Source organism: Cellulosimicrobium sp. E-16 (assembly GCF_049913115.1).
GTDB lineage: Bacteria > Actinomycetota > Actinomycetes > Actinomycetales > Cellulomonadaceae > Cellulosimicrobium.
On the sequence record NZ_CP183974.1, the window covers coordinates 1,766,614 to 1,881,956 of the forward strand.

A 115,343-nucleotide genomic window follows, 5' to 3' on the forward strand; every position below is an offset into this window, starting at 1 on the left:
CGGACTCCTGAACGCGGTCAGCCTCGCGATCGTCGAGGACGGGCTCGGCCTGCCCGCGGCGCTGCTGGGCCCGATCTCCTCCGTCCAGGCCCTCACCGCGATCGTCGCGGGGCTGACGGCGGCCCGTCTCGTCGCGCGGTGGGGCGCGCAGCGGCTCGTCGCCCTGGGGCTGCTCGTGCTCGCGCTCGGCATCGTCCCCGCGACGGGGACGAACGTCGTGGCGATCGTGCTCGGGCTGGGTGCGGTCGGCCTCGGCGCGACGTGGTCGATCGTCGGCTTCGTCACCGAGCGGCAGCTGCGCACGCCTCCGGGGCTCCAGGGGCGCGTCGCCGCGGCGAGCCTGCTGCTCGTCAACGTCCCGCAGCTCGTGCTGACCGTGGTCGGCGCGGCCCTCGTGGGCGCCGTCGACTACCGCGCCCTGCTCGTCGTGACCGTGGTCGGCATCCTCGTCGCCGCGGTCGTCTCCCTCCGGGGCCATCGCGCCACCGGCGAGCCCGCGGCCCGATGAGAGCGTCCTCTCCGCGAGGTAGACGCTGGTACGGCGAGGTAGAGGTCTGGTCCTGACCACGGCTCTCCCTCGCGAGACCACGGCTCTCGCTCGGCACGCCGGCGGGACGGGACGTCAGTCGTCGAGGCCGCGGGCGCGCAGCGCGTCTCCGAGCGCGTCGGCCTGGCGCAGGGCGCCGACGACGAGCGGGACCGCGTAGGCGCGGACGTCGCGCTCGCGGCCCCGGGCCCGGCAGGCGTCGCGCACGCGCTGGGCCAGGGCGGCGACGACGGGGACGCTGCGCACGGCGAGCGCCAGGACCAGGGCCGTGCGGTCGACGTCGACGCCGAGGCGGCGCAGCGGCCGCAGCCCACGCTCGATCGCGGCGAGGACGGCGGACGTCCGGGTCGTGAGCAGCACGAGCCCCGCGAGCGCGACGAGCGCGACGAGCCGGGTCGTGAGCACGACCGCGGGCACCGGGCCCAGGGCGAGCCACTGGACGGCGAGGAGCACGGGCACCACCAGACGCAGGGGCCGGACCTGGTCCCAGGCCGCCCCCGGACCCACGCCCGCGACCGCGTAGAGCGCACCGACGGCGAGGACCACGGCGCCGACCCCCGCCGGCGACGACACGAGGAGCACGACGGCCGAGGCCACGGCGAGACCCACGAGCTTGGTCCCGGCCGGAGCCCGGTGCAGCGCCGACCGCCCCGGCCGGTACGTCCCCGGGGTCACGGCGCCGCCGCGTCGACGAGGCGCAGGTAGTGCGCGACCGCGGGCCCCGGCTCGTCGTCCGCGACGACCCGCCCGCCGTCGACGACGAGCACCCGGTCCATCGCGTCCATGAGCGTCAGGTCGTGCGAGACGAGCACGACCTGCTGGGGGAGCGCCGCGAGCTCGGCGGCGAACCGACGCGTGTTGCGCAGGTCGAGGAGCGTCGTGGGCTCGTCGGCGACAACGAGCCGAGGCCCGGCGGCGAGCACGGACGTGAGCGCGAGGAGCTGCTTCTGCCCGCCCGAGAGGAGGTGGGCGGGATGGTCCGCGTGGTCCGCCAGGCCGCGCGCGGCCAGGGCAGCCCGCACGAGCGCGTCGCGCTCGGCCGGAGCGTGGCGCCGCAGCGAGTAGGCGACGTCCTCCGCGACGGTCGGCATGACGATCTGGGCGTCCGGGTCGGTGAACACGAACCCGACGCGCCGGCGGACCGCTGCGCCACCGCGGCGGGTGTCGAGCCCGTCGACCAGGACGCGGCCCGCCGTCGGTACGACGAGCCCGTTGAGCAGGCGCGCGAGCGTGCTCTTGCCCGAGCCGTTGGCCCCGACGATTCCCACGCGCCGCTCGCGCAGCTCGAGGTCGATCCCGCGGAGCACGTCCCGGTCGCCGAGGCGGACGTGCACGTCCTCGAGCCGGACCGTGCAGCCGGGCCCGGGCGCCTCCGGGTCGGGCGTGCCCGACGCGCCGGTCCCAGGGGTCACGCCGGGCGTCTCCACCGGGGCGGTCGGGCCGCCCCCGACGGTGTCTCGTCGCCGCTGCCGGGCCCGGGCTCTCGCGATCACCGGACGACCTCCAGCACGGCCGCGACGCCCAGCCCGCCGCCGACCGCGGCCGTCGCGAGGCCGAGCGTCCCGGCCGGTGCGCCCGCGCGCACGAGCCGGGAGAACAGCCGCACGACCGACACGGCGCCGCTCGCGCCCCACGGGTGCCCGAGCGCGAGCGCGCCGCCGTCGGCGCAGACCCGTGCGTCGTCGTCGGGGTCGCCGAGCGGGTCGAGGCCGAGCGCGTCCGTCACCGCGAGGACCTGCGCGGCGAACGCCTCGACGACCTCGACCGCCGCGACGTCGTCGAGCCGCGCGCCCGCGCGGTCCAGCGCGGCGCGCACGGCGGGGACCGGGCCCCACCCGGGCAGCGCGGGGTCGCAGCCGACCGTCGCCGACGCGAGAAGGCGCAGGCCGGGGGCGCCGAGGCCGCGCCGGACGCGCTCCGGCACGACCGCGACGGTCGCCGCGCCGTCGCTCACCGGGCTCGCGGTGGCGGCGGTGACGGTGCCGTCGGACGTGAACGCGGGGGACAACCGGGCGAGCACCGCGGCGTCGAGGCGCCGCGCGCGCTCGTCGCGCACGAGCGACCTCCCGGGCGCGCCGACCCGGACGGTCTCGGCCGCGAACCGCCCGGCGGCCTGCGCCGTGAGGGCGCGCGCGTGGCTGCGCAGCGCGTACGCTTCCTGGCGCTCGCGGGTCACGCCGCGGCGGCGCGCGAGCTCGTCGGCGGCCGCGCCCATGCCGGGGTCGGCCCACGGCGTCGGGGCGAACGCGGCCCGCGCGTACGGCACGTCGCCCCAGGCCGTGCGGTGGGCGCGGGCGGGGGCGCGCGACGCGCTCTCGGTCCCGCCGGCGAGGACCAGGCGGGCCTCGCCCGCGCGGACCTGCTGTGCGGCGAGGAGCACCGCCGCGAGACCGGACGCACACTGGCGGTCGACGGTGAGGCCGGGGACGGTGATGCCCAGGCCCGCGGCGAGCGCCGCGACGCGGGCGACGTTCCCGCCCGGCCCGGTGCAGCAGCCCAGCAGGACGTCCGCGACGTCGTCCTCGACCCCCAGCGCGCGCGCGTCGCCGTGCGTCGCGCCGAGAGCCGCGGCCGCGAGGTCGACCTCGGACAGCGACCGGTGCCCGTGCCCGGCCGTCCCGACCCACGTACGGCGCGCCGCGACCACGACGGGCGCGTCGTCCGGCGCACCTCGGTCCGGGCTCATCGCAGCGGCTCCAGGCCCGACCGCGCGGGGTCGGTCCCGCGCAGGGCCTCGCTCACGGCCCCGCGCGCGGGCTTGCCCGACGGGGTCCGGGGGAGGGCGCGCGTGCCGTACCAGCGCCGCGGCCGCTGCGCCGGGGCGAGCGCCGCACGCGCGACGCGCTCCAGGTGGGCGCGCAGCCCCGGCCGGTCGTCGCACTCCACGACCGCGCTCACGACCGCGCCGAGGCGGCGGTGCGCGGTCCCGAGGACGACGACGTCCCGGACGCCCGGCACGGCGCGCAGCACGACCTCGACGTCCTCGGGCACGACGGTCGACCCTCCGGTGAGGATCGCCCCGTCCCCGCGGCCGCGCAGCACGAGCCCGGCACGGGCCGCCCCGACGGGCGCCGGCGCCGACGCGGGCGCGGCGCCCGTCGCGGGCTCGGGCAGGGGGTCGGCGAGGTCGCCGACGGTGCTCCACGCGCCGTCGCGGCGCAGCGGGCCGGTGGCGCGCGCGAGGTATCCCCGCGAGACCCAGGGCGAGCGGACCCAGACCTCGCCGACGCTCGCCGCGGGCAGCGGCCGTACGGCCAGCTCGACGCCCGGGAACGCGCGCAGCCCCGACCCGTCTGGGTCGTACGCGACGAACGACAGCTCGACCGCGCCGTAGTACGCGAGCACGTCGATGCCGAGAGTCGCCGCGCGCGACCGCGCCCCCGGGGGGAGGGACGCGCCGCCGACGACCGCGTGCCGCAGCCGCGACGGCGCTCCCGCCGCGACGGCGTCGAGCACGTCGTCGAGGACCTGCGGCACGAGGTGCACGACGTCGCTGCTCGCGAGCGCGGAGGTCGTGGCCGCCGGGGTGCGCGTGAGGTACGCGCACGCCCCGACGGCGAGCGTGTGCACGGCGGCGAAGCAGGAGAGGGACGACGCGAGGGGCCCCGGGACGAGCACGGTGTCCGTAGGGCGGAGGCGGAGGAGCCGCGTGACGTCGTCGAACGACCCCGCCCACGACGCGCGGGTGCGCACGACCGCGCGCGGCCGGCCGGTGCTGCCCGACGAGAACCCCGCCCACGCGAGGTCGTCCGGGGCGGGCGCGTGGCCCGCGCCGGGGCTCGCGCCCCCCTGCGGGGCGAGCCCCGGCACGAGGTCGGGGACGGCGCCGGTCCCGCGGGGCAGCGGCACCTCGACGAACGTGCGGGGGGCCAGCGTGCGCAGGACCTCCGCGCGGTGCGCGCGCGGCCACGCCGCGTCGCACACCAGCGGCGTCGCGCCGGCGTGGTCGGCGGCGAGGACCGCCGTCAGCAGGTCCAGCGGGTCGGGCAGGGACACGGCGACGACGTCGCCGGGACGCGTGCCCGTCGCGGTGAGGTACGTCGCGCCCGCGCGCACGTCCGCGGCGAGCGCGGCGTAGGTGCGCGACCGCTCGGGGGTGCGCAGGGCGGGACGGTCGCGCACCGCCGGGTCGGCGGCGTGCGTCAGGACCTGGTGGGCGACGGGCACGCGGACACTCTCGCAGGTGTCAGGAGGAGGCGCGGTCGGCGGCCGCGCGACGGCCCGCGGAGCGGCCCGACCGCCGCGCGGCCGGGTAGGCCCGCACGACGCCGACGGTGATCGCCGCGGCGGCCAGCGCCTTGAGGACGTCACCGGGCACGAACGCGAGGGAGAGCTGCGCGGTGGTCGTGAGCGGCACCCCCGTGACGATCGACTGGACCGGCACGCCGAACGCGTAGACCACCGCGACCCCGCCGACGAGGCACGCGACGAGCACGCCGACGACCGTCACCCGGCGCAGCCGGTCGACGAGGATGCCGACGACCATCGCCCCGGCGAGGAACCCGACCAGGTAGCCGGCGGACGGACCGACGAACGCCCCGAGGCCGCCGCGCCCGCCCGCGAGGACCGGGAGCCCGGCCGCCGCGAGCGCGAGGAACGTCGCGACGGCGAGCGCGCCGCGCCACGCACCGAGGATCGTGCCGGCGAGCATGACGCCGAGCGTCTGGAGGGTAAGGGGGACGGCGTTCCCGAACAGGGCGAGCGACCCGGGCATGCCGAGCGCCGCGATCAGCGCCGCGAACGTCGCGACGCGCGCGGCGTCGCCCGCGTCGAGCGCGAACCGGCCGCGGCGGGCGGGGTCCCCGGCGGCGGCCGAGGCACGGACGAGCGTCGGGCTCTCGGTCACGGTGTCGTGCGGGGCGTCGGTCACGTGCGGCTCCTCGGTCGGGGTCGGGGTCGGGGTCGGGGTCGGACGGCGACGACGGGCTCCCCCTGGGGGTCACCGCCTGTGCCGTCGACCCCACTCTCCCGTCCCCGGTGCCTGCCGGGCGAGGCGCGGCGCGACCACGCGGCCCGCGGATCGTTGCCGGTTCGCACAACCCGTTGGAGGTTCCGCACAACCCGCCTGGGACACGACGACGCCCCGCCCGGAGGAAACCTCCAAGCGGGGCGTCGGTCGTGCGGGGAGGAGGGGTCAGACCTCGCCCGGGAGCGCCTTGCGGACGACGAGGCGCGTCCACGCGCCGAGGTACACGCGGTCGCCGTCGGACAGCTCGCGTCGTTGCCCGGCGGGGATCGGGTCGGTCGGCAGCGGTTCGCCCGCGGGGCTCACGTAGGTCCCGTTCGACGACTGGAGGTCCTCGACCCACCACCGCTGGCCGTCCGTGCTGAGCTGGCAGTGCCGGCGTGAGACGCCGGTGTCCGCGCCGCAGTCGACCTGCGGGTGGATGCCCCGCGACACCGACGGGCGCCCGACGAGCACGCTGCGCTCGCGCAGCACGACGAGGCCGGGCAGGCCCGCGGAGGGCATGGGGTCCTCGGGCTGCTGCGCGGTGTACCAGTCGGGGTCGATCCAGATCTCGACGACCCACTGGTCCGGACCGGGGACCGGGGGCGTCGGCAGGTGGGTGCCCGACGTCGCCGGCTCGCCCGGGGCGGCCGGCTCGCCCGCGGCACCCGCCCCGGGTGCGGGGGGCGCGGTCGAGGTGGGCAGCGGGGGCGGCGTCGACGACGACGCCGGGGTCGCTGCGGAGGCCGGCAGCGGGGGCGGCGTGGAGGCCGAGGGCGTGCTCGGGACGGGGGCCGCGGGCGGCGTGGGGCGCGACGGCGGGTCGAGCGAGAGCGCGGACGGCGGATCGACCGGGTCGGGCAGGGCGCCCGTCGTGAAGTCGTAGCCGCAGTTCTCGCAGAACAGCGCGCCGCCGGGCGCCGGCGACCCGCAGTTCGGGCACTGGACGGGCTGGGTCGTCGCGGGCACGGCCGTGGCGCCGCCCGGCGCGGGCGTCGAGCCGCTCGGCGCGGACGCGACGGGGGTCGACGCGGCGCCGATCGGCTCGCCGCACACGTCGCAGTAGTCGGTCGACTCGGACGGGTGCCCGTTGGGGCAGACGACGGCGCTCACCGGCGGACCCGGGTCGTCTTCGTCGAGGCGGTGTCGAGCGCCATCTCGTCCAGGGTGGAGGTGTTGCGCTTGAGGCGCACCGTCCCCTGCTCCTCGTTGTCGATGTCGACGACCTTGCGCAGGCGCGACGTCGCCTCGTCGTTGCCCGTCTGCTGGGCGAGCTGCACGGCGCGCCCGAGCTTGACGGTCGCCGTCGCCTCGTCGCCCGACGCCTTGGCCGCGAGGCCCTCCTGGATGGCCGCGGCGAGCTCGGTCTGGCCCGTGTAGTGCGCGACCTCGGGGTTGATGCGCGTGGTGAGCGACTCGTCGTCGGACCACTTGGCCTTGACCAGGCCGGAGGAGACGACCTCGCCGTTGACCGCGAGCTGGACGCGTGCCGCGAGCTGCTCGGAGCCGACCGGCTTCGACGCGACGCGCACGGCGACGTGGTAGTCGCGCGACTCGTCGCCCCACGAGCCGGTCGGGTAGGAACCGGTGAGCGGATTGACCTCGGCGCGGCGGTGGGTCAGGTCCTCGACGGTCGGCGCGACCTGCCGCACGAAGAGCACCTGGGAGCCCTGCGGGGCCCAGACGCGGAGGTCGGCCGAGGCCACGCCGCGGGCCATGGAGGCCTGCATGAGCTTCTCGAAGTCCGCCGCGATCTCGTTCGGGTCCGCGATGAGGTCCACCGTGCCGAGCAGCGCGGTCGAGATCTCGCGCAGCTCGTCGACCTGCCAGCGCGAGCCGACACCGCGCGCGTCGCACTGGAAGTGGCCGGTGACGTCACGGACAGCGGCGGACAGGTTCGCGCGCGGCTCCGACTCGTTCTTGCCGTCCGTGAGGAGGATCGCGTGCCGCTGCGCCGCCTGGGGCACCGTCGCGAACAGCTGGTCCGCGAGGCGCAGCCACGTGCTCATCGCCGTGCCGCCGCCGGGCGTGAGCATCGAGATCGCGCGCTTCGCCTCGGCGCGCGCGCCCGGCTCCATCTGGACCATCGCCATGCGGGCGTTGGGGTAGGGGAAGACGCGGTTGGCGACGTGGCTGCCGCCGACGATCGCGAACCACGTGCCGTCGAGGATCTGGTCCACGGCCACCTGGGCCGCGTGCTTCGCGGCCTCCATGTTCCGGCCCGACATCGACCCGGACGTGTCGACCATGATGATCTCGGCGACCCCGCCCGCGCCGCCGACGCTCCCCGCGCTCCCGGCCCCCGTGCACGTCACGGTGACGATCGCGTGGACGTCCGTCGCGCCCTCGGACAGGAACTCGTTCTGGTAGACCTCGGCGGCGAACTCGGCCATGGGGGCTCCTTCGGTGGTGCGGGTGTTCGTGCAGGCTATCGGGTCGTGCGCGGGTCGCGCGTGGGTGGGGTCGCACCGCGGCGCGAGGCCCGCGTCAGGTGGTGGGGACGGTCGTCTCGAGGTCAGGGTCGAGCTCGGGGGAGTCCGGGTCCGAGGACCTGTCGAACCGCGCGAGCGTGGCCGTGATGTTGTCGCGGCCGCCCTGGGCGTTCGCCCAGTCCACGAGGGCGCCCGCCACCGTCTGCGGGTCGTGGCCGACCCGCTCCTGGGTGGCGTGGAGCAGCGCCGCGAGGTCGGCGGCGGGGGAGCAGTAGTTCCACAGGCCGTCGGAGCACACCAGCACCCAGCCGTCGCGGTCGGGGAACGTCGCTGCCGTCCGGGCGACGGGGTCCGGGGCGTCGGGGCCGAGCCAGCGCGTGATCGCGTGGGCCTGGGGAGAGCTCTCCGCCTGGGCGCGGGGGATGCCCTGCGCCATCATCTCCTGCGCCCACGAGTCGTCGACGCTGAGCTGGTGCGCCTCGCCCGTGTCCGGGATCCAGTAGGCGCGCGAGTCGCCCACCCAGCCCGTGACCACGAGCGGGCCGTCCACGACGGCGGCGACGAACGTGCACGACGGCGGGTTCTCGCGGTCGGCCATCGCGCCCACGGTCGTCAGGATCGCGTCCTGCGCGGCGCGCGAGGCGTCCCCGACGAGCGCCGACCAGGCGGCGACGCGCGCCGTCGGCTCGCCGACGACGGGGGAGGACCCCTCCGGGGCGCCCGCCGCGAGCACGTCGCGCGCCGCTCGCGCGGCCGCGAGGCTCGCGACGTCGGAGTCGGGCGCGGAGGAGACGCCGTCGCACACGACGAGCGTGGCGAACGCCCGGTCCGCCACGGCGGACGGGCTGGCGGCGAGCGCCATCGCGTCCTCGTTGCGGGAGTGCCGCACGCCGCGGTCGCACACGCCGGCGACCCACGTCGCGGGCCGCTCGGCCCAGTGGTCGCGCTCGGAGGCGGCCGGCTCGCCGCACTCCGTGCAGTACCCGTCCTCGGCGACGCGGCCCCCGCACCGCACGCACGGTCGGGCGCCGGGGCCCGTCGCGCCGCCCGGCGCGGTCCCGTCGCTCGCCGGGGAGCCGTCCGCGGCCGAGCCGTCCGGGAGCATCGACCGTTCCGCCCCGGGACCGGCCGACGCGCCGTCCGCGGGGTCCCCGTCCTCCAGGTCCCCGGCCTGCGGGAGCGGGGCGAGCGCCGTGCCGCACGCCTCGCAGAACCGCGCCCCCTCGGGCGACGGCTCGCCGCACGCAGGGCACGCGAGCAGCGCGGGCGGTGCCGGGACGGCCTGGTCGGGCACGGCCTGGTCGGGCACGGGTGCCGGGGCGTCGCTCATCGGACCGTCCACCGCCGCACCTCGTTCGCGCGGTCGACGAGCGTGATGCGCTCGTCGCGCGAGTCCGTGAGCGACGCGAGCTCGCGGTACGCGCCCTCGAGGGCGTCGCGCAGCGCGGGCTCGTCGGCGGGGACGCCCGCGATGCGCGTCGTCGGCTCGGGCCCCGACCGCGTGACGGTCTCGAGCGCGGAGCGCAGCACGCCGACGGACAGCTCGGCGCGCTCGCGGGGCGCGATCGACACCGCGGAGACGCTCGCCATCGCGTCCGCGAGCGCGGGCAGGCCGCGCCCCGACTCGGCGAGCAGGTGCGCGCGCAGGGTGCGGGACTCGACGTACGACCCGCGCGTCGGCCCGACGAGGTCCAGCGCGTGCAGGGCGCCGTCGAGGTCGCCGCGCGCCTCGCGGATGCGCATGAGACCGAACGCGGCGGGCGCGGTGTAGTTGGCGTCGGTGCGCGCGCAGATCACGTAGAGCGACTCCGCGATGTCCGGCTCGCCGCTCAGCTCGCAGGCCGCGGCGAGCGCGAGCTTCGGTGCGAGCTCGCCGGGCACCTGGCCGTAGACCGCGTTGAACGAGGCGCGCGCGGCGACCGGGTCGCCCTGCGCGAGCTCGCCGAGGCCCCCGAGCCACGCGGCGCGCCACTCCCACGGGTCGTCCGCGAGGATCGTGCCGATCGTGCCACGCAGCACGTCGAACCGGCCCGCCTCGATCGCCGCGCGGGCGCGCGCGAGGTGCACCTCGACCGTGTCCTCGGGCGCGTCGGCGAGCGCGGCGAGGCGCGCGTCCGGGTCGACGACGTTGACGCCGGCGAGCCAGCTCGCCATCGGGTCGTGGTCGTCGCGGCGCAGCGTGGGGAGCTCGTCCCACGCGAGCGGACGGGCCGCCACGTCGGCGACCGGGGCCTCGAACAGCACCGACGCCGCCGAGTGCAGCGCCGGGTTGCCCGGCCCGGCGTCGGCGGCCACGACCTCGCGCAGCACCCCGAGGAGCTGGGTGCGCATCTCGTCGGCGGTCGCGAAGCGGTCCGCCGGGTCGAGCGCGCACGCCTTGGCGAGCAGCCGGTAGAACGAGTCGTACTGCTGGAACACGGGCGTGTCCGCGACGGGCGGCAGCGACGCGACGTACGTCGTCGTGTTGCCGCGGAAGTCGAGGACGAGCGTCGCGAGCGTGCGGCCGATCGTGTAGATGTCCGACGCGGTCGACGGACCGACCTCCGCGACCTCGGGCGCCTGGTAGCCCACGGTCCCGAAGATCGCCGACGTGAGGTCGTCGCTGCGGCGCACGCCGCCGAGGTCGATGAGCTTGACGCCGTCGCCCTGCTGGATGACGTTCTCGGGCTTGAAGTCGCAGAACAGCAGGTTGTGGTCGTGCAGGTAGGCGAAGGCCGGGAGGATCGCGAGCACGTAGGCGAGCGCCTGGTCGACCGGCATCGGGTCGATGACCCCGTTGTTGGTCTCGCGGCGCTCCTGGAGGATCTCCTTGAGGGACTCGCCGCCGACGTACTCCATCACGGTGTAGCCCGCGCCGTCGTGCATCGCGAAGTTGTAGATCTCGACGATGAGCGGGTGCTCGACCTCCGCGAGGAACTGTCGCTCGGAGATCGCGGCCGCGTAGGCGTCCGGGTCGCCCGAGTTGAGCAGGCCCTTGAGCACGACCCACCGGCCCGACACGTTCTGGTCGCGGGCCAGGTAGATCCAGCCGAGGCCGCCGTGCGCGAGGCAGCCCACGACCTCGTACTGCCCGCCGACCAGGTCGCCCGGCACGAGCTGCGGCGTGAAGTCGAACTTGTTGCCGCAGTGCGGGCAGAAGCCGGAGGTGCGGCCGGGCTGGCCGTCGCGACCGCGGCCGACCTTCTCGCCGCACGCGGGGCAGAACCGCTTGCGCTCCGCGACCTCGGGCACCGCCATGACGGACTGGAGCGGGTCGCGCGCGGGGACGGACGGGACGGTCGTCAGGCCCGCGCCGAGGCCGCGGCCGCGCAGGCGCGTCGAGGACGTGCCGACGCGTCGCGTCGCCTTCGAGCCGGTCGCGGCGGTGCGCGCCGAGCCGAGCGCGGCCGTGGCGAGGCGGCTCGAGCTCGTGCGGCCCGTGCGGGTCGAGCGCTCGGCGTCGGGGTCCGCGCCCGCTGCCGACCCGGTACCGGGGCGACCCTGGACGAAGCCGGTCCCGAGCATCGCGGACGGCGACGCGGCGGCGGCCGTGCCCGGCGCCGGCGCGCCGGTGGTGCCGGTAGAGGTCCCCGTCGGCGTGCCGCCGGAGCCGCCCGCGGGCGTGCCGCAGACGTTGCAGTAGCCGTCCTCGATGGTGCCCGGGCAGCCGGGCTCCGAGCACGGGACGGTCGCGGTGGTGGTCACGACGACGCTCCTTCCGGGGTGGGCAGGTCGCGGGTGAGGAACTGGTACTGCTCGACGAGGAAGCGGGCGAGCGTCACGTCGCACGGCACGGCCTCGACCGCGTCACGCGCCTCGACGTGGCCGGAGCGCACGGTGGGCGACGCCGAGCGCCCGTTGGCCCGAGCCTTCGCCGCGAGCCGCTCGAGGCTGTAGCGCAGCTCGGCGCGCTCGCGCAGGGGCCGCGTGTAGGCGTCCTCGACGGTCTCGACGGCGCGGGCCACGGTCGCGAGCCGCGCCGCGTAGGCGTCGAGCTCGAACCGTGAGTCGGGGACGGGTCCGAGCCGCGAGACGTCGGGGACCGCGAGCCGCGGCGGGTGCGCGATCTCGCGCCGGCAGCGGGCGACGAGCTCGCGCAGCGCGGGCTCGCGGGCCTCCAGCGCCTCGCGCTGCTCCTCGGTCCGCGCGCGGTCGCGGCGCAGCTCGCGACGCTGCGCCGACGCGACGATGAGATCGCGCTCGGCCCGCGCGACCTCGGCCTCGAGCTCCGCGAGCGGGCCCGAGACGTCGGCCCCGCGCGCGGCCTGGGCGACGAGGTGGTCGAGGCGCCCGCGCAGGGTCTCCACGCGGCCCCGCGCGTCCGCGTCGGAGCCGGCCAGGTCCTCGCAGCGCACGAGCTCGGCGCGCACGCCGCGCAGGCGCGCGACCTGGTCGGCCGTGTGCGGGTCGAACGACAGGCGGGTGCGGAGCTGGACGACGAGTGCGTCGCACAGCTTCACCGCCTCCACCAGCGAGACGAGCGCGGCGCCCGACCCGGAGTCGAGGCGCCCCCAGACGAGCTGGGAGATCTTCTCGCGCGCGACGGCGTCCGCCCGGCCCGAGTCCCAGACGGGCCGGATCTCGTCCGCGCGCGTGCGGATCGCCTGCCAGAGCGAGAGCGCGAGCACCAGGTCGGCCGTGTAGACGTCGGGCGTCGCGGCGGCCTGCGCGGCGGCGTCGAGCCGGTCGAGCTCCGTGCGCCGCTCGTCGAGCCACGTCTCGAGCGCGGCGAGGTACGCCAGGAGGTCGGCGGCGGGGATCGCCTCGCCGAGCCGTCCCGGCGCCTCGGGTGCGGTCGTGCGGGTCACGGCGTGCGGCCGTACACCGCGGTCGGCGGGGTCGGGGCCGGGCCGAGCCCGCCGAGCCACTCGCCGTAGATCGCGGCCCAGCGCCCGTCGGACTTCATCTGCTCGAGCACGCCGTTGACGAACCGCACCATGTCGACGTTCTGCGCGGGGACACCGATGCCGTAGGGCTCGTCGCTGATCGCCTCGCCGACGACCTTCGCGTACGGGTCCTGCGCCGCGAAGCCGGCGAGGATCGTGTCGTCGCCCGTGATCGCGTCGACCTTGCCCTGCTGGAACAGCACGAGGCACTGCGTGTGGGTCGTGGCGGGGACGGGCTCGATGCCGGAGAACTGCTCGAGGCGCGTGAGCGTCGTCGTGCCCTCGGGCGCGCACACGCGCTGGCCCTCGAGGTCCGCGATGCCGCTCGCGGTCGAGTCGCGCGTGACGAGCACCTTCTGGCCGGCGTGGTAGTACTCCGCCGAGAACGCGATGGACTCCCACCGCTCGCAGTTGATCGTGAACGCGCGCGCGACCAGGTCGACCTCGCCCTGCTCGAGCACCTCGAGGCGCTGGCCCGACGTGATGACACGGAACGTGAGCCGGTCGGGGTCGCCGAAGATCGCGCGCGAGATCTCGTGCAGCACGTCGATGTCGAAGCCCTCGATCTGGCCCGACAGCGAGTTGCGCGCGCCCATGAGGAGCGTGTCGGCCGAGACGCCCACGATGAGCGAGCCGCGGTCGCGGATCGCGGCCATGGTGCTGCCGCCGGGCAGGGCGTCGGGTCCGGGCAGCGCGCCCTCGGGCGCGTACGAGGCGAGGGGGTCGGCGCACTCGGCGGGGGCCGCCGGCGCGGTCGGCGCCTCCTCGGCGGCCTCGTCCTGCGGCGCCTCGGTGAGGCGGAGGTCGTCCGCGCCGGAGGGACCCGAGCACGCGGCGAGCGCGAGCACCGCGGCGAGCCCTGCGGCGACGACGCCGCCGCGGCGCCGGCGGGCACCGGCGCGACGGCTGCGGTCAGGGGTGGCGAGCGTCGTGGTCACCGGTACTCCTCCAGTCGTGCGGTCACGCCGCGCCACGCGAGCAGCGCCGCGACGAGGCCCGCGACCAGCAGGAGCCAGCCCGCCACGGTCGCGGTCGTCGCCGCGCCGTCGAGGCGCTCGCTCGTGGCGGCCGCGTTCGTCTCGATGTCGCCGCGCGCGGACGCGGAGAACGCGTCGAACGCGGCGTTGGGGCTCTCGGGGTCCGTCGCCGTGGCGAGGGCGACGGCCTCGTCCCACTGGCCCGCGTCGTCGAGCGCGCGGATGTCCGCGTGCCGGGTCACCCACGCGTCGAGCGCCTGGGCGGTCGACCCGTCGAGGATCCCCTCGGACGCCGCGGTGTCGAGCCGCGCCGTGGCGTCGTCCGTCGCCGTGACGAACGCCTCCTCGTACGCCTGCCCGGACCCCCGCTTGATGAGCGTGAACGCCTCCATCGACTTCGCGTCGTTGGCGAGCGAGTAGGCCTGGGACGCGGCGAGCGTCGCGGCGTACGGACCGGTGCGGACGTCCTGCGCGCGCGAGCTCGCCTGGGCCAGCAGGACCGTGGACACGATGCCGACGACGAGCACGACGGCGGTCCCGACGGCGAGGCCGACGTTGAGCACGCGGTGCGTACGGCGTGCGAGCCAGACCTGGCTCACGACGAGCACCGCGAGCCCGACGAGCCCGCCCGCGAGCACCCACAGCGCGTTGCGGACGCCCGAGAAGTCCGCCGCGACACGGTCGGCGTCGTCGAGCACGACCTCGTCGAGCGCGGGCAGCATCTGCTCGCGCAGGATGGTCGACGCCTGGTCGAGGTACGCCGAGCCGACCGGGAAGCCTTGGCGGTTGTTGGCGCGCGCCTGCTCGACGAGGCCCGTGTAGACCGTGAGGTCGGCCGCGACCTGGCCGAGCAGCTCCGCATCTCCCTCGTTGCTCCCGGAGAGCGTGGCGAGCCCGCTCGCGGCCTGGTCGACGAGGTCGTCGTACCGGGCACGCTGGTCGGCGGGCTCGAGGCCGCCGACGAGGAACGCGCCGGTCGCCGTCGCGTCCGCCGCGACGAGCGCGTTGCGCACCTCCTGGACCCCGACGAGCTGCGCGGTGTCCTCGCTCGCGGCCTCGAGCGCCCGGGACTGGACGCTGCCCGCCTGGAAGCCGAGCACGCCGAGCGCGACGGCGGCGAGCACGCACAGCGCCATGACGAGCCGCAGCTTGCCGGGCGTGCGGCGGAGCGCACCACGGGCGCGGGACACGCCCGCGCTCGGTGCTCCGCTCGGGGTGCCGACCGGGCCGGGCGCGCTGCCCGGCGCGGGGCCGCCCGCGGGGACGATCTGCTGGCCCGCAGGGCGGACCGGGGTGGTCGTCATGCGTTCTCCTCGGCGGTGGAGGGGGCGGTCTCGGGTGCGTCGTCGGTGGGCACGTCCGTGGTCGGGGCGTCCGCGGTCTCCGGCGGGTCGAGCGTGGCGAGCAGCGCGGGGGCGCCCTCGCCGTCGACCACGTCGACCGGCAGCAGGAGGCGGAGCTCGTCGATCGTCGGCGCCTCGGTGTCCTTGAGGCGCCACGCGTGGCGCGCGATCGCGCCGTCGAGCACGTTGCGCGCCCAGCGCGCGTTGCCGAAGCCCTCGCTGCGCGGCTGCGCCGCGGCGAGGCGCGCGAACACGTCGAGCGCCTCGGGCGTCGGCTCGAAGTCGGACTTCGCCGCCATGCCCGCGAAGATGTCGCGCAGCTCGGCGTCGGCGTAGTCCTCGAACGTGATGGTCGTGGAGAACCGCGACTCGAGGCCGGGGTTCGTGGCGAGGAAGTCCGCCATCGGCCCGGGGTAGCCCGCCACGATGACGACGAGCTCGTCGCGGTGGTCCTCCATGTCCTTGACGAGCGTGTTGATCGCCTCGGCGCCGTACTGGTCCTCCGCGAGCCCGTACGCCTCGTCGACGAACAGCACGCCGCCGAGCGCGGTGGCGACGACCTCGGACGTCTTCACCGCGGTCTGGCCCAGGTAGCCCGCGACGAGCTCGGAGCGGTCGACCTCGACGAGGTGGCCCTTCTCGAGCAGCCCGAGCGCGCGGTAGATCCCCGCGACGAGGCGCGCGACCGTCGTCTTGCCCGTGCCGGGGTTGCCGAGGAACACGAGGTGACGCGTGAGCGTCGGGCGGGTCAGGCCGGCCTCCGTGCGCAGCTTCTCGACGCGCAGCAGCTCGGTCTGGCGGTGGATCTCGTCCTTCACGCGGGTGAGCCCGGTGAGCGCGTCGAGCTCGGCGAGCAGCTCCTCGATCGAGCGGGGAGGCTCCTCCTCGGACGCGGCCTCGGTCGTCGTCGCCGCCTCGGTGCGTGTGGCCGTCGCGTCGGCGCCCCCCGTGGGCGGGCCGGTCTGCGTGCCCGACGCCGTCGTGCTCGACGGCGCGGACGTCGGGCCGGGCGCCTCCGCGGCCGGGCGGGCGCCGAGCGCGTCGAGGATCGACGCGACGGACGGGACCTCGGGCGCAGGCCGGTGGAGGGCGTCGAGCGAGCCCTGCGCGGCGAGCAGGTCGCCGAGGTCGAACGGGTCCACCCCGCCGGACGCCGAGCGCGCGGCGACCGGGCCGCCGGCGGCGGGCGCCGCCGTCGGGTCCGACGAGGGCCGGCCGGCACCCGGGGCCGGTACCGGAGAGCCGCCCGACTGCTGGACGGCGGCCGTGGCCGCGGCGACCCCGGCCACGTGCGGGCCGGGGGAGCCGAGGTGCGCTGCCGCTCGTGCGACGTCGGCGAGCGCCTGCCCATAGGCGACGGCGTGCTTCGAGCGGGCCGCACCGAGCGCGGCGCGGACGTCCGTCGGGGACGTGCGCCAGCGCCGGGCGCTCGACGCGGCGGTGAAGAACGCGCCCGTCGCGGCGGGGTCGTGCCCGAGCGCCGCGAGCCACGCCGCGGGCGCCCCGGGGGAGGACTCGGCGACGGCCGCCGCGAGGCGGGCACCCTCGTCGCGCGCCGCCTCCTCGTCCACGCCCGCGGCGCGCGCCACGGCGTCCAGCGCGTCGAGCGCCGCCGCGAGGCTCGGGGTCACCGGGCCGGTCATGGTGCCTCCAGTCGTCCGGGCTCCGACGTCGGGCCGCTCGGAGGCTGGGGTGTGCCCTGGCCGGCCCCGGGGTCCAGCGCGATCGACGAGTCACGGAACTTCTCCGCGAGGAACGCGCCGTGCGCGACGAGCGCGGCGGCGTCGGCGCGCGAGACCGCGTCGGAGATCTTGTCGAGCGTGACGCCGAGCAGGTCGAGCTGGTCGCACAGCAGCATGAGCGACGTCTTGCCCTGCGCGACGACCCGCCGGTCGGCGAAGTCGCGCGGCAGGCGCAGGTACGCGCCGACGGCCTCGGGCAGGTAGCTCGTGGCCGTTGCGACGACGGTGTGCGCCTGCTGCGACCCGCCGCCGAGGCGGTCGAGGCGCGGCACCATCTCCTCGACCGTGCCGGTGATGCGGTGCACGCGCGCCGTGACGGCCGGCGGCACGCGGCCCTCGATCTGCTGCTCCACGCGCTCGACCGAGGTGAGGATCTCGGCCGACGTCGGCGGGGCGGGCAGCTCGAGCGCGGGCTCGGGCGCGGAGGACCGGCCGCCGAGGCGGCCGATCACGTCGGAGAACCAGCCCATCTAGCTCGGGGTCCGATCTGTGGTGCGGGGAGCGGCGGTCAGGCCGCGGGAGGACGGGGGGCGTGCGTCGCCAGGGGTCACAGGCGCCCGATGTCGAGCGAGCCGTTACCGACCTGCGACTGGTCCGAGCGGCGCGCGCGGTCGAGGTACTCGTTCGCCTTGGTCGTCTCGGTCTCGAGCACCCCGATCGTCTGCGCCATGGAGTCGAGCGCCTGCGTCTTGAACGTCGAGATCGAGTCGAGCGTCGCGTAGATGTTGGCGAACGCCTGCTGGAGCTGCGGGAGCCCGACCGTCGCGCTCGCGGCCTGCTGCTGGATGCTCGCCGACTGGTCGGCCAGCATCTTCGAGGTCGAGGCGATCATGTTCGACGTCGTCGTGTTGAGCGCCGTGATCTGGTCGAGCACGAGCTTCTGGTTCGCGAGCGCCTGCGCCACGATGACGGCCGTGCGCAGCGCCGAGACCGTCGTCGTCGTCGCGCGGTCGACGCCCTTGATGAGCTCGACGTTGTTCTTCATGATGATGTCCATCGCGAGGTAGCCCTGGATGGACACCGCGAGCTGCGTGAGCAGGTCCTGGTGCTTCTGGCGGACGTAGAACAGCACGTCCTCGCGCAGCGCCTGGGCGCGCTCGGGGTCGCTCGCCTCGAGCTCGGCGATCTTCGTCGAGAGCTCGGTGTCGAGGCGCTCGGCGATGAAGATGTACTGGTTGAGGCGCGCCATCGAGTCCCAGAGGTTCTGCTTCTCGAGGTTGAGCGCGGCGTTGTCCTTGCGGAGCTCGTCCTGACCGTTGTAGAGCGACTGGACGATCGCGTTGAGCTGCTTCTGCGAGCTCTCGTAGCGGCGGAAGTAGTCCTGGAGCTTCCCGCCGAACGGGATGAGGCCCAGGAACTTCTTGCCCACGCTCGCCTCGCTGGGGTCGAGGTCCTCGACCGTGCGGCGCAGCTCGAGCAGCGACTTGCTCACCTTGGAGCTCTCGGAGACGCCGCCCTCGCGCAGCTCCCGGACCGGCATCTCGAGCATGCGGTTCGAGACGTCGGAGGCCGCGCGGATGTCCTTGTCGCCCATCTTGCGGATGTCGTCGGCCTTCGCCGCGAACTCGGGCGAGCGCGTGTCCGTCGCGAGGAGCTGGTCGAGGTAGGAGGAGACCTTCGACTGGAGGCCGGGGATCGCGGCCTCGTCGACGCGGGGCGCGAGCGACGGCGCCTGCGTGGTGGCGACGGGCTTGACGGGCTCCGGGGCGCTGAGCGTGAGCGTCTCCGTCGGGGCGGGGGGCTGGAGCGGTGCTGCCTCGGTCATGTCTGTCCTTCGCTCGTGCGTGCCGTCGGACGCCGTCGGTGGCGGGTGGGGCGCCCTCGCGAGCTCCCCCTCGACCCGGGCGAACCGGGCGGAACCGGCCTGCGCCGGTCGGGCGAGTATATCTACGGCGGGTGGCTCGATCTTTACCCTTTCCGGGGATCGGGAGGGTGAGAACTCCCCATGCCAGGACCAACGTCCGGGCGGCCGATGAGTTCCGCCCGCCCGCGCCGTCGTCCGTCTGCGAGAGTTCGCTGCGCACGCCCTCCGCGGACGTGCGCGCCGCCGTCGAGGAAGGGACGTCAGATGCAGCTCGCCGGGAAGAACGCGGTGGTCTACGGGGCCGCGGGGTCGATGGGATCGGCGGTGAGCCGCGCCTTCGCCGACGCGGGCGCGCGCATCTTCCTCGCGGGACGGACAGCCGCCACGCTCGACGCGCTCGCGGAGGAGATCCGCGCCGCCGGCGGGCAGGCGCACGCCGCCGTCGTCGACGCGACGGACAAGGAGTCGGTCGACGCGCACGCGGCAGGCGTGGTCGAGCAGGCGGGGAGCCTCGACGTGTCGTTCAACGCCGTCGCCTACGACGTGCTCCAGAACGTCCCGCTCGTCGACATGTCCCTCGAGGACTTCGTGGCGCCGATCGTGTCCGCGACGACCACCCACTTCCTCACCGCGACCGCCGCGGCGCGGCACATGGTCGCCCAGGGGTCCGGGGCGATCGTCATGCTCTCGTCCACGGCCGCGCGGGAGTCGCGTCACGAGATGGGCGGGTTCAGCCTCGCGTGCGCGTCGATCGAGACCCTCGTGCGCAGCCTCGCCGGCGAGGTCGGCCGCCACGGCGTGCGGGTCGTCGGGCTCCGGCCCAACTTCACGCCCGAGACCGTCGGCGCGCCGGACGACGACCTGCCCATGCTCGTGAAGGACACGCTGCTCGGCCGCCTGCCCCGCCTGTCCGAGGTCGCGGGCACCGCTGTCTACCTCGCGACCGACGCCGCGGGTGCGACGACAGGGGTCGTCGTCGACCTCTCGTGCGGGGCGATCGTGTGAGCGCCGGCACCGTACCCGGCCCCGCCCACGTCCCCGAGGCCGCTCGCGTGCTCGTCGCGGGACCGCACGTCGCGCACCTCGCGACGGTCCTGCCCGACGGCGGCCCGCACGTCGTGCCGCTCTGGGTCGGCTGGGAGGGGGACCGGCTCGCGTTCCTCACCGGCCCCGGCTCGCGCATGGCCCGCAACCTCGCGCGCGACCCGCGCGTCGCGGTGTCCGTGACGGAGACCGGGAACCCGTACGTCATGGCGACCCTGCGCGGGCGCGTCGTCGAGGTGCTCGACGGCGACGCGGGCTGGGCGGTCGTCGACCGCCTCTCCGTCCTGTACACCGGCGGCCCCTACCCGCGCGGGGAGGAGCGGCACGCCTACCTGGTCGAGGTCGACCACGCGACGGCGCCGTCGTTCGGCTGAGGAGTGGTGCCCCGAGCAGGACTCGAACCTGCAACCTACGGATTAGAAGGCCGTTGCTCTATCCATTGAGCTATCGAGGCGCGCGCCCATCGTAGTGGGCGTCGGGCGTGCTCGGGAGGTGGAGGCCGTGGTGGCGGACGTGCAGGTGGGGTGGTCGCGCGTCGTGCGGCGCGTGCGTTTGGCGGGGCCCCCGGCAGCCGTCACTATGAACCAGTGAGAACCCCAGACGCCGCCACGAGCGACGCGAGCCCCGCCGCGCCCGGCCGGTCGCCGGGCTCGTGGCGGCCCGCGCAGGCGACCGAGGAGCTCGGTGTCACCGTCTACGACGTCGCGCGCGACCTGCGCCGCGACGTGGCGGACGTGCGCCTCCCGCTCACGATCGACGGCGCGGAGGGGTCGGACGCCTCGCGGCGCCGTCTGCTCACGCAGCTCGACGAGCACCTGCTGCCGCGCCTGCGCGAGCTGTCGTCGCCGGCGATCGTCGTGATCGCGGGGTCGACGGGCGCGGGCAAGTCGACGCTGTACAACTCGCTGCTCGGCGAGGAGGTGTCGCAGGCGGGCGTGCTGCGGCCCACGACGCGCGAGCCGGTCCTCGCGTTCAACCCGCTCGACGCGGACGTGATCGTCGAGGGCCCGGTGACGCGCGTCGCGCGCGTCGTCGACCACGACGGCGTCCCCCGCGGCACGGGCCTGCTCGACGCCCCGGACCTGGACTCGCTCCTCTCGGAGAACCGGGACACCGCGAGCCTGCTGCTCGAGGCGGCGGACCTGTGGCTGTTCGTCACGACCGCCTCGCGCTACGGCGACGCGCTGCCCTGGCAGGCGCTGTCGCGCGCGAAGGAGCGCGGCGCGAGCGTCGCGATGGTGCTCAACCGTGTCCCGCGCGAGACCCTCACGACGATCCGCGGCGACCTGCTGCAGCGCCTGCGCGACCACGGCATGGACGGGACCCCTCTGTTCGTGGTGCCCGACGTCGGGCCGCACGAGGGGCTGCTCGACCGCTCGGTCGTGGCGCCGGTCGCGCGCTGGCTGACGATGCTCGCGGGCCCGGACCGGTCGCGCGCGGTGATCGTGCGCACGCTCAAGGGGGCGCTCGGCGCGCTGCCCGCGTGGGTCACGGGCGTCTCGGACGCGGTGGAGCAGCAGGTGGAGGCCGCGGTCGACCTGCGCTCGGCGACGGAGAAGGCGGTCCCGCCCGTGCGCGACGCCGCGCGGCAGGCCGTGCTGGACGGTGCCGTCGCGCACGGGTCGCTCGAGGCGCGGTGGGCCCAGGTGACCGGCGCCGAGCGCGTGGACCGCGTCAAGGTGCGCGGCGGCGTGGTCCGGTCGTCCAAGCGGCGCGGACGCGCGCGCGACCTCGTGCTCGCCCCGCTTCTCGAGGAGACGCGCGACGCCGCGCACCGCACGCTCGCCGCGAACGGCGTCCTGGCCCACGAGGCGCTGCGCGTCGCGCTCGACGGCGACCGGCCGCTGCCGGGCGCCGCCGACGTCCTGCCGACCGAGGAGGACGCCGCGGCACGGCGCGAGGCCTCGGCCACGACCCAGGTGCTCCAGTGGTCCCGGCGGGCCGAGCAGGTCGTCTCCGAGCTGGCCGCCCCGGCGGCGAGCGAGCCCGCCCGCGCGGCGGTCAAGGCGTTCGGCGAGACCGGCCTGGCCGCGCTGCTGCTCGCGGGCGCCGCCGGGAGCGACGACGCGGCCCGCCTCGTGCGGACCGTGCTCGCCGACACGGGCGACGACGCGCTCGCGGCGCTGCGCGAGGACCTCGCCGACCGGGCCGCGACCATGGTCGAGCGCGAGGCCGAGCCCGTCCTCACCGCGCTCGCCGACCCCGCGCTCGCCGCGGACGCCGCCGTCGGGCTGCGCCTACGACTCGCCGAGCTGAGGAGGCTCATGTGACGTCCCACGACGCCCAGCTGCGCGCCCGGGTCGACGACCTCGCGCGCGCGGTGGACCTCGCGGGCGACCGCCTCGACCCCGCGGTCGCGGCCCAGGTGCGCGACGCGATCGGGGGCGTGCGCGAGCGCCTGGCTCTCGGCGTCGACCACACGGTCGTCGCGCTCGCAGGCGGCACCGGGTCGGGCAAGTCGAGCCTGTTCAACCGCGTCTCCCGGCTCGACTTCGCGGACGTCGGCGTGAAGCGCCCGACGACGGCGCGCGTCACGGCGTGCTCGTGGAGCGGCGCGGCGACGGCCCTGCTCGACTGGCTCGCCGTGGACCCGGAGCGCCGGATCACGCGCGACGGCGAGCTCGACGCCGAGGACGAGGCGGCGCTCGGCGGCCTCGTCCTGCTCGACCTGCCGGACCACGACTCGATCGAGCCCGCGCACCGCGACGTCGTCGACCGGGTGCTCCCGCTCGTCGACCTGCTCGTGTGGGTCGTCGACCCGCAGAAGTACGCGGACGACGCGCTGCACTCGGGCTACCTCCAGAAGTCCACGGGGCTCGAGGGGTCGATGGTCGTCGCGCTCAACCAGATCGACACCGTCCCCGAGGCGCGCCGCGCGGCGCTCGTCGAGGACATGGGGCGGCTGCTCGAGGAGGACGGGCTCGACGGCGTCTACGTCACGACCGTCTCCGCGCGCACGGGCGAGGGGCTCGACGAGCTGCGCTCGCTGCTCGAGCAGGCCGTCGCGCGGCGCAGCGTCGCCGCGAGCCGCGTCGCGGGCGAGCTCGACCGGGCCGGCGCGCTCCTGCTGGAACAGCTCCCGGGGGACGTCCCGTGGACCATGAGCACGGCCGTCGAGGAGGAGGTCGACGCGCTCGCCGACGCGACCGGCCTGGCCGCCGTCGCCGGCCAGGTCGGCGCGGCGGTGCGCAACGGCTACGGCCGCCCCGAGTTCTCGCCCCCGCAACCGGACGCCGTCGCGCTCTCGCGCTCGCGCTGGCTCGCGCGTGCAGGGCGGTCGCTGCGACCGGGGTGGCAGAAGGCGCTCGACGACGCGGTCGCGCCGTCGGGCAAGGTCGCGGAGGCGACGCGGTCCGCGCTCGCGAAGATCCCCCTCGACACGCGCGGTCCGTCGTCGTCGCGCCCGACGCGGCGCGCGGCGTGGGTCGCGCTTGCGGTCGGGGTCGTCGCGGGCGTGCTCGCCGTCCTGGGCTCGTTGCGCGTGCTCGACCTCGGGCGGACGCTCGTCACGGTGTGCGCGATCGTCGCGGCGGTCGCCGTGCTCGGCGCGGTGGTGGCGTTCCTCGTCGCGCTCCAGGTGCGGCGCACCCTCGCGCGACGCCGCGAGCAGCAGGTGCTCGCCTCCGGCCGCGGAGCGATCGAGCGCGTCGTGCAGGACGCCATGGGCAAGCCGACCCAGGCGCTCCTCGACACCCACCGCCAGGTCCGCGAGCTGGCACAGTCCGCCCGGGACAAGGCTCCGGCGGCGCCGCTCACCGGGGCGCTACGGCTACCCACAGGCCCGGATCTGGGGGTCCCGTCCACAGGCGAGGGCACGACGACGGACGGCGCCGCCGCTCCGACAGCACCCTGAGGCGGTGGCCGGGACCAGCCCGGCCGCCGACCTCAGGAGGAACCATGCCCGGTGACGTCACGGTCACGCTGTCCGGCTTCGTCGCGACCACGCCCACGCTGTTCCGCTCGCAGTCGGGCAACGACTTCACGAGCTTTCGCATCGCCCAGACACGCCGCTACCTCGACCGCGAGCGCGGCGAGTGGGTCGACGGCCGCACGCTGTGGTTCACCGTGAAGGCGTGGAAGCACGTCGCGCGCAACGTCGCGCTGTCCCTGCACAAGGGAGACCCCGTGGTGGTCACGGGGCGCCTCTCGCTCGACGAGTGGGACGGCCCCGACGGCCCGCGCACCAGCCTCGTCGTGGAGGCCACGGCGCTCGGCCCCGACCTGACCCTCGGCGAGGCGCGGTTCGCCCGCACCGTCCACCGGAGGGAGGACGACGGCGCGCGCCGGGGCGAGGCGGCCGGCGTCGCCGCGACCGGGACCACCGGTGGCGGGGGCGGGGCGGACCCCTCGTCCGGCGGACCGGGCGCCACGTCGCACGACGGCACCGGGTTCGAGGGCGGGCCGTTCGACGGGCGCGCGCTCGACGACCCGTGGACCCTCGCGGACGCCGGCACGGCGCTCGCGGGCGAGCCCCGCGAGGAGTCCGAGGCCGACCCCGAGGCGGACCCCGAGACGAGGGACGACGCCGACGTCGAGTCCGGCGCGCTGGCGTCCGCCTGAGCGGCTGCGTGCGGGCGGTGCCGCGGCCCGCGCGGGTCGCGGCGCCGTCGGGCGCGCCCCGGCGGCGCGACCGCGTAGGCTGAGTGGTCGACGAATCCCGTACCTCTCCCGACCGAAACGGTGGAACGACTGGCTGTGGCTGAGTTCATCTACTCCATGTACAAGGCGCGCAAGGCGCACGGAGACAAGGTCATCCTCGACGACGTCTCCCTGAACTTCCTGCCCGGCGCCAAGATCGGCGTCGTGGGCCCCAACGGCGCCGGGAAGTCCACGATCCTCAAGATCATGGCCGGCCTGGACACGCCGTCGAACGGCGAGGCGCGGCTCTCCCCGGGCTACAGCGTCGGCATCCTGCTCCAGGAGCCGCCGCTCAACGAGGAGAAGACGGTCCTCGGCAACGTCCAGGAGGCCGTCGCGGACATCCTCGCCAAGAAGCAGCGCTTCGACGAGATCTCCGCGCTCATGGCGGAGCCCGACGCCGACTTCGACGCGCTCCTCGCGGAGATGGGCACGCTGCAGGAGGCCATCGACGCCGCGGACGCGTGGGACCTCGACTCCCAGCTCGAGCAGGCGATGGACGCGCTGCGCTGCCCGCCGCCGGACGCCGACGTGTCCGTGCTCTCCGGTGGTGAGCGTCGCCGCGTCGCGCTGTGCAAGCTCCTGCTCGAGAAGCCGGACCTCCTGCTGCTCGACGAGCCCACGAACCACCTGGACGCCGAGTCCGTGCTGTGGCTCGAGCAGCACCTCGCGACCTACCCCGGCGCGATCCTCGCCGTCACCCACGACCGGTACTTCCTCGACCACGTCGCGGAGTGGATCTGCGAGGTCGACCGCGGCCGCCTGTACCCGTACGAGGGCAACTACTCGACCTACCTCGAGAAGAAGGGCGAGCGCCTCCAGGTCCAGGGCAAGAAGGACGCGAAGCTCGCCAAGCGCCTCAAGGAGGAGCTCGAGTGGGTCCGGTCCAACGCCAAGGGCCGCCAGACGAAGTCGAAGGCCCGCCTCGCCCGGTACGAGGAGATGGCGGCCGAGGCGGAGCGCACGAGGAAGCTCGACTTCGAGGAGATCCAGATCCCGCCGGGCCCGCGCCTGGGCAACCTGGTCCTCGAGGCGTCGAACCTCCAGAAGGGCTTCGACGGTCGTCAGCTCATCGACGGCCTGAGCTTCACGCTGCCGCGCAACGGCATCGTCGGCGTCATCGGCCCCAACGGCGTCGGCAAGACGACCCTGTTCAAGACGATCGTCGGGCTCGAGCCCCTCGACGGCGGGGACCTCAAGGTCGGCGAGACGGTCTCGATCTCCTACGTCGACCAGTCGCGCGGCGGGATCGACCCCAAGAAGACGCTGTGGGAGGTCGTGTCCGACGGGCTCGACTTCATCAAGGTCGGCAACGTCGAGATCCCGTCGCGCGCGTACGTCGCGTCGTTCGGGTTCAAGGGGCCGGACCAGCAGAAGCCCGCGGGCGTGCTGTCCGGTGGTGAGCGCAACCGCCTCAACCTCGCGCTCACGCTCAAGCAGGGCGGCAACCTCCTGCTGCTCGACGAGCCGACGAACGACCTCGACGTCGAGACCCTGGGCTCGCTGGAGAACGCGCTGCTCGAGTTCCCCGGCTGCGCCGTCGTCGTGTCCCACGACCGGTGGTTCCTCGACCGCGTCGCGACGCACATCCTCGCGTACGAGGGCACGGAGGAGGACCCGGCGAACTGGTACTGGTTCGAGGGCAACTTCGCGTCCTACGAGGAGAACAAGGTCGAGCGCCTCGGCGCCGACGCGGCGCGTCCGCACCGCGTGACGTACCGCAAGCTCACGCGCGACTGACGCCGCGACCTCGGTCGACCACGACGCCGGGCGGGACACGTTCCCGCCCGGCGTCCGTGCGTCCGGGGCCCGATGGCTCCGGCGCCGGCTGGGGAGCGAGTCGCGAGCGCGAGATCGACCCGGGCGTTCGAGATCGAGCTTCGGAGGGCCGATCTCGTGCCGGGCGGGTCGATCTCGTGCGGCGGCCCGTGTCACACCGGGCCTGACCAGCGGCGTTCCGGCAGACTGGCGGGATGACGGCCAGCGGTGACCCCGGAGACGACGCGGCCCACGCGGACGCGTCCGCCGGGGACGCCGTGGCACGGGACGGCGCCGCCCTGGGCGGGTCGGTCGCCGCGGGCGCCGCGGCGACGGCCGGGCTCGTCGAGTCCCTGGAGATCCTGCGCGGCCGGCTCGCGGCCGCGCGGCTGCCGCTGGACCTGCCGGGCTCGGCAGCGGCGCGCGAGGACCTCGACCTGGCGGTGCACCAGCTCGACGACTACCTGCTGCCGCGGCTGCGGTCGCACGCCGCGCCGCTGCTCGTCGTCGTCGGCGGGTCGACCGGCGCGGGGAAGTCGACGCTCGTGAACTCCCTGCTGGGCGAGCACGTCTCCGCGCCCGGCGTGCTGCGGCCGACGACGCGCGCGCCCGTCCTGGTCCACCACCCGCTCGACGAGCGGTGGTTCTCGACCGACCGCGTCCTGCCGGGCCTCGCGCGCGTGAGCGAGCACGGACCGCGCCCGGGTGCCGACATGACCCCGGGCGGGACCGCTCCGGCGGTGCAGCCCGACCCGACGCGCACGCTCCGGCTCGTGGCGAGCGACGCGCTCCCGCAGGGCCTCGCGCTCGTGGACGCCCCCGACGTCGACTCCGTGGAGACGGCGAACCGCGAGCTCGCGGCCCAGCTGCTCGCCGCGGCGGACCTGTGGCTCTTCGTCACGACCGCCGCGCGCTACGCCGATGCGGTCCCGTGGGACCTGCTGCACCGCGCGGCCGAGCGTCGTGCGCAGGTCGCGATCGTGCTCGACCGGGTCGACCCGGGCGCCGAGGCCGTGGCCGACGACCTGCGCCGCATGATGGACGAGAACGGGCTGGACGCCGCGCCGTTGTTCGCCGTGGGGGAGTCCGAGCTGGTGGACGGCTTCCTCCCGGAGCCCTCGGTCGCGGAGGTCGCGTCGTGGCTGTCCGCGCTCGGCGCGGACGGCGACGCGCGCGACCGGGTCGCGACCGCGACGCGGGACGGCGTCGTGGACGACCTCGTGCGGCGGGCCGTCCTCGTGGCGGGCGCGGCCGACGCCCAGGCGACGTCCGACGCGCGGCTGCGGGCCGTCGTCGGGCGCGCGTACGACGAGGCGGCGACGACCGTGGACGCCGCGACGAGCGACGGGGCGCTGCTGCGCGGCGAGGTGCTCGCGCGCTGGCAGGACTTCGTGGGGACGAGCGAGCTGTTCCGGTCCGTCGAGCAGGGCGTGGGGCGCGTGCGCGACGCCGTGGCGGCGTTCTTCCGCGGGCGACCCGCGCAGGCGCCCCAGGTGGAGCAGGCGATCGCGCACGGGTTGGAGGCCGTCGTGCTCGACGCGACGGACGCGGCCGCGGAGCGCGCGTACGGCGGGTGGCGCGCCGACCCGGCGGGGACCGCGCTGCTCGACGGGCTCGACCTGTCGCGGTCGTCCGCGGGCGTGCGGGCGCGGGTCGCCGAGGAGATCCGGGGCTGGCAGTCGGACGTCCTCGACCTGGTGCGCGAGCAGGGGGCGGGCAAGCGCGGGGCGGCACGCGCGCTGTCGTTCGGGATCAACGGGCTCGGACTGAGCCTCATGGTCGTGGTGTTCGCGTCGACCGGCGGGCTCACCGGGGCCGAGGTCGGCATCGCCGGCGGCACCGCGATCCTCGCGCAGAAGCTGCTCGAGGCCGTGTTCGGCGACGACGCGGTGCGGCGCCTCACGCGGACCGCGCGCGAGCGCCTTGCCGAGCGGGTGCGGGCCGTGCTGGACGACGAGGCCCGGCGCTACACGGCCCAGCTCGACGCGCTCGGCACGGCCGACGCGGACGGGACGGCGCGCTCGGTGCGCGAGGCCGCACGGGCGGTCGAGGCGGCGGCGCGCGTCGAGCGCTCCACGCGAGGCGCGGCCCCCGACGCGGGTCGCGCCGCGGCCGGACGGCACGCCGCACGGCTCCTGCGCGGCGCGGGGTGGCGCGCGGCGCCGGAGGACGATCCGGTCGCCGCACCGGGCGAGGACGGTTCGGAGCCCGCGCCGCGCCCCGGGTTCTGGCGGCGGCTCCTGGGCGGTGAGCGCGCATGACGATCGACCTCGCCGCGCGCACGTCCGCCCTCGAGACCGCCGTCCGCGCGGGCGAAGGGCGCGTGGACGCCGACCTGCTCGCCGACGCGCGCACCGTCGTCGCGCGTGCGCGCGAGCGGGCGGGCCTCTCGGCCGACCACACCGTCGTCGCGCTCGCCGGCGCGACGGGCTCGGGCAAGTCGTCGGTCTTCAACGCGCTCGCCGGGGACGACCTGGCGACGGTCGGGGTCCAGCGCCCGACGACGTCGCACCCCCTGGCGGCCGTGTGGGGCACCGGCGGGGCGGCGCACCCGGCGAGCGGCGCCCCGTCCGGTACCACGCCCGGCGCGGCCGGGGCCGGGGCACTCCTCGACTGGCTCGAGGTGCGGCGCCGGCACGAGATGGGCACGCCGCTCACGTCGGGGGACCCCGACGACGCGCGCGCGGGTGGTGGGCTCCGCGGGCTCCTCAAGGGCCGGCGCGCCGCCGAGGTCACGAGCGGCCTCGTGCTGCTCGACCTGCCGGACCACGACTCGGTGGTCGTCGAGCACCGCGTGCGCGCGGAGCGCCTCGTCGAGCGTGCGGACCTGCTCGTGTGGGTCGTCGACCCGCAGAAGTACGCCGACGCCGCGCTGCACGAGCGCTACCTGCGCCCGCTCGCGGGGCACGGCTCGGTCGTCGTGCTGGTGCTCAACCAGGTGGACCGGCTCTCGCCCGCCGACGCGGACGCGTGCCTCGCGGACCTGCGCCGGCTCGCTGCCGAGGACGGGCTCGGCGACGCGCGCGTCCTCGGGGTCTCGGCGCGCACGGGACAGGGCCTGGACGAGCTGCGCGGCCTGCTCGCGGACGCCGCGGCTCGACGGCGTGCGGCGAACGACCGGCTCGCCGCCGACGTCCGTGCCGTGGCCCGGCGTGTCGCCGTCGCGTGCGGTGAACCCGTCCCGGAGCGGGCCGCGCGCCGGGCGCGCGACGGCCTCGTGGACGCGCTCGAGGCCGCCGCGGGTGTACCGACGGTGGTCGCGGCCGTGCGCGGCTCGGCGATCCGCGACGCACGCGCCGCGACCGGTTGGCCCGTCACGCGCTGGGTCGGGCGGTTCCGCCCCGACCCGCTGCGGCGCATCGGGCTGCGGACCGGCCCCGCCCCGGGCTCGGCCCGGGCACGCACCGCGAAGGAGCTCGGGGGAGCCGAGATCGAGGTGCGCCCCGAGCTTGCCCGGACGTCGCTCCCCGCGGTCGGCGCGGCGCTGCGCGCCGGTGCGCAGACGGCCGTGCGCGACTACGCGGCCGAGGCCACCGCGGGCCTTCCCGACGACTGGGCGCTCGCCGTGCGCCGTCGGGCCTCGGAGGGCGCCGCGGACCTCGCCGACGCGCTCGACCAGGCGGTGGCCGGGACGGAGCTCGAGGCGTCGCGCCGCCCCGTGTGGTGGCGCGTCGTGGGCGCGCTCCAGTGGCTCGTGCTCGCGGCGCTCGTCGTCGGGCTGCTGTGGCTCGCCGCGCTGTGGGGGTTCACGTACCTGCGCCTGCCCGAGCCGCCGACGCCCGTGCTCACGCTCGGCGGGCCGGGAGCGCCCGAGCTGCCGTGGCCGACCCTGCTCGCGCTCGGAGGCGTCGTCGTCGGCGTCCTGGTCGCCCTGCTCTCGCGCGCCGCCGCGTCCGTGGGCGGGCGTCGCCGGGCGGCCCGCGCCCGACGCCGCCTGCGCGACGCCGTCGGGCAGGTCGCCGACCGCCTCGTGCGGCTCCCGGTGGGCGAGGAGCTGTCCGCGCTCGCGAGCTGTCGCGCCGCGGCCCTCGTCGCCGCCTCCTGACCCGCCGCGCACGAGGTAACGTCAGCCGCGCCCCGTCGAGCGAGAGGACCTCCGAATGACCCGCCTGCACGTCCCCGTCTCCCTGCGGTGGTCGGACCTCGACGCGTACGCCCACGTGAACAACGTGGAGATGTTCCGGCTGCTGGAGGACGCGCGCATCACGGCGTTCTGGACCCATCCGGAAGCCGGCGAGGACGCCTGGCCGACGGCGGTCCTGGAGACCGGGCCGGCCGCGACGAGCCACACGCTCGTCGCGCGGCAGGAGATCGAGTACCTGCGCCCGCTCGGCTTCACGCGCACGCCCGTACGGGTCGAGCTGTGGATCGGGCACCTGGGCGGCGCGAGCCTGGAGGTCTGCTACGAGGTGCACGACGGCGCCGCCCGCTTCGAGCGCACCGGCCCCACCTCGGGCGGTGCCCCCTACGCGAAGGCCCTGACCACGATCGTCGTGGTCGACGCGGCGACCGGTTCACCCCGCCGCATCACGGAGACCGAGCGCGCGGCGTGGGAGCCGTTCGTCGAGGAGCCGCTGACCTTCCGCCGCCGGAGATGACCGTCGCCCGCGCCGGGGAGCAGCGTCCCGACGCAGGCGACGATCATCCTCGGCCGCCGCGCGGGTTCACCCCACGCCGCACGCCGTCCCGCTCGACGCGCCGACCAGCGTGAAGCCCGCCGGCGGCGTGTTCACCCCGCCGTGCGCGACGTTCGCGCCGACCTCGACGGACGCCCCCGGGGCGAGGGTGCCGTTCCACGCGGCGGACCGCACGGTGACGTCGGCGCCCGACTGCGTCCACGTCGCGCTCCAGCCGTTCGTCACCGTCTGCCCGGACGGGAGGATGAACGCGAGCGTCCACCCGTCGAGCGGCGTGGTCCCGGTGTTCGTGAGCCGGAGGGTCACGGTCCCGCCCGAGCCCCAGTCGCTCGACGACCACCGGACGGCGCACGCGCCGGGCGCGGGACCCGTCGACGTCGCCGGGGTCGTGAAGGTCGCCGCAGGACCGGGTGCCGACGCGTTCCCGGCGCGGTCGGTCGCGACGACGGCGACGCGGTAGGTCGTCTCGGGCGCGAGACCCGTCAGGGCCTGGCTGGTGCCCGACGTGGTCGCGACCCGGACGCCGTCGACCAGCACGTCGTACCCGGCGACGCCGCTGCCCGCGTCCGATGAGGGTGCCCACGCGAGCGACGCCCCGGTCGCGGTGACGCCCGAGACCGTCGGCGCTCCCGGCGTCGACGGCGGCGCGGTGTCCGGCTCGACCGGACCGGACGACGGCTCGTCGCCCCACAGCAGCTCGGCACCCTCGTAGAGGGTGATGCGGGCGTTCTTCGTGAGCGTGTCGCCGGTCGCGACCTGAGCGAACGACCAGTCGTCCGAGGCGTCCCAGACGTTCGCCGTCACCCGGAACTGCACCTCGCGGCGGTGCTGGGACTGGCCGCCGGGGTAGACGACCGAGCCCGAGCAGTCGATCTCGACGAAGTACTGGTCGCCGCCCGCGTGGCCGACGCCCGCCGTCGCGCCGGGGCACTCGGAGTAGTTCGTCGTGGCGCGCAGGGTCGCCGGGTCGGCGCCGTCGTCGAGCGTGAACCAGTACCGCAGGCGGACCTCGTCGAGCACGCGTGCCGGGAACGCGGACCGGTTGCGCAGCACGGCCTTGATCTCCGTGAACGCGGTGCCGGGCTGGTTGAGGCGCGACTCGACGAAGAACTCGTCCTGGTCAGGGGTCTCGGGCTGGGGGAAGTCGGCGAGCGGGACACCCCCGTGCTCGCCGACGAGGAACGCGAGCGCCGACGTGAAGCCGGCGTTGTAGTCCGTCGCGACCTCGTTCGCGACGTAGTCCGAGCGGCTGTCCGTGTAGGCGTCGTCCGGTGCACCCGGGCCGCCGACGAGCGCGCCGTACAGCACGTGCCGGGTCGCCGCGGGCTCGGCGAGCGAGTCGAGCCACGAGCCGTGCGCGGTGCGGTGGTGCGGGTTCTGCGGCGAGCCCGCGCCGTACCCGACGACGTACGAGGCGCCGCGCGGGTTGTCGCCGAGCGCGTAGCCGACCTGGCGCTCACCGAAGTCCTGGTAGGTCTGCGCGCGGGTCGTGTCGCCGCGACCCCGCAGCCACTCGCCGTAGGTCAGCGCGACGAACGCCGTGTTCGCGGCGTAGCGCAGCGAGCCCCACGAGTCGAGGAACGCCTGCCCGCCGGGGGAGTACCGCACGCGTGACCCCTGGTACCCGGTGGTCCAGTAGTCGAGCCACCGGTTCGCGTCGTCGACGTACTGCTGCTCGCCGGTCGCCTGGGCCAGCAGCGCGTACGCGCCGTACGTCTTGTCGTCCCACGCGATCGTCCAGCGGTACGACGGCGTGCTCGTCTGGTTCTCGCGCGAGAGGCCGGCGTACTCCTGCTCCGCCTTCGCGAGGTACGCCGTGTCGCCCGTCGCCTCGTACAGCCACGCCGCGCCCCACACGAGCTCGTCCTGGTAGCCGGACCACGAGTTGTAGAACGCGCCCACGGGCACGCAGTCGGAGTACTTGCCCCGGTAGGTGTCGGCGAAGGCGTAGAGCTGCTCCGCGTGCTCGACGAGCTCGGCCGCGTACGCCGGGTCGGAGTCCGCGAAGACGATCGACGACGCGGCCATGGCCGCCGCGGTCTCGCCCGCGACGTCGCTGCCGGGGCACGACCGGTCGACCTTGTACGCCGGCCGGTCCATCTGCATCGCCTCGGCGGGGCCCCACCACTTGTGGTCCGCGTCGCCGTCGCCGACCTGCGCGTAGAGCACGTCCGGCTCGGGGTGGGCCTTGATGAAGTAGTCGTTGACCCAGCGCAGCGAGTCGAGCAGCTCGTCCCGCTGGCCCGACGCCGCGTACCCGTCAGGGCTCGCGATCGCGCCCCACGCGAGCATCGTCGTCGTGAAGGCCATGGGCAGCCCGAACTTCACGTGGTCGCCCGCGTCGTACCAGCCGCCCGTGAGGTCGAGCCCGACGTCGGCGCCGTCGTCGAGCGCGGAGTCGCCGCGCCAGCTCACGCGGAAGTCGTCGGGGAGGTCGCCCGAGCGCTGGGCGTCGTAGAAGAACAGGGACTTCTGGAGCGCCTCGGCGTAGTTCGGCTCCGCGGCCGCCGCGGTGGCCGCTGCGTGGGCCGGCGCTGCGCTCGACGCCGGGCTCGGCGCGGCCGAGGCCGGGGTCGTGGCCGCGAGGCTCGCGACGAGCAGGGCGCCCGCGGCGAGGACCGCGGTGGGTCGTGGGTGCATGGCTGCCTCTCGGTCCGGCCGCGTCCGCGTCGACGCAGGTGGACGCCACTGTCCGGAGGTGGCGGAGCCGGGGTCAAGGACGCGTGCGACGCCGAAACGTTTAGCCGTCGTGGGTGGCGCGCTCCGCCGCGGCGGCGACGTTGCGCTGCATCCCGCCGAACACGACGCCGTGGAAGGGCTTGACCGCCCACCAGTAGAGCTGGCCCGCGAGGCCGTGCGGGTAGAACAGCGCGCGCTGCGCGAAATAGGTCCGGCCGGGCCCGCTCGCGTCCTCGGGCGAGGGGCCGGGCGCGTCGGGGTCGGTCGCGTCGGGGAGCTCGGCGGCGGCCTCGTCGACGCGCAGCTCGAGCCAGGCGAGCCCCGGGAGGCGCATCTCGGCCCGGAGCAGCAGACGACGGCCCGGCTCGATCGCCTCGACGCGCCACCAGTCGAGCTCGTCGTCGACGCGCAGGTGCCGCTCGTCGCGCCGACCGCGGCGCAGCCCGGGCCCGCCGACGGCGCGGTCGAGCAGCCCGCGCACGCGCCACGCGAGCGACCACGAGTACCAGCCGCCCTGCCCGCCGATCTCCTCGACGACGCGCCAGAGCACGTCGCGCGGCGCGTCGACGACCGTCCGCCGCTCGTCGACGTACAGCGAGCCGCCGGCCCAGTCGGGGTCGCTCGGCAGCGGGTCCGACGGCGCTCCCGGGACCGAGGCGGACGACCAGCGCGTCACCACCTCGCCGTCGTGGATGCGTTCCAGGGCCAGCTCGACGGCGCGGTCGAACCCGAGGAGCCCCTCGGGCGGGTCGGGCACGTACCGCCGGACGTCGTGCTCCCGGCACACGACCTCGTGCTGGAGCGACTCGACGAGTGGCCGCGCGATGCCCGACGGCACGGGCGTGACGAGCCCGACCCAGTGGCTCGACAGCTTCGGCGTGAGCACCGGGACGCTGACGATCGCCCGCCGGGGGAGACCGGCCACCCTCGCGTAGCGCTGCATCATGTCGCGGTACGTGAGGACGTCGGGCCCGCCGACGTCGAACGCGCGCGAGACGTCGGGCGGCATCGTCGCGGATCCCACCAGGTAGCGCAGCACGTCCCGCACCGCGATGGGCTGGATGCGGTTGTCGACCCACTTCGGCGTCGTCATGGCCGGGAGCCGCTCGGTGAGGTAGCGCATCATCTCGAACGACGCGGACCCGGAACCGAGGATCACCGCCGCCTGGAGGACCGTCGTCGGCACGCCCGACGCGAGCAGGATCTCGCCGACCTCCTTGCGCGAGGCCAGGTGGCGCGAGAGGTCGCCCTCCGGGACGTCCGGGAACATCCCGCCGAGGTACACGATGCGCCCGACGCCCGCCTCGCGCGCCGCGCGGGCGAACGTGAGCGCGGTGCGGCGGTCGCGCGCCTCGAACGTGCTGCCGGTGCCGAGCGAGTGCACGAGGTAGTACGCGACGTCGGCGCCCTCGAGCGCCGCGCGGGTCTGCTCGAGGTCGGCGGCGTCGGCGGCCACCGTCTCGACGTCGTGCACCCACTCGCGCCCCGCGAGCCGTTCGGGGTGCCGTGCCAGCGCGCGCACCTCGAACCCCGCGCGCAGGAGCTCGGGCACGAGCCGCCCGCCCACGTACCCGGTGACCCCGGTGACGGCGGCCCTCACGAGAGGAGCTCCAGCAGCTCGCGCTCGGCCCGCGTCTGCGAGCGCGTGGACCCGATGGTCTCGCCGCGCTCCCACAGGTCGAACAGGCGCGGGTCGATGTACGAGGAGCGTGCGACGGCGGGCGTGTTCCCGAGCTCCTCCGCGACGTCCTTGACGATCCCGGTGACGACCCGGCGCCGCGCCCGCTCCGAGGTCGGCGCGGCCCCGGCGTCGGCGAGCGCGCGCGCCGCGAGGACCGTCGCGTGCCAGGTGCGGAAGTCCTTGGGCGTCGCGTCGTCGCCGAGCCGTTCCTTGATCCCCGCCTGCACGTCGGCGCTCGTGACGTCGTGCCACCCGGCGCGCCCGTCGGGGCCGTCCTCGCGCCACGCGAGCAGCTCGACGCCGCCGCGGCGCCGCTTGAGCGTCGTGACGAGCTCGGCGACCACCGGGTCGTCCACGACGACGTCGCGCACCTGGCCCGACTTCGCGGGGTAGCGGAAGTGCACGCTCCCGTCGCGGCGGACCCGCGCGTGCTCCTTGCGGATGGTCGCCAGGCCGTAGCTCTTGTTCTGCTGGGCGTAGATCTCGCCGCCGGCGCGGAAGTACGCGAGGTCGAGCAGCCGGAACGCGAGGGCGAGCACCGTGTCGCGACCCATGCCGGGCTGCGCGAGCTCGCGCGCGACGCGACGCCGGGCCGCGGGCAGGCGCCTGCCGACGTCGAGCACGTGGTCGTGCTTGCGCCGCGCGCGCCGCACCTGCCACTGCTCGTGGTAGAGGTACTGGCCGCGACCGGCGACGTCGCGCCCGAACGCCTGGACGTGCCCGTTCGGGTAGCGACAGATCCAGACGTCGGACCAGGCGGGCGGGACCGCGAGGCGCGTGCACCGCGCGAGCTCGTCCTCGTCGGTGAGCGGAAGACCCTCGACGTCGAGGAACACCCAGGCGTCGCCCTTCGGGCGCCGCGAGTACCCGAGGGAGGTCACGGACACCCGACGCAGTCGCACCCGGTCATCGTGCGGGACGCGCCGCCGGCTCGCGCGTCGGGGACGCCGCGGTGCGCCGCCCTCGACGCGCCGACGGCCGGGGCGCGCGCGCCCCGGCCGTCGGCGTCGGGTCAGGCGACCGTGCAGGTCGCGCCGTTGAGGGTGAACGACGTCGGCTCGGTGTTGGTCCCGGTGTGGGAGCCGTTGAAGCCGACCTCGACGCTCGCGCCCGCGCCGAGCGTGGTGTTCCACGCGGCGGGGGTCACGGTGACGGTCGAGCCCGACTGCGCGTACTGCGCGGACCAGCCCTGGGTGATGGTCTGGCCGTTCGCGAACGCGAACGTCAGGGTCCAGCCCTGCAGGGGCGTGGCGGAGTCGTTGGTGATCCGCAGCGACCCCGTGAAACCGGTGTTCCACGAGCTCGCGGTGTACGCGACCGTGCAGCCGCCGGGCGTGCCGCCCCCCTGTGCCGTCGTCCCGGTCACCGTGCCGGAGGTCGCGGACACGTTGCCCGCCGCGTCGACCGCGCGCACCGCGTAGACGTGCGCCGTGCCGGCCGCGAGGCCCGTGACGGTGAACGACGTCGTGGTCACCTGGGCGACCTGCGTCCCGTCACGGAACACGCGGTAGCCGGTCACGCCGGTGTCGTCGGTGGACGCGTTCCACGCGAGCGCGACCGTGGAGGCCGTCACGCCCGAGACCCGCAGCCCGGTCGGGGCGGACGGTGCCTGGTCGTCGCCGCCCGGACCGCCGTCCTCGTCCGTGGTCACGGTGAGCGGCGCGGACGCGGCCGAGACGTTGCCCGCGGCGTCGCGCGCCCGGACGGTCACGGCGTAGGACGTGCCGGCGTCGAGACCGGTGACCGTGAACGAGGTCGTGGCCGTCGTGCCCACGGCCGTGCCGTCGACGAGCACGGTGTAGCCCGTGACGCCGCGGTCGTCGGTCGACGCGGTCCAGCTCACGCTCGCCGACGTCGTCGTGGTCGCCCCGGCCGTGAGGCCCGTCGGGACCGACGGCGGGGTCGTGTCCGCGGGGCCGCCGCTCCCGTCGCCCTCGATCTCCGGGTAGGCGTTCTCGACGAGCATCCGGAACTGGGACTCGAACCACTGGCCCGCGAGCGGGGCGTCGGGCAGGGCGCCCGTCAGCTGGTTCGCGAGCTTGGGCGAGACGAACGTCGGGTCGCACATCCGGTCGAACCGCTTGCCCTGGTCGTTCGGGATGTCGGACGACGCGCCGTCGGACTCGCCCGGAGGCTTGACCCACACGTAGGCGTGCAGGTGCGACTCCGGGAAGCCTGCGGGCGAGGCCTGCGGACGCTCGCCGATCCCGGCGCCGGCCGGGTTGCACCACGCGCCGCGGTGGATGCGCTGGTCGACGCGCGACTCGTTCACGTAGGTGTTGAGGTTCGTCGACGTGCTCACCGCCGTCGGGCGGTCGTCGCCGCCCCAGCCGTTGCGCGACGTGTCGACGAGCATGCCGATCGACGCCGGGAAGCCCTCCGCGACGAGCAGGTCGTAGAGGTGCGCCGTCCAGTCGGCCTCGTCGAAGTCGGCGTTCCACTCGTAGAAGGTCGCCGAGCGCACGGGCGTGCTGCCGAGCTGGACGTCCTCGAGGAACGGCTCGTGCAGCGGCGTGGAGTTGGCCGTGTTCGTGACGAAGCCCGTGACGGACGCGTAGCCCGCCTCCGTCGACAGCACGACCTCCTTGAAGAGCTTCGCCGCCGGGCCCGCGTTGCTCGGCCAGCCCAGCCAGCCGGCGTGCGCCGCGTCGATGTAGGAGTACACGTTGCCGACGTCGTGGAGCGCGTCCAGCGCGTACTTCACGCCCTCGCGGTAGTACGGCGCGGACGCCTGGCAGTCGGGAGTGCTGATGTTCGTGATGAGGTTCGGCAGCGAGTCCGGCTCGATCGTCGCGACCACGCGCAGGTCCTCGTAGGCGGGGTCGTCGAGGATGTCGGCGATGACGTCGATGTACTCGGTCTTGTACCGCGCCATGTCCGTGGCGTTCGGCTTGAGCTCGCCGTTGGACGCGAGCGCGTAGCAGTCGCGACCGGGCAGGTCGTAGATCACGAGGTTGAACACCATCGGCACGCCGGGCTGCTTCTGCTCGACCGCGGCGTCGAGGTGGTGCCGCAGACCCGGGCCGTCGGCGTTGCCCTCGATCGCGCTGATGCGGTCCATCCAGACCGAGGTGGGCTCGTCGGCGATCGCCCGCATGCGGGACCCGAGGTCGCCACCGGCACGGTCGGCGGCGGCCTCGACGTTGGCGGACCAGAAGTCGTTGACGTACTGCGTGGCACCGGCGAACGGGTTGCTCACGCGGGGTTCGGCGGCGGCCGCCGGCGCGGCGGTCGCGACCAGCGGGGCGGCGAGCAGCGCGAGCGACGCGGCGACGGCCGCGCCCCTGCGCGGTCGGCTGGATCGGGATGGCACGTGGTCCTCCAAGGGTCCGGGGGCGCGGACGGATCCGCGCACCGGGCGGCTCTGCCCGGCGGGGACAACGTGACGAACCGGGGCCGTCGTCGGCTACCGACTGAAACGTTTAGGCGCCCCGCGGTGGCGCCGTCGTCCCGCGCAGCAGGAGGCGCGCGGCGGGGCGCTCGCGGTCGACCGCCGGACGGGCCGCGGCGGGGTCGGCGTCGGGGCGCGCGACCGGGCGCCCGAGGCCGAGCCGCGCGACGACGACGTCCGCCACGTGCGCACCGAGCCGCTCGAACGGCCGGTGCACGGCCGTGAGCGCCGGGGCGACGACACGGCACGTCGCGGAGTCCTCGCCGGACAGCACGGACAGGTCCCACGGCACCTCGAGCCCGTGGCTCCGGCCCGCCTCGAGCACGGCGAGCGCCGCCACGTCCGTGTCCGTGAGCACGGCGGTGGGCCGGGAGTCGTGGGCCACGAGCCGGGCCGCGCGCGAGCGCGTCTCCTCCCACGTGCGGCACTCGACGACGTCGACCCGCGCCTCCGGGCCGCCCGCGTCGCGCGCCGCCCCGACCAGGGCGCGCGCGACGTCGTCCTGCGAGTCGGAGACGAGGACGGCGATGCGGCGGTGCCCGAGCTCGACGAGGTACCGGGCGGCGCGGGCGTCCGCGTCGCCCGCGAACCAGGTCCGCGAGCCCGGGATCTCGGCGCCGGGTGCACCGGGCGCCACCTCGACGAGCGGGATCGCGGCATCCTGAGCGACCCGGCGTCGGGGGTCGTGCGCGTGGGCGTCGACCACGACGAACGCCGCGTGCCTCCGCTCGGACCAGCCCGCCTCGAGCTCGCGCGCGCCCTCGTCACGGTCACCGACCACCTCGAGGCCGAGCACGAGGTCGTGCTCCGCGAGGACCGCGCGCATGCCGGCGGCGAGCGCGAGGGCGCGGGCAGGCCCGGCGGCTCCCTCCGGCGCGTGCACGACCTGGAGCGCCACGCTGCGCGCGCTGGCGCGCAGCGAGCGGGCGGCGGCGCTCGGGCGCCAGCCGAGGTCGGCCGCGGTGCGCAGGACGTGCCGTCGGGTCCGCTCCGAGACACCGGGGCGGCCGTTGAGCGCGTAGGAGACGACGGCGATCGAGACCCCCGCGGCGCGCGCGACGTCGGTGATCGTGATGCGCCGCTCGGCGGGGCCGGCGGCGCGTGGCGAGGGTGCTCCGCCGGGGGAGTTGGTGGTCACGCTCCCACACTGTGCCCGGTTTGGGTGCATGATGCCTACCAGGACTCGGTGACGATGACGTGACGGGGACGGTGACAAGGATGTCGACGGACGCGACGAGGCGCCCGAGACACGCGGGGGAGCACCTGACGTTCGGTGTGCTGTGCCCCGTGGTCGGAGGCTTCTACTTCGGGCGGTCCCTGGCGGGGATCGCCCGGGTCCTGCGGGCGCACGGGCACCGGGTGGTCGCCCTCCAGACGTACCCGCCGGACCTCGACCGGGACGAGTTCCCGGGCCCACCGGGTCGGCGCCCGCTGCTCGGGCGCTCGTCGTTCGACGGGTTCGTCGTCATGACGACGGCGCTCGCGGACGCCGAGCTGCGCGAGCTCGACGCCTCGGGCGTCCCGCTCGTGCTGCTGGGGGTGCGGGCCGAGGGGTTGCGTGCTCCGGCGGTGTCCCCGGACAACGCGGGCGGCGTGCGCGCCGCCGTCGACCACCTCGTCGAGCACGGCCACCGGCGCATCGGCTTCGTCGGCAACACCGAGCAGCGCGACACGCTCGAGCGCTACGACGCCTACCGCGCCGCGCTGGCCGCGCACGACCTCGCGTGGTCGCCGTCGTGGGTCTACCGCACGCGCGACAACCAGGAGGCGAGCGCCGAGGTCGTCGCGCGGCGGCTCGCGTCCCGGGGCCTGCCGACGACGGCGACGCTCGCCGCCACCGACCGCAACGCCATCGGCTTCATGCGCGGCCTCCAGGCGAGCGGGTTCGAGCTGCCCGCGGAGCAGGCGGTCGTGGGGTTCGACCACGCCGACTCGGGCGCGCGCTCGCGTCCCCGGCTGTCGACCGTCGACCCCCTGCACGACCAGGTCGGCGAGCGGGTGGCGGAGCTGCTCGTGGCGCGAGCCCGGGGCGAGAGCGTGGGCCGGGAGAACCGGCTGGGGCGTGCGGCCCTCATCCGGCGCGAGTCGTGCGGGTGCCTGGAGGGGACGCAGGGCGAGCTCATCGGCGCCCCCGCCGCCCGTGCCGATGCCGTGCCGGCGCCCGTCGACCCGGCCCGGCCCCTCGACGACGTCGCCCGGGTCGTCTTCGCCTCCGTCCTCGAACGGTCGGACGCGCGCGGCGTCCTGCGCCGACGCGGGCCGGACGGCGGCCAGCGCCCCGCCCCGGTCGAGGCGTGGCTCCTCGTGCTCCGGCACCTGCTCCGGGGCGCCGCGGAGACGGGCGCCGTCCCGCCGGCCGCGGCGCTGCGCTCGCTCGCCGACCGGACGGCGGCCCTGCGGCCGTCGCAGGAGGCGCTCGAGCAGATCGTGCCCGCCCTCGAGACCGAGGTCGCCGCGCTCGTGCGCGACGTGCGGCGGCGACGCCCGGGTGCGCGCGCGTCCCAGCTCGGCCGGACCGTCCTGGCGCGCGGCGCGCACCGCGAACCCCCGGCGAGCTCCGCCGCGGCGCGCGCGGAGGCGGTCCGCGCGACCGCGGCCGAGGTGGTCGTCGCCGTGGCCCGCGGGTGCGCGCACGGGGCCGTCGCGCGCACGGGACGGCTCGAGCAGGACCTGGTGGACCTGTACGAGGTCGACCTCGGCCTGCTGCGGGGCGACGAGGCGGGGCTGCGGCGCCTCGACTGGCTCCCGCGGGGGGTGGGCGGGACGGCGGCCCTCGCGCTGTGGGAGGACACCGACGACGGCTCCGGCCGCCGCATGCTGCGGGTCGTCGGCGTGCGCGGCGGTGGGACGGCCGTCGAGCGGCTCGTGGGCTCGGTCCTGCCGACCTCGCAGTTCCCGCCGCGCGAGCTCCTCGACCCGCGGTCGCTCACGGTCGTCGCTCCCGTCGCGTTCGGTCGCTCCGACTGGGGCTTCCTCGTGGTGGGCGGACTCGTGGACACGCGGACGACGAGCACCCGCGAGCGGTACAACCACTGGGCGGCGATGCTCGCCGTCGCGCTCGACCGGGAGACCCTGGTCAGCTCCCTGCAGGAGCAGCAGCACGCGCTCGCGGACGCGGCGGACCGCGTCCGCGAGCTCGCGCTCGAGGTCGAGGCCGGGGCCGAGCGGGCCGCGCTCGTGTCCATCGCGTCCCACGACGGCACGTGGGACTGGGACGTCGAGACGGGCACCGTGCGCTGGTCGCCGGCGTGGGCCCGCATCGTGGGCTGCGACGTGGCGGACCTCCGGGACGACCCCGAGGAGTGGCTCGGCCGTGTGCACCCGGACGACCTGCAGGCGGTGCACGCCGCCGTCGCCGCGCAGCTGGCGGGGACGACCGAGCCGCTCGACGTCGAGCACCGGCTGCGGTGCGCGGACGGGGAGCACGTGCGGGTCCGCTGCCGCGCCGTGACCGTGCACGACGCCGGCGGGCGCCCCGCCCGCATGGTCGGCGCCCTCGCGGTCCTCTCGGACGTCGAGCGGTACCGCAGCGAGCTGCGCGAGCGGGCGCTCGTCGACCCGGACTCGGGCGTCCTGCACCGGACCCTGTTCGTGGACCGGCTCGAGCAGGCGATCGGGCGCGGCGGGCGGATGGAGGGCTACGGCGCGCACGTCCTCGCCGTCGGGCTCGACGCGCCGCCGACCGTCCCCGCGCTGCACCGGCTCGGCGGCGCGGTGGGCCCGGCGGGCTCCCTGTGCGCGCTGGCCCCGACCGACCTCGTGGTGCTCCTCGACGGCGTGTCCGACGACGCGGCCCGCCACGCCGCGGTCCGCGCGGCGGGCGCGTGCGGGTCGGCCGTCGTCGAGCACCTCGGCGACGTCACCGGCGCGCCGCACGCGCTCGAGGTGCTGCGCCGTGCCGGGGTCGCGCTCGCGCGGCGCCGGGCCCGCGCCCACGGCGCCGTCGTGCCGTGGTCGGCACCGTCCGAAACGTTTCGCGCGTTGTGACGGCCGGTGGCGTCCGCCGAGAGTCGATCGACCCGTGGGGGTGGGGGAGCCGACGGCGGCGTCCCCGCGACCGCCGCCGCGGGGCTCGACGACGAGAGGGAGCACGATGCCACGCACGTCCCGGCGCGCAGCGCCACCACCCACCGCACCGCACGCCCGAGCGGCGCGGGGCCGGCGCACGGCGGCGGCCGCGCTCGTCGCCGGCGTCGCGCTGGCGGCGCTCGCCACCGTCCCCCCGGCGAGCGCCGACCCTGCGGAACCCCGGTCCACGACGGCGGAGGCGGCCGCGGCGCTCGTCGACGGCGAGTACACGCAGCGCTTCCTGGAGCTGTACGCCAAGATCCACGACCCCGCGAACGGGTACTTCTCGCCCGAGGGCATCCCGTACCACGCGGTCGAGACGCTCATGGTCGAGGCGCCGGACTACGGGCACGAGACGACGTCGGAGGCGTACTCCTTCTGGCTGTGGCTCGAGACGTCGTACGGGCAGGTGACCGGCGACTGGGAGCCGTTCAACCACGCGTGGGACACGCTCGAGGCGTACATGATCCCCACCACGGAGAACCAGCCCACCAACGGGGCGTACAACCCGGCCAAGCCCGCGACGTACGCGCCGGAGTTCAACCACCCGAGCCAGTACCCGTCGCGGCTCGACACGGCGGTCTCCGTCGGCTCCGACCCGATCGCGGCCGAGCTGCGGTCGACCTACGGCACGCCCGAGGTCTACGGCATGCACTGGCTCGCCGACGTCGACAACGTCTACGGCTTCGGGGCCGCACCGGGCTCCTCGACGCTGCTCGGGCCGGACCACGAGGGCACGTCGTACATCAACACGTTCCAGCGCGGCCCGCAGGAGTCCGTCTGGGAGACGGTGCCCCAGCCGTCGATCGACGACTTCAGCTACGGCGGCGAGAACGGGTACCTCGACCTCTTCACGGGCGACGCGTCGTACGCGAAGCAGTGGAAGTACACCAACGCGCCCGACGCCGACGCGCGCGCGGTCGAGGCGGCCTACTGGGCGAACAAGTTCGCGACCGAGCAGGGCCAGCCCGAGGCCGTCGCCGACACGGTCGGCAAGGCCTCGAAGATGGGCGACTACCTGCGCTACGCCCTGTTCGACAAGTACTTCAAGACGCCGGGCTGCGAGTCCACGGCGTGCGCCGCGGGGTCGGGCCGGAACAGCGCGCACTACCTCCTGTCCTGGTACTACGCGTGGGGCGGCGCGCTCGACACCTCCGGCCCGTGGGCCTGGCGCATCGGGTCGAGCCACGCGCACTTCGGGTACCAGAACCCGATGGCGGCCTGGGCGCTCGCGAACGACCCCGCGCTCCAGCCGGCCTCGCCCACGGCGAGCGACGACTGGGACAGGAGCCTCGACCGCCAGATCGAGCTCTTCCAGTGGCTCCAGTCGCCCGAGGGCGGGATCGCGGGCGGCAGCACGAACTCGTGGGACGGCCACTACGCCGACCGCCCCGACGACGTCGCGACGTTCTACGGCATGGCGTACACCGAGGCGCCCGTTTACCACGACCCGCCGTCCAACTCGTGGATGGGCATGCAGGGCTGGGGGGTCGAGCGGATCGCGCAGCTCTACGAGGAGACGGGCGACGAGCGCGCCGAGGCGATCCTCGACAGGTGGGTGCCGTGGGTGATCGACCACGTCACGGTCACGGACGACTCCTGGCAGATCCCGTCCAACCTGGCGTGGTCGGGCCAGCCCGACGACTGGGACCCCGAGAGCCCGGGCGACAACGCGGGCCTGAGCGTCGAGGTGACGGGCTACGGCCAGGACGTCGGCGTCGCCGGCGCCCTCGCCCGCTCGCTCATGTACTACGCGGCCGGGGGCGAGGGACCGCAGCACGACGCGGCGCAGCAGGTCGCGCGCGACCTGCTCGACGCGATCTGGGAGCAGAACAGCGACCCGATCGGCGTCGCGACGACCGAGACGCGTGGCGACTACGCCCGCTTCGACGACGTCCTCACGTCGAGCACCGGCAACGGGACCTACGTGCCGGCGGGGTGGACGGGGACCATGCCGAACGGAGACGTCATCGAGCCCGGCGCGTCCTTCCTCGACCTGCGGTCGTTCTACCTCGACGACCCGGACTGGTCGAAGGTCCAGGCGCACCTCGACGGCGGACCGGCGCCCGAGTTCACGTACCACCGGTTCTGGGCCCAGACCGCCGTCGCGACGGCGCTCGCCGACTACGACCGGCTGTTCGGCGAGGACGTCCCGACCGAGCCGGACACCGAGTCGCCGACGACGCCCGTCGACCTCGCCGTGACGGGCACGACGGCGACGACCGCGTCGCTGTCGTGGACGTCGTCGACGGACGACGTGCGCGTGGTCGCCTACGACGTGCTGCGCGACGGGGTGGTCGTCGGATCCACGGTACGCACCGCGTACACCGACGAGGACCTCGCGCCCGAGACCACGTACCGGTACACGGTGCGGGCGCGCGACGCGGCGGGGAACATCTCGCCCGTGTCCCTCGCCGCCGAGGCGACCACGCTCGCGGACGACGGCGGGCCGGAGCCCGGCGCGTGCACCGCGACCTACGCGACGCGCGGGTCGTGGCAGGGCGGGTACCAGGGCGAGGTCACGGTCACGGCCGGACCGTCCGGCGTCTCGGGCTGGACCGTCTCGCTCGACCTCGCGCCCGGCGGCCTGTCCCAGGCCTGGAACGCGACGACGAGCGTGCGCGGGAGTGTCCTGACCGCGACGAACGTCGGCTGGAACGGCACGCTCGCCGCCGGTGGGACGACGTCGTTCGGGTTCATCGGCACGGGCGCGCCGCCGTCGTCACCGACGGTCGCGTGCGGCTGACACCCGGCTGACACCCGGCTGGCACCCGGCTGGCACCCGGCTGGCACCGTGGTGAGGGAGGTCCGCCTCCCGGCGCTCACAGCGCCGGGAGGCGGACCATGCCCTCCTGCGCGATGGACGCGACGAGCGTCCCGTCCTGCGCGAACACGCGCGCCGCGCCGAGCCCGCGGCCGCCCTGCGCGCTCGACGCCGACTGCACGTAGAGCAGCCAGTCGTCGACGCGCGCGTCGCGGTGCCACCACATCGCGTGGTCGAGGCTCGCGATCGACAGGTCGGGCGTGACCCAGCTCGTGCCCGACTGCCGCAGGATCGGCTCGAGCATCACCTGGTCGCACGCGTACGCCATGAGCGCGCGGTGCAGCAGCTGGTCGTCCCCGACGTCGCCGCGCGCCCGCATCCACACCATCTGGTGGTCCTTGGGCGCGTGGTCGGGACCGAGGTAGAGCGAGCCGCCCACGTGCCGCAGCTCGAACGCCGAGTGGTGCGACCAGAAGCGCGCGATCGGGTGGTCGATGCCGCCGAGCACGTCGAGCGCGGACGGCACCTCCTCCGGGGCGGGGGCGTCGGGCATCGGCGACGAGTGCTCGATGCCGCCCTGGTCCTCCTGGAACGAGGCGATCATCGACAGGATCGGCTTGCCGTGCTGGATCGCGTGCGTGCGGCGCGCGCTGAACGAGCGCCCGTCGCGCAGCCGCTCGACGGCGAAGTCGATCGGCACGTCGAGACCGCCGGGCCGCAGGAAGTAGCCGTGCAGCGAGTGGGGGAGCCGACCCTCGGGGACGGTGCGCCCCGCGGCGAGGACGGCCTGCGCGAGCACCTGGCCGCCGTAGACCCGGCCCGTCGGCTGGTGCACGCTCTCGCCGCGGAAGTGCTCGGGGTCGGCGGCCGACCCGTCGCCGTCGCCGACGCGCTCGAGGCGCAGCACGTCGAGGAGGTGGCTCAGCGGGTTGGGGACCTGCTCGCGCGGGGCGGCGTCCGACGTCGGGCCGGGGGAGGCCGAGGAGGTCGACGGCGGCGTGGGCTCGGGGGTCACGGGTGGGGGCTCCTTCGCTCGGGCGGCGGGTCGGTCAGTCCTCGAAAGTGTTGAGGAGCGAGTGCGCCGCGCGCTCCAGATAGTCCCACAGCGTCGCCTCCTGGATCGGCGGCAGGTCGAGGGTGTCGACCGCGGCGCGCATGTGCGCGAGCCAGCGGTCCCGCGCCTCGGGGTTGACCTTGAACGGCGCGTGCCGCATCCGCAGGCGCGGGTGCCCGCGCTGCTCGCTGTACGTCGTCGGGCCGCCCCAGTACTGCTCGAGGAACGCCGTGAGGCGCCAGCGCGCCGGGCCGAGATCCTGCTCCGGATACATCGGGCGCATGACCGGGTCGTCGGCGACGCCTTCGTAGAACGCGTCGACGAGGCGCACGAACGTCTCGTGACCGCCGACCTCGTCGTAGAACGTGCGGCTCGGGCGCACCGGCGCGGCATCGGTCGCGGGTCCGGTCGTCGTGCCGTTCGACAGGCCGGCGACGGGCAGCGTCGTGCGGGGGCTGGGCTCGGTCGTCACCGGCCCATCATCGCACCGACGTCGTCGCCGGCCGGGACAAGCCCGACGACCCGGACGCACGTCACAGAGCGCGCCGGCGAACGTCAGAGGCCGAGCCCGGCGAGCACCGGCAGGTTCTCGCGGACGACGGCGCGGGCCTCCGCCGCGCTCTCCGCCTCGACCGCGAGCCGCGCGAGCCGTCGGCACTCGTCGAGGTCCACCTCGCGCAGGAGCGCGGCGACGTCCGGGATCGCCCGGGCCGTCATGGACAGCGACGACACCCCGAGCCCCACGAGCACGACGGCGAGCACGGGCTGCGAGGCCGCCTCGCCGCACACGCCCACGGGCCGGCCCTGCTGCGCGCCGCCGGCGCACGTCGCCTCGACGAGCCGCAGCACCGCCGGCTGCCACGGGTCGCTCAGCTCGGCGAGCGAGCCCAGGAGACGGTCGGCGGCCATCGTGTACTGCGTGAGGTCGTTCGTGCCGATCGACGCGAACGCCGCGCGAGCGAGGATCGGCCCGGAGAGCAGCGCGGCGCTCGGGACCTCGACCATGACGCCCGCGACGTCGAGGCCGTGGGCCCGGCAGCGCTCGACGAACCACTCGGTCTCGCCCACGGTCGAGACCATCGGCGCCATGACCCACACCTCAGCCTCCTCCGCGGCGGCGGCCTGCGCGATCGCATCGAGCTGCTGCTCGAGCAGCTCCGGCCAGCGCGCGGCCGTGCGCAGCCCGCGCACGCCGAGCGCCGGGTTCTCCTCGTCGTCGACGGTGAGGAAGTGCAGCGGCTTGTCCGCCCCCGAGTCGAGCGTCCGGATGACGACCTTGCGCCCGCCGAACTCGCGGAACACCGTGCGGTAGGCCGTCACCTGCTCCTCCACGGTCGGGGGCTGCTCGCGGTCGAGGAAGCAGAACTCGGAGCGGAACAGCCCCACACCCTCCGCGCCCGCCGCGGCCGCGGGCGCCGCGCCCGCGGGGTCGCCGACGTTCGCGAGGAGCTGGACGCGGTGCCCGTCGCGCGTGCGGCCCGTGCCGTCGAACGTGCGCACCTGCAGCGAGCGCGCCCGCGCCGCGGCGACCTGCTCCTCGGACGGGTGCACGACCACCGTTCCGGCGGCGCCGTCGACGAGGACGACGTCCTCGGGAGCGAGCGCGGCGCTCGCCCCGGTCGCCGCGACGACCGCGGGGATGCCCTTGGCGTTCGCCACGATCGCGGTGTGCGAGGTCGGCCCGGCGCCGTCGGTGACGATCGCGAGCACGCGCGCGGGGTCGAGGGCGGCGGTGGCCGACGGCGCGAGGTCGGGCGCCACGAGCACGAACGGCTCCGTGTGCTCGGGCACACCGGGCGCGGGGCGGTCCGTGAGCGCCGCGACGAGCCGGTCGCGCACGTCGGCGACGTCGCGGGCACGCTCGGCGAAGTACCCGCCGAGCTCCGTGAACTGCCGCACGACCTCCTCCGCGGCCTCCCACACCGCGCGCTCGGGCACCAGGTGCTCCTCGAGGACGCGGCGTCGCGCGTCGGCGGCCAGGGTGGGGTCGCTCGCCATCGCCGCCGTCGCCTCGAGCACGTCGCGCGTCTCGCCGTCGGCGGCGTCCGCGGCGCGCTGGAGGTCGCCGGCGACCTGCGCGGCCGCGGCGTCGACGCGCCGGGCCTGCGCCTCGTGGTCCTCGCGCGGACCCATCCGCAGCCCGGGCGCGGGCTCCGCGATCGGCTCCGGCATGAGCACCACCGGCCCGACCACCGTCCCGGGGCACACGCCGATGCCCGTGATGACCTGCCGTGCCTCGTCCTGAACTCCGCCCGTCACGACCTCGCTCCTGTCCGTCTCGGGCGTGCGACCCGGGTGCCCGGGCCGGTGCGCACGCGTGCCCGCCACCGTCCCGACCGTCGCACGCGCTCGGCACACGTCTGTTGCGCCGTGGTTGCGGGCCCGCGTCGATCCGGTGACAACCTCGCGAGGAGACTAGGCTGATCCCAGGTGCACGGCACCCCGACACCCCGGATCCCGCGCGCGGATCCCACCCGCGACTCGCCTCAGGAGACACTTTCGATGAGCACCCCCTCGGACCAGAAGGCACAGCAGATCCTCGAAGCCCTCGGGGGGCAGGGCAACGTGGTCGACCTGGAACCGTGCATCACCCGCCTGCGCGTCGAGGTGACCGACCCGCAGCTCGTCGACGAGGCGCGCCTCAAGGCGACCGGCGCGTTCGGCGTCGTGCGCTCGGGCCGCGTCGTCCAGGTCATCGTCGGCCCGGAGGCCGACAACCTCGCCGCGGAGCTCGACGGCCTGCGCTGACCCCTGCGGCCCTCCGGCGCGGAGGGCCGGCGCCGTCGGTCCGCGTGCCCGACGGCGCCACCCGGCTCAGGCGGTCGGCCCGGCCGCGCCCCCGGTGCGGTCCTGCACGACGGACGCCGCCGCGGCACCGCGCCGGCCGCGCGCCGCCTGCTCGTCCCGCCCCGAGGTGCCGGCACCGTCGTCGGGCCGGTCGTCCGGCACGGACGGTGAGTGGTCGAGGACGACCACCTGCTGCGCCCCCGCGAGGGGGATCCGCGCGTCGGACAACCCCTGCCGGACGCGGGTGCGCAGGGCGCGCGCCACCTCCCACTGCATCGCGGCCTGCGTCTTGACCTGCACCTTGAGCAGCAGCGCCTCCGCCGTCATCGACTCGATGCCCGTGACCTCCGGCGGCTCCAGGAAGTACGTGCCGAGCACGGGGTCGGCCCCGACGTCCTCGGCCGCGGCGAGCAGCGCCGCGCGCACCGCCTCGACGTCCGCCCAGTACGCGACGCGCACATCGACCACGGCGCGGCCCCACTCCTGGGTCTTGTTCCCCGTGCGCAGGATCTCCCCGTTGCGCACGAACCACAGGGTCCCGTTGCCGTCGCGCACCTTCGTGACGCGCAGCGCGACCTCCTCGACGGTGCCCGTCACCTCGCCGAAGTCGACGGTGTCGCCGACGCCGTACTGGTCCTCGAGCAGCATGAACGTCCCGGACAGGAAGTCCTTGACGAGGCTCTGCGCGCCGAAGCCGAGCGCGACGCCCGCGATGCCTGCCGAGGCGAGGAACGGCGCGATGTTCACGCCCAGCTCCGTGAGCACGAGGAGCACGATCGTCGCCCCGATGACGATGTTGGCGACGGACCGCAGCACCGAGCCCACCGTCCGCGCGCGCTGGGCCCGTCGCGCGGACGCGAGCGGGTTCGCGCGCAGCAGGACGCTGCCGACCCCGGACTCGGCCACACCCCGCAGGCGCTTGCTGCGCAGGGCGGGCGTCCCGTCGGCGATGTGCTCGGTGATCCTGCGGATGAGGCGGCGCACGAGCGCGAGCGCGATCGCTCCGATACCGATGATGAGGAGGACCCGTAGCGGGACCCCGACGAACCACTCGAACCAGTCGTCGGGGTTGCTGGGGTCGAAGCCGTTGCGGACCTCTTCCGGGACGTCCGCGGGCAGGCGCAGGACGGGGGCGAGAAGGGGGTGGGACATGAGCGCAGGGTACCTGGGACAGGTGGGCGGTCCCTGGGCGCGCCGGGCGAACGCGCTGCTCGCGGGCCCGCGTTCTGGCAGGATGCAGGCGTGAGCGAACCCCCGCAGACGGACCTGCCCGAGCCGTTGGTGCAGCTGGCCGACGCCCACGGTGTCGCGTCCGACTTCTGGGACTTCGACGGGTCGCGCCGCCAGGTCCGCGCCTCGACGCTCGTCGCCGTGCTCGAGGCCCTCGGTGTCCCCGCCTCGTCGCCCGAGAAGGTGGCGGTGAGCCTCGAGCACTCGCGCGACGACGCGTGGCGCCAGATGCTGCCGCCGACCGTCGTCGTGCGGCAGGGCGACGCCGTCCCGCTCCCCGTGCACGTCGCCGACGGGTCCGCCGTCGAGGTGTGGGTGGAGCTCGAGGCCGAGCCGTCGCGCCACGGCGCCCGGCCGGCCGGGCAGCACACGGCACAGGCCGCACGCGGGCGCCGCGACCTCGGCCAGCTCGACGTGTTCGTCGAGCCGCGCACGGTCGACGGCCGACGCGTGGGGCGCGCGACGTTCGAGGTGCCCGCCGACCTGCCCCTCGGGTGGCACGACCTGCACGCCGAGAGCGACGGGACGCAGGCCCGCGCGACGCTCGTCGTGACGCCGCAGCGCCTCGAGCTCCCCGCCGCGGTCCTCGAGCGGCGCGCCTGGGGCTTCATGGCCCAGCTCTACTCGGTGCGCTCGCGCGCCTCCTGGGGTGTCGGTGACCTCTCCGACCTCGCCGACCTCGCCTGGCTGTCCGCGCGCGAGGCCGGGGCCGACTTCGTGCTCGTCAACCCGCTGCACGCCGCCGAGCCGCGCACGCCGATGACGCCGTCGCCCTACCTGCCGACGAGCAGGCGCTTCGTCAACCCGCTCTACGTCCGTGTCGAGGACATCCGCGAGACGGGGTACCTGTCCGCCGCGGACCGCTCGCTCGTCGAGTGGGCGTTCGACCCCGTGCGCGACCTCGACACCGACCCCGGACCGATCGACCGCGACGCCGCGTGGGACGCCAAGAAGGCCGCGCTCGAGGTCGTCTTCGCGGCGCCGCGCTCGACCGCGCGACAGGCGTCGCTCGACGCGTTCCGTGCCGAGCAGGGGCGGGGCCTCGAGGACTTCGCGACGTGGTGCGCGCTCGCCGACCACTACGGCGACCGCGACTGGCCGCCCGGCGCGTACGACCCGCACGGGCCGACCGTCTTGGCCCTCCGGGACCAGCTCGCCGACCGGGTCGAGTTCTACTGCTGGCTCCAGTGGGTCGCCGACGAGCAGCTCCGGGCCGCCCAGCGCACCGCGCGCGAGGCGGGCATGTCCGTCGGGATCATGCACGACCTCGCGGTCGGGGTGCACCCCGAGGGCGCCGACGTCTGGGCGCACCGCGGCGTGCTCGCCACCGGGGTCTCCGTCGGCGCGCCGCCGGACATGTACAACCAGCAGGGCCAGAACTGGTCCCAGCCGCCCTGGCACCCGCGCGCGCTCGCCCGCGCCGGGTACGCGCCCTACCGGGACATGCTGCGGACCGTGCTGCGCCACGCGGGCGCGATCCGCATCGACCACGTCATCGGGCTCTTCCGCCTGTGGTGGATCCCGGGCGGCGCGCGCGCCGACGCCGGCGCCTACGTCCGCTACGACCACGAGGCCCTCGTCGGCATCCTCTGCCTCGAGGCCCACCGCGCGGGGGCGATCGTCATCGGCGAGGACCTCGGCGTGTTCGAGCCCTGGGTGCGTGACTACCTCGCCGACCGCGGCGTGCTCGGCACGTCCGTGCTCTGGTTCGAGAAGACGGGCGACGGCACGCCCCTGCCCCCGGAGGACTACCGCCGGCTCGCGCTCGCCACCGTGACGACCCACGACCTGCCGCCGTCCGCCGGCTACCTCGCGGGCGAGCACGTCGAGCTGCGCGACCGGCTCGGCGTCCTCACCGAGGACGTCGCCGACGTGCGTCGCGCCGCCCGTGCCGAGCGCGACGCCATGGTCGCGTTCCTGCGCGAGCGCGGGCTCGTCGGCGACGACCCGTCCGAGCGCGAGCTCGTGGAGGCCCTGCACCGCCTGATCCGCAGCACGCCCGCCGTCCTGCTCGGCGTCTCGCTCGCCGACGCCGTGGGGGAGCGCCGCTCGCAGAACCAGCCCGGCACGGACCAGGAGTACCCCAACTGGAAGGTGCCGCTCGGCGACTCGTCGGGCAACGTCGTCCTGCTGGAGGACCTCTTCGACTCCGCCCGCCTGCGCTCCCTCGCGAAGGCGATGAACGACGCCCTCTGACCCGCCTGGTCGACGTGCCGGTTCCGCCTGGTCGCGGACGGGCGGGACGACGAACGCCGGGCCGCTCCCTCGTGCAGAGCGGCCCGGCGTTCGTCGATGGTGCGTCAGGCGTCGGCGGCCTGCGCGGTGAGGGCGCGCTCGATGCCGGCGAGGTTCTCGACGACCAGGCGGCGCAGCGCAGGGGCGGCGTCGGAGTTGGCGTCGAGCCACTCCTGCGTCGCGTCGCGCAGGACGGTGCTCGCGAGCGGCGCCGGGTAGAGCCCGGTGACCAGCGCCTCGGCGATGTGGTACGACCGCTGGTCCCACAGCGGCAGCAGCGCGTCGAAGTACGCGCCCACGAGGGGCGCGAGCGACTCGGGGTCGTTGACGTGCTGGAAGCCGAGCGTCGTGGCGCGGACGATCGCGTTGGGCGCGTCGTCCGAGCCGACGAGGCGGTCGAACGCCGCGCGCTTCGCCTCGGCGGTGGGCACCGTCGCACGGGCGCGGGCGGCGGACTGCTGGCCGGTCGCGGTCGAGTCGGCGGCGAGGGTCGCCTCGATCTCCGCGTCGTCCGCGAGGTCGAGCAGGACCAGGCCCTCGAGGATCTCCCAGCGCAGGTCGGTGTCGATCTCGAGCCCGTCGAGGGCGGCCGAGCCGTCGAGCAGCGACCGCAGCGCCCCGCCGTGCGCGGGGGTGGAGGCGAGGTGCGCGAAGAACTTCACGAGCTGGAACTGCAGGTCGGAGCCCGAGGCGGCGCCCTGCGCGAGCGACCAGAGCACGTCCCCGACGTGCGCGAGGGTCTCGTCCCGGCGCTCCGGCGCGACGTACGTCTTCGCGGCGAGCGCGAGCTGGTTGAGCGTCGTGCGGATCGTCGTCGACTCGGTCTCGCGCGCGATGTTGCCGAGCACGAGGCGGACGTAGTCGCTCGCCGGGGTCTCGCCGTCGCGCGTCGCGTCCCACGCGGAACCCCAGACGAGAGAGCGGGCCAGCGGGTCCGACAGGTCGGCGAGGTGCTCGGTCGCGACCTGGAGCGACGCGTCGTCGAGGCGGATCTTCGCGTAGGCGAGGTCGTCGTCGTTGAGCAGGACGAGCTGCGGACGGTCGAGCCCGAGGAGCTCGGGGATCTCGGTGCGGGCGCCGTCGACGTCGACCTCGACGCGGTGGACCCGGGACAGGACCTGTCCGCCGTCGACGTCCTGCACGTCGTAGAGGCCGATGCCGAGACGGTGGGGACGCAGCGTCGGGTGGTCCGCGGCGGCCGACTGCAGGACGGCGAACGTCGTGAAGCGCCCGTGCGCGTCGAGCTCGAACTCGGGGCGCAGCGTGTTCACGCCGGCGGTCTCGAGCCACAGCGCCGACCACTGCGTGAGGTCGCGCCCGCTCGTGGCCTCGAGCTCGACGAGCAGGTCGCGCAGCTCGGTGTTGCCCCATGCGTGCTTGCGGAAGTAGGCGGCGACGCCCGCGAGGAACTGCTCCTTGCCGACCCACGCGACGAGCTGCTTGAGCACCGACGCGCCCTTGGCGTAGGTGATGCCGTCGAAGTTGACGAAGACGTCCTCGAGGTCGTTGATCGTCGCGACGATCGGGTGCGTCGAGGGGAGCTGGTCCTGGCGGTACGCCCACGACTTCTCCATCGCGGCGAACGTCGTCCAGGCCTCGTGCCACTCGGTGGCCTCGGCGGTCGCGAGGGTGGAGGCGTACTCGGCGAACGACTCGTTGAGCCAGAGGTCGTTCCACCACTTCATGGTGACGAGATCGCCGAACCACATGTGGGCGAGCTCGTGCAGGATCGTCACGACGCGGCGCTCCTTGACGGCGTCCGTGACCTTGGAGCGGAACACGTAGGTCTCGGTGAACGTCACGCACCCCGCGTTCTCCATGGCGCCCATGTTGTACTCGGGCACGAAGAGCTGGTCGTACTTGTCGAACGGGTACGGGTGCTCGAACGCGGCCTCGAAGAACGTGAAGCCCTCGCGCGTCTTGTCGAAGACGTAGTCGGCGTCCATGTGGTCCGCGAGCGAGGCGCGGCAGAAGACCCCGAGCGGGATGGTGCGGCCGTCCGACGACGTGAGCTCGCTGCGCTCGACGACGTACGGGCCCGCGACGAGCGCGGTGATGTAGGAGGAGATGCGCGGCGTCGGCTCGAACGCCCACCGCGCGACCTCGACGTCGCCGACGCCGGTGCCCGTCGGGTCGGCCTTCGTGCCGAGCGCCTCGGGCGCCGGCGTCGGCTGGTTGCTCACGACCTCCCACGCCGCGGGGGCGGCGACCGTGAACGCGAACGTCGCCTTGAGGTCGGGCTGCTCGAAGACGGCGAACACGCGGCGCGAGTCGGGGACCTCGAACTGGGTGTAGAGGTAGACCTCGCCGTCGACCGGGTCGACGAACCGGTGCAGCCCCTCGCCGGTGTTCGTGTACGCGCAGTCGGCGACGACGCGCAGCTCGTTGTCGGCCGCCAGGCCCTCGAGCGCGATGCGTGAGTCCGCGAAGACCTCTGCCGGATCGAGGGAGCGCCCGTTGAGCACGACCTCGCGCACGGTCGGGGCGACGAGGTCGACGAAGGTGCTCGCCCCCTCGGTCGCGGTGAACCGCACCACGGTCGTCGACGCGAACGTCGTCGCCCCCGTCGTGAGGTCGAGGTCGACCTCGTAGGACTGGACGTCGACGATCGCCGCGCGCTCGCTCGCCTCGGCGCGGGTGAGGTTCTCTCCGGGCACTGCATCTCCTCGGTCTCGGGTCGGGCCGGGCGGCCTCGACGGCGGCCTGTGGGCCACGGACGATCATCCCACGGGCGCCCGCGCCCGCCCCCGGGAATACCTTCCGGGAATACGCTGCGGCCGCCCGGTGTCGAGACTGGGTGGGCGACGGCGTCGGCCGTCCGCGCGCGCCGCCCTGCCACTCCGGCGACCCGGGTCCACCGGGCGCCACCCACGACGAAGGAGACCCGACCCGTGACCCTCACCGCGACGTCCGGCACCACCGCGACCGAGGACGCCGTGCGCGTCGCCGACTTCTGGTTCGACCCCGTGTGCCCGTGGGCATGGATGACGAGCCGCTGGATGGGCGAGGTCGAGCAGGTTCGCGACGTCACCGTCCGCTGGCACGTCATGAGCCTCGCCGTGCTCAACGACGGCCGGGACCTGCCGGAGGAGTACCGCGAGCTCATGGAGAAGGCGTGGGGCCCGGTGCGCGTGGTCACCGCCGCGCGCGTCGAGCACGGCGAGGAGGTCGTCAAGCCGCTCTACGACGCGATCGGGACGCGCCTGCACCCGGGCGGCCGCACGGACTACGACGCGGTGCTGCTCGAGGCGCTCGCGGAGGTGGGCCTGCCCGCGTCGCTCGCGGAGGCCGCGGGCTCCGACGCCTACGACGAGCAGCTCCGCGCGTCGCACGCCGAGGGGATCGGGCGCGTCGGCGAGGACGTCGGCACCCCGGTCGTCGCGTTCGGCGACACCGCGTTCTTCGGCCCGGTCGTGACGCCCGCCCCGAAGGGCGAAGCCGCAGGTCGGCTGTGGGACGGGTGCGTGCTCGTCGCGAGCACCCCCGGCTTCTTCGAGCTCAAGCGCACGCGGACCCAGGGGCCCGTCTTCGACTGACCCGGTCGGGCACCGCGACCCCGCCGACGGGACCGTCCGGCCGTCGGCGGGGTTCGACCCGCACGGGTGCCTCGTGCCATGCTTCGTCAGGTTGCGGGCGGTGTCAGGAGCGCCCGCCGCCCGGTCCTGCCGGGTGAGTCCGACGAGGAGCCCGCGAGGAGCCGCATGTCCCCGAACGCACCCGTGCCACCACCGCCGCCGCCCCCTGGCGGCGCGCCGGGGCGCGCGGTCGGGAGGGACGACGCCCAGCCGACGCAGGCGTTCGCCGGCCCGGTGCCGGGCGCCGCGGCCGCCGTGCCGCCGTCGTTCGCGCCCACGAGCGGGCCGACGGCCCAGGCGCCCCGCGCCACGCCGGCGGACGGGCAGCCGACCGTCGACGCGTCGTCGTTCCAGCCGACGACCGTCCAGCACGTCACGCCGATCACGGAGCTCCCCACCGCGGCCCAGCCCGCGGTGCCCGCACCGGTGCCCCCGCAGCGGGTGCGCTACGCGACCGAGCAGAACGGGTTCGGTGTCGCCGCTCCCGTCGGGACCGCCGCGAGCCGACCGGTCTACGCGCCCGCGGACGCCGCGTCGACCGGCTACGCGCCGACGAGCGCGTACGCGGCTCCCGGGTACGAGCCAGGGGTGCCGGCGGGCTACGCCTCGGCCGCGCCCCAGCAGCCTCAGCCCGCCTACCACCCGCCGGCGTCGGTCGCGCCGACCGCTGCCGCGGCCGGTGCGGGCGGGTCGGGCGCGACACCCCGACCCCCTGCCGGGCGCGGTGGGAGCACCGGCGGCGGTGGCCGCAGGTCGGACCGGCTGAGCCCCGGGTGGATCGCGTTCATCGTGGTCGACGCGCTGCTCGTCATCGGCGCGATCGTGTTCGCGATCTCCCTCCTCGGGGGCGGGGACGACGGCGATCCCGCGGGCGGCGCGACCCCGCCCCCGTCTGCGACCGCCACGGAGGGGACCGAGGAAGCGCCCCCGGCCGAGCCCACCGTGTCCGAGACGTTCGCGTCGGAGTCGCGCAACATCACGTGCGAGGTCACCGACGTCAGCGCGACGTGCGTGATCGCCCAGCTCGGCACCCAGCCGGCGCCCGTGGCGGGCTGCGACGGCACGGTCGGGTACAAGGTCGTCCTCGGCGCCGACGGCAGCGTCGAGCAGCCCTGCGTCCCGGCGGCCGAGCAGCCTCAGCCCGCGCCGGGCGACACCGCGATCCTGGACTACGGCACGTCCAAGACGGTCGGCCCGTTCACGTGCGACAGCGCGGAGACGGGCATGACGTGCCGCGACGACGCGACGGGCAAGGGCTTCACCATCGCCCGCGCCGGCATCCGGACGCTCTGAGAGGCTGAGCGGCTGAGAGCCGCTCGGAGCGAAGCCGGGCGGTCCCGGCAGGCACGAAGGGCCCGCGGCGGGCGTACCGCCGCGGGCCCTTCGCGCTCCTCACGTCACCAGATGCGCACGCGCTCCTCAGGGGCGAGGTACAGGGCGTCGCCCGGCTGCACGTCGTAGGCGGCGTAGAACTCGTCGACGTTGCGGACCACGCCGTTGCAGCGGAACTCGTTGGGGGAGTGCGGGTCGGTCGCGATGCGGCGCACGACCTCCTCGTCCCGGCCCTTGGACTGCCAGACCTGCGCCCAGCCGAGGAACACGCGCTCGATCCCCGTGAGCCCGTCGACGACGGGCGCCTCGTCGAGCGGTCGGCCGAGCGCGATGCGGTAGGCCTTGAGCGCGATCGACAGGCCCCCGAGGTCGCCGATGTTCTCGCCGATCGTCAGCGCGCCGTTGACGTGCGGCCCGTCCTCGCCGAGCTGGGCGGGGCGGAACGCGTCGTACTGGGCGATGAGCGCCTTGGTGCGCTTCTCGAACTCCTCGCGGTCCGTCGTCGTCCACCAGTCCTCGAGCCGGCCCGCGCCGTCGTACTTGGAGCCCTGGTCGTCGAAGCCGTGGCCGATCTCGTGCCCGATCACGGCGCCGATGCCGCCGTAGTTCACCGCGTCCTCGGCCTCGGGGTCGAAGAACGGGGGCTGGAGGATCGCGGCGGGGAAGACGATCTCGTTCATGCCCGGGTTGTAGTACGCGTTGACGGTCTGCGGGGTCATGAACCACTCGTCGCGGTCCAGCGGCTTGCCGATCTTGCCGAGCTCGCGGTCCTGCTCGAACGCGTGGGCGCGGCGGACGTTGCCGACGAGGTCGTCCGCCTCGACGACGAGCGCCGAGTAGTCGCGCCACTTCACCGGGTAGCCGATCTTCGGGGTGAAGGCCTCGAGCTTGGCGAGCGCCTTCTCCTTGGTCTCGTCCGTCATCCACTCGAGCGTCGTGATCGACTCGCGGTACGCGGCGACGAGGTAGGCGACGAGCTCCTCCATGCGCGCCTTGTGCGCGGGCGGGAAGTGCCGGGCCACGTACTGCGCGCCCACGGCCTCGCCGAGCGCGCCCTCGACGACGGAGACGCCGCGCTTCCAGCGCTCGCGCACCTCCTGCGCGCCCGACAGCGTGCGGCCGTAGAAGTCGAAGTTGGCCTCGACGACCTCGTCGGTGAGGTACGGCGCGCGGGCGGTGACCAGGTGGTACACCATCCAGAGCTTCCAGTCCTCGAGCGGCTCGCTCGCCCAGAGCTCCGCGAAGCCGGCCGCGAAGTCCGGCTCGCGCACGACGACGTCGTCCAGCGAGCCCTGCGGGGCGCCGAGCGCGAGGACCCACGCGCGCCAGTCGAACCCGGGCGCCTCGTCGGCGAGCGCGGCGAGCGTGCGGGGGTTGTACGTGAGGTCGGCGTCGCGGTCGCGGACGACGTCCCAGTGCTTCGCAGCCAGCCTCGTCTCGAGCGCCAGCACCCGCACGGCCGCGTCCTCGGGGGCCGCGCCCCACGTCTCGGCGGTGACGCCCGCGAGGGCGAGCATGCGCGCGACGTGCGGCACGTACTTCTCGCGCACCGGCGCGTACTGGTCCTCCCGGTAGTACGCCTCGTCGGGCAGCCCGAGCCCGGACTGGAAGAGGTAGGCGACGTACCGCTCGGGGTCCTTCGCGTCGTTGTCCACCCAGAAGCCGACGGCGCCCGCGCCCCCGGTGCGCTGGAGCGCGCCGAGCGTGCCGGTGAGCTCGGCCTGCGTCGTCGCGGCCGCGATCAGCGCGAGGTCGGTCTGGAGCGGGGTCGTGCCCAGCGCCTCGATCCGGTCGGTGTCCATGAAGCTCGCGTAGAGAGCGCCGACCTTCGCGGCGTCCGCGCCGACGTCCCCGGCGCCGGAGGCGACCTGTGCGCCGAGGTCGGTGATGATCTCGCGCACGTGGACCTCGGCCTGGTCGTGCAGGGCGCGGAACGCGCCGTCCATGGCGCGGTCGGCGGGGATCTCGTGCGTCGCGAGCCAGCGCCCGTTGACGTGGCGGTACAGGTCGTCCTGCGGCCGGACGACGGGGTCCAGCGCGTCCAGGTCGATGCCGGAGCGCTCGGTGCCGACGGTGCCGACGGTGCCGGACGAGGACGCGGGCGTGGACGTCGGGGAGGTCTGTGTCATGCGTCTCAGGCTACGGCCTCCCCCCGACGTCCCGGTGCCCTGCTGGGGCATGATGGGCCCATGCGCGTTCACCTCGCCGCGGACCACGCCGGCTACGAGCTCAAGACCCATCTCGTCGAGCACCTCGAGGCCGCGGGGCACGACGTCGTCGACCACGGGGCCCACACCTACGACGCGCAGGACGACTACCCGTCGTTCTGCTTCGCGGCGGGCGAGGCGGTCGCCGCCGAGCCGGGCTCGCTCGGCGTCGTGATCGGCGGATCGGGCAACGGGGAGCAGATCGCGGCCAACAAGGTCGTCGGCGTCCGCGCCGCGCTCGCGTGGAACCTCGAGACCGCACGCCTCGGCCGCCAGCACAACGACGCGAACGTCGTCGCGGTGGGTGCACGCCAGCACTCGGTCGACGAGGCCGTCGAGCTCGTCGACGCGTTCCTCGCCGAGCCGTTCAGCGGCGACCCGCGCCACCAGCGGCGGATCGACCAGCTCGCGGCGTACGAGGCGACGCGCGGCACCTCCGCCTGACGTGCCGGAGGGGCACACCGTCCACCGGCTCGCCCGCGCGTTCGGCGAGCTCTTCACGGGCGAGACGCTCGCGGTGACCAGCCCGCAGGGCCGGTTCGCCGCGGGCGCGGCCGTGCTCGACGGGCACGTGCTCGTCGCGAGCGAGGCGTGGGGCAAGCAGCTCTTCCTCGGGTTCGCCGACCCGACGCTCCTCGGTCAGGGGACCGCCGCGCGGCCCGACGGCGTGCGCTGGCTCCGCGTCCACCTCGGCCTCTACGGCGCCTGGACGTTCGCGGGCGACGGCAGCACCGCCGTCGTGCACGCGATCGGCGCCCCGCGGCGCCGTATCGGGGAGCGCGAGACGGTCCCGGCGGGGCCGGGTGCGCCCGAGCCCGGGCCCGACGACGCGTGGTCGCCCCCGCCGCCCCGCGGCGCGGTGCGCGTGCGGCTCGTGGGGTCGCACGCCGTCGCGGACCTCACCGGGCCGACAGCGTGCGAGGTGGTCACGGGGGAGGAGAAGCGGGCCGTCGAGGACCGGCTCGGGCCCGACCCGATCCGCGACGCCGCTCCCGGCGAGGGCGACCCGCGCGAGGAGTTCGTCGCCGCCGTGGGGCGCTCGCGCAGCGCCGTCGGGCTGCTCCTCATGAACCAGGACGTCGTCGCCGGCGTCGGCAACATCTACCGCGCGGAGTCCTTGTTCCGCGCGCGGCTCGACCCGATGCGCCCGGGTCGCGACGTGCCCGCCGAGGACCTGCGCGCCCTGTGGGACGACCTCGTCGTGCTCATGCGCGACGGCACCCGGACGGGCGCCATCGTCACGACCCGGCCCGAGGACCGCGACGGCGCGGCCCCCGCGACCGACGTCGACGAGGCGCCGCCAGGGCGCCGCCGCGTGCGGCAGAACACCGACGACGCGCCCGACGCGGTCCCGGCGGACGAGGCGTTCTACGTCTACCACCGCGACGGGCTGCCGTGCCGCGTGTGCGGCACGCCCGTGCTGCTCAAGGAGCTCGCCGGCCGCAACCTCTACTGGTGCGGCGTCTGCCAGGCGTGAGCCTCAGAAGACCCAGCTGCACACCGGGGCGACGGGCCAGCCGAACGCCGCGCCCGCGCGGGCGAGGGCGCCGGGGGAGTGCTCGGTGACGAGACCCGCGGCGCCGAGGGCCGCGAGCGACGTCCCGCCGAGATACGCGGCGCCGAGCTCGCGCACGTCGAGCGAGAGGTCCGCCGCGTCCTCGGTGCGCTCGGCCGTCGCGTCCCCGAAGGCCCCGGCACGCAGCCGCCAGCGCCCCGCGTTGTGCGGCAGGCGCTCGTCCGTGACGTGCAGGACCACGTCCACGTCCGCCGCGTAGCGCCGCGCGGCGAGCGCGGCCGGGACGTCCACGACGCGCACCCAGAGGTTGTCCGCGAGGCGTGGCGACGCGGAGCGCGGGTCCACGAGGAGGCTCGTGACGACGTCGTCGACCGGCAGCATGAAGGGCGTCACCTCGTGCGTGAGGTCGAGGTCGGTGAGCACGCCCCACAGCGCGCGTGCCGCCGCGGCGCCCAGCGCGACGACCTCGCCCGTGCTCACGGGTCCGCGCGGCCCGGTGACCTCCCAGGACAGCTTGCGGTGGAACCGCGCGTACCCGCGCGGCTCGCCGTCGAGCTCGACGATCGCGATGCGCGTCGGCTCGCGGTCCTTGCGCCACACCTTCGCGTCGTCCCAGAACGTGGCCTGGAGCTCGGGCGTCTCCCGCGTCGCCCAGCCGGGCCGGTTGATCCCGGCACCCTGACCGGTCGGGTCGGTGCCGACCTGCTCGTGGAGCGCGGCGACGAGCGCGCCGTGGCGCTCGCGGTCGGCCCGCTCGATGCGCACGGTGTGGCGCTCGGCGCCGGGGACGTCGCGCAGCGCGACGCCGCGCGGGACCGTGAGGCGGACGTCGTCCGCGGCCTTGCCGTAGCCGAAGCGCCCGTAGATGGCCGCCTCCGCGGCGAAGAGCGCCGACACGGGCTCGCCGCGCTCGCGGCACCGCGCGAGGTGCGTGTCGATCATGGCGGAGAGGATCCCGCGGCGGCGGTGCCCGGGGTGGACGCCCACCCACGTGAGACCGGCGACCGGGGCGGTCGCCCCGGGGACGGGGAACCGCGCGAACGGGTACGAGGCGTGCATCCCGACGAGCTCGCGACGCACGGGACGCGCGCCGTCGACGGGCGGCGCGTCGTCGTCCTCGTGCTCGACCGTCACGCCGAGCGTGCGCTCCCACGTGAGCGGGAACGGGAGGTCGACGAGCTCGTCGACCTCGACCGGGGACGGGAACGTCGTGGTGTCGAGCTCCAGCACGTCGCGGAGGTCGGACGCCGAGAGAGGGACGAGCTCGTAGCCGTCGGGGAGTCGCGCGGGGCGGTGGTCGCTCATGGCCTCGATCCTCCTGGCTCGGCACGCGTCGCGCCAGGACAAATGCGGCGGCTAGGGTCGGGACCCATGGCACGACGCACGGGAGGCTCGACCGAGGACGGGACCCGGGTCGGCGACGCCGGCACGGACCGCACGGCGCTCGCCGCCGAGTACGCGGGCGCCGTGCTCGCGCTCGTCCGGCGCATCCCGCCGGCGCGCGCCATGACGTACGGGCTCGTCGCGGAGATCGTCGCGGAGACGCTGCACCGCGGGGGCCCGCGACAGGTCGGGCAGGTGCTCGCGGGGTCGTCCGGCGTGGACGACGACGGCGCGCCGGTCCCGTGGTGGCGTGTCGTCAACGCGGCCGGCTCGCCGCCCGCGCACCACCTCGACGCGGCGCTCACCGAGCTGCGCGCCGAGGGGTGCCCGCTGTCGCGCGACGGCCGCCGCGTCGACCTGCGCCGCGCGGTCTGGTTCCCCGAGGACGACACCCCCGACCGTTAGCGCGGGGCACCTGTCGTCCGAGCGACCGCGGGACGACAGATACGCCGCGCTCAGCGAGGGGGTCGGGGCGCGAGGAGCGGGGCGAGCGTCTGCACGGCCGTCGCGTCGCCCTGGACGAGGAGCGTCGTCACGGCGGTGTCGCGCCACGCGGCGAGGTCCCGCGCGATCTTCTCCGGGGGGCCGACGAGCGCGACGTCCTCGACCATCGCCGTCGGGACGGCGGCGGCCGCGAGGTCCTTGCGCCCGGCGAGGTAGTGCGCCTGGATCTCGTCGCACGCCTCGGCGTACCCGAGGCGGTCGAGCGCGTCGCGGTGGAAGTTCGCGCCCTTGGCACCCATGCCGCCCACGTACAGCGCGAGGAACGGGCGGACCTGGTCCGCGGCCTGCTCGACGTGCTCGCGCACGACGACGGGCACCGTCGCGCTCACCTCGAACGCGGTCTCGGGGGACCGCTCGGGGGAGCGCTTCGCGAACCCGTCCGCGAGGAGCTCGCGGAACGTCGCGTCCATGCGGGGGGAGTAGAAGAGCGGGAGCCACCCGTCCGCGATCTCGGCCGCGAGCGCGATGTTCTTGGGACCCTCGGCGGCGAGGTGGATCGGCAGGTCCGCGCGCAGCGGGTGCACGGTCGAGCGCAGCGGCTTGCCCAGGCCCGTGCCCTCGGGCAGGGGGAGCGGGTAGTGCGGACCGGCCGACGTGACGGGCGCCTCGCGGCGCAGGACGTCGCGCACGACCTGGACGTACTCGCGCGTGCGGGCGAGCGGGCGGGCGTACGGCTGCCCGTACCAGCCCTCGACGACCTGCGGGCCCGAGACACCGAGCCCGAGGACGAACCGCCCGCCCGAGAGGTGGTCCATCGTCAGCGCGGCCATCGCGGTGGCGGTCGGGGTGCGGGCGGAGAGCTGCGCGACGGCGGTGCCGAGGCGGATCCGGGACGTGCGCGAGCCCCACCACGCGAGCGGCGTGAAGGCGTCGGAGCCGTAGGCCTCCGCCGTCCACACGGAGTCGACGCCGAGGCGGTCCGCCGCGACGACCGCGTCCTGGATGCCGTCCGGGGGGCCGGCCGACCAGTAGCCGGTGTGGATGCCGAGACGCATGCGGGCTCCTCCTCGTCGAGGGTCGTCGTACGGGTGCGCCCGCGCAACCGTGCGTCCGGCGTCGTGCCGGGGCGTCGTGCGCGGGGTCGTGGTGCGGGCGGTACCCGGTCGCGCGCCGGGCAGGGGATATCCGGTACGCGGAGTCTCGGGTACCGCCCCGCTCCAGACTAGCCGATCCGGCGGGCTCGGTCGGCGAGGGTGTTGAGGAGCGCCGCCGCGGTGCCGGCGTCGTCGACCGTGACCACGAGCGCGCGGCCGCCCGTGCGCTCGACGCGCAGCGACTCGCCGGCACGGACGACGATGCCGACGGCGCCGCCGCGCCCGGCACGCCAACCCCAGCCGCCGAAGTCGCGCAGCGGCGAGACGTCCGCGACGTCGGCCCGCACCACCTCGTCCACCGGGACGCGTGTGCGAGGGAACCCGAGCGTCGACCGGACCGACAGCCCGCCCTCGTCGACCCGCACGACCCACGACATCATCGCGGCGAGCAGGAGTCCCAGGACCACCGGCACGAGGAGGAGCGCCCACTCGCGCAGGACGAGCGCCAGGACCGTGGTGAGGACGATCGCACCCATCGCGACGAGCACCGTCGGGCCGCCGCTCACGCGCCCGACCCACGCGGCGCGCTCGCCCGCGCGCAGGGCGACCCGGGGCGCGTCGTCGGGGACCCCGGCGTCGGTCGGGTCCGGGCGGTCGCCCGGGACCAGGACCCCGACCGCGATGCCCACGAGGAGGCCGGCGCCCAGCGCGACGGCCGTGACGGCGCTCACGCCGCCGACGTCGTGGGCGTCGGCGAGGCCGCGCTGGATCCAGAGCGACGCGAGGGTGAGGACGGCGAGCATGACCGGGAGCCCGACGGCGACCCCTGCGGCGACCCGTCGGTTCGCGGCCGACCGCCCCAGGAACGCCGTCATCGCGGCGAATGCCGCAGAGGTGACCAGGCCCAGGACCGTGCTCCCCGCCACGGCCGCACCGAGGGACGCGAAGCCGTCCGCGCCGCCCGTGCCCCAGTGGATCGCCACGGGGTCGGGGAGGTCCGCCGACCAGCTCATCGCGACGAGCGCCGCGACCACGGTGACGACCGCTCCCGCGGCGCCGACGAGGAGCGCGAGCGCGCGGTGGTCGTCCGGGCGCCGGAGACCGTCCTCGGTCGGTCGTCCGGGCGAGCGGCGCGGGGTGGCTGGGGTCATCGGAGGGCCTCCTTCACGAGGGTCAGGACGGTCTCGGGCGGCAGCGCGAGGGCGCGGGCCTCGGCCGCGACACGGTCGACGGCGGCCCGCAGCGACGTGAGGTCGACGGCGGCGGGTGCCGTGACGACGGCGCCGCGCCCGCGGCGGAGGTCGACGAGACCCTCGTCGCGCAGCTCCTGGTAGGCGCGCAGCACGGTGTGCACGTTGACGTCGAGCGCCTCCGCGAGCTCACGGGCCGCGGGGAGCCGTTCGCCCGGGGCGAGCCGCCCCTGGACGACGCCCAGGCGCACCTGGGCGACGAGCTGCGCGAACAGCGGCTCGTCGGCCTGCGGGTCGATGCGGAACATCACGAGGCCAGTCTAGTTGTTCTAGGGAAACTAGAACAAACGTGTTCGAGGACGGGGCCGCCGTCGTCCCCGACGGCGGCCCCGCGTCCGTGCGCTCAGATGACGTACTCGATGAGGAGCGACGGGTCCTCGACGGCGTCCCGTGCCGCGGGCCCGGCGGCGGGCGTGCGGATCTTCGCCGGGACCCCGACCGCGACCGCCCCGGCGGGGACGTCCTTGACGACGACGGCGTTGGCCCCCACCTGCACGTCGTCGCCGATCCAGACCGGCCCGAGGATCTTCGCTCCCGCCCCGACGACGACACGGTCCCCGAGCGTCGGGTGCCGCTTGCCGCGCTTCATCGACCGCCCGCCGAGGGTGGACGTGTGGAAGAGCACCACGTCGTCGCCGACGACCGCCGTCTCGCCCACGACGACCCCCATGCCGTGGTCGATGAACAGGCGCCGCCCGATGCGCGCGCCGGGGTGGATCTCCACGCCGGTCAGCGCCCGCGCCGCCTGCGAGACGAGGCGTGCCGGGAGGCGCAGCAGGGGCTCGCGCCACATGCGGTGCGCGAGCCGGTAGGCCCACACGGCGTGCACGCCCGGGTACGCCAGCGCGACCTCGAGGCGGCTGCGGGCGGCGGGGTCCCGCCGCCGGGCCGCCTCGAGGTCCTCGCCGAGCACGCGCACGAACCGGCGCAGCCGGTAGCCGGCCGTCCGGTGGTGGGGACGCGGGTCGGTCACGTCAGTCCAGCAGGTCGGCGTAGAGCACGGAGGACAGGTAGCGCTCACCGAACGAGGGGATGATCGTCACGATGAGCTTGCCCGCGTTCTCGGGGCGCGCGGCGAGCTGGAGCGCGGCGGCGATCGCGGCGCCGGACGAGATGCCGACCAGCAGACCCTCCTCCTTCGCGGCGCGGCGCGCGAACTCGACCGCGGTCTCGGCGTTGACGTCGATGACCTCGTCGTAGACCGAGGTGTCGAGGATCTCGGGCACGAAGTTTGCGCCGATGCCCTGGATCTTGTGCGGGCCGGGCTGGCCGCCGTTGAGGATGGCCGACTCCTCGGGCTCGACCGCGACGATCTGCACGCCGGGCTTGCGCTCCTTGAGCACCTGGCCGACGCCCGTGATCGTGCCCCCTGTGCCGATCCCCGCGACGACGATGTCGACGGCGCCGTCCGTGTCGGCCCAGATCTCCTCCGCCGTGGTGCGGCGGTGGATCTCGGGGTTGGCCTCGTTGGCGAACTGGCGCGCGAGGATCGCGCCGTCGCGCTCGGCGACGACCTCGTCCGCACGGTTGACGGCGCCCTTCATGCCCTCGGACCCCGGCGTCAGGATGAGCTCGGCACCGAACGCACGGAGCAGCGCGCGCCGCTCCTTCGACATCGTCTCGGGCATCGTCAGCACGACGTCGTAGCCGCGCGCGGCGCCGACCATCGCGAGCGCGATACCGGTGTTGCCGGAGGTGGCCTCGACGATCGTCCCGCCGGGCTTGAGCTCCCCCGACGCCTCGGCGGCGTCGATGATCGCCACGCCGATGCGGTCCTTGACCGAGTTCGCCGGGTTGTAGAACTCGAGCTTGCCCACGACGGTGGCGCCGAGACCGTCCGTGAGCTTGTTGAGACGGACCAGGGGGGTGTTGCCGACGAGCTGCGTGACGTCGTCGTAGATGCGTGCCATGTCTTCCTCTTCTGTCGACGGCTCGGGGTGAGCCGGGGTGGGGGTACCGATCAGGGGACGGGGGCCGTCGCGTCCCGCGGCCACGGTGCCCAGCGTCTCGCGGGGATGCTGCGGGCGCGCGCGCGACGGCGGGGGCTCGTGCGGACCGGCGGCCGGGGTGCGGCGCGCAGAGGCGCGCGGGACGGCGGCGGGTCGTCAGCGACAGCCGAGACAGCGACAACAGGAGACGCGCGACACGGCGCGGTGCAGCGGTGCGGGACGCGCGATCGTCGCGGTCATTCCTCGCTCCTCCTGGTCGGTCGCGCCGCGGTCGCCCGGAGGTCCGGGCCTGCGGGCGGCGCGTGTGACCCCGAGGCTATCGGTCCGCGTCCGGACCCTGCAACGCCGTCCACGAGACGGTCGTCAGGTCGGGGGAAGCCGGTGTGCGGGCGAGACGACGAGGGGCGCCCCGCCGGTCTGGCGGTGCGCCCCTCGAGACGTTCGGCATCCACGTTCGGGACGGAGCCCGGACGTGCGGGAGCGGGCGACGGGAATCGAACCCGCGTAGCCAGTTTGGAAGACTGGGGCTCTACCATTGAGCTACGCCCGCGCGGGCCGTGGGACCGGGATCCGGGCTCCTCGGCCGGAGAGCCGAGGACCGGCGCGGCGCCGACCTGCGGCCGCAACCTTAGCAAACCCCGGTGGCTCTGCCCGCCGTCTGCCCGCCGTCCGCCCGGGTGGGTGCCCTGCGCCGACGAAGGCGCTCCCACCCGCCAGTACACTTGCCCTGGCCCGCCGCCGCGGCGGGCGACGGGGTGTGGCGCAGGTTGGTAGCGCGTCCGCTTTGGGAGCGGAAGGTCGCAGGTTCAAATCCTGTCACCCCGACCTTCGCGCGGTGCCCCTCCCGGGGCGTCGCGGGGCGTCGTCGACGTCCGGGCCGTCGCGTCGGCCCCGTCCTCGAGAGGTGCCCGTGACCCCGACCGCTCCCGCGTCCGGCCCGGCGACCCGGGTCACGCTCGCGGCCCTGGTCGCCGCGGGCAGCGGTGCGGTGCTGTCGCTCCAGGGGCGGCTCAACGGGGACCTCGCCGCCGCCGGGACCGGCCCCGTGGTCGCGGCCTGGCTCTCCTACGTCGGGACCTTCGTCGCGACGGTGCTCGTGGTGGTCGCCCGTCGCCGGGTCCGCTCCACGCTCCACGTCCTGCGCACCTCCGCGTCCTGGTGGTGGTTCGCGGTCGGGCTGTGCAGCGTCCCGATCGTCGTCGCCATGGCCGCCGGGGTCCCGCTCGTCGGCGTCGCGGTCGCGTCCGTGTGCTCGGTCGCCGGCCAGACGGTCGCGGGCCTCGCGCTCGACGCGCGCGGCGTCGGGCTCCCCGCCCCGCTGCGGCTCACCCCGCGCCGGGTCGCCGCGGGACTCGCGGCGCTCGTGGGCCTGGGCGTCGCGGTGCTCGGCGGCGTGACGACCGACGCGGGGTGGGGTGCCGTGCTCGCCGGCGTCGCGCTGTTCGTCGGCGGCGCCGTCCTGTGCGGGCAGCAGGCCGGGAACGGCCGGGTCACGCAGCTCACGGGCGACCCGGTGATCGCGACCCTCACCTCGGTCACGGGCGGTCTCGTCGGCATCTCCGTCGTCTGCGCGCTGGCCGCGCCCCTCGGCGGGCTCGACGGCGTCACGCTGCCCGGGCAGTGGTGGCTCTACCTGGGCGGCCCGCTGGGGACGCTCATCACCGTGGCGGCCGCCTACGCGGTGCGCCACCTCGGCACGTTCGTCCTCACGCTGACGGTCGTCGGCGGCCAGATGGTCATGGCCGTGCTGCTCGACGTTCTGGGCGTCGTGGGTCTGCGGTGGCAGACCGTCGTCGCGACCGCCGTCGTCGGGCTCGCCGTCGCCCTGGTGGTCCAGCGCCCGGGTCCGCGCACGTCGGCCTGACCGCGGCGCTTGACCGCTCGCGTACCATGGAACGGTTGCCCGTACGCCTGCGTGCGGAGCCGTCCCCGGCCGGACGCCGGCCCACCCCGATCAGTTGGAGATCATCGAAGTGAAGAGCGCCGTCGAGACCCTGGACCCCACCAAGGTCAAGCTGACCGTCGAGGTGGAGTACGACGAGCTCAAGCCGAGCATCGAGCACGCCTACCAGCACATCGCGGAGCAGGTGAACATCCCCGGCTTCCGCAAGGGCAAGGTCCCGCCGCGCGTGATCGACCAGCGCGTCGGCTGGGGCGCCGTCATCGAGCACGCCGTCAACGACGGCCTGTCCGGCTTCTACCGCCAGGCCGCGAGCGAGGAGAGCCTGCGCCCGCTCGGCCAGCCCGAGGTCGAGGTCACCGAGATCCCGGCCAAGGCCGGCGAGGGCCAGCTGGTCTTCACCGCCGAGGTCGAGGTCCGCCCCGAGATCACGCTGCCCTCCCTCGACTCGCTCGCCATCACGGTCGAGCCGGCCGAGGTCACGGACGAGGACGTCACCGAGCGCCTCGACGCGCTGCGCGAGCGCTTCGGCACCCTCGTCGGCGTCGACCGCCCCGCGGCCGAGGGCGACTTCGTCGTGCTCGACCTCACGGCCGAGATCGACGGCGAGGAGGTCGACTCCGTCTCCGGCGTCAGCTACCAGATCGGCTCGGGCAACATGCTCGAGGGCCTGGACGAGGCGCTGACCGGCCTCTCGGCCGACGAGACGACCACGTTCAACGCCCCGCTGGCCGGCGGCGAGCACGAGGGCCAGGAGGCGTCCGTCACCGTCACGGCGACCTCCGTGAAGCAGCGCGACCTGCCCGAGGCGGACGACGACTTCGCCCAGCTCGCCTCCGAGTTCGACACGCTCGAGGAGCTCAACGCGGACCTGCGCGAGCAGGTCGCGAGCATCAAGACCTCCAACCAGGCCGTCGCCGCGCGCGACGAGCTCCTCAAGGCGCTCAACGACGCGGTCGAGATCCCGGTGCCGTCGGGCGTCGTCGAGGCCGAGGTGCACCGCCACCTCGAGTCCGAGGGCCGCCTGGAGGACGAGACGCACCGCGCCGAGGTCACCGTCGAGGCGACCGACGCCATCCGCAACCAGATCCTGCTCGACACCCTCGCCGAGCAGCTCGAGATCAAGGTCGCGCAGAACGAGCTCCTCGAGTACCTCGTGAGCGCGTCGCGCCAGTACGGGATGGACCCGAACCAGTTCATCCAGTCGCTCGACCAGGGCGGGCAGATCCCGGCGATGGTCGGCGAGGTCGCGCGCTCCAAGTCGCTCGCCGTCGCGCTGCGCCAGATCGAGGTCAAGGACTCCGCCGGCAACGTCGTCGACCTCACCGAGTTCATCGGCTCGGACGACGAGGACGCCGCCGCGGACGAGTCGGTCGAGGACGTCGCGGCCGAGCCCGTCGAGGAGGCGCTCGTCGACGACTCCGCCGACGCCGCCGCCGAGGCGCCGGTCGAGGACGACGAGAAGGACTCGACGAAGGCCTGACACGGCACCGGCCGGTCGGCCGGAGCAGGTCTCACGACGGCCCGCACCCTCCGCGCGAGGGGGCGGGCCGTCGTCGTGCCCGTGCCCTGACGGCGCGTACCGGCCGCCCGGTGCGCCGTCAGCGAAAACGCGCGCTATCGGGACGAACGCCGGGCACGGACCGCGTTAGGGTCACTGCAGCACGGCTGGACCGGGGCGCCGTCCCGGGACCGGCCTGGGCAGCGCAGGCGGGGGCGACCCGCGGGAGCGACGAAGGAGATGGAAGTGAACGAGCTGTACCTGCCGTCCGACGCGACGGCCCCGGTCAACCGCGCCGAGGGTCCGGGCTTCGGACTCAACGACTCCATCTACAACCGGCTCCTCAAGGAGCGCATCATCTGGCTCGGCTCGGAGGTGCGCGACGAGAACGCGAACGCCATCTGCGCCCAGATGATGCTGCTCGCCGCGGAGGACCCGGAGAAGGACATCTGGCTCTACATCAACTCGCCCGGCGGGTCGATCACGGCCGGGATGGCGATCTACGACACCATGCAGTACATCCAGCCGGACGTCGCCACGATCGCCATGGGCATGGCGGCGTCGATGGGGCAGTTCCTGCTCTCGTCCGGCACCAAGGGCAAGCGGTACGCGACGCCGCACGCACGCGTCATGATGCACCAGCCCTCGGGCGGCATCGGCGGCACGGCGACCGACGTGCGCATCAACGCGCAGCTCATCATGCACATGAAGCAGGTGCTCTCCGAGCTCACGGCCGAGCAGACCGGCAAGCCGCTCGAGCAGATCCTCAAGGACAACGACCGCGACAGCTGGTTCACGGCCGAGGAGGCGCTGGAGTACGGCTTCATCGACCACGTCGTCACCAACGCGTCGTCCGTGACCGGCGGCGGCGGCACCACGGGTTCCTGACCCCGCACCGGACACCAGACTTCACCGAGGAGAACCCGTGAGCTTCAGCGCCGAGTCCCAGTACCTGTCCACCGCGCAGCGCCTCGCCGGCGCGGGCGCGCGCCCCGGCGGCATCGCGCTGCCGGGCGGCGCGCCGTCGGCCCGCTACGTGCTCCCGCAGTTCGAGGAGCGCACCGCGTACGGCTTCAAGCGCCAGGACCCCTACACCAAGCTGTTCGAGGACCGCATCATCTTCCTGGGCGTCCAGGTCGACGACGCGTCCGCCGACGACGTCATGGCCCAGCTCCTCGTGCTCGAGAGCCAGGACCCCGACCGCGACGTCATCCTCTACATCAACTCGCCGGGCGGGTCGTTCACCGCGATGACCGCGCTCTACGACACGATGCAGTACATCAAGCCGCAGATCCAGACGGTCTGCCTGGGCCAGGCGGCGTCCGCCGCTGCGGTGCTGCTCGCCGCCGGTCAGCCGGGCAAGCGCCTCGCGCTCCCGAACGCGCGCGTGCTCATCCACCAGCCCGCGATGGAGGGCGGCGGCTACGCGCAGGCGTCGGACATCGAGATCCACGCGAACGAGCTCATCCGCATGCGCGAGTGGCTCGAGGACACGCTCGCGCTGCACTCGGGCAAGTCGGTCGACCAGGTCCGCCAGGACATCGAGCGGGACAAGATCCTCACCGCCGAGCAGGCGAAGGAGTACGGACTCGTCGACCAGGTCCTCGAGAGCCGCAAGGCCGTCGCGGTCAACAAGCCCTGACGTGACCGCCCGACCAGCATGACCTCACGCCGCGCCGTCGTCCCCTGCCGGGGGACGACGGCGCGACACGTTGCGCCCCGTACGGGGAGCCCACCTGACAACGAGGGCCCCGTGGTGTGGAATGGGGAGCAGGACTCGCTCGGCCGTGCCCGGGCCCCGCGCCGTCGACCCCGACGGCAGGAGGCCTCGGCACCGGGACAAGGAGACGCGTAGTGGCTCGTATCTCAGACGGCGCCGACCTGCTGAAGTGCTCGTTCTGCGGCAAGTCGCAGAAGCAGGTCAAGAAGCTCATCGCGGGCCCCGGGGTGTACATCTGCGACGAGTGCATCGACCTGTGCAACGAGATCATCGAGGAGGAGCTCGCCGAGGCGACGGAGCTCGGCCTCACGGAGCTGCCCAAGCCCAAGGAGATCTTCGAGTTCCTCGAGCAGTACGTCATCGGCCAGGACCCCGCGAAGCGGGCCCTGGCCGTCGCCGTCTACAACCACTACAAGCGCGTCCAGGCGGGCGAGCAGTCCAAGCCGTCGAGCCCCGACGACCCGGACTACGTGGAGCTGGCGAAGTCGAACATTCTGCTGATCGGTCCGACGGGGACGGGTAAGACGTATCTGGCGCAGACGTTGGCGCGGATGTTGAACGTGCCGTTCGCGATCGCGGACGCGACGGCGCTCACCGAGGCGGGGTATGTCGGTGAGGACGTGGAGAACATCCTGTTGAAGCTGGTGCAGGCGGCGGACTTCGACGTGAAGAAGGCTGAGACGGGGATCATCTATATCGACGAGATCGACAAGGTGGCTCGCAAGGCGGAGAACCCGTCGATCACGCGTGACGTGTCGGGTGAGGGTGTGCAGCAGGCGTTGTTGAAGATCATCGAGGGCACGAGCGCGTCGGTGCCGCCGCAGGGTGGTCGGAAGCATCCGCATCAGGAGTTCATCCAGGTGGACACGTCGAACGTGTTGTTCATCGTGGCGGGGGCTTTTGCGGGGTTGGACGACATCGTGGCGGCGCGGGCGCGCAAGCGGGGTGTGGGTTTTGGTGCGCCGATCGAGACGGGTGCGGGGGAGGACCTGTTCGCGCAGGTGCGTCCGGAGGATCTGCACCGGTTCGGGTTGATCCCGGAGTTCATCGGGCGGTTGCCGGTGATCGCGTCGGTGTCGGCGTTGGACTCTGAGGCGTTGGTGCGGATCTTGACGCAGCCGAGGAATGCGTTGGTGAAGCAGTATCAGCGGATGTTCGCGATCGACGGGGTGGAGCTGGAGTTCACCTCCGGTGCGGTGGAGGCGGTCGCGGAGCAGGCGTTGTTGCGTGGGACGGGGGCGCGGGGGTTGCGGGCGATCATGGAGGAGGTGTTGCAGCAGGTGATGTTCGACGTGCCGTCGCGGGATGACGTGGAGCGGGTCGTGATCACGCGTGAGGTCGTGCTGGACAACGTGAACCCCACGATCGTGCCGCGCACCTCCACGGCGCGCAGCCGTACCCCGCGCGAGAAGTCCGCCTGACCCGCACCCGCCGAGGGAGAACCCGCGTCGGCCGAGGGAGAACCGTGGTCGGATTGCAGGCCCGCGTGGTCGGGTCCGCGGCGCGGGTGGCCTCGGTGCTCGGGGCTGCGGCGCCGTCGCCCTGGTCTGTCGGCCGTGGGTTCTAGGAGCGCGGCTCTGACGCCCCTTCGCATCCGAGCCCACCCCCACCGCTCGGCGGCGATCCGGCCGAGCGCGCGGCGCGAACCGACCCAGCACCGCGGGCGGTCGCCCGAGGCGGGAACCGACCGGGGTGAGACGACGTCGGGCGGGGTGGGTGGTGGTGCCGCGTCGTGGCGGGCCTGGCGGGAGCCGCGAGGAACGAGCGGCGGATGGTAGACGCGGCACCACCACCCACCCCGACCACCCACCCCGACCACCCAAGCCGACCACGCGCCGTCGGGCACAAGAACCAGCGTTCTACCTCGCGCAACCAGGGTTCTACCTCGGGCGACCAGGGCTTTGCGCTCGGTCAGGCGTCGGCGCCCACCTTGGCGCCGTAGAGGGTGTCGATCGTGTCGGCGAAGTCCTTGATGACGAGCCCGCGCTTCACCTTGAGCGACGGGGTGAGGTAGCCGTTCTGCTCGGTGAAGTCGGTCGTGAGCACGGTGATCTTGCGGATCGACTCGGCGCGGGAGACGGCCTCGTTGGCGTGCGCGACGGCGCGGTCGAGCGCGGCGAGGACGTCGGGGTCCTGCGCGGCGGTGTCGACGTCCATGGTCGGCAGGCCGTGCGTCGAGAGCCAGCCGGGCAGCATCTCGGCGTCGAGCGTGACGAGCGCGCCGATGAAGGGGCGCTGGTCGCCGACGACGACGACCTGGCTCACGAGCGGGTGGGCGCGCAGGCGGTCCTCGAGCACGGCGGGGGCGACGTTCTTGCCGCCGGCGGTGACGATGATCTCCTTCTTGCGGCCGGTGATGCGCAGGTAGCCGTCGTCGTCGAACGCGCCGAGGTCGCCGGTGCGGAACCAGCCGTCCTGGAGCGCCTCGGCGGTGAGCTCGGGCTGGTTGCGGTAGCCGCGGAAGACGTGGTCGCCCTTGACGAGCAGCTCGCCGTCCTCGTCGATGCGCAGCGACGTACCGGGGAACGCGGGCCCGACGGTGCCGATCTTGGTGAGGCCGGGCAGGTTCACGGCCGTGGGGGCGGTCGTCTCGGTGAGGCCGTAGCCCTCGAGGATGCGCAGCCCGACGCCCCGGTAGAAGTGCCCGAGCCGCTCGCCGAGGGGCGCGCCGCCGGAGATGGAGTACGTGAGCTGCCCGCCCATCGCGGCGCGCAGCGTCGAGTAGACGAGGCGGTCGGCGACGGCGTGCTGCACGCGCAGCCCGAACGACGGCCCGCCTGCGGTGTCGAGCGCGCGCGACCAGGTGATGGCGACCTTCGCGGCCCAGTGGAACACCTTGCGCTTGGCGCCGGTCCCGGTCTTCTGCTCGGCGGTGTTGTAGACCTTCTCGAACACGCGCGGGACGGCCAGCAGGAACGTCGGGTGGAACGTCCCGAGGTCGGCGACGAGGTTCTTCGTGTCCCACGAGTGCGCGAGCACGGCGTTCGACGCGACGACGACGACCTGGATGAAGCGCGCGAAGACGTGGGCGAGCGGGAGGAACAGCAGCGTGCGGGCGCCGTCGGAGTCGAGGATCTCGGCCAGCCCGGCCCGGCCGTTGAGCGCGAGGTGCACGAAGTTGCGGTGCGTGAGCTCGACACCCTTGGGCCGCCCGGTCGAGCCGGAGGTGTAGATGACCGTCGCGAGGTCGTCGACGCGTTGGGTGGCACGACGGCGGTCGATCTCCTCGGCGGGGACGTCGGCACCGGCGGCGCGCAGGGCGTCGACGGCGCCGTCCTCGACGACGAGCACGTCCTCCAGGTCGGGCAGGCGGTCGCGCACGGACGCGAGCTCGGCGGCGTGCGCCGCGGTCTCCACGACGGCGAGACGGACGGCGGCGTCGGAGCAGATCCAGTGCACCTGCTCGGCCGACGACGTCTCGTAGACCGGGACGGGGACGGCGCCCACGGCCCACGTGGCGAAGTCGAGGAGCGTCCACTCGTAGCGCGTGCGGGACATGATCGCGACGTGGTCGCCGGGCTCGATGCCGCGGGCCACGAGGCCGCGCGCCACGGCGACGACGTCGGCCTCGAACTCCTGCGCGGTGACGGGCTCCCACGGGCCGTCCGCGGTGGTCCGGCGCTCGACGAGCGTCGCGTGGGGACCGCGGGCGACGCGGTCGGTGAGGAGGGTGCTGATGGTCGCCGTGGGGGAGACCTCGACGAGGCTCGGCGACGCGTGTTCCGTCATGGGACTCTCCGCTGAGTGGGACGGCAGGTAGGGACGGCGTGACACTTTACTCCGTACTCCGAGTATCGCGTTCCTCGGGTCGCCGGGCGCGCCTAGGATCGGTGGGTGACGAACCAGCCCGGCCAGCCCGCCGTCCCCGCCGAGATCCTCACGCTGCGCGACAGCATCGACAACATCGACGCGGCGCTCATGCACCTGCTCGCCGAGCGGTTCAAGTTCACGCGCCGGGTCGGGGAGCTCAAGGCGCAGGGCGGGCTGCCCCCGGCCGACCCGGACCGGGACCGGCAGCAGATCGCGCGCCTGACGGGCATCGCCGGCGCCGCGGGCCTCGACCCGGAGTTCGCCGAGCAGTTCCGCGAGTTCATCGTCCGCGAGGTCATCCGCCACCACGAGCGGATCGCCGCCGACCACGCCGCCTCGGGCGAGGGCACGCCCGTCCTCGACACCTACTCCTGACGGCAGGCGCCCGTGACGGACCCGCCTGACGCGCGGTGGCGACCCCGGTCGATCTGACCGACCCTGGAGGGGTCCCAGGGTGGGCCCCGGCGTCGGCACGACCTGCGCGCCGGGCGGCCCGCCCGCCACGCCGACGGACGCTAGAGGTGTTCGCATGAAGATCGATTGGCTCAAGCCCCTCCTCGGCCACCCGGGCCCCTTCGCGACGGTGTACATCGACGCGACGCGGGCCCACGAGGCCGGGGACCGCGAGGTCGAGAACCGCTGGAAGGGCGTGCGGCGCACGCTGCGCCAGGAGGGCGCGCCCGACGCCGTCCTCGACGACCTCGAGGAGGTGGTGCTGCGGCCGACGCGGGTCGGGGGCACCCACGGGCGCGTGCTGATCGCCGACGACACGGGTGTGCTCGTGGACCGGGTCGTCAAGGACCCGCCGGCGCTCACGAAGGGGTCGTGGGGACCGGTCCCGGCACTGCTCCAGGCGGCGCGCGCGGCGGACGAGTCCGTCGACTACGTGCGCGTCGTCGTCGACCGCCAGGGCGCGGACCTCACGTGGTCCGTCGCGGGCGGACACCTGCCGTACGCCGAGCCCGAGTCGGTCGAGGGCGGCCACGACGTCATCAACAAGGTCCGTACCGGCGGGCTGTCGCACAAGCGCATCGAGTCTCGCGCGGAGGACTCGTGGGAGCGCAACGCCGAGGCGGTCGCGGCCGAGCTCGAGCGGCAGGCGGCGGAGTACCGCCCGGAGCTCGTCCTCCTCACCGGCGACGTGCGCGCAGTGCCCCTCGTCCGGGGCGCGCTCGGCCACGCCATCGCCGATCGCGTGGTCGAGGTCCCGGGCGGGGGTCGCGGACCGGGCATCAACGAGGCCGCGTTCGAGTCGAACGTCGCCGACGCGCTCGACAGCTTTCGCGAGCGGCGGCGCGAGAAGGTCCTCGCGGAGTTCCGCCAGGAGCAGGGCCGCGAGTCGGGCGCCGTGACGTCCGTCGAGGACGTCGTGGCGGTCCTCGCGCGCGGGCAGGTGAAGGAGCTCGTCCTGGCCGACGAGTACGGTCAGGACGCCGCCCTGGACGGCCGCTCGCTGTGGATCGGGCCCAGCCCGATGCACATCGCCGCGACCAAGGAGGAGATCCACGACCTGGGGGTCACCGACGGTCTGGAGAAGCTCCCCGCGACGGTCGCGCTCGTCCGTGCCGCGATCGGCCAGGACGCCGGCCTGACGTTCGCGCCCGAGGGCAGCGTCGAGCTCATCGAGGGCGTCGGCGCGACCCTGCGATGGGCCGACGAGGGCACGCCGCGCGAGGTCGCGGCGACGATGTCCGGCGACGACGCGCGGCTGCGCGGCGAGATCATCTGACGAGCCCGCACGCGACGACGCCCTCCCCGGCCGGAGCCGGGGAGGGCGTCGTGCTGAGACCGGGCGTCAGGCCTTCTTGCGGGCCTCGGGCTCGCCGAGCTCGGAGGAGACGACGACGATCCCGCCCTGGACGGCGGCGTCGCCCTGGCCCTCGGCCGCCGCGACGAGATCGAGCGTGCCGGTGACGCGACCGCCGTTGCGGACGTCGACGACCGACGCCTCGACGCCGGCGAGCGACGCCGCCGGGACCGCGACCTGAGCCGCGAGGATCGGGGTGCGCATCGAGACCTTCGCCTCGGACTTGACCTTGCGCAGCGCGGCGAGCGCGTGGCCCGCGGCGGTGAGCACGGCCGGGTCGGCATCGCCGGCCGCCGCGCGCGCGACGTCGGAGGTCGGCCACGGCGCGCGGTGGATCGAGCCCTCGGACGCGCGCCACCACGACCAGACCTCCTCGGTCGCGAACGGCACGAACGGCGCGAAGAGGCGCAGGAGCGTGTCGAGCGCGATCGCGAGCGCGACGCGCGCCGACCGGGTCTCGGGCGAGACGTCGGAGGCAGCGGCCCCGGCCCCGTACGCGCGGTCCTTGACGAGCTCGAGGTAGTCGTCGCAGAACGTCCAGAAGAACGTCTCCGTGGTCTCGAGCGCGCGGGTGTGGTCGTACGCCTCGAACGCCTCGGTCGCCTTCTCGACGACGGACGCGAGGCCCGCGAGCATCGCGCGGTCGAGCGTCTCGGTGACGAGCGCGGGGTCGAGGACGATCTCGCCCGTCCCGCTCTCGGCGTCCACGCCGAACGACAGCGCGAACTTCGACGCGTTGAGGATCTTGATCGCGAGGCGGCGGCCGATCTTCATCTGGCCGACCTCGAACGCCGCGTCCGTGCCCAGGCGGGCCGAGGCGGCCCAGTACCGCACCGCGTCGGAGCCGTGCTCCTCCAGCAGGCCCATGGGCGTGACGACGTTGCCCTTCGACTTCGACATCTTCTTGCGGTCGGGGTCGAGGATCCAGCCCGAGATCGCGGCGTTCTTCCACGGCAGCGAGCCGAACTCGAGGTGCGAGCGCACGACGGTCGAGAAGAGCCACGTGCGGATGATGTCCTGGCCCTGCGGGCGCAGGTCCATGGGGAACACGCGCTCGAACAGGTCGGGGTCGACCTCCCAGCCGCCCGCGATCTGCGGGGTCAGCGACGACGTCGCCCACGTGTCCATGATGTCGTTCTCGCCCACGAACCCGCCAGGCACCCCGCGCTGGTCCTCGGTGTACCCGGCGGGCACGTCGGACGACGGGTCGACCGGAAGCAGGTCCTCGGACGGGACGATCGGGTGGTCGTGGTCGACCTCGCCCGACTCGAGCACCGGGTACCACAGCGGGATCGCGACGCCGAAGAAGCGCTGGCGCGAGATGAGCCAGTCGCCGTTGAGGCCGCCGACCCAGTTCTCGTAGCGCACGCGCATGAAGTCGGGGTGGAACGCGAGCTCCTTGCCCCGGCCGAGCAGCTCGCCGCGCAGGTCGCGGACGGTGCCGTCCGCGGTGGTCCAGTCGCGGCCGCCGTTGCGGATGTACCACTGGCGCGAGGTGACGATCTCGAGGGGCTTGTCGCCCTTCTCGAAGAAGTTCGCCTTGCGCTGGGTCGCCACGGGCTCGCCGTCGAGGTCGCCCGCGTCCCGCAGGGCGTCGACGACGACCTGGCGCGCGGAGAACGTCGTCTTGCCCTCGATCTCGGCGAACACGCCCTGGCCGGAGTGCGACGTGATCCAGTCCGGGGTCTCGCGCGTGATGCGGCCGTCGCGCGTGATGATCGACCGGGTCGGGAGCTGGAGCTCGCGCCACCACTGCACGTCGGTGAGGTCGCCGAACGTGCAGCACATCGCGATGCCCGCGCCCTTGTCGCGCTCGGCGGCGGGGTGGGCGAGGACGGGCAGCTCGACGTCGAACAGCGGCGAGCGCACCGTCGTGCCGAACAGGTGCTGGTAGCGCTCGTCGTCCGGGTGCGCGACGAGCGCGACGCACGCGGCGAGCAGTTCGGGGCGCGTCGTCTCGATGTAGACGGGCGCGCCGTCGTCGGGCGTGCCCGGCGCGACGCGGTGGAACGCGACCTTGTGGAAGTGACCGGGGTAGTCGCGCGCCTCGAGCTCGGCCTGGGCGACCGCGGTCTGGAACGTCACGTCCCACAGCCCCGGCGCCTCGGCCTGGTACGCCTCGCCGCGGCCGAGGTTGCGCAGGAACGCGCGCTGCGCGGCCGTGCGCGACCGCGCGTCGATCGTCTGGTAGTGCTGCGCCCAGTCGACCGAGAGCCCGAGCCGGCGCCAGAGCGCCTCGAACTGCTTCTCGTCCTCGGCCGTGAGCCGCTCGCACAGCTCGATGAAGTTGCGTCGGCTGACCGGCACCTGGTCCGCGGCCTTGACCGACTTGCCCTCGCCGCCCTCGTGCGGGGGCTCGAAGCCCTCGACGTAGCCGAGCGTGGGGTCGCAGCGCACGCCGTAGTAGTTCTGCACGCGACGCTCGGTGGGCAGGCCGTTGTCGTCCCAGCCCATGGGGTAGAACACCTCGAGGCCGCGCATGCGCTGGAACCGCGCGACGACGTCCGTGTGCGTGTAGGAGAACACGTGGCCCACGTGCAGGGACCCGGAGACCGTCGGCGGCGGGGTGTCGATGGAGAAGACCTGCTCGCGGGTCCTGGAGCGATCGAACGCGTACGTCTTCTGCTCGGCCCAGCGGGCGTCGTAGGTCTCCTCGAGCCCGTCGAGGCTCACGCGGTCGGGTACTCCCGCGACCACCGCGCGGACGACGTCGCCGGCTACGCGGCCGGCGGAGGAGGTCGTTGCTGCAGTGGCATCGGCCGCGCCCGTCGGCGCGTTCGTCGGGAAGTCGCTCATGGTCGCCCATTCTCCCAGATCTCGGGGCCGCTCCCGACGGCGTCTCGCGTCCCGGCCGCCGTCGTCACCGGGTGCCGGGCGCGGCGGACGGACCGTCCGGCCCGTCCGCGCGGGACAGGCGCGCTGCCAGGTCGGTGGCGGTCCCCAGGAGGCGTTCCCAGACCGCGGGGTCGAGCAGGTCGAGCGCGCGCTCGCTGAACAGGAAGAGCCTGTCCCCGGACACCTCGGCGGCGAGCGGGAGGGGGCCGCGGACGAGCGTCTCGACGATCTCCGGGGTGAAGACGGCGCGAGCCGTGCCGGTCGCGGACCGCACGGGCCCGTAGGCCTGGTGGCGGTCGCCGAACGGGCCGTCGACGGGCAGCTCCCACACGCGCTCGACCCCCTGCGGCGCCCGGGCGCCCCGCACGCCCCGGGCGGGCATCGTCTCCACGACGACGCGGGGCAGGGTGCGGTCGAGGGGGACCATGGCGTAGGTGAACGCGAAGGGCTCACCGTCGCGGTAGCCGGCGCTGTAGGTGTAGGTCGCGACCTCCACGGTCCGCGGGCCCCGCGCACGGACGACGTTCCGGGCGACGCGGAGGATGCCGACGTCGAACGCCCCGCTGGGCCGTGCGGGCTCGTCGACCCGCGGCTCGACGTCGAACCCGTTCGCCGCGGCGAACCTGCTCAGCCGGTAGGCCTGGTCGTGCTCCCGGGCGGACGACCCCCGCACGCCTCGGACGACGAGAAGACCGAGCGCGACGGCGCCGGCCACCACGAGACCGACGGCGACCGGGAGGGCGACCCCGGCGGCGACGAGACCGACCACGACGAGGGCGAGGACGGCGCCGACGACGGCCGCCCCGACGGCGAGCAGGAGGGCGAGGAAGGTGGTTCCGAGCACCCGGGCGAGCACCGGGGACGTCACCGAGGACCTCGTGCGCGCTCGTTCCGCGCGTGCCCCGCGACGGAGCTCCCGGTGGTGCGCGCGCACTGCCGCGCGGTCCACGGGCTCCACGAGGGCTCGCGTGTCGAGGGTCGCGCCGGGCGGGGGAGAGGTGCTCACCGGCGAGAGGCTATCGGGGGTCGGTGCGGCGCGCGGGACGCGTGCCCGACCCGTGGAAGAGCCCAAGACGGGTCCAAGGTCCCTGGGGGTGATTGGTCATCGACTCGTAACCTGCACGCAAAGACACGGGTGCTCGTGGGCGCACCTCGATCTCGTCCCTCGCGCCGACCACCGGGAGCAGCCATGACCCTCACGACCACCGACCGCGCGTCCACGACCGGGGCGCTGCCGCCCGGCGTCGTCGTCCCGCCGGCGCTCGAGGCCGCGCTCGCGGCGTGCCCGGACCTCGTCGTGCCGTCCTCGCGCGACGAGCTGTACCGCCTCGCGCTCGGACCCGAGGGCGGTCCGCGGTTCGTCGTCGAGTACGACGCCGGCGGCACGCTCGTGCCCGAGGCGGAGGTCGTGCGGTGCCGGAACGGGATCGCCGTGAACTACCCCGAGGACTACATGCGCCGGCGCGACCCGGACTGCATGCGCATCGCCGACGACCTTCCGACCGACAAGCCGCGCTACCGCGACGTCTTCGGGGCCGGGTTCGGGCCGGTCAAGGACGAGACGCTCGCGTGGCTCGGGACCCAGGAGCTCGTCGTCGTGCCGTTCCGCGCCGGCGGGCGGACCCACGGCTACCCGTCGCTCGCCGTCTGCCCCGTCAACGCGGCGTTCTTCGCCCTCGCGCTCGTCGACCTCCAGGGCTGGACCACGTTCGACGAGCTCGGGCCGTTCGAGCCGCGCTCGATCCTCTACGTCGCCCCGCCGTTCCGCCACACCCGCTTCGACGGGCGCCAGGTCGTCGTGCACGACCGCTCCGAGACGCTGCACGAGGTGTTCGCCTACAACCTCTACCCCGGACCGAGCGCGAAGAAGGGCGTGTTCTCGGTGCTGCTCGACGTGGGCGAGCGCGAGGGCTGGGTCACGGCGCACGCGTCGTCGGTCCGTGTCACCACGCCGTACGAGAACGAGACCGTCGTCATGCACGAGGGTGCGTCGGGCGGCGGCAAGTCCGAGATGTGCCAGGAGATCCGTCGTCAGGAGGACGGGCGGATCCTGCTCGGCACGAACGTCGTGACCGACGAGCCGTACGTCATCACGCTGGGGGAGACGAGCGCGCTCGACCCGGTCACCGACGACATGACGCTGTGCCACGCCGGGCTCCAGACGGGCGACGGGCGCCTCGTCGTCACGGACGCGGAGGAGGGCTGGTTCGTGCGCGTCGACAACCTGACCGGCTACGGCCAGGACGCCCACCTGGAGCGCGCGTGCATCCACCCCGACGTCCCGCTCGTCTTCTTCAACATCGACGGCGTCCCCGACGCCACCGTGCTGCCCTGGGAGCACTCGCTCGACTCCGACGGCCGGCGGTGCCCCAACCCGCGGGTCGTCGTGCCCCGCCACCTGCTCACCGACGTCGCGGGGCCGGCGGCGGTCGACGTCCGGACCTTCGGCGCCCGCATGCCGGCCTGCACCCGGGACCACCCGACCTACGGGATCATGGGCATGACCCACGTCGTCCCCGCCTCGCTCGCGTGGATCTGGCGGCTCGTCGCGCCGCGCGGCGACAAGAACCCCTCGATCGGCGAGTCGCGGTCGGCGACCGAGGCCCTGGCGCACGGCGGCATGGTCGCGGAGGGCGTCGGGTCGTACTGGCCGTTCGCGACCGGGACCAAGGTCGCGGCGGCGAACCTCCTGCTGCGCCAGCTCGTGGAGACGGACCGGACCCGGTACGTCCTGACGCCCAACCAGCACATCGGTGCGTACAAGGTCGACTTCGCCGCCGAGTGGCTGACCCGCGAGTACCTCGCCCGGCGCGGGGGTGGGCGCCTGCGCCCCGAGGAGCTCACCCCGGCCCGCTGCCCGCTGTTCGGGTACACGCTCACGGAGATGAAGATCGACGGCCAGCTCGTCCGACCCACGTTCCTGCGGCCCGAGCTCCAGTCCCAGGTCGGCCTGGAGGCCTACGACGCCGGGGCGCGGATCATCACCGACTTCTTCGCCAGCGAGCTCCGGCAGTTCCTCACCGACGACCTCGACCCGTTGGGTCGGCAGATCATCGAGGTCTGCCTGCGGAACGGCTCCGTCGAGGAGTACGCGGCGCTGACCCCCGTCTACGTCTAGGGCGCACGGCCGGGACCGCCGTGGCGGGCGGCCCCGGCCCGATCCTGGCGAGACCTCGCCCGGCGCGTACTAGGGTCGGAGCATGGGTCTGACGATCGGCTATGCCGCCATGCTGGAGCAGTTCCACCCGACCGAGGCCGTCGCGCTCTCGGCCTACGCGGAGGAGCACGGCTTCTCCGGCACGATGGCGGCCGACCACTTCCAGCCGTGGGTCCCGGCGCAGGGCGAGTCGTCCTTCGTGTGGAACGTGCTCACCGCGCTCGGCGAGCGCACGCGCGGTGACCTCGGGCCGGGCGTCACCGCGCCGACGTTCCGCTGGCACCCCGCGATGGTCGCGCAGGCCTCGGCCACGCTCGCCGCGATGTACCCCGGCCGGCACTGGCTCGGGCTGGGCTCGGGCGAGGCGCTCAACGAGCACGTCGTCGCGGGCTACTGGCCCGAGGCACCCGAGCGCATCAACCGCATGTTCGAGGCGATCGACGTCATCAAGAAGCTGTTCCAGTCGGGGCTCGACAACAAGGACGTCAAGCACTCCGGGCAGTTCTACAAGATGGAGTCCACGCGCCTGTGGACCATGCCCGAGGTCGCGCCCGAGATCCTCGTCGCCACGGCCGGCCCGGTGACGGCCAAGCGCGCCGGGCGGCACGCGGACGGCCTCATCACGGTCGGCGCACCGCTGGAGAAGATCTCCATGCTGTTCGGCAAGTTCGACGACGGCGTCCGCGAGTCCGGCCGCGACCCGCAGGCGATGCCCAAGGTGCTCCAGCTCCACCTGTCCTGGGCCGCGACGGACGAGGAGGCGCTCGCGAACGCGATGACCGAGTGGCCCAACGGCGGCATGAAGTTCCCCAAGGCCGACATCCGCTCGCCCCACGACTTCGAGCAGATGGCCAAGCTCGTGCGCCCCGAGGACTTCGAGGGCCGCATGGTGATCTCGGCCGACCCCGACGAGCACCGCACGTACATCCAGAAGTTCGTCGATCTCGGCTTCGACCGGATCTACCTCCACAACGTGGGCCGCAACCAGCGGGAGTGGATCGAGGTCTTCGGGCGCGAGGTCCTGCCGAAGCTGGCGCGATGACCTCCGGCGGCGCGGGCGCGATCGTGGCCGACGGCGGCGCGCGCTCGGGCGACGACGCGCGCCTGTCCGTGTGGGCGCCGTCGGGCCTGGGCGAGGTGCGTCCGGGCGACGACCTCGCCGCGCTCGTCGGCGACCTGCTCGCCGCGGCCGCGCCGGGCGACGCGCTCGCGGAGGGCGACGTCGTCGTGGTGACGAGCAAGGTCATGTCCAAGGCGGAGGGCCGCGTCGTCGCCGCCGCCGACCGCGAGCAGGCGATCACGGACGAGACGGTGCGCGTCGTCGCGACGCGCGAGCGCCCGGGCCAGCCTCCGTTGCGCATCGTCGAGAACCACCTCGGCCTCGTCATGGCCGCGGCCGGGGTCGACGCCTCCAACACCCCCGACGGGACGGTCCTGCTGCTCCCGCTCGACCCGGACGCCTCGGCCCGGGCGCTGCGGACCGCGCTGCGCGACCGGTTCGGGCTCGCCCACCTCGGCGTCGTCGTCACGGACACCGCGGGTCGCGCGTGGCGCGACGGGCTCGTCGACGTCGCGATCGGCGCCGCAGGGATCGTCGTCGCCGAGGACCTGCGCGGCGGCGTGGACGCGCACGGCCGGCCCCTCTCCGTGACCGTCACCGCCGTCGCCGACGAGGTGGCCTCCGCGAGCGAGCTGGTGCGCGGCAAGACGGCGGGGAGGCCCGTCGCCGTCGTGCGAGGGCTCGGCCGGTACGTGGGCGACGACGACGGCCCGGGGGCACGTTCGCTCGTGCGGCCCTCGGTCGACGACCTCTTCCGGGAGGGGAGCGCCGAGGCCTACGACCGCGGCTACCGCGACGGGTTCGGCGAGGGCTTCCGCGAGGGGTCGGGGGACGAGCAGGTCCCCGTCGACTGAGCGGGCGTGCGCGGCAATCCCGTGGCTCGCGGGGCGGCGGGCGGCTAGCCTGCCGGGATGCTGCCCGCCGAGTGGATCCCGCACCGCCGCCCCGACGACCGCGAGCACGTGGGCTGGATCCGTCCCGACGGTGACGCGTGGGTCGCCGTCTCGCTCCTCGGGCGCGAGCTGACCGGACCGGTGGACTGGCTGGAGGCCGAGGAGGCGCTCGACGGCGTCAGCCTCGCATGGCTGGCCGACGTGTGGATGCTCGAGCAGGCGGACGCGCCGCCGTTGCGCGTCCGGCTCGTGGAGGTCACGCCGGACGGCGTGGTCGTGCAGACCGACGACTTCGGCGCGATCGACGTCCCCGTGGAGCGCTACGACCTCCCGTGGCCGCCTCCGCCCACGCTGCGGCCGCGCCGACCGGGCGACCCGGACGGTCGCGTGCTGTCGCGCTGACCGTGACGACCGCCCGGGCGGGCGCGCCCGGCGTGGTCAGCCGGCGTCCGTCGTGCCCTCGTAGAGGCCGATCTGGTTCCCGTCGGCGTCCTCGAACGCGGCCCACCACGAGGTGGGGCTGATCTCGGACTTCTCCAGGACCACGCGCCCGCCGAGCTCGCGCACCTTCGCGAGCGTGTCCTCGATCGAGTCGACCTCGACGTAGCTGCGCGGGGTCGTGAACCCCTCGGACCGCGGCGCGAGGCCCCCGCCGCTGATCTTGTTCGGTGCCTGCCACATCGGGTAGCCCTCGAAGCCGGGGACCTCGGCGATCTGCCAGCCGAACAGCTCGCCGTAGAACTGCGTGGCCCTGCCGCTGTCGCTCACCGGGATGTCGATGTGCGTGATGTCTCCGTGCGCCATGGTTCCTCCCCCGTACCGGTGACGGGCGGACACCCGCCGTCTGCCAGCCTAAGGACCACCGGCACCGGTGCAACAGGGTGTGCGCGCTAAGCCTTCTCCGGCGCGGCAGGGTCGCCGGCCACCGAACTCTCAGGCTGCACCTGAGGCTCCGGCTCTGGCTCGGGCACCGGCTCGTCGGCCGCCTCACCGTCCGGTGCGGCCGGGTCCGCCGTCCCCACCGGTGCGGCGTCCGGGGTGAGTCCCGGCGTCGTCTCGGACGGGAGCACGTCGTCGCCCGAGAGCCAGCGCAGCCAGCCCGAGCCGGGGTCGGGCTCGAGCACGAGTGCGCGCACGAGCAGCGTGAGCGGGATCGCGAGGATCGCCCCGAGCGGCCCGATGACGAACGTCCAGAACACGACCGAGACGAAGCTGAGGGTCAGGCTGAGGTTCACGGCGTCCGCCACGAACTTCGGCTGCACGAGAACCTGCAGCACGACGTTGACGACGCAGTAGACCGCGACGACGGCGAGCGCGAGCTGCCACCCTCCGACGACGAACGCCATGATCGCGGGCGGGACGAGGCCGAGCACGAAGCCGATGTTGGGGACGAAGTTCGTGACGAACGCGAGAATCGCCCACACCGTCGGCGCGGGGACCGAGAGCAGCCACAGCGCGATGCCGTCGACGACCGCCACGACCGCACCGAACGACGCGTTGACGACGAAGTAGCGCCGCACCCCGCCGCTGAACCGGGACGCGCGGTCGATCGTCGCGGCGCGCTCGGCGCCGAAGACGGTCGTCGCGGTCGAGTACCGCGCGGCGTCCGCCGCCATGAAGATCGCGTAGGCGAGCACGAAGAAGAAGGCGGTCGCGATGCCGAGCGCCATGCCCGACACGTTCCCCGCGAGGCTGAGCACGCGGCCGGGTTCGAGCCACGACGTGGCGGCCTCGGCGACGTCGGTGTCGATCCCCACGGCCGAGAGCTGGTCGACGACGTCCTCGACGGAGCGGACCAGAGCGGGCAGGTACTCGCGCACCAGGTCGGCGAACCGGAAGCCCGCGAAGACGAGCATCGCGACGAGCGCAGCGAGGATGAGGTAGGCCACGGCGACGACCGCCGTCGTGGCGGCCCACCGGGGCCAGCCTCGGCGCTCGAGCGGGAACCGCACGGGGTGGCAGATGATGACGATCACCGCGGCGAGGAGGATCGGCGCGAGCACCTCGCGGGCCGTGTGGACGCCTGCGAGCACCACCACGCCCGCGGCGAGAGCCAGGAGCGTGCGGGTCGAGGGAGGCAGCGCCGGGGCGCGCGGCGTCGTCGTGGTCACGCGCCGACGATAGCGGCCGGGCGTCGTCGCGCACGCGGGCGTCCGTCGCGGTGCGCCCGGCGGCGCGGCCGGCGACGTGCCCGTGGAGTCAGGCCTTCGCGGCCTTCGCGGCGGCCTTCTGCGCCTTCTTGAACGTGCGGACCTCCGCGAGCGACTCCGGGCTCGTGACGTCGGCGATGGACCGTCGCGACCCCTCGTCGCCGTAGTGGCCCGCCGCCTCGCGCCACCCCGCGGGCTGCACGCCGCGCTGCTTGCCGAGCAGCGCGAGGAAGATGCGGGCCTTCTGGTCGCCGTACCCGGGCAGCGCGCGAAGGCGCGCGAGCACCTCGGCGCCGGTCGGTGCTGCCGTCCCGTCGTCACCGACGCCGGGCGCGGTCCAGATCCGGGTCGCGTCGCCGTCGTACTCGTCGACGACGACGCGCGCCAGGTCCTGCACCCGGGCCGCCATCGAGCGCCCGTACCGGTGGATGGCCGGCGGGGTCGTCGCGAGCGTGACGAACGCGTCGGGGTCCGCCTCCGCGACCGCGCGCGGGTCGATGGAGCCGAGGCGGTCGCGGATCTTGCGCGGTCCCGCGAACGCGTGCTCCATCGGGTACTGCTGGTCGAGGAGCATGCCGACGAGGAGGGCGAACGCGTCGTCACTGAGGAGCGCGTCCGCGTCGGGGTCACCGGTGATCCAGAGCTGGTCGGTCATGACCCCATCATGGCAGCGCACGGCGCAGGCGTCCGGTCCGGAACTCGTCCACACCGGTGCGGCGCAGGACGGCGCTCGTCCAGCCGGGCAGGAGCCGCAGGCCGTCCTCGCCCGTGACGCGTCGCACGTCCTCGACGCGGAACGCCTCGCCCCGGCGCTCCAGCACGAACTCGCCCGCGGCGTCGACGTTGCGCACCCAGTCGACGTCGGGGCCGTACGTGAGCGCGAGGACGACGCGGACGGGCTCGGTGGGAAACGCGCGGTACGCGAACGCGAAGACCGGCGTGCGGTAGGCGCGACCGCTGCGACGGCCGACGTGCCGGACCACCGCCATCGGCCCGACGCCGGTCGCGACGCGGAGCATCACGGGGTTGAGGAGGCGCTTGTTGCTGCGGGTCACCCAGCGTGGGATCGGCATGCCCCATCGTGGCCCGGCGCGGCCCGCCCGCGCGACCTATCGTGAGACCCGTGCCGACGCGCCTGCTCCTGCTGAGCGACACCCACGTCCCCGTGCGGGCGCGGGTGCTCCCGGACCAGGTGTGGCGCGCGGTCGACGACGCCGACGTCGTCGTGCACGCGGGCGACTGGGTGAGCGTCGACCTGCTGGACGCCCTGGAGTCCCGGGCCGCCCGGTTGGTCGGCGTCGCGGGCAACAACGACGGCCCTGCGCTGCACGCGCGCCTGCCCGAGGTGGCGCGCGCGACGGTCGACGGGCTGCGGCTCGCCGTCGTGCACGAGACGGGGGCGAAGCAGGGGCGCGAGCGCCGCGCCGACGCGGCGTTCCCCGACGCGGACGTCCTGGTGTTCGGGCACAGCCACATCCCGTGGGACACCACGTCGCCGGGCGGGCTGCGGCTGCTCAACCCTGGGTCGCCGACGGACCGTCGTCGTCAGCCGGTCGGCACGGTCCTCACGGCCGTCGCCGACGACGGGGTGCTCCGGGACGTCGCGCTCGTGCCGGTGCCGCGCTGAGCCCCCCTCAGGCGGCGCCCGCGCGTGCCCGGTGCGCGGCCGGGCTCACGCCGCGCACGCGCTTGAACGCGGCGCTCAGCGCGAACGGCGACGCGTACCCGACCGCGCGTGCGACCGACGTCAGCGTGGCGTCGGGCTCCAGCAGCAGGTCTGCGGCGAGGTCGAGGCGCCAGCCCGTGAGATAGCTCATCGGCGGCTCGCCGACGAGCGCGGTGAAGCGGCGCGAGAACGCCGCGCGCGAGAGCCCGACCTCCCGCGCGAGGGAGTCGACGGTCCAGGCGCGGGCCGGGTCGTGGTGGATGAGGCGCAGGGCCGCCCCGACCACCGGGTCCGCGTCGGCGCGGTACCAGCCGGGCGCGTCGTCGCGCGAGAGCCACGTGCGCAGGCAGGAGATGAGGAGCAGGTCGAGGAGCCGGTCGAGCACCGCCTCCTGCCCGGGCAGGTCCTGGACGACCTCGCGCGCGAGCATCTCGACGAGCGTCCCGTCGACGTCGCCGCTGCGCAGCACCACGCGCTGCGGCAGGACGCGCAGGACGCGGCGGCCCACCTCGCCGTCGAGCGGGTACGTGCCCGTGATGATGACGGTCTCGCCGCCGGGGTCGTTGCCCCACGAGCGGACGCCCAGCACCGTCATGGGGGAGGGCCCGCCGTCGACCGCACGGCACATGTCGGACTCGGGTCCGATGACGACCTGCGGCGCGGTCGTCGGCGCGTCCGCCACGACGTAGTGGTCGGGGCCGCGCAGCAGGACGACGTCCCCCGTCCCGACGTGCTCGCCCGGGTCCGCGCCGTCGTCGCCCACGACCGGCCCGACCCAGCCCGACCCGCGCAGCACGGGCACGATCGTCAGCGGCGCCTCGTCCTCGATGCGCATGCCCCACGGGGCGCGGAGATGGCTGCGCAGGAGGAAGGCGCCGCGGGCGCGCGGCCCGTCGAGGAGCCCGGCGACGACGTCCATCCGGTCAGGGTACGCACGGTCCCGTGTCCGCGACCAGGCACCGGAACGGCGCGGTCGCCGGAGACGATCGCGTATGGAGTCGAGCGTCAGAGCCATGTCGCGTCTCGTCGGTGCCCGGTTGACTGGCATTCGTCCCCGCACCAGACCTCGACAGGAGAGACGCCATGAGCGCCACGACACCGCGCCCGACCGACGCCCCGACCGACGTCCCGAACGACGCCCCCGCACCCGGCCCGGTCCTCGTCCTCGGCGCGACGGGCAAGACCGGCCGCCGGGTCGCCGACCGCCTCGACGCGCTCGGGATCCCCGTGCGGCGCGCCTCCCGCTCCGGCGCCGTCCGCTTCGACTGGGAGGACGAGACCACGTGGGGCCCCGCCGTCGACGGGGCGGAGGCGGTGTACGTGGTGTACGTGCCCGACCTCGCGGTCCCGGGCTCCCCGGAGACCGTCGCCCGGTTCGCGGCCCTCGCCCGGGAGGCGGGCGTGCGCCGGCTCGTCCTGCTCTCGGGTCGCGGCGAGGTCGAGGCGCAGCGCGCGGAGGTGCTCGTCGCCGACGCGTTCCCGGGCCGCACCGTGGTCCGGTGCGCGTTCTTCGACCAGAACTTCAGCGAGAGCTTCCTGCTCGAGCCCGTGCTGGACGGCGTCCTCGCCCTGCCGGTCGACCGGGTCGCCGAGCCGTTCGTCGACCTCGAGGACGTCGCCGAGGTGGCGGTCGCGGCCCTCGTCGACGACGCGCACGCCGGCCGCGTCTACGAGCTCACCGGGCCGCGCGCGATCACGTTCGCCGAGGCGGTGGCGGAGATCGCGGCCGCGAGCGGGCGCGACGTGCGGTTCGTGCCGATCACCATGGACGAGTTCGTCGCGGGGCTGCGGGCGATCGGGCTGCCCGACGACGTCGTGGGCCTCATGCGCTACCTCTTCACCGAGGTGCTCGACGGGCGCGGGACCCCTGTCGCCGACGGGGTCCGGCAGGCGCTGGGCCGCGAGCCGCGGGACTTCCGCGAGTTCGCCGCGCGCGAGGCCGCGACCTGGTCGGTGCCCGTCCCGTCGACCTCCGGGCAGTCGTCGTGAGCGCCTTCACCGCGCTCGTGGTCGCGGGCGCGGTCGCGACCGGGCTCGCGGGCGGGGTGCTCTTCGCGTTCTCCACGTTCGTGATGGGCGGCCTGCGCCGCCTCCCGGCCGCCGACGGCGCCGCGGCCATGGTCGCGATCAACCGGGACGCGTTGCGACCCCCGCTCATGCTCCTGCTCGCGGCGAGCGTGCTCGTGCCCGCGGCGGCGGCCGTCGTCGGCCTCGTCGGCGGGACGCCCGGAGCGGGGTGGGCGCTCGCGGGCGCCGTGGTCGCGCTCGTCGGGATCCTCGGCGTGACCGCGGTGGGCAACGTCCCGCTCAACGAGCGCCTCGACGCGGCGGCGGCCCGGCCCGCGGACCTCGCCGCCGCGTGGGGTGCGTTCCTCCCGCGCTGGCTCGCATGGAACCACGTGCGGACCGTCGCGGGCGCGGCCGCGACCGCGCTGCTCGCGCTCGCCCTCGTCTGACCCCCGGCGCGCCCCGCCCGAGGCGCCCGAGACGGCCGAGACGTTCCGAGCCTCGGCCGCGGAATAGCCGCGGCCGGGGCCCGGTTGCGCACGACATGAGCGACGTCACAGCGGCCGTGCCCGCCGATGAGCACGAGACCATCCGTCGGGTGCTCGAGGGCACCGAGACCTGGGCCGTCGTCGGCCTGTCGAACAACACGTCGCGCGCCGCGTACGGCGTGGCGCGCGTGCTCCAGCAGCACGGCAAGCGCGTCGTCCCCGTCCACCCGTCCGCGGAGACCGTGCACGGCGAGCTGGGCTACGCGACGCTCGCGGACGTCCCGTTCCCCGTCGACGTCGTCGACGTGTTCGTGCGCTCCGAGCTCGCGGGCGACGTCGCCGACCAGGCCGTCGCGATCGGCGCGAAGGCCGTCTGGTTCCAGCTCGACGTGATCGACGAGGACGCCGCTCGCCGCGTCCGTCAGGCCGGGCTCGACATGGTGATGGACCGCTGCCCCGCCATCGAGCTGCCGCGCCTCGCCGCGACCACCACCACGAAGGAGACGTGACCGTGACCGCGATCGACACCACGTCCGACCTGGGCTCGCGCGCCGCGACCCGTCTCACCGACGAGCCGGTGCTGTGGTTCGTCACCGTCGACCCGCACGACGCCCCGCAGCCGACCCCCGTGTGGTTCCTGTGGGACGGCGCCGACGAGGTCGTGGTCAAGTCCCAGCCGCGCACCGCGAAGCTCCGCAACGTCCGCGGGAACGACCGCGTCGCGGTACACCTCAACAGCACGCGGTCGGGGGACGACGTCGTCGTCCTCACCGGCACCGCCGCGATCGACGACGCCGGCCTCTCGCCCGACGAGCGCGCCGCGTACGACGCGAAGTACGACCAGGGGATCCGCGGCCTCGGTACGACTCCCGACGGCTTCCACGAGGACTACTCCGTCACCGTGCGCGTCCGCCTGGAGCGCCTCCGCGGCTACTGAGCGAGCGACGCCGTTCCGGGTCGGTCCGCTCCGGTGAACGGACGACCTGGAAGGCCGCGGTCAGCGATCGAGGCGGGCGACGGCCAGCTCGAGCGCCGTGTCGAGCTCGTCCTTCGGGATGCGCACCTCGCCGATCGACACCGAGAAGGGCGACTCGTCGAGTCCGAGGGCCCGGGCCGCGGGATCGAGGTCGAGGTCCGCGCCGTCCTCGGAGACCCCGGTCCTGACGTAGACCGGCATGCCCGACACCTCGGGCAGCACGACCACCAGCACCGCGGCCAGCGCGTCCGGGCGCAGGTCGGGACGTCGCGCGTCCTCGGCCGGGAGCAGGCTCACCCCGACGCCCAGGTCGCACGCACCCTCGCAGTTGCTGGAACCGGTGTACAGGCTCGCCCCGACGGGGAGGTCGGCCTCGTCGAGCGCGTCCTGGACCGCGGGCAGGGCCCGTTCGACGTCCGCGTACGAGACGTTCGAGGTGTCGAACGGGGAGCGCCCGTCGAGCACCGCGCAGCCGGGGAGGAGCACGACGCACGTCGCGACGAGACCGGTCGCGACGAGGGTCCGCACGGCGCGGGGGACCAGGGAGAGGCGCACCCGCCGAGGGTACGCGAACGGGCGCTCAGTCCTGCGGCGCGAACGTCAGCACCGGCCGGCCCGTGCGCGGGTGCGTGAGCACCTCGCACCGCACGCCGTAGACCGGGTCGAGCACGTCGGGGACCAGGACCTCGCGCACGTCGCCCGCGGCGACGACCCGGCCGTCCGCCAGCACGACGACGTGGTCGCACGTCTGGGCCGCGAGGTTGAGGTCGTGGAGCGCGGCGAGGACGGTCACGCCGTCGTCGGCGAGGTCGCGCAGGACGCGCATCGTGTCGAGCTGCGCGGCGATGTCGAGGTGGTTGGTCGGTTCGTCGAGCAGGAGCAGCGCGGGCTCCTGCGCGAGCGCGCGCGCCAGGTGCACGCGCTGGCGCTCGCCGCCCGAGAGCGTCGCGACCTCCCGCTCGGCGAACGCGGCCATCCCCGCGCGGGCGAGCGCCGCGGTCGCCACCTCCCGGTCGTGCGCGGAGTCGCCCGCGAGGAGCGAGCGGTGGGGGATGCGGCCCAGCAGGACGGCGTCGAGCACGGAGAGCGGGAGGTCGGTCGTCGCGTCCTGCTCGACGAGCGCGAGGACGCGCGCGCGCTGCCGACGCGGCATCGTGAGCAGGTCCGCGCCGTCGAAGCGTGCGTGCGCGGCGTCGTCGGACCCCGTGGACGGGGCGCGCACCCCCGCGAGCACGCGCAGGAGCGTCGACTTGCCGGAGCCGTTGGGCCCGAGCAGCCCGCTCACCGCGCCGGCCGGGGCGGTGCAGTCGACGCCGTCGAGGATCAGGCGACCGTCGACGGACCACGACACGCGCGCGGCGTCGAGCCCCGCCGCGCCCTGCCGGCCGGACGGGGTCCCCGCCGCCGCGTCGTCGGGGCGGTCCCGTACGGCGTCGGGGCCGACCGTGCGCCCCACCTGCGTCGTCGTGCGCGTCGCCTCGCTCATGCGGCCTTCCTCCCGCGCCACAGGAGCAGCGCGAACACCGGCGCGCCGATCGCGGCGGTGACGATCCCGACGGGCAGCTCGCGCGGCGCGAACACGGTGCGCGCGAGCGTGTCCGCCCAGACGAGGAACGTCGCGCCGAACAGCGCGGACAACGGCAGCAGGAGCCGGTGCCGCGCACCCGTGAGGAGCCGGACCGCGTGCGGCAGGATCAGCCCGACGAACCCGATCGACCCCGACTGGGAGACGAGCGCCCCGGTGAGCAGCGCGACGCCCACGAGCAGCGTCCAGCGCACGCGCGCGACGTCGACCCCGAGCGTGGACGCCGCCGTGTCGCCGAACGTGAAGGCGTCCAGCACGGAGCCGGTCGAGGCGAGCAGCGTCCCGAGCACGAGGGTCGCGCCGCCCGCGACCGCGACGGACGTCCAGGTCGCTCCCGCGACGGACCCCATGAGCCACGAGAGGATCTCGCGGTAGGAGTCGCCGGTCGCGGACCAGAAGATGACGAAGCTCGTCGCGGCCGCCGCGAGCTGGCTCACGGCGAGGCCGGCGAGCACGGTCCGCGTGGGCGTGAGGGCGCCGAGCGCCCCCGCGAGGCCGAGCGCCGCGACGAGCGCGAGCACGGCGCCCCCGAACGCCGCGACCGGCAGGAGCACGGTCCACCCGGCGACCAGCACGAGCACGGCGCCGAGCGACGCGCCCGACGACAGCCCGAGGAGGTACGGGTCCGCGAGGGGGTTGCGCGTGAGCGACTGCATGACGACGCCGCACACCGCCAGACCAGCACCGACCGCCGCGGCGGTGAGCACGCGGGGGAGGCGGAGCTGCCACACCATGCCGTCCTGGAGCGCCCCGAGCGGCTCGACGCCGAGCAGCCCGCCGAGCCCGAGGTGCGTCGCGACCGAGCGCCACACGTCGCCGACCGCGAGGTCCGCCGGACCGATCGTCACGGTGACGAGCACCGTCACGACGAGGGCGCCGACGCCGACCGGCACCCACCAGCCCGCGCCACGGCGCGCGCCGGTCCCCGCGCCGTCCCGTCGGGCGGGCGGCGCGAGGGCGGGCCGGGTGCGCAGCGTGGTCACAGGCCGAGCGCCTCCAGCTGTGCCGCGAGGTCCACGACGGCATCGACGTTGCGCACGCCGGCCTCGGTCGCCGGGAACGGGATCGTCAGGTAGCGGCCCTCGCGCACGGCGGTCATCTCGGCCGTGGCGGGGTTGGACTCGAGGCGCTCGATCTTCGCCTCGGCCGTGTTCCACGCGGCGTCGACGAGGACGAGGACGTCGGGGTCGGCGGCGATCGCCTCCTCCCACGCGAACGCGGTCCAGGTGTCGTGCACGTCTCCCGCGACGTTCTCCAGCCCGACGGCGTCCATGATCATCTGCGGCGCGCCGATGCCGGCCCCGACGTACGGGATGTCGTCGCCGGACGAGTACCACAGGGCCGTGAGCCCGCGGTCGTCCCGGGCGACGCCGTCGAGCGTCGCGCGCTGCTCGGTGACCAGGTCGGCGGCTGCGTCCTGCGCGTCGAAGATCGTGCCGACCTCGGTGATCTCGGCGAACACGTCGTCGAACGTCAGCGGGTCGGGCATGTACTCGGGTGCCTTGCACGCGGCGGGGGAGACGTACGTCGCGACGCCGAGCTGCGCGAGGGTCTCGCGGTCGCCCGCGCCCTCGGCCGTGAGGTTGGACTCCCAGCCCGCGTAGACGAGGTCGGGCTCGGTCTCCAGGACCGCCTCGGCGCCGGGGACCTGGTCCGAGAGCGGCTCCGCGACCGCCGGGACGTCCGCAGCGGCGTCGGCGAGCGACTCGGGGACCGGGCCGTCGGCGAAAGCGCTCGCGACGATGCGGTCGCCCAGCCCGAGCGCGAGCAGCATCTCCGTGGTGCTCGACTTGATCGTCACGACGCGCTCCGGCGCCGCGTCGAACGTGACCTCGAACCCGCAGTCGTCGAGCGTGAGCGGGTAGGTCGTCGCCGTCGCGGTGCCCGACGGCGAGGTGTCACCGGTCGGCGTCGGCGTGTCGCCGGGCGTCGTGCCCGAGGAACAGGCGGCGAGCACGAGGGTGAGCGCGGCGGTCGGGAGCACGAGAGCTGCGCGACGGACGGACTGGCGGGACGGTGTGTGGAAAGGGGGCACGGGGCGAGGTCTCCGGGGTCGGGCGCGTCGCGACGAACCCTCGACGGGCACGCCGCTGCGGCGGTGCGTTCTCGATGCCGACCGGCGAGCGCCGCCCGGGACCGACGCGTCATCTCGCGTCGCGCGGACCCGCGGCACAGATCCGGTGCCGCCCCGACGGGCCAGTGCAGGGCCCGCGATCCTCCGCCAGCCTAGTCCTCTTCGTGGGGCGGCGTGGCAGAGTGTCCGTCGTGACGGAGGCATCGAACATCCCTGCAGAGAACCCCTCGACCGAACCCCTGCGCGCGGTGGTGACCGGCGCGTCGTCGGGCATCGGGGAGGCGTGCGTGCGGTACCTGCGCGCCCGCGGCTGGGACGTCGTGGCGTTCGCGCGGCGCGCGGACCGGCTCGCCGAGGTCGCGGAGCGCACGGGCGCCCACCCGGTCGTCGGGGACGTCACGTCGGACGAGGACGTCGCCCGCCTCGTCGCGGAGGCGGGTGCGCGCGGGCCGGTGCACGCGCTGCTCAACATCGCCGGGTTCGGGCTCGGCGTCGACCACGTCGACGAGGCGAAGATCGACGAGTGGCGCGCGATGTACGAGACGAACGTGCTCGGCACCGTGCGCGTGACGAAGGCGTTCCTACCCCTCCTGCGCGCGTCGCGCCGGGGCGACGTCGTGCTCATGACGTCGACCGCGGGTCACGACACGTACGTCGGCGGGTCCGGCTACGTCGCGTCCAAGCACGCGCTGCTCGGGGTCGCGAGGACGCTCCGGCTGGAGCTCGTCGGCGAGCCGATCCGCGTCATCGAGATCGCCCCCGGCCTCGTGCACACGCCGGAGTTCTCGCTCAACCGCTACCACGGGGACCAGGCGGGGGCCGACGCGGTCTACGCCGGGGTCGTGGACCCGCTGACCGCGGACGACGTCGCGGACGTCGTGACCTTCGCCGTGACGCGCCCGCACCACGTCAACATCGACTCGCTGGTCCTGCGCCCCGTCGCCCAGGCGTCGACGTACTCCCTGTGGCGCGCCCCGCTCGAGCCGAAGCGCGCGGGATGACCTGCCAGCAGGCCCTCTCGCGCTGGTAGGTTGAGCGGCCGAGACCGCGTCGGAGGGGGAGAACGTGCTGGTCGGAGCGGATGTCGCGGCGCTGCGTCGCCTGGGGGAGGCCTTCGAGTCGGCCGGGGAGAGCCTCGCCGCGACGCGGGCGGAGCTGGACCGCGTCGTCGGGTCCGCCGCCTGGCAGGGCCCCGACGGGGCGTCGTTCACCGCGTCCTGGGAGGGCGAGCTGCGCCGCCACCTCGCGCGCGCCACCGAGCTCGTCCGCGAGACGGGGCTCGACGTGCGCCGCCAGGCGGACCAGCAGGAGCGGGCGAGCGCCGCGGGAGGGACCTCGGGCGGGGCAGCCCAGGGTCCGGCCGCCGGGTCGTCGCCCGCACCCGGGAACGACTCGACGACCCTCGCGGCCGCTCCGTCGCCACAGGCGATGGCGGTCGTCGCGCACGCGCCCGGCGACGCTCGAGCGACGCCGGAGGAGATCCTCACCGGGTACCAGGTGAGCGACGGGAAGGTCCTGAAGAACTGGGAGCCGGACTGGCCGGCGAGCATGTTCACCGACCCGCTGCCGCAGATCACGGAGAAGGAGGCCTCGATGCTCAACGATCTCAGCCTCCTGTCCCTGAAGTCCTTCCAGGACATCCACGACCGCGCCTTCGAGCTCGCCGACGAGCGGTTCGAGCCGGGCGACCAGAACGACAACCACAACGACGCCTTCCGGCACGCGTACTGGAACGCGCTCATGACGCGCAAGTACGGCGAGGCGTGGGCCGAGGACTACGCGACGGCGCACGAGCAGATCCCCGGCAACCCTCCTGCCCGCGAGGCGATGGACCTGTACAACAACGAGGTCGGGCGGCGGATCGCCGCCCAGAACCCCGACGCGGACGTGTACCAGCTCGCCGACCTCGTCGAGAAGGCGGTCCGCGACGGCGAGACGGTCGTCGTCGACCCGGAGGGGAACCTCGCCTACTCGAACGAGGTCGCGGTCGGCGAGACCGGGCACGCTCGCCCCGCCGACCCCCTCCCGGGCAAGGATCCGCAGTTCAACGACGAGAGCTCCGACTCGTGACGCGCGCCGGTCGTTCGTTGCTCCTGAGCGCCGCCCTCGTCCTGGTCGCTGCGGGGTGCAGCGGAGAGGAAGCCGACATGCCGACGATCGAAGGTGCTCCGGAGGCGCTCGACGAGGCGATCATCGAGGCCGCGCAAGGGGGGACCGCGCTGGCGCTCGCGGACGCGGCGGACTTCTCCTGGGACGAGGTCGCGCTGTTCCACGAGGGGACCACGGTCGACGACATCGAGAGCGTCGTCGGCGATACCGGCATCGACAAGGAGCGGTTCACCGGCGGCACGGACCTCTTCGTCTTCCGGGACGGGGGACAGGTGGTGCGCCTCCTCGTCACGTCCCCGGACGTCTTCACGGGCGACTACCGGACGCTGCTGAGCAGCACCGCCGTCGTGGCGCCGGACGCCTCGCGCCCCGGGTACGCGCGGCTCGTCGACGGCGCCTGAGGCCGCTGGACCTGGAGCGCCGACCCGGCGCACCCTGGTCACCATGAGGAGCGAGGAAACACCGACGGCGCGGGCAGGCGCGTGGGCGGCGGTCGCCGGCGTCGTGTCAGCGGCGGTCGGGTTCGCGGTCGCCGAGCTCGTCGCGGCGCTCGTCGGGCCGGGATCCAGCCCGCTGTTCGCCGCCGGGGCCGGGGTGGTCGACGCCGTGCCCGGGCCGGTCAAGGAGTGGGCGGTCGCGACGTTCGGCACGGCGGACAAGGCCGTCCTGCTCGGCGGCATGGCGGTGGTCCTCGCCGCGGGCGCGGCGCTCGCGGGCTGGCTCGAGCTGCGCCGCCCGCCGTGGGGCTCCGTGCTCCTGGGCGTCGTCGGCGCCGTGGGCGCCGTCGTCGCCGCGACCCGGCCGGGTGCGAGCGTCGCGTGGGCGCTGCCCTCGCTCGTCGGCGTCGGGGTCGCGATCCTGCTGCTCCGCGCGTCGCTGGCTCCGCTGCGCGGGCCCGCGGGGGCGACTCTGGCCGCTGGCAGCCTGGACAGCGACGCGGCGGGCACCGGCTCCGCGGGTGCGTCGATGGACCGGCGCCGCTTCCTCCTCGTCACCGGCCTGGCCGCCGCGGCGGGCGTCGTCGCGCTCGCGACGTCCCGCGCGGTCTCGGCCGGGTCGCGCGCCGTCACGGCCGCGCGCGAGGCGCTGCGGCTGCCACCGCCGGCGACGCCCGCCCCGGCTGTGCCCGCCGGGGCGGACCTGGGCGTCCCGGGGCTCGCGCCGTACGTGACGCCGAACGGCGACTTCTACCGGATCGACACCGCGCTGCGCGTGCCGCAGGTCGACCCCGCCTCGTGGGCGCTGCGTGTGACCGGTCTCGTCGACGAGCCGTTCGAGCTCACGCTCGACGAGGTGCTCGCGCTCCCGCTCTCCGAGCACCACGTGACGCTCACGTGCGTGTCGAACGAGGTCGGCGGCGACCTCGTGGGCAACGCGCGGTGGATCGGGTACCCCGTGCGCGAGCTGCTGGCGCGGGCCGGGGTCCAGGACGGCGCCGACATGGTCCTGTCCACGAGCGCCGACGGCTGGACGGCGAGCACCCCGCTCGACGTGCTCACCGACCCCGACCGGGCGTGCCTGCTCGCGGTCGGGATGAACGGCGAGCCGCTGCCCGCGGAGCACGGGTTCCCCGCGCGGCTCGTCGTCCCGGGGCTCTACGGCTACGTGTCCGCGACCAAGTGGGTCACCGAGCTCAAGGTCACGACGTTCGCCGACGACGTCGCGTACTGGTCGACGCGCGGCTGGTCCGAGCGCGGCCCGATCAAGCTCGCGTCGCGCGTCGACACGCCGCGCGCGGGGGCGCCGGTCCCGGCGGGCGTCGTGACCGTCGCGGGCGTCGCGTGGGCTCAGCACACGGGGATCGCGGGCGTGGAGGTCCGGGTCGACGACGGCACGTGGCGCCCGGCGACGCTCGCCGACACCGTGGGTCCGGACACGTGGCGGCAGTGGTCGTACGCGTGGGACGCCACGCCGGGCGAGCACCGCCTGACGGTCCGCGCGACCGACGCCGACGGCCGCACGCAGACCGCCGACGTCACCCCGCCCGCGCCCGACGGCGCGTCCGGGTGGCACGAGGTCACGGTCCGCGTGGGCTGACGGGACCGGCGTCCGGCCCGTGGACCCGGGGTTGTCCGTCCTGGGTCCGCCCTGGCACCATGTCCGCGTGACCTCCGCGCGCCCCACGAGCAGCACGCTCGTCCTCGCGCGCCCGCGGGTCGCCTCCGCCACCTGTTGTTGAGGGCTCGCGGCGCCCTGCGCAGCCTCGACCTGGTGTCCGCGAGCAGCCTCCCGCCCCTCCCTCCTGGGGAAGGGGCGTGACGGTCGCCGGTCTCGTGCCACGGGCTCATCGATGAGTCCCGCGCGACACCCGGGTCTGCACCTCCGGACGCCCGCCGAGCACAGGACGCGAGACCACCATGTACGTTCCCCCGAGCTTTCCCCGCTACCGCCCGACGACCCCGCTCGCCACGCCGCCGCCCGAGGCCGCCCGCCCGCGCGCCGCGACGACCGCCGTCGGGCACGACGCTCGCCCGCCCCTCACGCTGGAGTGGCTCGTCGCCCGGGACATCGACGCCTACTCGGCGCGCCGCCGGGCGGCGGCTACCATGGACGCACAGGCGTCGACCCGGCCATCACCGGCGAGCCTCCGGAAGAACGGGACCCGCGCCGTCGGGCAGGCCTGACGGCCCGCGGCCAGGTCCCCACTAGAACCGGACGGGTGGGCCCGTCACAGCCTGCGACGAGCGGTCGGCGACCGCCCGCCGGGCCCGACGGCGTCGGGCACCGGGGGGACGACGCCGGCAAGCGAGGTGGTACCGCGGCGAGCCCGCCCCTGGGTGGGGGAGTCGTCCTCGCAGGAGAGCACGACCGACCCGTACCACCACGGCGGACGAACCCGCCGGCCGCTACCCACCGGAGTCCTCGAGACCATGGCCTACCCGCTGCACCGCGCACCCTCGTCCGCTGCCGCCTCCTCGGGCGCCCCGCACCCCGGAGCCGCGTTCGGCGTCCCCGCCTCCCCGGACCTGCCCGCCATCGAGCGCGAGGTGCTCGCCTACTGGGACGCGGACGACACGTTCCGCGCCTCGGTCGAGCGCAACCCCGCCGGCGAGAACGGCAGCAACGAGTTCGTCTTCTACGACGGCCCGCCGTTCGCCAACGGCCTGCCCCACTACGGGCACCTGCTCACGGGGTACGCGAAGGACGTCGTCCCGCGCTACCAGACCATGCGCGGCAAGCACGTCGAGCGCCGCTTCGGCTGGGACACGCACGGCCTGCCCGCCGAGCTCGAGGCGATGGACCAGCTCGGGATCAAGACCAAGGAGGAGATCCTCGAGCTGGGGATCGAGCGGTTCAACGACGCGTGCCGCGCCTCGGTGCTCAAGTACACGAGCGAGTGGCAGGACTACGTGACCCGCCAGGCGCGCTGGGTCGACTTCGAGCACGACTACAAGACGCTCGACCCCACGTTCATGGAGTCGGTCCTGTGGGCGTTCAAGCAGCTCTACGACAAGGGCCTCGTGTACGAGGGCTTCCGCGTGCTGCCCTACTGCTGGAACGACCAGACGCCGCTGTCCAACCACGAGCTGCGCATGGACGAGGACGTCTACCAGGTCCGCCAGGACCCGGCGGTCACCGTCGGGTTCCGGCTCGAGACCGGCGAGCTGGCCCTCATCTGGACGACGACGCCCTGGACCCTGCCGTCCAACCTGTTCGTCATGGTCGGCCCGGACGTCGAGTACGTCGTCGTCGAGTCGTCGTTCACGGGGGTGAAGGAGCGGTACGTGATCGCGGCCGAGCGGCTCGCGGCGTACGCGCGCGAGCTCACCGACGACGGCGTCGAGGACGTCACGACGCAGGTCGTCGAGCGCCTCACGGGCGCCGACCTCGTCGGGCGGTCGTACACGCCGCCCTTCTCGTACTTCTCCGGCCACGCCGGTGCGCACCGCGTGGTCGAGGCGGACTTCGTCACGACGACGGACGGCACCGGCCTCGTGCACAACGCCGGCGCGTTCGGCGAGGAGGACAAGGTCGTCTCCGACCGCGAGGGCGTCGAGCCGGTGCTGCCGGTCGCGTCCGACGGCAAGTTCGTCTTCCCCGTCGTCGACTACGAGAGCCTCCAGGTCTTCGACGCGAACGCGCTCATCATCGACCACCTCAAGGGCCGGACGCGCCACGACGCCGCGGTCGCCGCGGGCGAGGACACCCCGGACCTCGCGCTGGGCGCGACGAGCCCCGGCACGGTGCTGCTGCGCCGCGAGTCGTACGCGCACTCCTACCCGCACTGCTGGCGCTGCCGGCAGCCGCTCATCTACATGGGCGTGTCGTCGTGGTTCGTCGCGGTGTCGCGGTTCAAGGACCGCATGGTCGAGCTCAACGAGCAGATCTCCTGGACGCCGGAGCACATCCAGCACGGCCAGTTCGGCAAGTGGCTCGAGAACGCGCGCGACTGGTCGATCACGCGCAACCGGTTCTGGGGCAGCCCCGTGCCGGTGTGGCGCTCCGACGACCCGCAGCACCCGCGCGTCGACGTCTACGGGTCGTTCGCCGAGCTCGAGCGCGACTTCGGCACGCTCCCGCGCAACGAGAAGGGCGAGCCGGACCTGCACCGCCCGTTCGTCGACCGCCTGACCCGGCCGAACCCCGACGACCCGACCGGCCGCTCGACCATGCGCCGCGTCGAGGACGTCATGGACGTCTGGTTCGACTCGGGGTCCATGCCCTACGCGCAGGTGCACTACCCGTTCGAGAACACGGACTGGTTCGAGCACCACAACCCGGGCGACTTCATCGTCGAGTACATCGGCCAGACGCGCGGCTGGTTCTACACGCTGCACGTGCTCGCGACCGCGCTGTTCGACCGCCCGGCGTTCCGCTCGGCCGTCTCGCACGGCATCGTGCTGGGCTCCGACGGCCGCAAGATGAGCAAGTCGCTGCGCAACTACCCGGACGTCAACGAGGTCTTCGACCGCGACGGCTCCGACGCGATGCGCTGGTTCCTCATGAGCTCGCCCATCCTGCGCGGCGGCAACCTCGTCGTGACCGAGGACGGGATCCGCGACGCGGTGCGCCAGGTCCTCCTGCCGCTGTGGAGCACGTACTACTTCTTCACCCTGTACGCGAACACGTCGAAGGCGCAGGCGCGGGCGGGCGAGCCGGGCGACGCCGCGGGATACGTCGCGCAGCGCGTCGCGCCCGAGCGCGTGGCGGGGCTCCCGGCGCTCGACCGCTACCTGCTCGCGCGCACGCACGACCTCGTCGTGCGCGTGACGGAGCAGCTCGACGCGTACGACATCGCGGGCGCGTGCGAGACCGTACGGGAGCACCTCGACGTCCTGACGAACTGGTACGTGCGCACCCAGCGCGACCGGTTCTGGGCCGAGGACGCGGACGCGTTCGACACGCTCTACACCGCGCTCGAGACGCTCACGCGCGTCATGGCCCCGCTCGCGCCGCTGCTCGCGGAGGAGGTCTGGCGCGGCCTGACGGGCGGGCGCTCGGTGCACCTCACGGACTGGCCCGCGGTCACGGAGGACGTCGGGGAGCGGTTCGTCGGCGAGGACGGGTCGTCCGCGACCGTCGTCCGCTCCGTCCCGGAGGCGTCCCTCGTGCCCGACGACGCGCTCGTCGCCGCGATGGACGAGGTCCGGGCCGTGGCGTCGGCCGCGCTCGGCCTGCGCAAGGCGAACCAGCTCCGCGTGCGCCAGCCGCTCGCACGCCTCACGGTCGTCGTGGACGACCCCGAGGCGCTCGCCCCGTACACCGACCTGCTCGCGCGCGAGCTCAACGTCAAGGCGGTCGACCTCGAGTCGACCGACTCCGACGCCGCCGAGCGGTTCGGCATCACCCAGCGGCTCGCCGTGAACGCCCGCGCCGCGGGCCCGCGCCTCGGTCGCGGCGTCCAGGCCGTCATCAAGGCCTCGAAGGCCGGGGCGTGGCGCGTGGACGACGCCGGGGACGTCGTCGTGACGACGGACGACGGCGACGTCGCGCTCCTGCCCGCGGAGTACGAGCTGACGACGGTGGTCGCCGATCGCGGGGTCGCCGAGGGCGAGGCGCCGAGCGTCGCCGCCGCGGTGCTCGCGGGCGGCGGGTTCGCCGTCCTCGACCTCGCGCTCGACGACGTGCTGCTCGCCGAGGGCTACGCCCGCGACGTGATCCGCGACGTGCAGGACGCGCGCAAGGCCGCCGGGCTCGACGTCGCCGACCGCATCCGGCTGTCGCTCGACGTGCCGGGCGAGTGGCTCGTCGCGGTCGAGGAGCACCGCGAGCTCGTCGCGCGCGAGACGCTCGCGGTGGAGGTCGTGGTCGAGACGTCGCCGACCGACGTGCGCGCGGTGCGGGTCGAGAAGGCCGACGGCACCGTTCCCGACACGGCGGTGATCCTGTGAGCGCCGCGCGTGCCAACGGTGGGCGACGGCAGAGCGCGAAGGACGCCCGCGCGGCGGCGGAGGACGCCGCCGCGCAGGCGGACCTCGAGCGCGTCTACCAGCACATCGTGTCGCGTGCTCCCGAGCACGACTTCGACCCGACGATCGACCGGGTGCGGCGGCTGTTCGAGCTGCTGGGCGACCCGCAGCACGCGTTCCGGACGATCCACCTCACCGGGACCAACGGCAAGACGAGCACCGCGCGCGTCGCGGAGCGCCTCGTGCGCGAGCACGGCCTGCGCACCGGCCTGTTCACGAGCCCGCACCTGACGAGCGTCACCGAGCGGATCGTCGTCGACGGCGAGCCCCTCTCGGCGCGCCGGTTCGTCGAGGTGTGGGAGGACGTGTACCCGTACGTGCAGGTCGTCGACGCCGAGCTCGCCGAGGCTGGGCAGTCGCAGCTCAGCTTCTTCGAGGTGCTCACGGGCGTGGCGTTCGCGGCGTTCGCCGACACGCCCGTCGACGTCGCGATCGTCGAGGTGGGCATGGGCGGCGAGTGGGACTCGACCAACGTGGTCGACGCGGAGGTCGCTGTCGTGACCCCCGTCGCGCTCGACCACGAGCGCTGGCTGGGCAGCACGCTCGAGGAGATCGCGACGGTCAAGTCGGGCATCGTCAAGGACGGCGCGACGGTCGTCTCCGCCGCGCAGCGCCCTGAGGTCGAGGAGGTGCTGCGCGCCCGCGCCGAGCGCGTGGGTGCGCGCCTGCTGCGCGAGGGCGTCGACCTCGACGTCGCCGCGCGCCACGTGGCCGTCGGGGGACAGCTCCTCGACCTGCGCACGCCCGCGGCGCTCTACACCGAGGTCTTCCTCCCGCTGCACGGCGAGCACCAGGCGCACAACGCGCTGCTCGCGCTCGCCGCGGTCGAGGCGTTCCTCGGCGGGCGTGCGCTCGACGGACCGCTCGTCGAGGCGGCGTTCGCGGACGTCACGTCGCCGGGCCGGCTCGAGGTCGTGCGGTCCAGCCCGACCGTCCTCGTCGACGCGGCGCACAACGCCGCGGGCGCGGAGGCGCTCGCGGTCGCGCTCGGCGAGGCGTTCGACCTGCGCCACCTCGTCGGGGTCGTCGCGATCATGGCCGACAAGGACGCCGAGCCGCTCCTCGCGGCGCTCGAGCCGGTGCTCGCGGAGATCGTCGTGACGCGCAACAGCTCGGAGCGCTCGGCCGACCCGACGGACCTCGCCGAGCTCGCCGCGGACGTGTTCGGCGAGGACCGCGTGCACAGCACCGAGCGGCTCGACGAGGCGCTCCAGGTCGCGGTCGACCTCGTGGAGCGGGACGACGCGGTGGGCGTCGGGACGGGCTCGGGCGTGCTCGTCACGGGCTCCGTGGTGACGGTCGCCGACGCGCGGATCCTCCTCGGCCGCGGCTGACGTCTCGGACGGGCACGCGGCGCTCCGCCCCGGCGGAGCGCCGTCCCGCGGATCTCGGGCGCTACCGCGCGCGCGGGTGTTTGATGGAGGCGACGACGGCACGGGCGCGCCGGGCGGGGGTCGTCGGCGTCCGGTCCCCCCGGGCGCACGGACCGATGGAGGGATGACCGGTGAAGAAGCTGCTCAACGATCCCCAGGACGCGGTGACGGAGTCCCTCGAGGGCTTCGGTCAGGCGCACGCGGACCTCGTGGAGGTGCACGTCGCGCCGCCCTACGTGTCGCGCGCCGGGGGCGCGGTCCCCGGGAAGGTCGGGCTGGTCTCGGGCGGCGGCTCGGGGCACGAGCCGCTGCACGCGGGCTTCGTCGGGCTCGGCATGCTCGACGCCGCGGTCCCCGGCGCCGTCTTCACCTCGCCGACGCCGGACCAGATCGTGCCGGCGATCCTCGGCGCCGACTCGGGCGCGGGCGTCCTCGCCATCGTCAAGAACTACACGGGCGACGTGCTGAACTTCGAGACGGCGGTCGAGCTGGTCGAGGCCGAGGGCACGCAGGTCACGAGCATCCTCGTCAACGACGACGTCGCGGTCGAGGACTCGCTGTACACGGCGGGCCGCCGCGGCGTCGCGGGCACGGTCGCGGTCGAGAAGATCGCCGGTGCCGCGGCCGAGCGGGGCGACGACCTGGGCGCGGTGACCGAGATCGCGGGGCGCGTCGTCGCGAACGTGCGCTCGATGGGCGTCGCGCTCACCGCCTGCACGGTCCCGCACGTCGGCAAGCCGAGCTTCGACCTGGGCGACGACGAGGTGGAGATCGGGATCGGGATCCACGGCGAGCCCGGACGCCACCGCATCCCGCTCGCGTCGGCCGACGAGATCACGCAGCGTCTCGTCGACCCGGTGGCGGACGACCTGGGCCTCGGGGACGGCGAGGACGTGTTGCTGTTCGTTAACGGAATGGGCGGTACGCCGCTGTCCGAGCTGTACGTCGTCTATCGTCAGGCGAGGAGGCTGCTCGAGGGGCGCGGCGTACGGGTGACGCGCTCGCTCGTCGGCAACTACGTCACGTCGCTGGAGATGCAGGGTGCGTCGGTCACCGTGCTGCGCCTGGACGACGAGCTCACCGCCCTGTGGGACGCTCCCGTCCACACGGCTGCGCTGCGCTGGTGAGGCGGTGCCCTTTCGTGCAGTCTCCGAGAGCCGGCGGACCGCCGGCTCGACGGCGAGGAGAGGTGGGGCATGACGCTGGACGTGGCCTGGGCGGACCGGTGGACGCGGCTGAGCGCGGAGCGCATCGCGGCGGCACGGGACGAGCTGACCGAGCTGGACCGCCAGATCGGTGACGGCGACCACGGGGAGAACCTCGACCGGGGGTTCCGCGCCGTGGTCGCCAAGCTCGACGGGGCGGCCACCGGCGACCAGCCGCCGGGCCAGATCGGCGACGTGCTCAAGCTGGTGGCCACGACGCTTATGTCGTCCGTCGGCGGCGCCTCGGGCCCCCTGTACGGGACGGCGTACCTCCGGGCCGCGAAGGTGACCGGGCTCGCAGAGCTCGACGCGCACGGCGTCGTCGCGCTCCTCGAGGGCGCGCTCGAGGGCATCACCGCGCGCGGCAAGGCCCAGCTCGGCGAGAAGACGATGGTGGACGCCTGGCAGCCCGCCGTGGACGCGGCGGAGGGGGCTGCCGACGGTGGCGCGTCGACCGCCGACGTCCTCGCCGCGGCCGCGGCGGCGGCGCGCGCGGGCGCCGAGGCGACGATCCCGCTCGTCGCCACCAAGGGCCGCGCGAGCTATCTCGGGGAGCGCAGCGCGGGCCACCAGGACCCGGGGGCCACGTCGACCGCGATCCTGCTCGAGGCCGCGCGCGACGCGGCGACCGCGTGAGCGGCACGGTCGGGGCGCGGGCACGCGTCGCGCTGGTCCTCGTCTCGCACTCCCAGCGGCTCGCGGAGGGCGCCGTCGAGCTGTCCGCGCAGATGGCTCCAGGTGTGCTGCTGCTCGCGGCCGGGGGGACCGACGACGGGGGGCTCGGCACCAGCTACGACCGCGTGTCCGGGGCGCTCGAGGAGGCGCTCGGCGTCGCGGACGGCGCGGTCGTCCTCGCCGACCTGGGTTCGGCGGTCATGACCGTCGAGTCGGTCCTCGACATGGAGGACGGGTTCGACGGGAGGGTCCGGCTCGCGGACGCCCCGTTCGTCGAGGGCGCCGTCGCCGCGGCGGTGACCGCCCACGGCGGCGGCGACGTCTCCGAGGTGCTCGCGTCCGCGGAGCACGCGGGCGGCACGTTCGCGGTCACGACCGAGAGACCCGAGGGCGACGAGCCGGCCGTCGAGGCCGCAGCCTCCGCGGACGGGGCCGCGCGCGCCGTCGTCACGCTGCGCAATCCGCTCGGGCTCCACGCGCGCCCGGCCGCGGTGCTGGCCCGCCTCGTCGCGGGATTCGACGCGAGCGTCGCGATCGACGGCGTCAACGGCGCGAGCGTGCTCGAGCTCATGAAGCTCGGCGCGACCGGTGGCCAGGAGCTCACCGTGACGGGGGAGGGTCCCCAGGCCGCCGACGCCGTGGCCGCGGTCGTGGAGGCCGTCGAGGGCGGGTTCGGCGAGGTCTGACCCACGCGCGTGTGACGGCGATCACCAGGATTGCAGTTGATGCAAAATTGCACAGGATGCAAGAATGATCCTCGTGCCCACGACTCTCCCTGACGTGCCCGCTCGCCCCTCGTTGGCCGAGCGGGCCGCGGCATGTCTGGCGCCGTCTCCCGGCGGCCTGCGGGAGCGCAAGAAGCGCGCCCGGCGCGAGGCGCTCGTCGAGGCGGCGCAGACGCTCGTGCTGGAGCGCGGCTTCGACGCGGTGACGGTCGAGGACGTCTGCGCCGAGGTCGGGGTCTCGCCGCGCACGTTCTTCAACTACTTCCCGTCGAAGGACGACGCCGTGCTCGGCCTCGAGGACCTCGCCGTGCGACCCGAGATCGTGGCGACCTTCGTCGGGGGCGGTCCCACGGGGGCGCTGCTCGACGACCTCGAGGTCGTCGTGGCCGACGTGCTCGCGCAGCAGGTCGTCACGCCCGAGCGCATGGCCCGCACGCTCGAGCTCGTCCAGCGCGAGCCGCACCTCGTCACCCGGCACGTCGCCTGGGTGGAGGGACATCGCGCCGAGCTCGTCGACATGTTCCTCGCGCGCCGCGCCGTGCGGCCCTTCGTCCCCGACCCCGAGCTCCTGGCCCTCGTGGTCATGAGCCTGCTGCGCGCGAGCACGCTCGAGTGGCAGCAGCACGACCGCGAGGGCGAGCCGGTGGACCACCTGCCGACCGTCGTCGGGCAGCTCCGGGCGCTGCTCCAGGACTCGCGCGCCCCCGATCCCGCGGCCCGCTAGCCGCACGCCCTCACCGCCTCGCGAGGGCAGGGACGCCACGGCGTCCGCACCGCTACCAGCTCCTCCCCACCACCCGACGACGGGCCGCGCCCGTCGGCGCGCCCCCGCCCGTCCTGACCGAACCGGATCCTCATGGCCTCCTCCACCGCTGCACCGCCCGTCGACGGCGGCAAGCCGCTCGTCGTGCTCACCCCGCGCACCGTGTGGGTGATCTTCGGCGCGCTCATGGCGTCGATGTTCCTGTCCTCGCTCGACCAGTCGATCGTCGGCACCGCGATGCCGACCATCGTCGGCGAGCTCCACGGCGTCGAGCACCAGGGCTGGGTCATCACGGCCTACATCCTGGCGATCGCGATCGTCATGCCCCTCTACGGCAAGTTCGGCGACCTCTGGGGTCGTCGCTGGCCGTTCCTCGTCGCGATCGGGCTCTTCACGATCGCGTCGGCCGGCGCGGGCTTCGCGCAGTCGTTCCCCGAGCTCGTCGCCTGGCGCGGCGTGCAGGGCCTCGGTGGCGGCGGCCTGATGATCCTGTCGCAGGCGATCATCGCCGACATCGTGCCCGCCAAGGACCGCGGCAAGTACATGGGCCCGATGGGCGCACTGTTCGGCATCGCGGCGGTGATCGGCCCGCTCCTCGGCGGCTGGTTCACCGAGGGCCCGGGCTGGCGCTGGGCGTTCTGGATCAACGTCCCGATCGGCGTCGCGGCGTTCGTCGTCGCGTGGGTCGCGCTCAAGCTCCCGTCGCACCGCTCCGGCCGCAAGATCGACGTCGCCGGCATCTTCTTCCTCGTGGTGGCCACGTCCGGCATCGTGCTCGTCACGAGCTGGGAGTCCCTGACCAGCTCGCGCGGCTACGACTGGTCGGACCCGTGGCTGCTGGGCCTCGTGGCCGCGGTGGTCGTCTCGGTCGCCGCGTTCGTCGTGGTGGAGAACCGCGCCGAGGAGCCGCTGCTCCCGCTGCACCTGTTCAAGAACCGGACGTTCACGATCGCGACCCTCATCGGCCTCGTGCTCGGCATGGGCATGTTCTCGGCGCTCGCCTTCCTGCCGACGTTCCTCCAGATGTCCACCGGCGCGGGGGTCACCGAGTCCGGGTTCCTCATGCTGCCGATGATGGTCGGCGTCATGATCACGGCGATCGGGTCGGGTATCGCGATCACGAAGACCGGCCGCTACAAGATCTACCCGGTGCTGGGCCTCGCGATCACCGCGGCCGGCATGATGTGGCTCACGCGCATCACGGGCGACATGTCGATGTGGCTCTTCGGCGCGATGATCTTCGTGATGGGCGCAGGCATGGGCCTCGTCATGCAGACGATCGTCCTCGCGGTGCAGAACTCGGTCGACCCGCACGAGATCGGGACGGCGACGAGCGCGAACAACTTCTTCCGCGAGATCGGCGCGGCCGTCGGCACGGCGCTGTTCAGCACCATCTTCACGTCGCGCCTCGCCGACAACCTCGAGGGCGTCTTCGCCGGGCTGCCCGCGGGCTCCGCCCCCGCCGGGGCCGAGGGGTCGTCGCTCACGCCCGAGATGGTGCAGCAGCTCCCCGAGCCGATCCACACCGGCGTCGTCGACGCGTTCACCGACGCGCTCGCCCCGGCCTTCTGGTACCTCGTCCCGCTCGTGCTCGTCGGGTTCGTCCTCGCGCTCTTCCTGCGCGAGGTCAAGCTCTCCGACGTCGCGGGGATGGTCGCGCGCGGCGAGGCCGTCGCCGACCACGGGGACCTCGTCGAGGACGCTCCTGCGCAGGATGCGGGTGCCGACGCTCCCGCTGACGCGGCCGTCGTGACCGCGGGTGCCCCCGGAGCGGGTCGTGACCACCCGGAGGACCGGGACCGCGGCACCGCGCCGGTATCCTGACCGGGTGAGCACCTCGCCGTCGCAGCCCGCCGCGCAGCCGTCCCGCCACGGCCGCGCGGCGGGCCCGGTGCGCCCGTCCCCGGGCGACCGCATCAAGCCGAAGAAGCCCGCGAAGGCCCAGTTCGCGTCGACCACGCTCCTGCTCGAGGCCTTCCTCGTGGTGTTCGCCACGCTCGTCGCCTACGGGCTGCGGGACGTGCCCTACTCGCGCGGGCCGCTCGAGCTGCCGAGCGCGGCGTCGATCTGGCTCGTGGGCGGCGTCCTCGCCGTCGTGCTCGTGGTCCTCTCCCGCATGGTCGGCACGCCCGGCGGCTACGTCGCCGGGTCGGTCGTCCAGGTGCCGGTCCTGGCCTTCGGGCTCGTGGTGCCCATGATGTTCGTGGTCGGCGGCCTCTTCGTCGTGCTGTGGGTCGTCTCGATCAGGCTCGGCGGGCGCATCGACCGCGAGCGCGCGGCGTACGACGCCGAGCACCCCGAGACCGCGCCCAACGCCGGCTGAGGCGGGGCGCGCCCGCGCCCTCGCGCGGGTGGTCGCGGCGTCCCGCACGCCGGTGCGGCCGGTAGGCTCGGCGACCATGACCGACGTCGCACCCGCACTGACCGAGACCATCGAGCGCACCCTCATCCTCGTCAAGCCCGACGGCGTCCGCCGCGGCCTGTCCGGCGAGGTGCTGCGGCGCGTCGAGGCCAAGGGCTACACGCTCGCCGCCGTGCGCCTGCTCGACGCGACGCCCGAGCTGCTCGCCGCGCACTACGCCGAGCACGAGGGCAAGCCGTTCTTCCAGCCGCTCGTCGACTTCATGCTCTCGGGCAAGGTCCTCGCGGTCGTCGCCGAGGGCCAGGGCGTCATCCCCGGCTTCCGTTCGCTGGCCGGCGCGACGAACCCGACCGAGGCGCTCCCCGGCACCATCCGCGGCGACCTCGGCCGCGACTGGGGCCTCAAGGTCCAGCAGAACCTCGTCCACGGCTCCGACTCGCCCGAGTCCGCCGCGCGCGAGATCGCGCTCTGGTTCCCCGAGCTCGGCTGACGCACCGGCACGCAGCCCCGCGCCCCGTCTCGGCCGCACCGGCCGGGGCGGGGCGTCTCGCGTCCCGGCACCTCCGGCGACGGCGCCCGGCCGCGCGGGGCGCAGATCCGCGGGTTCGTCGGGGGCCGCCACTAGGCTCGGGTCCGTGCACCTCAAGACCCTGACGCTGCGCGGCTTCAAGTCGTTCGCGTCCGCGACGACGCTGAGCTTCGAGCCCGGGGTCACGTGCGTCGTCGGGCCGAACGGCTCGGGCAAGTCCAACGTCGTGGACGCGCTCGCGTGGGTCATGGGGGAGCAGGGCGCCAAGACCCTGCGCGGCGGCAAGATGGAGGACGTCATCTTCGCCGGGACGTCCGGGCGGCCGCCGCTGGGGCGCGCCGAGGTCTCCCTGACGATCGACAACACCGACGGCGCGCTGCCGATCGACTACACCGAGGTGACGATCTCCCGCACGCTGTTCCGCAGCGGCGGCTCCGAGTACGCGATCAACGGCTCCGCGTGCCGGCTGCTCGACATCCAGGACCTCCTCTCGGACTCCGGCCTCGGCCGGGAGATGCACGTGATCGTCGGGCAGGGACAGCTCGACGCCGTCCTGCGCGCGACTCCCGAGGACCGGCGCGGCTTCGTCGAGGAGGCCGCCGGCGTCCTCAAGCACCGCAAGCGCAAGGAGAAGGCGCTCCGCAAGCTCGACGCGATGCAGGCCAACCTCACCCGGCTCGCCGACCTCACGACAGAGATCCGCCGCCAGCTCGGCCCGCTGGGCCGCCAGGCCGAGATCGCCCGCAAGGCCGCGACGATCCAGGCCGACCTGCGCGACGCGAAGGCCCGCCTGCTCGCGGACGACCTCGCCCAGCTCACCGCCACCCTGGAACAGGAGATCGCCGACGAGGCGGCGCTGCGCACGCAGCAGGCGGAGGTCGAGCGGGCGCTCGCCACGGCCCGCGACGGGCTGGGCCGGCTCGAGCGCGAGGCCGCCGAGGCCGCGCCCGCACTGGGCGCCGCGACCGACGTCTGGTTCCGGCTGTCGTCCCTGCGCGAGCGCCTGCGCGGCACGCAGACGCTCGCAGAGGAGCGCGTCCGCCTGCTCGGTCGCCCGGAGCCCGCCCAGCGGGGCCAGGATCCCGACGAGCTCGAGGCCCAGGCGGAGCGCGTGCGCGCGACCGAGGCGGAGCTCGAGGCCGAGGTCGCGCGCGCACGGGACGCGCTCGTGGCGGCCGTCGCGGACCGCGAGGACGTCGAGCGGTCGGCGGGCGAGGCCGAGCGCGCGGTCGCGACCCTGCTCCGTGGCGCCGCCGACCGCCGGGAGGGACTGGCGCGCCTCGCGGGCCAGGTCGCCGCGCAGCGCACCCGGGTCGAGGCCGCGGAGGCGGAGATCGGGCGGCTCCGCGAGTCGCTGGCGGAAACCGAGCTCCGGGGCACCCAGGCGCGCACGGACTTCGCGGTGCTGGAGACCCAGGTGGTCGGTGCCGAGGAGGGCGAGGAGGGCCTCGACGCCGAGCACGAGGCCGCGGCCGACGAGGTCGAGCGGACGACGACCGCCGTGCGGGAGCTGGAGGACGAGGCCTCCGCCGCGGACCAGGAGCGCGCCACGTGGAGCGCGCGGATCGAGGCGCTCGAGCTGAGCCTCGACCGCAAGGACGGCGCCGGTGCGCTGCTCGCCGCCGACGGCGTCGGCGTGGTGGGGTCGCTCGCGGCGCTGCTGGGCGTCGAGGCCGGGTACGAGGACGCCGTGGCCGCAGCGCTCGGTCCCGCCGCGGACGCCGTCGCGGTCGAGTCGGTCGACGCAGCCGTCGACGCGCTGCGGTACCTGCGCACCGAGGACGCCGGCCGCGCGGGCCTCGTCGTGGCGACCGCGGAGCCCGGCCCGGGCCCCGCCGACGTCGCGCTGCCCGACGGCGCGCGCTGGGCCGTCGACGTCGTCACGGCGGGCGGGGACGTCGGTCATGCGGTGCGGTCGCTGCTCACCGGCGTGGCCGTCGTCGACGACCTGGGCCAGGCGCGCGGGCTCGTGGCGCGGCACCCGGACGTGGCTGTCGTGACGCGGGGCGGGGACCTGCTCGCGGCGACGCGCGCCTGGGGCGGGTCGGCGTCGGCGCCGAGCGTGCTGCACCTGCAGTCGGCGCTCGACGAGGCGCGCACCGCGCACGCCGACGCGGCCGGCCGCGCCGAGCGCGCCCGGTTCGCCCTCGTGGGCGCGCGCGAGGCCGCGCAGGAGGCGCGGGCGCGCT

General features: G+C 74.8%; 93 protein-coding genes and 3 tRNA genes (2 of these 96 only partly in view). 50 read left to right on the forward strand and 46 right to left on the reverse strand.

Annotation, left to right across the window (positions count from 1 at the left end):
- Positions 1-508, forward strand: the 3' end of a protein-coding gene (locus ACN9MS_RS07760; protein ID WP_426311403.1) for an MFS transporter. 827 nt of this gene lie to the left of the window's left edge; the window shows 508 of its 1,335 coding nt (coding positions 828-1,335); its start codon lies off the left edge, out of view; the stop codon is at positions 506-508.
- A gap of 114 nt (positions 509-622) precedes the next feature.
- On the opposite strand, the gene ACN9MS_RS07765 is transcribed toward ACN9MS_RS07760, so the two are convergent.
- The 15 genes from ACN9MS_RS07765 to ACN9MS_RS07835 form a co-directional block, all read right to left on the reverse strand.
- Entirely contained in the window at positions 623-1,222 is a 600-nt protein-coding gene (locus ACN9MS_RS07765) for an energy-coupling factor transporter transmembrane component T family protein (RefSeq protein ID WP_426311404.1), read from the reverse strand.
- Positions 1,219-1,959 carry an energy-coupling factor ABC transporter ATP-binding protein gene (locus ACN9MS_RS07770; RefSeq protein WP_426311405.1) on the reverse strand — a complete coding sequence of 247 codons (741 nt, stop codon included), beginning with the start codon at positions 1,957-1,959 and terminating at the stop codon, positions 1,219-1,221. Before ACN9MS_RS07770 ends, ACN9MS_RS07765 begins: the two co-directional genes overlap by 4 nt.
- Before the next feature lie 77 nt (positions 1,960-2,036).
- Positions 2,037-3,233: a thiolase family protein gene (locus ACN9MS_RS07775; protein ID WP_426311406.1), complete on the reverse strand. Its 1,197-nt coding sequence runs from the start codon at positions 3,231-3,233 to the stop codon at positions 2,037-2,039.
- Positions 3,230-4,714, reverse strand: coding sequence for a class I adenylate-forming enzyme family protein (locus tag ACN9MS_RS07780; protein WP_426311407.1), 1,485 nt, complete (start codon positions 4,712-4,714; stop codon positions 3,230-3,232). The genes ACN9MS_RS07775 and ACN9MS_RS07780 overlap by 4 nt, the downstream gene beginning before the upstream one ends.
- Before the next feature lie 19 nt (positions 4,715-4,733).
- The gene (locus tag ACN9MS_RS07785) at positions 4,734-5,417 is read right to left on the reverse strand and encodes a biotin transporter BioY (RefSeq protein ID WP_426311408.1); all 684 of its coding nucleotides are present in this window, start codon (positions 5,415-5,417) and stop codon (positions 4,734-4,736) included.
- Between the two features lie 264 nt (positions 5,418-5,681).
- Positions 5,682-6,608, reverse strand: coding sequence for an FHA domain-containing protein (locus tag ACN9MS_RS07790; protein ID WP_426311409.1), 927 nt, complete (start codon positions 6,606-6,608; stop codon positions 5,682-5,684).
- The gene (locus tag ACN9MS_RS07795) at positions 6,605-7,888 is read right to left on the reverse strand and encodes a VWA domain-containing protein (RefSeq protein ID WP_426311410.1); all 1,284 of its coding nucleotides are present in this window, start codon (positions 7,886-7,888) and stop codon (positions 6,605-6,607) included. Before ACN9MS_RS07795 ends, ACN9MS_RS07790 begins: the two co-directional genes overlap by 4 nt.
- Positions 7,889-7,982: 94 nt before the next feature.
- Complete coding sequence (locus ACN9MS_RS07800; protein WP_426311411.1) at positions 7,983-9,257, reverse strand: protein phosphatase 2C domain-containing protein; 1,275 nt, start codon at positions 9,255-9,257, stop codon at positions 7,983-7,985.
- Complete coding sequence (locus tag ACN9MS_RS07805; protein ID WP_426311412.1) at positions 9,254-11,611, reverse strand: tetratricopeptide repeat protein; 2,358 nt, start codon at positions 11,609-11,611, stop codon at positions 9,254-9,256. Before ACN9MS_RS07805 ends, ACN9MS_RS07800 begins: the two co-directional genes overlap by 4 nt.
- Entirely contained in the window at positions 11,608-12,714 is a 1,107-nt protein-coding gene (locus ACN9MS_RS07810; RefSeq protein WP_426311413.1) for a hypothetical protein, read from the reverse strand. The genes ACN9MS_RS07805 and ACN9MS_RS07810 overlap by 4 nt, the downstream gene beginning before the upstream one ends.
- Complete coding sequence (locus tag ACN9MS_RS07815; RefSeq protein ID WP_426311414.1) at positions 12,711-13,730, reverse strand: glutamate ABC transporter substrate-binding protein; 1,020 nt, start codon at positions 13,728-13,730, stop codon at positions 12,711-12,713. Before ACN9MS_RS07815 ends, ACN9MS_RS07810 begins: the two co-directional genes overlap by 4 nt.
- Positions 13,727-15,073 (reverse strand): hypothetical protein, encoded by a 1,347-nt coding sequence (locus tag ACN9MS_RS07820; RefSeq protein WP_426311415.1) that lies wholly within the window; start codon positions 15,071-15,073, stop codon positions 13,727-13,729. Before ACN9MS_RS07820 ends, ACN9MS_RS07815 begins: the two co-directional genes overlap by 4 nt.
- A complete protein-coding gene (locus ACN9MS_RS07825) occupies positions 15,070-16,755 on the reverse strand; it encodes an AAA family ATPase (RefSeq protein WP_426311416.1) in 1,686 nt (561 codons plus the stop codon). The genes ACN9MS_RS07820 and ACN9MS_RS07825 overlap by 4 nt, the downstream gene beginning before the upstream one ends.
- Entirely contained in the window at positions 16,752-17,324 is a 573-nt protein-coding gene (locus tag ACN9MS_RS07830; protein WP_426311417.1) for a hypothetical protein, read from the reverse strand. The genes ACN9MS_RS07825 and ACN9MS_RS07830 overlap by 4 nt, the downstream gene beginning before the upstream one ends.
- Before the next feature lie 77 nt (positions 17,325-17,401).
- Entirely contained in the window at positions 17,402-18,619 is a 1,218-nt protein-coding gene (locus tag ACN9MS_RS07835; protein ID WP_389277466.1) for a toxic anion resistance protein, read from the reverse strand.
- Between the two features lie 303 nt (positions 18,620-18,922).
- Here ACN9MS_RS07835 and ACN9MS_RS07840 point away from each other — a divergent pair, with 303 nt between their 5' ends.
- Together ACN9MS_RS07840 and ACN9MS_RS07845 are read left to right on the forward strand one after the other, a co-directional pair.
- Positions 18,923-19,663 (forward strand): SDR family NAD(P)-dependent oxidoreductase, encoded by a 741-nt coding sequence (locus tag ACN9MS_RS07840; RefSeq protein ID WP_426311418.1) that lies wholly within the window; start codon positions 18,923-18,925, stop codon positions 19,661-19,663.
- On the forward strand, positions 19,660-20,076 hold the full coding sequence (locus ACN9MS_RS07845) for a PPOX class F420-dependent oxidoreductase (protein WP_426311419.1): 417 nt from the start codon (positions 19,660-19,662) through the stop codon (positions 20,074-20,076). The genes ACN9MS_RS07840 and ACN9MS_RS07845 overlap by 4 nt, the downstream gene beginning before the upstream one ends.
- A gap of 4 nt (positions 20,077-20,080) precedes the next feature.
- On the opposite strand, the gene ACN9MS_RS07850 is transcribed toward ACN9MS_RS07845, so the two are convergent.
- Positions 20,081-20,156: transfer RNA gene (locus tag ACN9MS_RS07850), tRNA-Arg, on the reverse strand.
- A 133-nt stretch (positions 20,157-20,289) separates the two neighbouring features.
- Here ACN9MS_RS07850 and ACN9MS_RS07855 point away from each other — a divergent pair.
- From ACN9MS_RS07855 to ACN9MS_RS07885, 7 genes are all read left to right on the forward strand, one after another.
- Complete coding sequence (locus tag ACN9MS_RS07855; RefSeq protein ID WP_426311420.1) at positions 20,290-21,972, forward strand: GTPase; 1,683 nt, start codon at positions 20,290-20,292, stop codon at positions 21,970-21,972.
- Positions 21,969-23,555: an ABC transporter gene (locus ACN9MS_RS07860; protein WP_426311421.1), complete on the forward strand. Its 1,587-nt coding sequence runs from the start codon at positions 21,969-21,971 to the stop codon at positions 23,553-23,555. The genes ACN9MS_RS07855 and ACN9MS_RS07860 overlap by 4 nt, the downstream gene beginning before the upstream one ends.
- Positions 23,556-23,599: 44 nt before the next feature.
- Positions 23,600-24,262: a single-stranded DNA-binding protein gene (locus tag ACN9MS_RS07865; RefSeq protein ID WP_426311422.1), complete on the forward strand. Its 663-nt coding sequence runs from the start codon at positions 23,600-23,602 to the stop codon at positions 24,260-24,262.
- 135 nt (positions 24,263-24,397) lie between these two features.
- Positions 24,398-26,080 (forward strand): energy-dependent translational throttle protein EttA, encoded by a 1,683-nt coding sequence (gene ettA / locus ACN9MS_RS07870; protein ID WP_168731906.1) that lies wholly within the window; start codon positions 24,398-24,400, stop codon positions 26,078-26,080.
- Between the two features lie 233 nt (positions 26,081-26,313).
- The gene (locus ACN9MS_RS07875) at positions 26,314-28,359 is read left to right on the forward strand and encodes a dynamin family protein (RefSeq protein ID WP_426311423.1); all 2,046 of its coding nucleotides are present in this window, start codon (positions 26,314-26,316) and stop codon (positions 28,357-28,359) included.
- Complete coding sequence (locus ACN9MS_RS07880) at positions 28,356-30,143, forward strand: dynamin family protein (RefSeq protein WP_426311424.1); 1,788 nt, start codon at positions 28,356-28,358, stop codon at positions 30,141-30,143. The genes ACN9MS_RS07875 and ACN9MS_RS07880 overlap by 4 nt, the downstream gene beginning before the upstream one ends.
- 55 nt (positions 30,144-30,198) lie before the next feature.
- Positions 30,199-30,696, forward strand: a complete 498-nt coding sequence (locus ACN9MS_RS07885; protein WP_426311425.1) for an acyl-CoA thioesterase — start codon at positions 30,199-30,201, stop codon at positions 30,694-30,696.
- 66 nt (positions 30,697-30,762) lie between these two features.
- Here the strand turns inward: ACN9MS_RS07885 and ACN9MS_RS07890 are convergent, their stop codons facing one another.
- The 5 genes from ACN9MS_RS07890 to ACN9MS_RS07910 form a co-directional block, all read right to left on the reverse strand.
- Positions 30,763-33,375 (reverse strand): glycoside hydrolase family 9 protein, encoded by a 2,613-nt coding sequence (locus ACN9MS_RS07890; protein WP_426311426.1) that lies wholly within the window; start codon positions 33,373-33,375, stop codon positions 30,763-30,765.
- Positions 33,376-33,475: 100 nt separating this feature from the next.
- A complete protein-coding gene (locus tag ACN9MS_RS07895) occupies positions 33,476-35,014 on the reverse strand; it encodes an SDR family oxidoreductase (protein ID WP_426311427.1) in 1,539 nt (512 codons plus the stop codon).
- Positions 35,011-35,997 (reverse strand): DNA topoisomerase IB, encoded by a 987-nt coding sequence (locus ACN9MS_RS07900; protein WP_426311428.1) that lies wholly within the window; start codon positions 35,995-35,997, stop codon positions 35,011-35,013. The genes ACN9MS_RS07895 and ACN9MS_RS07900 overlap by 4 nt, the downstream gene beginning before the upstream one ends.
- A 110-nt stretch (positions 35,998-36,107) precedes the next feature.
- Positions 36,108-38,408 carry a glycoside hydrolase family 6 protein gene (locus ACN9MS_RS07905; RefSeq protein ID WP_426311429.1) on the reverse strand — a complete coding sequence of 767 codons (2,301 nt, stop codon included), beginning with the start codon at positions 38,406-38,408 and terminating at the stop codon, positions 36,108-36,110.
- Positions 38,409-38,517: 109 nt separating this feature from the next.
- On the reverse strand, positions 38,518-39,624 hold the full coding sequence (locus ACN9MS_RS07910) for a LacI family DNA-binding transcriptional regulator (RefSeq protein WP_426311430.1): 1,107 nt from the start codon (positions 39,622-39,624) through the stop codon (positions 38,518-38,520).
- 149 nt (positions 39,625-39,773) lie between these two features.
- Here ACN9MS_RS07910 and ACN9MS_RS07915 point away from each other — a divergent pair, with 149 nt between their 5' ends.
- Both ACN9MS_RS07915 and ACN9MS_RS07920 read left to right on the forward strand, forming a co-directional pair.
- Positions 39,774-42,473 (forward strand): substrate-binding domain-containing protein, encoded by a 2,700-nt coding sequence (locus ACN9MS_RS07915; RefSeq protein ID WP_426311431.1) that lies wholly within the window; start codon positions 39,774-39,776, stop codon positions 42,471-42,473.
- A 106-nt stretch (positions 42,474-42,579) separates the two neighbouring features.
- Entirely contained in the window at positions 42,580-45,300 is a 2,721-nt protein-coding gene (locus ACN9MS_RS07920; RefSeq protein ID WP_426311432.1) for a glycoside hydrolase family 48 protein, read from the forward strand.
- Between the two features lie 76 nt (positions 45,301-45,376).
- Here the strand turns inward: ACN9MS_RS07920 and ACN9MS_RS07925 are convergent, their stop codons facing one another.
- From ACN9MS_RS07925 to ptsP, 3 genes are all read right to left on the reverse strand, one after another.
- A complete protein-coding gene (locus ACN9MS_RS07925) occupies positions 45,377-46,333 on the reverse strand; it encodes an acyl-CoA thioesterase (protein WP_426311433.1) in 957 nt (318 codons plus the stop codon).
- A gap of 34 nt (positions 46,334-46,367) precedes the next feature.
- On the reverse strand, positions 46,368-46,754 hold the full coding sequence (locus ACN9MS_RS07930; protein WP_237843608.1) for a globin: 387 nt from the start codon (positions 46,752-46,754) through the stop codon (positions 46,368-46,370).
- Positions 46,755-46,927: 173 nt separating this feature from the next.
- The gene (ptsP, locus tag ACN9MS_RS07935) at positions 46,928-48,544 is read right to left on the reverse strand and encodes a phosphoenolpyruvate--protein phosphotransferase (protein WP_426311862.1); all 1,617 of its coding nucleotides are present in this window, start codon (positions 48,542-48,544) and stop codon (positions 46,928-46,930) included.
- 330 nt (positions 48,545-48,874) lie between these two features.
- On the opposite strand from ptsP, the gene ACN9MS_RS07940 reads away from it, so the two are divergent.
- The gene (locus tag ACN9MS_RS07940) at positions 48,875-49,120 is read left to right on the forward strand and encodes a glucose PTS transporter subunit EIIB (protein ID WP_024842193.1); all 246 of its coding nucleotides are present in this window, start codon (positions 48,875-48,877) and stop codon (positions 49,118-49,120) included.
- A 66-nt stretch (positions 49,121-49,186) separates the two neighbouring features.
- Here ACN9MS_RS07940 and ACN9MS_RS07945 read toward each other — a convergent pair whose 3' ends face one another.
- Positions 49,187-50,311: a mechanosensitive ion channel family protein gene (locus tag ACN9MS_RS07945; RefSeq protein WP_426311434.1), complete on the reverse strand. Its 1,125-nt coding sequence runs from the start codon at positions 50,309-50,311 to the stop codon at positions 49,187-49,189.
- A 90-nt stretch (positions 50,312-50,401) separates the two neighbouring features.
- Here ACN9MS_RS07945 and malQ point away from each other — a divergent pair, with 90 nt between their 5' ends.
- Positions 50,402-52,585: a 4-alpha-glucanotransferase gene (gene malQ, locus ACN9MS_RS07950; protein ID WP_426311435.1), complete on the forward strand. Its 2,184-nt coding sequence runs from the start codon at positions 50,402-50,404 to the stop codon at positions 52,583-52,585.
- A gap of 104 nt (positions 52,586-52,689) precedes the next feature.
- Here malQ and pepN read toward each other — a convergent pair whose 3' ends face one another.
- Positions 52,690-55,281, reverse strand: coding sequence for an aminopeptidase N (gene pepN / locus ACN9MS_RS07955; protein WP_426311436.1), 2,592 nt, complete (start codon positions 55,279-55,281; stop codon positions 52,690-52,692).
- Between the two features lie 327 nt (positions 55,282-55,608).
- Here pepN and ACN9MS_RS07960 point away from each other — a divergent pair, with 327 nt between their 5' ends.
- Together ACN9MS_RS07960 and ACN9MS_RS07965 are read left to right on the forward strand one after the other, a co-directional pair.
- On the forward strand, positions 55,609-56,160 hold the full coding sequence (locus ACN9MS_RS07960) for a disulfide bond formation protein DsbA (protein ID WP_426311863.1): 552 nt from the start codon (positions 55,609-55,611) through the stop codon (positions 56,158-56,160).
- A gap of 165 nt (positions 56,161-56,325) precedes the next feature.
- Entirely contained in the window at positions 56,326-57,492 is a 1,167-nt protein-coding gene (locus tag ACN9MS_RS07965) for a hypothetical protein (protein ID WP_426311437.1), read from the forward strand.
- 104 nt (positions 57,493-57,596) lie between these two features.
- Here the strand turns inward: ACN9MS_RS07965 and ACN9MS_RS07970 are convergent, their stop codons facing one another.
- Complete coding sequence (locus ACN9MS_RS07970) at positions 57,597-59,660, reverse strand: M13 family metallopeptidase (protein WP_426311438.1); 2,064 nt, start codon at positions 59,658-59,660, stop codon at positions 57,597-57,599.
- A gap of 60 nt (positions 59,661-59,720) precedes the next feature.
- Here ACN9MS_RS07970 and ACN9MS_RS07975 point away from each other — a divergent pair, with 60 nt between their 5' ends.
- Together ACN9MS_RS07975 and ACN9MS_RS07980 are read left to right on the forward strand one after the other, a co-directional pair.
- Positions 59,721-60,182: a ribose-5-phosphate isomerase gene (locus ACN9MS_RS07975; RefSeq protein ID WP_047234459.1), complete on the forward strand. Its 462-nt coding sequence runs from the start codon at positions 59,721-59,723 to the stop codon at positions 60,180-60,182.
- A 1-nt stretch (position 60,183) separates the two neighbouring features.
- Positions 60,184-61,215: an Fpg/Nei family DNA glycosylase gene (locus ACN9MS_RS07980; RefSeq protein ID WP_426311439.1), complete on the forward strand. Its 1,032-nt coding sequence runs from the start codon at positions 60,184-60,186 to the stop codon at positions 61,213-61,215.
- 3 nt (positions 61,216-61,218) lie between these two features.
- Here ACN9MS_RS07980 and ACN9MS_RS07985 read toward each other — a convergent pair whose 3' ends face one another.
- Positions 61,219-62,559: a GNAT family N-acetyltransferase gene (locus ACN9MS_RS07985; RefSeq protein WP_426311440.1), complete on the reverse strand. Its 1,341-nt coding sequence runs from the start codon at positions 62,557-62,559 to the stop codon at positions 61,219-61,221.
- Positions 62,560-62,625: 66 nt separating this feature from the next.
- Here ACN9MS_RS07985 and ACN9MS_RS07990 point away from each other — a divergent pair, with 66 nt between their 5' ends.
- The gene (locus ACN9MS_RS07990) at positions 62,626-63,042 is read left to right on the forward strand and encodes an MGMT family protein (RefSeq protein WP_426311441.1); all 417 of its coding nucleotides are present in this window, start codon (positions 62,626-62,628) and stop codon (positions 63,040-63,042) included.
- Positions 63,043-63,092: 50 nt separating this feature from the next.
- On the opposite strand, the gene ACN9MS_RS07995 is transcribed toward ACN9MS_RS07990, so the two are convergent.
- The 6 genes from ACN9MS_RS07995 to ACN9MS_RS08020 all read right to left on the reverse strand — a co-directional run bounded on the left by ACN9MS_RS07995 (position 63,093) and on the right by ACN9MS_RS08020 (position 67,924).
- Positions 63,093-64,136: an LLM class F420-dependent oxidoreductase gene (locus ACN9MS_RS07995; RefSeq protein ID WP_426311442.1), complete on the reverse strand. Its 1,044-nt coding sequence runs from the start codon at positions 64,134-64,136 to the stop codon at positions 63,093-63,095.
- A 167-nt stretch (positions 64,137-64,303) separates the two neighbouring features.
- A complete protein-coding gene (locus ACN9MS_RS08000; RefSeq protein WP_426311443.1) occupies positions 64,304-65,326 on the reverse strand; it encodes a DUF1648 domain-containing protein in 1,023 nt (340 codons plus the stop codon).
- Positions 65,323-65,676 (reverse strand): GntR family transcriptional regulator, encoded by a 354-nt coding sequence (locus tag ACN9MS_RS08005; protein ID WP_426311444.1) that lies wholly within the window; start codon positions 65,674-65,676, stop codon positions 65,323-65,325. The genes ACN9MS_RS08000 and ACN9MS_RS08005 overlap by 4 nt, the downstream gene beginning before the upstream one ends.
- 92 nt (positions 65,677-65,768) lie before the next feature.
- Positions 65,769-66,398: a serine O-acetyltransferase EpsC gene (gene epsC, locus ACN9MS_RS08010; protein ID WP_426311445.1), complete on the reverse strand. Its 630-nt coding sequence runs from the start codon at positions 66,396-66,398 to the stop codon at positions 65,769-65,771.
- Position 66,399: 1 nt separating this feature from the next.
- Positions 66,400-67,335, reverse strand: a complete 936-nt coding sequence (cysK, locus tag ACN9MS_RS08015) for a cysteine synthase A (RefSeq protein ID WP_426311446.1) — start codon at positions 67,333-67,335, stop codon at positions 66,400-66,402.
- 518 nt (positions 67,336-67,853) lie between these two features.
- Positions 67,854-67,924 (reverse strand) — tRNA-Gly (locus ACN9MS_RS08020).
- 201 nt (positions 67,925-68,125) lie between these two features.
- Between ACN9MS_RS08020 and ACN9MS_RS08025 the strand changes: the two genes are divergently transcribed.
- From ACN9MS_RS08025 to clpX, 6 genes are all read left to right on the forward strand, one after another.
- Positions 68,126-68,199, forward strand: a tRNA-Pro gene (locus ACN9MS_RS08025).
- An 85-nt stretch (positions 68,200-68,284) separates the two neighbouring features.
- On the forward strand, positions 68,285-69,238 hold the full coding sequence (locus tag ACN9MS_RS08030; RefSeq protein WP_426311447.1) for a DMT family transporter: 954 nt from the start codon (positions 68,285-68,287) through the stop codon (positions 69,236-69,238).
- Positions 69,239-69,347: 109 nt separating this feature from the next.
- Positions 69,348-70,757: a trigger factor gene (gene tig, locus ACN9MS_RS08035; RefSeq protein WP_378234765.1), complete on the forward strand. Its 1,410-nt coding sequence runs from the start codon at positions 69,348-69,350 to the stop codon at positions 70,755-70,757.
- 258 nt (positions 70,758-71,015) lie between these two features.
- Positions 71,016-71,663, forward strand: a complete 648-nt coding sequence (locus ACN9MS_RS08040) for an ATP-dependent Clp protease proteolytic subunit (RefSeq protein ID WP_087471688.1) — start codon at positions 71,016-71,018, stop codon at positions 71,661-71,663.
- 37 nt (positions 71,664-71,700) lie between these two features.
- Positions 71,701-72,417, forward strand: a complete 717-nt coding sequence (locus ACN9MS_RS08045) for an ATP-dependent Clp protease proteolytic subunit (protein WP_389280343.1) — start codon at positions 71,701-71,703, stop codon at positions 72,415-72,417.
- A 212-nt stretch (positions 72,418-72,629) separates the two neighbouring features.
- A complete protein-coding gene (clpX, locus tag ACN9MS_RS08050) occupies positions 72,630-73,916 on the forward strand; it encodes an ATP-dependent Clp protease ATP-binding subunit ClpX (protein WP_426311448.1) in 1,287 nt (428 codons plus the stop codon).
- A 490-nt stretch (positions 73,917-74,406) separates the two neighbouring features.
- Here the strand turns inward: clpX and ACN9MS_RS08055 are convergent, their stop codons facing one another.
- Positions 74,407-76,224 (reverse strand): AMP-dependent synthetase/ligase, encoded by a 1,818-nt coding sequence (locus ACN9MS_RS08055; protein WP_426311449.1) that lies wholly within the window; start codon positions 76,222-76,224, stop codon positions 74,407-74,409.
- Positions 76,225-76,329: 105 nt separating this feature from the next.
- Here ACN9MS_RS08055 and ACN9MS_RS08060 point away from each other — a divergent pair, with 105 nt between their 5' ends.
- Together ACN9MS_RS08060 and ACN9MS_RS08065 are read left to right on the forward strand one after the other, a co-directional pair.
- Positions 76,330-76,680, forward strand: coding sequence for a chorismate mutase (locus ACN9MS_RS08060; RefSeq protein ID WP_426311450.1), 351 nt, complete (start codon positions 76,330-76,332; stop codon positions 76,678-76,680).
- A 154-nt stretch (positions 76,681-76,834) separates the two neighbouring features.
- Positions 76,835-78,034, forward strand: a complete 1,200-nt coding sequence (locus ACN9MS_RS08065; RefSeq protein WP_426311451.1) for a Vms1/Ankzf1 family peptidyl-tRNA hydrolase — start codon at positions 76,835-76,837, stop codon at positions 78,032-78,034.
- A 66-nt stretch (positions 78,035-78,100) separates the two neighbouring features.
- Here the strand turns inward: ACN9MS_RS08065 and valS are convergent, their stop codons facing one another.
- Both valS and ACN9MS_RS08075 read right to left on the reverse strand, forming a co-directional pair.
- A complete protein-coding gene (gene valS / locus ACN9MS_RS08070) occupies positions 78,101-80,908 on the reverse strand; it encodes a valine--tRNA ligase (RefSeq protein WP_426311452.1) in 2,808 nt (935 codons plus the stop codon).
- A 64-nt stretch (positions 80,909-80,972) separates the two neighbouring features.
- Positions 80,973-81,953 carry a hypothetical protein gene (locus ACN9MS_RS08075; protein ID WP_426311453.1) on the reverse strand — a complete coding sequence of 327 codons (981 nt, stop codon included), beginning with the start codon at positions 81,951-81,953 and terminating at the stop codon, positions 80,973-80,975.
- 183 nt (positions 81,954-82,136) lie between these two features.
- On the opposite strand from ACN9MS_RS08075, the gene ACN9MS_RS08080 reads away from it, so the two are divergent.
- The 4 genes from ACN9MS_RS08080 to ACN9MS_RS08095 all read left to right on the forward strand — a co-directional run bounded on the left by ACN9MS_RS08080 (position 82,137) and on the right by ACN9MS_RS08095 (position 86,459).
- The gene (locus ACN9MS_RS08080) at positions 82,137-84,065 is read left to right on the forward strand and encodes a DUF4914 family protein (RefSeq protein WP_426311454.1); all 1,929 of its coding nucleotides are present in this window, start codon (positions 82,137-82,139) and stop codon (positions 84,063-84,065) included.
- An 82-nt stretch (positions 84,066-84,147) separates the two neighbouring features.
- Positions 84,148-85,146, forward strand: coding sequence for a TIGR03557 family F420-dependent LLM class oxidoreductase (locus tag ACN9MS_RS08085; protein WP_400557144.1), 999 nt, complete (start codon positions 84,148-84,150; stop codon positions 85,144-85,146).
- Complete coding sequence (gene cofE / locus ACN9MS_RS08090; RefSeq protein ID WP_426311455.1) at positions 85,143-86,018, forward strand: coenzyme F420-0:L-glutamate ligase; 876 nt, start codon at positions 85,143-85,145, stop codon at positions 86,016-86,018. Before ACN9MS_RS08085 ends, cofE begins: the two co-directional genes overlap by 4 nt.
- A gap of 57 nt (positions 86,019-86,075) precedes the next feature.
- Positions 86,076-86,459 (forward strand): hypothetical protein, encoded by a 384-nt coding sequence (locus ACN9MS_RS08095; protein WP_426311456.1) that lies wholly within the window; start codon positions 86,076-86,078, stop codon positions 86,457-86,459.
- A gap of 36 nt (positions 86,460-86,495) precedes the next feature.
- Here the strand turns inward: ACN9MS_RS08095 and ACN9MS_RS08100 are convergent, their stop codons facing one another.
- The 4 genes from ACN9MS_RS08100 to ACN9MS_RS08115 form a co-directional block, all read right to left on the reverse strand.
- Positions 86,496-86,861, reverse strand: coding sequence for a VOC family protein (locus ACN9MS_RS08100; RefSeq protein ID WP_047232624.1), 366 nt, complete (start codon positions 86,859-86,861; stop codon positions 86,496-86,498).
- Positions 86,862-86,947: 86 nt separating this feature from the next.
- Positions 86,948-88,168 (reverse strand): AI-2E family transporter, encoded by a 1,221-nt coding sequence (locus ACN9MS_RS08105; protein WP_426311457.1) that lies wholly within the window; start codon positions 88,166-88,168, stop codon positions 86,948-86,950.
- An 88-nt stretch (positions 88,169-88,256) separates the two neighbouring features.
- Entirely contained in the window at positions 88,257-88,862 is a 606-nt protein-coding gene (locus tag ACN9MS_RS08110; protein WP_426311458.1) for an HhH-GPD-type base excision DNA repair protein, read from the reverse strand.
- Between the two features lie 7 nt (positions 88,863-88,869).
- Positions 88,870-89,280 carry a nitroreductase family deazaflavin-dependent oxidoreductase gene (locus ACN9MS_RS08115; RefSeq protein WP_426311459.1) on the reverse strand — a complete coding sequence of 137 codons (411 nt, stop codon included), beginning with the start codon at positions 89,278-89,280 and terminating at the stop codon, positions 88,870-88,872.
- A gap of 50 nt (positions 89,281-89,330) precedes the next feature.
- Between ACN9MS_RS08115 and ACN9MS_RS08120 the strand changes: the two genes are divergently transcribed.
- Positions 89,331-89,834 (forward strand): metallophosphoesterase family protein, encoded by a 504-nt coding sequence (locus ACN9MS_RS08120; protein ID WP_426311460.1) that lies wholly within the window; start codon positions 89,331-89,333, stop codon positions 89,832-89,834.
- A 7-nt stretch (positions 89,835-89,841) separates the two neighbouring features.
- Here ACN9MS_RS08120 and ACN9MS_RS08125 read toward each other — a convergent pair whose 3' ends face one another.
- Positions 89,842-90,792 (reverse strand): AraC family transcriptional regulator, encoded by a 951-nt coding sequence (locus ACN9MS_RS08125; protein WP_426311461.1) that lies wholly within the window; start codon positions 90,790-90,792, stop codon positions 89,842-89,844.
- A 164-nt stretch (positions 90,793-90,956) separates the two neighbouring features.
- On the opposite strand from ACN9MS_RS08125, the gene ACN9MS_RS08130 reads away from it, so the two are divergent.
- The 4 genes from ACN9MS_RS08130 (at position 90,957) to ACN9MS_RS08145 (ending at position 93,305) form a co-directional block, all read left to right on the forward strand.
- Complete coding sequence (locus tag ACN9MS_RS08130) at positions 90,957-91,862, forward strand: NmrA family transcriptional regulator (RefSeq protein ID WP_426311462.1); 906 nt, start codon at positions 90,957-90,959, stop codon at positions 91,860-91,862.
- Complete coding sequence (locus ACN9MS_RS08135; RefSeq protein WP_426311463.1) at positions 91,859-92,329, forward strand: anthrone oxygenase family protein; 471 nt, start codon at positions 91,859-91,861, stop codon at positions 92,327-92,329. The genes ACN9MS_RS08130 and ACN9MS_RS08135 overlap by 4 nt, the downstream gene beginning before the upstream one ends.
- A 95-nt stretch (positions 92,330-92,424) precedes the next feature.
- Complete coding sequence (locus ACN9MS_RS08140; RefSeq protein WP_426311464.1) at positions 92,425-92,877, forward strand: CoA-binding protein; 453 nt, start codon at positions 92,425-92,427, stop codon at positions 92,875-92,877.
- Between the two features lie 2 nt (positions 92,878-92,879).
- On the forward strand, positions 92,880-93,305 hold the full coding sequence (locus ACN9MS_RS08145; protein ID WP_426311465.1) for a TIGR03667 family PPOX class F420-dependent oxidoreductase: 426 nt from the start codon (positions 92,880-92,882) through the stop codon (positions 93,303-93,305).
- Positions 93,306-93,365: 60 nt separating this feature from the next.
- Here ACN9MS_RS08145 and ACN9MS_RS08150 read toward each other — a convergent pair whose 3' ends face one another.
- Genes ACN9MS_RS08150 through ACN9MS_RS08165 form a run of 4 tightly spaced genes read right to left on the reverse strand, consistent with a single transcriptional unit; the run spans position 93,366 to position 96,913 of the window.
- Positions 93,366-93,899, reverse strand: a complete 534-nt coding sequence (locus tag ACN9MS_RS08150; RefSeq protein ID WP_426311466.1) for a hypothetical protein — start codon at positions 93,897-93,899, stop codon at positions 93,366-93,368.
- Positions 93,900-93,924: 25 nt separating this feature from the next.
- Positions 93,925-94,830: a putative F420-0 ABC transporter ATP-binding protein gene (locus tag ACN9MS_RS08155; RefSeq protein WP_426311467.1), complete on the reverse strand. Its 906-nt coding sequence runs from the start codon at positions 94,828-94,830 to the stop codon at positions 93,925-93,927.
- Positions 94,827-95,912 carry a putative F420-0 ABC transporter permease subunit gene (locus ACN9MS_RS08160; protein WP_426311468.1) on the reverse strand — a complete coding sequence of 362 codons (1,086 nt, stop codon included), beginning with the start codon at positions 95,910-95,912 and terminating at the stop codon, positions 94,827-94,829. The genes ACN9MS_RS08155 and ACN9MS_RS08160 overlap by 4 nt, the downstream gene beginning before the upstream one ends.
- Positions 95,909-96,913 (reverse strand): putative F420-0 ABC transporter substrate-binding protein, encoded by a 1,005-nt coding sequence (locus ACN9MS_RS08165; protein ID WP_426311469.1) that lies wholly within the window; start codon positions 96,911-96,913, stop codon positions 95,909-95,911. Before ACN9MS_RS08165 ends, ACN9MS_RS08160 begins: the two co-directional genes overlap by 4 nt.
- A gap of 281 nt (positions 96,914-97,194) precedes the next feature.
- On the opposite strand from ACN9MS_RS08165, the gene ACN9MS_RS08170 reads away from it, so the two are divergent.
- From ACN9MS_RS08170 to smc, 14 genes are all read left to right on the forward strand, one after another.
- The gene (locus tag ACN9MS_RS08170) at positions 97,195-98,004 is read left to right on the forward strand and encodes an SDR family oxidoreductase (RefSeq protein ID WP_426311470.1); all 810 of its coding nucleotides are present in this window, start codon (positions 97,195-97,197) and stop codon (positions 98,002-98,004) included.
- 64 nt (positions 98,005-98,068) lie between these two features.
- On the forward strand, positions 98,069-99,073 hold the full coding sequence (locus ACN9MS_RS08175) for a DUF6973 domain-containing protein (RefSeq protein WP_426311471.1): 1,005 nt from the start codon (positions 98,069-98,071) through the stop codon (positions 99,071-99,073).
- 77 nt (positions 99,074-99,150) lie between these two features.
- Positions 99,151-99,513: a hypothetical protein gene (locus ACN9MS_RS08180; RefSeq protein WP_426311472.1), complete on the forward strand. Its 363-nt coding sequence runs from the start codon at positions 99,151-99,153 to the stop codon at positions 99,511-99,513.
- Positions 99,514-99,556: 43 nt separating this feature from the next.
- Entirely contained in the window at positions 99,557-101,149 is a 1,593-nt protein-coding gene (locus ACN9MS_RS08185) for a molybdopterin-dependent oxidoreductase (RefSeq protein ID WP_426311473.1), read from the forward strand.
- An 833-nt stretch (positions 101,150-101,982) separates the two neighbouring features.
- Positions 101,983-105,444, forward strand: a complete 3,462-nt coding sequence (gene ileS, locus ACN9MS_RS08190; protein ID WP_426311474.1) for an isoleucine--tRNA ligase — start codon at positions 101,983-101,985, stop codon at positions 105,442-105,444.
- A complete protein-coding gene (locus ACN9MS_RS08195) occupies positions 105,441-106,856 on the forward strand; it encodes a bifunctional folylpolyglutamate synthase/dihydrofolate synthase (protein ID WP_426311475.1) in 1,416 nt (471 codons plus the stop codon). The genes ileS and ACN9MS_RS08195 overlap by 4 nt, the downstream gene beginning before the upstream one ends.
- Positions 106,857-107,026: 170 nt before the next feature.
- Positions 107,027-108,022 (forward strand): dihydroxyacetone kinase subunit DhaK, encoded by a 996-nt coding sequence (gene dhaK, locus ACN9MS_RS08200; RefSeq protein WP_426311476.1) that lies wholly within the window; start codon positions 107,027-107,029, stop codon positions 108,020-108,022.
- Positions 108,023-108,091: 69 nt separating this feature from the next.
- A complete protein-coding gene (dhaL, locus tag ACN9MS_RS08205) occupies positions 108,092-108,736 on the forward strand; it encodes a dihydroxyacetone kinase subunit DhaL (protein ID WP_426311477.1) in 645 nt (214 codons plus the stop codon).
- A complete protein-coding gene (gene dhaM, locus ACN9MS_RS08210; RefSeq protein ID WP_426311478.1) occupies positions 108,733-109,461 on the forward strand; it encodes a dihydroxyacetone kinase phosphoryl donor subunit DhaM in 729 nt (242 codons plus the stop codon). The genes dhaL and dhaM overlap by 4 nt, the downstream gene beginning before the upstream one ends.
- A 64-nt stretch (positions 109,462-109,525) precedes the next feature.
- Positions 109,526-110,224, forward strand: a complete 699-nt coding sequence (locus ACN9MS_RS08215) for a TetR/AcrR family transcriptional regulator (RefSeq protein WP_426311479.1) — start codon at positions 109,526-109,528, stop codon at positions 110,222-110,224.
- A gap of 132 nt (positions 110,225-110,356) precedes the next feature.
- Positions 110,357-112,087, forward strand: coding sequence for an MDR family MFS transporter (locus tag ACN9MS_RS08220; protein ID WP_426311480.1), 1,731 nt, complete (start codon positions 110,357-110,359; stop codon positions 112,085-112,087).
- Between the two features lie 4 nt (positions 112,088-112,091).
- Positions 112,092-112,586 carry a DUF4233 domain-containing protein gene (locus tag ACN9MS_RS08225; protein WP_426311481.1) on the forward strand — a complete coding sequence of 165 codons (495 nt, stop codon included), beginning with the start codon at positions 112,092-112,094 and terminating at the stop codon, positions 112,584-112,586.
- A 76-nt stretch (positions 112,587-112,662) separates the two neighbouring features.
- The gene (ndk, locus tag ACN9MS_RS08230) at positions 112,663-113,115 is read left to right on the forward strand and encodes a nucleoside-diphosphate kinase (RefSeq protein ID WP_426311482.1); all 453 of its coding nucleotides are present in this window, start codon (positions 112,663-112,665) and stop codon (positions 113,113-113,115) included.
- 145 nt (positions 113,116-113,260) lie between these two features.
- On the forward strand, positions 113,261-115,343 hold the 5' portion of the coding sequence (gene smc, locus ACN9MS_RS08235; protein ID WP_426311483.1) for a chromosome segregation protein SMC. It continues 1,472 nt past the right edge of the window; only the first 2,083 of its 3,555 coding nucleotides appear in the window; it begins with the start codon at positions 113,261-113,263; its stop codon lies beyond the right edge, outside the window.

Excerpts from the sequence above, each read along its gene's own strand:
- ACN9MS_RS07775 (WP_426311406.1), bottom strand. The coding sequence starts at position 3,233 with ATGAGCCCGGACCGAGGTGCGCCGGACGACGCGCCCGTCGTGGTCGCG.
- ACN9MS_RS07795 (WP_426311410.1), bottom strand. The coding sequence starts at position 7,888 with ATGGCCGAGTTCGCCGCCGAGGTCTACCAGAACGAGTTCCTGTCCGAG.
- ACN9MS_RS07800 (WP_426311411.1), bottom strand. The coding sequence starts at position 9,257 with ATGAGCGACGCCCCGGCACCCGTGCCCGACCAGGCCGTGCCCGACCAG.
- ACN9MS_RS07820 (WP_426311415.1), bottom strand. The coding sequence starts at position 15,073 with ATGACGACCACCCCGGTCCGCCCTGCGGGCCAGCAGATCGTCCCCGCG.
- ACN9MS_RS07825 (WP_426311416.1), bottom strand. The coding sequence starts at position 16,755 with ATGACCGGCCCGGTGACCCCGAGCCTCGCGGCGGCGCTCGACGCGCTG.
- ACN9MS_RS07830 (WP_426311417.1), bottom strand. The coding sequence starts at position 17,324 with ATGGGCTGGTTCTCCGACGTGATCGGCCGCCTCGGCGGCCGGTCCTCC.
- ACN9MS_RS07835 (WP_389277466.1), bottom strand. The coding sequence starts at position 18,619 with ATGACCGAGGCAGCACCGCTCCAGCCCCCCGCCCCGACGGAGACGCTC.
- ACN9MS_RS07840 (WP_426311418.1), top strand. The coding sequence starts at position 18,923 with ATGCAGCTCGCCGGGAAGAACGCGGTGGTCTACGGGGCCGCGGGGTCG.
- ACN9MS_RS07865 (WP_426311422.1), top strand. The coding sequence starts at position 23,600 with ATGCCCGGTGACGTCACGGTCACGCTGTCCGGCTTCGTCGCGACCACG.
- ACN9MS_RS07875 (WP_426311423.1), top strand. The coding sequence starts at position 26,314 with ATGACGGCCAGCGGTGACCCCGGAGACGACGCGGCCCACGCGGACGCG.
- ACN9MS_RS07880 (WP_426311424.1), top strand. The coding sequence starts at position 28,356 with ATGACGATCGACCTCGCCGCGCGCACGTCCGCCCTCGAGACCGCCGTC.
- ACN9MS_RS07885 (WP_426311425.1), top strand. The coding sequence starts at position 30,199 with ATGACCCGCCTGCACGTCCCCGTCTCCCTGCGGTGGTCGGACCTCGAC.
- ACN9MS_RS07890 (WP_426311426.1), bottom strand. The coding sequence starts at position 33,375 with ATGCACCCACGACCCACCGCGGTCCTCGCCGCGGGCGCCCTGCTCGTC.
- ACN9MS_RS07920 (WP_426311432.1), top strand. The coding sequence starts at position 42,580 with ATGCCACGCACGTCCCGGCGCGCAGCGCCACCACCCACCGCACCGCAC.
- ptsP (WP_426311862.1), bottom strand. The coding sequence starts at position 48,544 with ATGCCGGAGCCGATCGCGGAGCCCGCGCCCGGGCTGCGGATGGGTCCG.
- ACN9MS_RS07940 (WP_024842193.1), top strand. The coding sequence starts at position 48,875 with ATGAGCACCCCCTCGGACCAGAAGGCACAGCAGATCCTCGAAGCCCTC.
- ACN9MS_RS07945 (WP_426311434.1), bottom strand. The coding sequence starts at position 50,311 with ATGTCCCACCCCCTTCTCGCCCCCGTCCTGCGCCTGCCCGCGGACGTC.
- ACN9MS_RS07960 (WP_426311863.1), top strand. The coding sequence starts at position 55,609 with ATGACGAGCCGCTGGATGGGCGAGGTCGAGCAGGTTCGCGACGTCACC.
- ACN9MS_RS07965 (WP_426311437.1), top strand. The coding sequence starts at position 56,326 with ATGTCCCCGAACGCACCCGTGCCACCACCGCCGCCGCCCCCTGGCGGC.
- ACN9MS_RS07970 (WP_426311438.1), bottom strand. The coding sequence starts at position 59,660 with ATGACACAGACCTCCCCGACGTCCACGCCCGCGTCCTCGTCCGGCACC.
- ACN9MS_RS07975 (WP_047234459.1), top strand. The coding sequence starts at position 59,721 with ATGCGCGTTCACCTCGCCGCGGACCACGCCGGCTACGAGCTCAAGACC.
- ACN9MS_RS07985 (WP_426311440.1), bottom strand. The coding sequence starts at position 62,559 with ATGAGCGACCACCGCCCCGCGCGACTCCCCGACGGCTACGAGCTCGTC.
- ACN9MS_RS07990 (WP_426311441.1), top strand. The coding sequence starts at position 62,626 with ATGGCACGACGCACGGGAGGCTCGACCGAGGACGGGACCCGGGTCGGC.
- ACN9MS_RS07995 (WP_426311442.1), bottom strand. The coding sequence starts at position 64,136 with ATGCGTCTCGGCATCCACACCGGCTACTGGTCGGCCGGCCCCCCGGAC.
- ACN9MS_RS08000 (WP_426311443.1), bottom strand. The coding sequence starts at position 65,326 with ATGACCCCAGCCACCCCGCGCCGCTCGCCCGGACGACCGACCGAGGAC.
- cysK (WP_426311446.1), bottom strand. The coding sequence starts at position 67,335 with ATGGCACGCATCTACGACGACGTCACGCAGCTCGTCGGCAACACCCCC.
- ACN9MS_RS08040 (WP_087471688.1), top strand. The coding sequence starts at position 71,016 with ATGGAAGTGAACGAGCTGTACCTGCCGTCCGACGCGACGGCCCCGGTC.
- ACN9MS_RS08055 (WP_426311449.1), bottom strand. The coding sequence starts at position 76,224 with ATGACGGAACACGCGTCGCCGAGCCTCGTCGAGGTCTCCCCCACGGCG.
- ACN9MS_RS08065 (WP_426311451.1), top strand. The coding sequence starts at position 76,835 with ATGAAGATCGATTGGCTCAAGCCCCTCCTCGGCCACCCGGGCCCCTTC.
- valS (WP_426311452.1), bottom strand. The coding sequence starts at position 80,908 with ATGAGCGACTTCCCGACGAACGCGCCGACGGGCGCGGCCGATGCCACT.
- ACN9MS_RS08080 (WP_426311454.1), top strand. The coding sequence starts at position 82,137 with ATGACCCTCACGACCACCGACCGCGCGTCCACGACCGGGGCGCTGCCG.
- ACN9MS_RS08085 (WP_400557144.1), top strand. The coding sequence starts at position 84,148 with ATGGGTCTGACGATCGGCTATGCCGCCATGCTGGAGCAGTTCCACCCG.
- cofE (WP_426311455.1), top strand. The coding sequence starts at position 85,143 with ATGACCTCCGGCGGCGCGGGCGCGATCGTGGCCGACGGCGGCGCGCGC.
- ACN9MS_RS08095 (WP_426311456.1), top strand. The coding sequence starts at position 86,076 with ATGCTGCCCGCCGAGTGGATCCCGCACCGCCGCCCCGACGACCGCGAG.
- ACN9MS_RS08100 (WP_047232624.1), bottom strand. The coding sequence starts at position 86,861 with ATGGCGCACGGAGACATCACGCACATCGACATCCCGGTGAGCGACAGC.
- ACN9MS_RS08110 (WP_426311458.1), bottom strand. The coding sequence starts at position 88,862 with ATGACCGACCAGCTCTGGATCACCGGTGACCCCGACGCGGACGCGCTC.
- ACN9MS_RS08115 (WP_426311459.1), bottom strand. The coding sequence starts at position 89,280 with ATGCCGATCCCACGCTGGGTGACCCGCAGCAACAAGCGCCTCCTCAAC.
- ACN9MS_RS08125 (WP_426311461.1), bottom strand. The coding sequence starts at position 90,792 with ATGGACGTCGTCGCCGGGCTCCTCGACGGGCCGCGCGCCCGCGGCGCC.
- ACN9MS_RS08130 (WP_426311462.1), top strand. The coding sequence starts at position 90,957 with ATGAGCGCCACGACACCGCGCCCGACCGACGCCCCGACCGACGTCCCG.
- ACN9MS_RS08140 (WP_426311464.1), top strand. The coding sequence starts at position 92,425 with ATGAGCGACGTCACAGCGGCCGTGCCCGCCGATGAGCACGAGACCATC.
- ACN9MS_RS08155 (WP_426311467.1), bottom strand. The coding sequence starts at position 94,830 with ATGAGCGAGGCGACGCGCACGACGACGCAGGTGGGGCGCACGGTCGGC.
- ACN9MS_RS08180 (WP_426311472.1), top strand. The coding sequence starts at position 99,151 with ATGCCGACGATCGAAGGTGCTCCGGAGGCGCTCGACGAGGCGATCATC.
- ACN9MS_RS08185 (WP_426311473.1), top strand. The coding sequence starts at position 99,557 with ATGAGGAGCGAGGAAACACCGACGGCGCGGGCAGGCGCGTGGGCGGCG.
- ileS (WP_426311474.1), top strand. The coding sequence starts at position 101,983 with ATGGCCTACCCGCTGCACCGCGCACCCTCGTCCGCTGCCGCCTCCTCG.
- dhaL (WP_426311477.1), top strand. The coding sequence starts at position 108,092 with ATGACGCTGGACGTGGCCTGGGCGGACCGGTGGACGCGGCTGAGCGCG.
- ACN9MS_RS08215 (WP_426311479.1), top strand. The coding sequence starts at position 109,526 with ATGATCCTCGTGCCCACGACTCTCCCTGACGTGCCCGCTCGCCCCTCG.
- ACN9MS_RS08220 (WP_426311480.1), top strand. The coding sequence starts at position 110,357 with ATGGCCTCCTCCACCGCTGCACCGCCCGTCGACGGCGGCAAGCCGCTC.
- ndk (WP_426311482.1), top strand. The coding sequence starts at position 112,663 with ATGACCGACGTCGCACCCGCACTGACCGAGACCATCGAGCGCACCCTC.